Annotated in this window: 87 protein-coding genes and 3 pseudogenes; 51 read left to right on the forward strand and 39 right to left on the reverse strand. The window is 48.6% G+C overall.

Going from position 1 to position 111,465, the window contains the following annotated elements:
* Positions 1-122: 122 nt before the first annotated feature.
* The 3 genes from ACYVBJ_RS15380 (at position 123) to ACYVBJ_RS15390 (ending at position 1,924) form a co-directional block, all read left to right on the forward strand.
* Positions 123-1,178 (forward strand): DinB/UmuC family translesion DNA polymerase, encoded by a 1,056-nt coding sequence (locus ACYVBJ_RS15380; RefSeq protein WP_460983281.1) that lies wholly within the window; start codon positions 123-125, stop codon positions 1,176-1,178.
* Positions 1,179-1,289: 111 nt separating this feature from the next.
* Positions 1,290-1,661, forward strand: a complete 372-nt coding sequence (locus tag ACYVBJ_RS15385; RefSeq protein ID WP_460983197.1) for a hypothetical protein — start codon at positions 1,290-1,292, stop codon at positions 1,659-1,661.
* Between the two features lie 5 nt (positions 1,662-1,666).
* Complete coding sequence (locus ACYVBJ_RS15390; protein WP_460983198.1) at positions 1,667-1,924, forward strand: hypothetical protein; 258 nt, start codon at positions 1,667-1,669, stop codon at positions 1,922-1,924.
* A gap of 19 nt (positions 1,925-1,943) precedes the next feature.
* On the opposite strand, the gene ACYVBJ_RS15395 is transcribed toward ACYVBJ_RS15390, so the two are convergent.
* The gene (locus ACYVBJ_RS15395; protein ID WP_460983199.1) at positions 1,944-2,078 is read right to left on the reverse strand and encodes a hypothetical protein; all 135 of its coding nucleotides are present in this window, start codon (positions 2,076-2,078) and stop codon (positions 1,944-1,946) included.
* Between the two features lie 70 nt (positions 2,079-2,148).
* Between ACYVBJ_RS15395 and ACYVBJ_RS15400 the strand changes: the two genes are divergently transcribed.
* Complete coding sequence (locus ACYVBJ_RS15400; protein ID WP_460983200.1) at positions 2,149-2,397, forward strand: hypothetical protein; 249 nt, start codon at positions 2,149-2,151, stop codon at positions 2,395-2,397.
* Positions 2,398-2,440: 43 nt separating this feature from the next.
* On the opposite strand, the gene ACYVBJ_RS15405 is transcribed toward ACYVBJ_RS15400, so the two are convergent.
* The 3 genes from ACYVBJ_RS15405 to ACYVBJ_RS15415 all read right to left on the reverse strand — a co-directional run bounded on the left by ACYVBJ_RS15405 (position 2,441) and on the right by ACYVBJ_RS15415 (position 5,682).
* Positions 2,441-3,166 (reverse strand): LytR/AlgR family response regulator transcription factor, encoded by a 726-nt coding sequence (locus tag ACYVBJ_RS15405; RefSeq protein ID WP_460983201.1) that lies wholly within the window; start codon positions 3,164-3,166, stop codon positions 2,441-2,443.
* Positions 3,163-4,545 carry a sensor histidine kinase gene (locus tag ACYVBJ_RS15410; protein WP_460983202.1) on the reverse strand — a complete coding sequence of 461 codons (1,383 nt, stop codon included), beginning with the start codon at positions 4,543-4,545 and terminating at the stop codon, positions 3,163-3,165. Before ACYVBJ_RS15410 ends, ACYVBJ_RS15405 begins: the two co-directional genes overlap by 4 nt.
* A gap of 63 nt (positions 4,546-4,608) precedes the next feature.
* A complete protein-coding gene (locus ACYVBJ_RS15415; RefSeq protein WP_460983203.1) occupies positions 4,609-5,682 on the reverse strand; it encodes a GNAT family N-acetyltransferase in 1,074 nt (357 codons plus the stop codon).
* Between the two features lie 194 nt (positions 5,683-5,876).
* Here ACYVBJ_RS15415 and ACYVBJ_RS15420 point away from each other — a divergent pair, with 194 nt between their 5' ends.
* From ACYVBJ_RS15420 to ACYVBJ_RS15475, 12 genes and pseudogenes are all read left to right on the forward strand, one after another.
* Complete coding sequence (locus ACYVBJ_RS15420) at positions 5,877-6,125, forward strand: hypothetical protein (RefSeq protein WP_460979638.1); 249 nt, start codon at positions 5,877-5,879, stop codon at positions 6,123-6,125.
* 192 nt (positions 6,126-6,317) lie between these two features.
* Positions 6,318-6,790, forward strand: a pseudogene (locus tag ACYVBJ_RS15425) (SDR family NAD(P)-dependent oxidoreductase).
* Between the two features lie 472 nt (positions 6,791-7,262).
* Positions 7,263-7,952: a GntR family transcriptional regulator gene (locus ACYVBJ_RS15430; RefSeq protein ID WP_460983282.1), complete on the forward strand. Its 690-nt coding sequence runs from the start codon at positions 7,263-7,265 to the stop codon at positions 7,950-7,952.
* A gap of 185 nt (positions 7,953-8,137) precedes the next feature.
* Positions 8,138-9,562 carry a sugar porter family MFS transporter gene (locus tag ACYVBJ_RS15435; RefSeq protein ID WP_460983204.1) on the forward strand — a complete coding sequence of 475 codons (1,425 nt, stop codon included), beginning with the start codon at positions 8,138-8,140 and terminating at the stop codon, positions 9,560-9,562.
* 72 nt (positions 9,563-9,634) lie between these two features.
* Positions 9,635-12,769: a SusC/RagA family TonB-linked outer membrane protein gene (locus ACYVBJ_RS15440; RefSeq protein ID WP_460983205.1), complete on the forward strand. Its 3,135-nt coding sequence runs from the start codon at positions 9,635-9,637 to the stop codon at positions 12,767-12,769.
* Positions 12,770-12,781: 12 nt separating this feature from the next.
* On the forward strand, positions 12,782-14,413 hold the full coding sequence (locus tag ACYVBJ_RS15445) for a RagB/SusD family nutrient uptake outer membrane protein (protein WP_460983206.1): 1,632 nt from the start codon (positions 12,782-12,784) through the stop codon (positions 14,411-14,413).
* Between the two features lie 21 nt (positions 14,414-14,434).
* On the forward strand, positions 14,435-15,553 hold the full coding sequence (locus ACYVBJ_RS15450) for a SusE domain-containing protein (RefSeq protein ID WP_460983207.1): 1,119 nt from the start codon (positions 14,435-14,437) through the stop codon (positions 15,551-15,553).
* A gap of 95 nt (positions 15,554-15,648) precedes the next feature.
* Positions 15,649-16,863, forward strand: coding sequence for a glycoside hydrolase family 76 protein (locus tag ACYVBJ_RS15455; protein WP_460983208.1), 1,215 nt, complete (start codon positions 15,649-15,651; stop codon positions 16,861-16,863).
* 34 nt (positions 16,864-16,897) lie between these two features.
* Positions 16,898-19,258, forward strand: coding sequence for a GH92 family glycosyl hydrolase (locus tag ACYVBJ_RS15460; protein WP_460983209.1), 2,361 nt, complete (start codon positions 16,898-16,900; stop codon positions 19,256-19,258).
* Positions 19,259-19,309: 51 nt separating this feature from the next.
* On the forward strand, positions 19,310-20,524 hold the full coding sequence (locus ACYVBJ_RS15465) for a glycoside hydrolase family 76 protein (protein WP_460983210.1): 1,215 nt from the start codon (positions 19,310-19,312) through the stop codon (positions 20,522-20,524).
* 6 nt (positions 20,525-20,530) lie between these two features.
* On the forward strand, positions 20,531-21,481 hold the full coding sequence (locus ACYVBJ_RS15470; RefSeq protein WP_460983211.1) for an ROK family protein: 951 nt from the start codon (positions 20,531-20,533) through the stop codon (positions 21,479-21,481).
* The gene (locus ACYVBJ_RS15475) at positions 21,478-23,265 is read left to right on the forward strand and encodes a class I mannose-6-phosphate isomerase (protein ID WP_460983212.1); all 1,788 of its coding nucleotides are present in this window, start codon (positions 21,478-21,480) and stop codon (positions 23,263-23,265) included. Before ACYVBJ_RS15470 ends, ACYVBJ_RS15475 begins: the two co-directional genes overlap by 4 nt.
* 488 nt (positions 23,266-23,753) lie before the next feature.
* On the opposite strand, the gene ACYVBJ_RS15480 is transcribed toward ACYVBJ_RS15475, so the two are convergent.
* The gene (locus tag ACYVBJ_RS15480; RefSeq protein ID WP_460983213.1) at positions 23,754-24,473 is read right to left on the reverse strand and encodes an IS630 family transposase; all 720 of its coding nucleotides are present in this window, start codon (positions 24,471-24,473) and stop codon (positions 23,754-23,756) included.
* The gene (locus ACYVBJ_RS15485) at positions 24,428-24,892 is read right to left on the reverse strand and encodes a helix-turn-helix domain-containing protein (RefSeq protein WP_460983214.1); all 465 of its coding nucleotides are present in this window, start codon (positions 24,890-24,892) and stop codon (positions 24,428-24,430) included. The genes ACYVBJ_RS15480 and ACYVBJ_RS15485 overlap by 46 nt, the downstream gene beginning before the upstream one ends.
* A gap of 247 nt (positions 24,893-25,139) precedes the next feature.
* On the opposite strand from ACYVBJ_RS15485, the gene ACYVBJ_RS15490 reads away from it, so the two are divergent.
* Complete coding sequence (locus ACYVBJ_RS15490; protein WP_460983215.1) at positions 25,140-25,391, forward strand: hypothetical protein; 252 nt, start codon at positions 25,140-25,142, stop codon at positions 25,389-25,391.
* Here ACYVBJ_RS15490 and ACYVBJ_RS15495 read toward each other — a convergent pair.
* The 5 genes from ACYVBJ_RS15495 to ACYVBJ_RS15515 all read right to left on the reverse strand — a co-directional run bounded on the left by ACYVBJ_RS15495 (position 25,369) and on the right by ACYVBJ_RS15515 (position 35,070).
* Positions 25,369-28,824, reverse strand: a complete 3,456-nt coding sequence (locus ACYVBJ_RS15495) for a VCBS repeat-containing protein (protein WP_460983216.1) — start codon at positions 28,822-28,824, stop codon at positions 25,369-25,371. The two genes, ACYVBJ_RS15490 and ACYVBJ_RS15495, sit on opposite strands and share 23 nt — an antisense overlap.
* Positions 28,825-28,844: 20 nt before the next feature.
* Positions 28,845-29,873, reverse strand: a complete 1,029-nt coding sequence (locus ACYVBJ_RS15500) for a GntR family transcriptional regulator (protein WP_460983217.1) — start codon at positions 29,871-29,873, stop codon at positions 28,845-28,847.
* Between the two features lie 22 nt (positions 29,874-29,895).
* Complete coding sequence (locus ACYVBJ_RS15505; RefSeq protein WP_460983218.1) at positions 29,896-30,042, reverse strand: hypothetical protein; 147 nt, start codon at positions 30,040-30,042, stop codon at positions 29,896-29,898.
* 225 nt (positions 30,043-30,267) lie between these two features.
* Positions 30,268-31,770, reverse strand: a complete 1,503-nt coding sequence (locus ACYVBJ_RS15510) for a RagB/SusD family nutrient uptake outer membrane protein (protein ID WP_460983219.1) — start codon at positions 31,768-31,770, stop codon at positions 30,268-30,270.
* A gap of 9 nt (positions 31,771-31,779) precedes the next feature.
* Positions 31,780-35,070, reverse strand: coding sequence for a SusC/RagA family TonB-linked outer membrane protein (locus tag ACYVBJ_RS15515; protein WP_460983220.1), 3,291 nt, complete (start codon positions 35,068-35,070; stop codon positions 31,780-31,782).
* Positions 35,071-35,132: 62 nt separating this feature from the next.
* Between ACYVBJ_RS15515 and ACYVBJ_RS15520 the strand changes: the two genes are divergently transcribed.
* Complete coding sequence (locus tag ACYVBJ_RS15520; RefSeq protein WP_460983221.1) at positions 35,133-39,203, forward strand: two-component regulator propeller domain-containing protein; 4,071 nt, start codon at positions 35,133-35,135, stop codon at positions 39,201-39,203.
* A gap of 17 nt (positions 39,204-39,220) precedes the next feature.
* Here ACYVBJ_RS15520 and ACYVBJ_RS15525 read toward each other — a convergent pair whose 3' ends face one another.
* From ACYVBJ_RS15525 to ACYVBJ_RS15545, 5 genes are all read right to left on the reverse strand, one after another.
* The gene (locus ACYVBJ_RS15525; protein WP_460983222.1) at positions 39,221-39,628 is read right to left on the reverse strand and encodes a putative toxin-antitoxin system toxin component, PIN family; all 408 of its coding nucleotides are present in this window, start codon (positions 39,626-39,628) and stop codon (positions 39,221-39,223) included.
* Complete coding sequence (locus ACYVBJ_RS15530; RefSeq protein ID WP_460983223.1) at positions 39,618-39,842, reverse strand: hypothetical protein; 225 nt, start codon at positions 39,840-39,842, stop codon at positions 39,618-39,620. Before ACYVBJ_RS15530 ends, ACYVBJ_RS15525 begins: the two co-directional genes overlap by 11 nt.
* Before the next feature lie 72 nt (positions 39,843-39,914).
* Entirely contained in the window at positions 39,915-42,878 is a 2,964-nt protein-coding gene (locus ACYVBJ_RS15535) for a PVC-type heme-binding CxxCH protein (protein WP_460983224.1), read from the reverse strand.
* A gap of 62 nt (positions 42,879-42,940) precedes the next feature.
* The gene (locus ACYVBJ_RS15540; protein WP_460983225.1) at positions 42,941-45,118 is read right to left on the reverse strand and encodes a hypothetical protein; all 2,178 of its coding nucleotides are present in this window, start codon (positions 45,116-45,118) and stop codon (positions 42,941-42,943) included.
* A 150-nt stretch (positions 45,119-45,268) separates the two neighbouring features.
* The gene (locus tag ACYVBJ_RS15545; RefSeq protein WP_460983226.1) at positions 45,269-46,291 is read right to left on the reverse strand and encodes a hypothetical protein; all 1,023 of its coding nucleotides are present in this window, start codon (positions 46,289-46,291) and stop codon (positions 45,269-45,271) included.
* Between the two features lie 126 nt (positions 46,292-46,417).
* Between ACYVBJ_RS15545 and ACYVBJ_RS15550 the strand changes: the two genes are divergently transcribed.
* On the forward strand, positions 46,418-48,103 hold the full coding sequence (locus ACYVBJ_RS15550; protein WP_460983227.1) for a glucosidase family protein: 1,686 nt from the start codon (positions 46,418-46,420) through the stop codon (positions 48,101-48,103).
* A 257-nt stretch (positions 48,104-48,360) separates the two neighbouring features.
* On the opposite strand, the gene ACYVBJ_RS15555 is transcribed toward ACYVBJ_RS15550, so the two are convergent.
* The 12 genes from ACYVBJ_RS15555 to ACYVBJ_RS15610 all read right to left on the reverse strand — a co-directional run bounded on the left by ACYVBJ_RS15555 (position 48,361) and on the right by ACYVBJ_RS15610 (position 60,369).
* Positions 48,361-48,993, reverse strand: a complete 633-nt coding sequence (locus tag ACYVBJ_RS15555) for an RloB family protein (protein WP_460983228.1) — start codon at positions 48,991-48,993, stop codon at positions 48,361-48,363.
* Positions 48,986-50,350, reverse strand: coding sequence for an AAA family ATPase (locus ACYVBJ_RS15560; protein WP_460983229.1), 1,365 nt, complete (start codon positions 50,348-50,350; stop codon positions 48,986-48,988). The genes ACYVBJ_RS15555 and ACYVBJ_RS15560 overlap by 8 nt, the downstream gene beginning before the upstream one ends.
* A gap of 85 nt (positions 50,351-50,435) precedes the next feature.
* A complete protein-coding gene (locus tag ACYVBJ_RS15565; protein ID WP_460983230.1) occupies positions 50,436-52,238 on the reverse strand; it encodes an SAVED domain-containing protein in 1,803 nt (600 codons plus the stop codon).
* Positions 52,239-52,249: 11 nt separating this feature from the next.
* The gene (locus ACYVBJ_RS15570; RefSeq protein ID WP_460983231.1) at positions 52,250-52,741 is read right to left on the reverse strand and encodes a Mov34/MPN/PAD-1 family protein; all 492 of its coding nucleotides are present in this window, start codon (positions 52,739-52,741) and stop codon (positions 52,250-52,252) included.
* A complete protein-coding gene (locus ACYVBJ_RS15575) occupies positions 52,742-54,484 on the reverse strand; it encodes a ThiF family adenylyltransferase (RefSeq protein WP_460983232.1) in 1,743 nt (580 codons plus the stop codon).
* Between the two features lie 3 nt (positions 54,485-54,487).
* Positions 54,488-55,534: a nucleotidyltransferase domain-containing protein gene (locus ACYVBJ_RS15580; RefSeq protein ID WP_460983233.1), complete on the reverse strand. Its 1,047-nt coding sequence runs from the start codon at positions 55,532-55,534 to the stop codon at positions 54,488-54,490.
* 74 nt (positions 55,535-55,608) lie between these two features.
* Positions 55,609-56,010 (reverse strand): hypothetical protein, encoded by a 402-nt coding sequence (locus tag ACYVBJ_RS15585; RefSeq protein WP_460983234.1) that lies wholly within the window; start codon positions 56,008-56,010, stop codon positions 55,609-55,611.
* Positions 55,997-57,181, reverse strand: a complete 1,185-nt coding sequence (locus tag ACYVBJ_RS15590; RefSeq protein ID WP_460983235.1) for a cyclic GMP-AMP synthase DncV-like nucleotidyltransferase — start codon at positions 57,179-57,181, stop codon at positions 55,997-55,999. The genes ACYVBJ_RS15585 and ACYVBJ_RS15590 overlap by 14 nt, the downstream gene beginning before the upstream one ends.
* A gap of 13 nt (positions 57,182-57,194) precedes the next feature.
* Positions 57,195-58,334 carry an SAVED domain-containing protein gene (locus ACYVBJ_RS15595; protein ID WP_460983236.1) on the reverse strand — a complete coding sequence of 380 codons (1,140 nt, stop codon included), beginning with the start codon at positions 58,332-58,334 and terminating at the stop codon, positions 57,195-57,197.
* A 410-nt stretch (positions 58,335-58,744) separates the two neighbouring features.
* Entirely contained in the window at positions 58,745-59,284 is a 540-nt protein-coding gene (locus ACYVBJ_RS15600; protein WP_460983237.1) for a hypothetical protein, read from the reverse strand.
* Positions 59,259-60,014: an ImmA/IrrE family metallo-endopeptidase gene (locus ACYVBJ_RS15605; RefSeq protein ID WP_460983238.1), complete on the reverse strand. Its 756-nt coding sequence runs from the start codon at positions 60,012-60,014 to the stop codon at positions 59,259-59,261. Before ACYVBJ_RS15605 ends, ACYVBJ_RS15600 begins: the two co-directional genes overlap by 26 nt.
* Before the next feature lie 4 nt (positions 60,015-60,018).
* The gene (locus ACYVBJ_RS15610) at positions 60,019-60,369 is read right to left on the reverse strand and encodes a helix-turn-helix domain-containing protein (RefSeq protein WP_460983239.1); all 351 of its coding nucleotides are present in this window, start codon (positions 60,367-60,369) and stop codon (positions 60,019-60,021) included.
* A 417-nt stretch (positions 60,370-60,786) separates the two neighbouring features.
* On the opposite strand from ACYVBJ_RS15610, the gene ACYVBJ_RS15615 reads away from it, so the two are divergent.
* The 9 genes from ACYVBJ_RS15615 (at position 60,787) to ACYVBJ_RS15655 (ending at position 72,345) form a co-directional block, all read left to right on the forward strand.
* Positions 60,787-61,008: a hypothetical protein gene (locus ACYVBJ_RS15615; RefSeq protein WP_460983240.1), complete on the forward strand. Its 222-nt coding sequence runs from the start codon at positions 60,787-60,789 to the stop codon at positions 61,006-61,008.
* A gap of 49 nt (positions 61,009-61,057) precedes the next feature.
* Positions 61,058-61,252 carry a hypothetical protein gene (locus ACYVBJ_RS15620; protein WP_460983241.1) on the forward strand — a complete coding sequence of 65 codons (195 nt, stop codon included), beginning with the start codon at positions 61,058-61,060 and terminating at the stop codon, positions 61,250-61,252.
* Between the two features lie 149 nt (positions 61,253-61,401).
* Positions 61,402-61,626 carry a hypothetical protein gene (locus ACYVBJ_RS15625; RefSeq protein WP_460983242.1) on the forward strand — a complete coding sequence of 75 codons (225 nt, stop codon included), beginning with the start codon at positions 61,402-61,404 and terminating at the stop codon, positions 61,624-61,626.
* The gene (locus ACYVBJ_RS15630; RefSeq protein WP_460983243.1) at positions 61,626-62,051 is read left to right on the forward strand and encodes a very short patch repair endonuclease; all 426 of its coding nucleotides are present in this window, start codon (positions 61,626-61,628) and stop codon (positions 62,049-62,051) included. The genes ACYVBJ_RS15625 and ACYVBJ_RS15630 overlap by 1 nt, the downstream gene beginning before the upstream one ends.
* A gap of 252 nt (positions 62,052-62,303) precedes the next feature.
* The gene (locus tag ACYVBJ_RS15635) at positions 62,304-64,001 is read left to right on the forward strand and encodes a DNA cytosine methyltransferase (protein WP_460983244.1); all 1,698 of its coding nucleotides are present in this window, start codon (positions 62,304-62,306) and stop codon (positions 63,999-64,001) included.
* A gap of 426 nt (positions 64,002-64,427) precedes the next feature.
* Positions 64,428-65,954, forward strand: a complete 1,527-nt coding sequence (locus ACYVBJ_RS15640; RefSeq protein WP_460983245.1) for an ATP-binding protein — start codon at positions 64,428-64,430, stop codon at positions 65,952-65,954.
* A 4-nt stretch (positions 65,955-65,958) separates the two neighbouring features.
* The gene (locus tag ACYVBJ_RS15645; RefSeq protein WP_460983246.1) at positions 65,959-68,964 is read left to right on the forward strand and encodes a Z1 domain-containing protein; all 3,006 of its coding nucleotides are present in this window, start codon (positions 65,959-65,961) and stop codon (positions 68,962-68,964) included.
* Positions 68,965-68,970: 6 nt separating this feature from the next.
* On the forward strand, positions 68,971-69,936 hold the full coding sequence (locus ACYVBJ_RS15650; RefSeq protein WP_460983247.1) for a PD-(D/E)XK motif protein: 966 nt from the start codon (positions 68,971-68,973) through the stop codon (positions 69,934-69,936).
* The gene (locus tag ACYVBJ_RS15655; protein WP_460983248.1) at positions 69,937-72,345 is read left to right on the forward strand and encodes an AIPR family protein; all 2,409 of its coding nucleotides are present in this window, start codon (positions 69,937-69,939) and stop codon (positions 72,343-72,345) included.
* Positions 72,346-72,366: 21 nt separating this feature from the next.
* On the opposite strand, the gene ACYVBJ_RS15660 is transcribed toward ACYVBJ_RS15655, so the two are convergent.
* Complete coding sequence (locus ACYVBJ_RS15660) at positions 72,367-73,389, reverse strand: RloB family protein (RefSeq protein WP_460983249.1); 1,023 nt, start codon at positions 73,387-73,389, stop codon at positions 72,367-72,369.
* On the reverse strand, positions 73,382-74,719 hold the full coding sequence (locus tag ACYVBJ_RS15665; RefSeq protein ID WP_460983250.1) for an AAA family ATPase: 1,338 nt from the start codon (positions 74,717-74,719) through the stop codon (positions 73,382-73,384). The genes ACYVBJ_RS15660 and ACYVBJ_RS15665 overlap by 8 nt, the downstream gene beginning before the upstream one ends.
* A gap of 741 nt (positions 74,720-75,460) precedes the next feature.
* Here ACYVBJ_RS15665 and ACYVBJ_RS15670 point away from each other — a divergent pair.
* Positions 75,461-76,147, forward strand: coding sequence for a DUF4386 domain-containing protein (locus tag ACYVBJ_RS15670; RefSeq protein WP_460983251.1), 687 nt, complete (start codon positions 75,461-75,463; stop codon positions 76,145-76,147).
* A gap of 546 nt (positions 76,148-76,693) precedes the next feature.
* Here the strand turns inward: ACYVBJ_RS15670 and ACYVBJ_RS15675 are convergent.
* Positions 76,694-77,605, reverse strand: coding sequence for an alpha/beta fold hydrolase (locus ACYVBJ_RS15675; RefSeq protein ID WP_460983252.1), 912 nt, complete (start codon positions 77,603-77,605; stop codon positions 76,694-76,696).
* 117 nt (positions 77,606-77,722) lie between these two features.
* Between ACYVBJ_RS15675 and ACYVBJ_RS15680 the strand changes: the two genes are divergently transcribed.
* The 4 genes from ACYVBJ_RS15680 (at position 77,723) to ACYVBJ_RS15695 (ending at position 79,999) form a co-directional block, all read left to right on the forward strand.
* On the forward strand, positions 77,723-78,019 hold the full coding sequence (locus tag ACYVBJ_RS15680) for a hypothetical protein (RefSeq protein WP_460983253.1): 297 nt from the start codon (positions 77,723-77,725) through the stop codon (positions 78,017-78,019).
* A 399-nt stretch (positions 78,020-78,418) separates the two neighbouring features.
* Entirely contained in the window at positions 78,419-78,763 is a 345-nt protein-coding gene (locus ACYVBJ_RS15685) for a cupin domain-containing protein (protein WP_460983254.1), read from the forward strand.
* A gap of 224 nt (positions 78,764-78,987) precedes the next feature.
* Entirely contained in the window at positions 78,988-79,452 is a 465-nt protein-coding gene (locus tag ACYVBJ_RS15690) for a YybH family protein (RefSeq protein WP_460983255.1), read from the forward strand.
* Between the two features lie 37 nt (positions 79,453-79,489).
* Positions 79,490-79,999, forward strand: a complete 510-nt coding sequence (locus tag ACYVBJ_RS15695) for a VOC family protein (RefSeq protein ID WP_460983256.1) — start codon at positions 79,490-79,492, stop codon at positions 79,997-79,999.
* 131 nt (positions 80,000-80,130) lie between these two features.
* On the opposite strand, the gene ACYVBJ_RS15700 is transcribed toward ACYVBJ_RS15695, so the two are convergent.
* Complete coding sequence (locus ACYVBJ_RS15700) at positions 80,131-80,760, reverse strand: recombinase family protein (RefSeq protein ID WP_460983257.1); 630 nt, start codon at positions 80,758-80,760, stop codon at positions 80,131-80,133.
* A gap of 115 nt (positions 80,761-80,875) precedes the next feature.
* Here ACYVBJ_RS15700 and ACYVBJ_RS15705 point away from each other — a divergent pair.
* The 5 genes and pseudogenes from ACYVBJ_RS15705 to ACYVBJ_RS15725 all read left to right on the forward strand — a co-directional run.
* Positions 80,876-81,325: pseudogene (locus tag ACYVBJ_RS15705) on the forward strand (DUF4158 domain-containing protein); the annotation flags it as partial.
* Positions 81,326-81,608: 283 nt separating this feature from the next.
* On the forward strand, positions 81,609-83,849 hold the full coding sequence (locus tag ACYVBJ_RS15710) for a Tn3 family transposase (RefSeq protein ID WP_460983258.1): 2,241 nt from the start codon (positions 81,609-81,611) through the stop codon (positions 83,847-83,849).
* Positions 83,850-83,914: 65 nt separating this feature from the next.
* A complete protein-coding gene (locus tag ACYVBJ_RS15715; RefSeq protein WP_460983259.1) occupies positions 83,915-84,154 on the forward strand; it encodes a hypothetical protein in 240 nt (79 codons plus the stop codon).
* A gap of 287 nt (positions 84,155-84,441) precedes the next feature.
* On the forward strand, positions 84,442-85,005 hold the full coding sequence (locus ACYVBJ_RS15720; RefSeq protein ID WP_460983260.1) for a Crp/Fnr family transcriptional regulator: 564 nt from the start codon (positions 84,442-84,444) through the stop codon (positions 85,003-85,005).
* Positions 85,006-85,087: 82 nt separating this feature from the next.
* Positions 85,088-86,578: a serine hydrolase domain-containing protein gene (locus tag ACYVBJ_RS15725; RefSeq protein ID WP_460983261.1), complete on the forward strand. Its 1,491-nt coding sequence runs from the start codon at positions 85,088-85,090 to the stop codon at positions 86,576-86,578.
* A 95-nt stretch (positions 86,579-86,673) separates the two neighbouring features.
* On the opposite strand, the gene ACYVBJ_RS15730 is transcribed toward ACYVBJ_RS15725, so the two are convergent.
* From ACYVBJ_RS15730 to ACYVBJ_RS15760, 7 genes and pseudogenes are all read right to left on the reverse strand, one after another.
* Positions 86,674-87,204: an RNA polymerase sigma factor gene (locus tag ACYVBJ_RS15730; protein ID WP_460983262.1), complete on the reverse strand. Its 531-nt coding sequence runs from the start codon at positions 87,202-87,204 to the stop codon at positions 86,674-86,676.
* A 103-nt stretch (positions 87,205-87,307) separates the two neighbouring features.
* Positions 87,308-87,889 carry a hypothetical protein gene (locus tag ACYVBJ_RS15735; RefSeq protein ID WP_460983263.1) on the reverse strand — a complete coding sequence of 194 codons (582 nt, stop codon included), beginning with the start codon at positions 87,887-87,889 and terminating at the stop codon, positions 87,308-87,310.
* Positions 87,890-88,180: 291 nt separating this feature from the next.
* Positions 88,181-90,571: an ABC transporter permease gene (locus tag ACYVBJ_RS15740; RefSeq protein WP_460983264.1), complete on the reverse strand. Its 2,391-nt coding sequence runs from the start codon at positions 90,569-90,571 to the stop codon at positions 88,181-88,183.
* Between the two features lie 493 nt (positions 90,572-91,064).
* A complete protein-coding gene (locus tag ACYVBJ_RS15745; protein ID WP_460983265.1) occupies positions 91,065-96,053 on the reverse strand; it encodes an immunoglobulin domain-containing protein in 4,989 nt (1,662 codons plus the stop codon).
* Positions 96,054-96,259: 206 nt separating this feature from the next.
* Positions 96,260-97,138 carry a helix-turn-helix domain-containing protein gene (locus ACYVBJ_RS15750; RefSeq protein ID WP_460983266.1) on the reverse strand — a complete coding sequence of 293 codons (879 nt, stop codon included), beginning with the start codon at positions 97,136-97,138 and terminating at the stop codon, positions 96,260-96,262.
* Between the two features lie 1,077 nt (positions 97,139-98,215).
* A pseudogene (locus ACYVBJ_RS15755) lies at positions 98,216-98,602 on the reverse strand (DUF2255 family protein).
* Between the two features lie 92 nt (positions 98,603-98,694).
* Positions 98,695-99,627: an MBL fold metallo-hydrolase gene (locus ACYVBJ_RS15760; RefSeq protein ID WP_460983267.1), complete on the reverse strand. Its 933-nt coding sequence runs from the start codon at positions 99,625-99,627 to the stop codon at positions 98,695-98,697.
* 214 nt (positions 99,628-99,841) lie between these two features.
* Here ACYVBJ_RS15760 and ACYVBJ_RS15765 point away from each other — a divergent pair, with 214 nt between their 5' ends.
* The 13 genes from ACYVBJ_RS15765 (at position 99,842) to ACYVBJ_RS15825 (ending at position 111,270) form a co-directional block, all read left to right on the forward strand.
* Positions 99,842-100,738: a helix-turn-helix domain-containing protein gene (locus ACYVBJ_RS15765; protein WP_460983268.1), complete on the forward strand. Its 897-nt coding sequence runs from the start codon at positions 99,842-99,844 to the stop codon at positions 100,736-100,738.
* A gap of 35 nt (positions 100,739-100,773) precedes the next feature.
* Positions 100,774-101,601, forward strand: coding sequence for a carboxymuconolactone decarboxylase family protein (locus ACYVBJ_RS15770; RefSeq protein WP_460983269.1), 828 nt, complete (start codon positions 100,774-100,776; stop codon positions 101,599-101,601).
* A gap of 11 nt (positions 101,602-101,612) precedes the next feature.
* Complete coding sequence (locus tag ACYVBJ_RS15775) at positions 101,613-102,644, forward strand: aldo/keto reductase (protein ID WP_460983270.1); 1,032 nt, start codon at positions 101,613-101,615, stop codon at positions 102,642-102,644.
* A 28-nt stretch (positions 102,645-102,672) separates the two neighbouring features.
* Complete coding sequence (locus tag ACYVBJ_RS15780; protein WP_460983271.1) at positions 102,673-103,119, forward strand: nuclear transport factor 2 family protein; 447 nt, start codon at positions 102,673-102,675, stop codon at positions 103,117-103,119.
* 91 nt (positions 103,120-103,210) lie between these two features.
* A complete protein-coding gene (paoA, locus tag ACYVBJ_RS15785) occupies positions 103,211-103,852 on the forward strand; it encodes an aldehyde dehydrogenase iron-sulfur subunit PaoA (RefSeq protein WP_460983272.1) in 642 nt (213 codons plus the stop codon).
* Between the two features lie 14 nt (positions 103,853-103,866).
* Positions 103,867-104,817, forward strand: a complete 951-nt coding sequence (locus tag ACYVBJ_RS15790; protein ID WP_460983273.1) for an FAD binding domain-containing protein — start codon at positions 103,867-103,869, stop codon at positions 104,815-104,817.
* A 1-nt stretch (position 104,818) separates the two neighbouring features.
* Entirely contained in the window at positions 104,819-107,026 is a 2,208-nt protein-coding gene (gene paoC, locus ACYVBJ_RS15795) for an aldehyde oxidoreductase molybdenum-binding subunit PaoC (protein WP_460983274.1), read from the forward strand.
* Positions 107,027-107,100: 74 nt separating this feature from the next.
* Positions 107,101-107,589, forward strand: a complete 489-nt coding sequence (locus tag ACYVBJ_RS15800) for a (R)-mandelonitrile lyase (protein WP_460983275.1) — start codon at positions 107,101-107,103, stop codon at positions 107,587-107,589.
* Between the two features lie 65 nt (positions 107,590-107,654).
* On the forward strand, positions 107,655-107,972 hold the full coding sequence (locus ACYVBJ_RS15805) for a cupin domain-containing protein (RefSeq protein WP_460983276.1): 318 nt from the start codon (positions 107,655-107,657) through the stop codon (positions 107,970-107,972).
* 101 nt (positions 107,973-108,073) lie between these two features.
* Entirely contained in the window at positions 108,074-108,664 is a 591-nt protein-coding gene (locus tag ACYVBJ_RS15810; protein WP_460983277.1) for a DapH/DapD/GlmU-related protein, read from the forward strand.
* 75 nt (positions 108,665-108,739) lie between these two features.
* On the forward strand, positions 108,740-109,414 hold the full coding sequence (locus ACYVBJ_RS15815; RefSeq protein ID WP_460983278.1) for a carboxymuconolactone decarboxylase family protein: 675 nt from the start codon (positions 108,740-108,742) through the stop codon (positions 109,412-109,414).
* Between the two features lie 104 nt (positions 109,415-109,518).
* A complete protein-coding gene (locus tag ACYVBJ_RS15820) occupies positions 109,519-109,905 on the forward strand; it encodes a DUF983 domain-containing protein (protein ID WP_460983279.1) in 387 nt (128 codons plus the stop codon).
* 393 nt (positions 109,906-110,298) lie between these two features.
* A complete protein-coding gene (locus ACYVBJ_RS15825) occupies positions 110,299-111,270 on the forward strand; it encodes an alpha/beta hydrolase-fold protein (protein ID WP_460983280.1) in 972 nt (323 codons plus the stop codon).
* The last annotated feature ends 195 nt before the right edge of the window (positions 111,271-111,465 follow it).

A 111,465-nucleotide genomic window follows, 5' to 3' on the forward strand; every position in this document is an offset into this window, starting at 1 on the left:
ACGGCTGGCTCACGTTCCCACCCCTAGCGATCAGGCTCCTACTTTATTGACAGACTTGATTCCCTTTCCCGCTATTCAAACCGCTACCTAAACGACTATTATTTTGCTCTTTTATATTCCACATAAACGGCGATATGTCGGCCCGGATTATGGCGACCATTGGCCGCTACGTGGAGGAGGTTGAAGTGTACTCAATCGATGAAGCGTTCCTGAATCTATACGGCTACGAAAGTATCTATCCTGATCTGGAACAATTCGCCCGGCAGCTCCGGCAAACGATTGCGCAGTGGCAGCGCATACCAGTCAGTATCGGGCTAGCACCCACTAAAACGCTGTGTAAGGTCGCCAACTTCTTCGCCAAGCGAGTGGCAGCGCACGATGGCGTTTTGTCATTAAGTACATACGATCAGATCGATGAGGTTTTGCATGAGTTTGCGGTTGCGGACCTGTGGGGAATCGGATCGCGGTACGCCACTCTACTCCGGCGCAACGATATCCGTACGGCCGCTCAGTTTCGGGACGCACCAGACGACTGGATCAGTCAGCATTTCACGGTGAATGGATTGCGGTTGGCCTACGAACTACGGGGTATTCCCTGCAAATTGCTCGAAGTCAACGCACCGGCCAAAAAAGCGATCTGTTCAGCACCCAGTTTCGGTCGACTGATACCCGATTATGACACCCTCGTTCAGGGATTGACAACTCATGTTGCCCGAGCTGCTCAGAAACTCCGCAGACAGCAGTCGGCTGCTGGTACCCTGACGGTGTTCCTGCACACAAACCGATTTCGGCGATCACCAAATGGCGAGCTGGCCAAGCAGTATTATGGAAGTCGAACGGTACAACTGCCGCACCCTGTCAGTAATAACGCAGACCTGACGATGTATGCCGTTGCCGCTCTGAAATCGATTTATAAGTTTGGCTATGCTTACCAGAAAGTTGGCATTATCCTGTCCGATCTGGTGCCCGATACGTACCGACAAACATCACTGATGAACAACGAACCCGATGAGCGGCTGGTCAACCTCTATCGGGTTGTTGACCGCTTGAACCATCGACACGGGCGAGACAGGGTCCGGTTGGCCGCGCAGGGTAACGATCCCACGTGGCAAACGAAACGACAGTGGGTATCGCCCTGCTACACAACGCGCTGGAATGATATTCTGACCGTTCATTGAGCGATTTGTTTAATTGACCGTATACAAATTATCAGGATTAGGGATTTAAAATAATTAGTTACTTTGAAGCCAATAATTCAAATCGCTTTGAATTCGTATTACTGATATACCATGGTGGAAACGGAGAGCAGTTTATCTGATCTGCTTCAGAAAATGATGGACGAAATCGCCGATCCGGAGTGCTACTACTGGGTATATACGAATTATTTCGATGTACAGCTACCCACTGACCGGGCTGTTACGCGCTGGTATCAGGCTCCGCTTTTCCTCAACCACGATGCTATATGGAATGCCCAGTTCACAGAAGATGGTATGTTGTGCGACGTGATCTTAAAAAATCAGCTTCCAGCCCAACGAGAGCGGATTAAGATTGAGTACGAGCAGATATACCGAATTACCCGTTTTATAGAAGGTAAGCCTATGACGGAAAAAGAAAGTACGGTCTATACTGATTCATCAAAATTGACAATGCCACCTCTGTAGTATCCATGCGCCACCCCATTGAAAAATACAATCAACAGCAGGCGGCTATGCTGGCTGAATTGCCCGAAAGTCAACGCGATTACATGGCCCGGATGTTTCGGATCGGTAACGCAAGCTATCAATACTATCAGCGGGCGAATGAACTGGCGGTCTTCAATAAACAGGCGGATTCTACTCATGAAGAATCGATCGATTCAATAGATGATCTGGTTGCTTGGCTGAAACAGCAGATCGACCCAGCAACGGAAAGTCGATCTGCTTGAAATCTATTTTGAGGAATATCTAGCGGGGATACCGCATGAGGGCCTGCGCCGGACTATGCAACTGGAAGAAATTGATAAAGCCAAACGTAGCATCCCCTTTTTGCGCTACCTCCTCGAGCGACACGATATGGGTATGGATGAGTTCATGCGGCAAAACTTAAGTGCCGAGGATTATGCCTTTCACCGGTCCGCCGGCGCGGGTGAATGTAGTAAGCCTCTCAAAGATGAATAGTAAGTTGAAGTCTCTAAAAACTGTTTTTGTCATCGGCGCGGAAGTGCCCGGTACGCAGGCCGTCGAACCAATGGCGATATACTATCGGGGCATTGTTCAGCCCTACGAGATGACATTTAATCCTAATGGGGCCAGACGATTCACCACCAAGATCGAAGCAGAAGCTTTCCGGAAAAGCTTGCAAGGTGCCCATCGGCTCAGCGTGGTTGAGCATGTCATATACAGACAGGTAGTAAAATGAGCTCATATAAGTGTCAGAGACCATGACTGACTGCGAGTTTGCTTTATCCTTTCTTTTTAATCTTACGTTCCAGCAACGAAATAAACTCTTTCCGGTAGGTATCCCCGATAGGAATCTCATGCAGTGTTCCCTGCCGTTGAACATATGCATAATCTTTGTTGATCATGTCCGCCTTGTTTAGGGAAATGATGTAGGATTTGTGAATACGTACGAACTGCTGTTCGGGCAAACGAGTCTCCATATCGCTGATCTGTAAGGGGGTGTTGAACTGTCCGGTCTCCGTGAAGAGCCAGATACCATTCCGCTCACTTGAGATCCAGCACAACTCCGCAAAGTCAATTCGTTGCAACTTGCCGTCAACCCGAATATAGGTAAACGTGTCTGTTTCCGGGGAATCAGTTCTGTTAGCGGCCAATACCTGTTTTGCTTTCTGTATCGATTTGGCAAACCGCTCGAAGGTGTATGGCTTGTGTAAGAAGTCGACCGTATTGTAGTCGTAGCTTGACAGCGCGTATTGCGGGTAGCCGGTCGTGAATACGTAGTGCTGGTTATCCCCCACGATCCGAATAAAATCAAGACCATCGACGGCAAAGTTGGGCATTTCAATATCCAGGAAAATCAGATCGACGGAGTGCTTTTCCAAGTAAAGTAATGCTTCGGTTGGATCGGTGAAGGAGGCTTTCAGATCGAGCTGAGGAATTTTGGCAATGTACTGGCGAAGAAGACCAACAGATAGTTCTTCATCGTCGAGGATCAGACAAGTAATCACGACTGGGTATAAATAATTAGGTGGCAGGAAAACACATCGTCCGACTGGTCAATCCTGAATTGCTGATGCTGATAGGCTCGTTCAAGTCGTTGCTGCATATTGGTCAGTCCAATCTGGTTTGAATTGACTCGCTGCTTTTTATTTTTCAGGTTCGAGCTGAAAAATTCGATTCGATCATCGTGAATATGCAGGCGAATGATGAGTGGATGGTTTGGATCGCTCATCGTACCATGTTTAAACGCGTTTTCTACCAAACCTATTAACAGTAGGGGTAGAATGCGCTGCTGATCTGGATCACCTGTAACCTGAAAATCAACGTGGAGAGGATACCGCAGTTGATGCAGACTAATATACTGCTCCATATAGTTGATCTCGTCTGTCAGCGCTGCCGACTGAAAGTCATCACGCATGCTGTAGCGCATAATATCCGAGAGTTTAACAATCGAGTCGGCCAGTTCAGGGTCGACCTCTAACGAACGGATATAGAAGTGATTCAGGGTATTGTACAGGAAATGCGGATTGACCTGGGCCCGTAATACCCTTAGTTCAGTACTCAGAATTTCCTGCTCCTGAATCAGGCGCTGCTTTTCGACTTCTTTCGTTGCTTCGATGGCCTGATTCATGTCATCGGCCACCTGCGGAATAACCGTCGACAAGTCACGGGCAACACCAGCAAAGAAATACGCCGTACCGGCCGCTACCAATATGAAAATGAGCCATGTATTGAAGTAGCGCGACGCTGCCGGCGGGTTGAGACCAGTACGTTTCAGTTCGGCCTGCCGGCGGAGCGCCCAGGGCTGCTGCCGATCGAGTGACTGCTCATACTGCCGAACCTCACCAGGGGTCAGATAGTGAAACTGATAGTGGTAGCCCAGCTGGACGAACGTCGTATAGACCAGCACACCCAGTACGACGGCCGTCCAGATGCCCATGGCGAGTCGTCCCAGTACCATACCCGCCAGCAGGACCAGCGAGTGAGCCAGCGCAAAATCGGTCAGCAAGGAGTCCATCGACGGATTACCTATGCCGATCAGATTAACAAAACTCATCAGCATCACCGACAGCACACTGGCCCACCGTAGCGTGATCTCCAGCCGCGAATGCTGATCGAACGAGTTGGCGCTGGTCCGGCGACTAAACAGGTAGAGAGCCGATGCCAGATTGGTAAACCATACAAAACCGTACACCAGCCAGAGCCGGTTATCCGGTACGTAAACACCCGTAGCCATCTTCTCACTAATCAGAAAAATAGGCATCAGGGCCAGATAAGCCAGGTTGATCAACTGTAGCAGTCGACGCTGCACCTGTGAGAAGGGACGGGTGAGTTGCTGGCGGGACCGGGCCAGCAACTCACCCAATGGGGTACTACCTTGATTCATGAACAATACATACAGCCGGTAGGCTGGTACTAAATGAGTGGATAACAGTACGACACCGTCGGGTTAAGAGTAGTCGAAGCTGGAGACGTAGACCGGGTCACGGTCCAGGGTGATCGACGCGGGCAAATCGATTGCTTTGGCCATTACGTGCGTGGTTACCCCGGCTTGAAAACCGCTCAGGGGATCCATCCCGGACGTAGCCAGCAGCGATCGTAGCGGATCACGTTCATCAATCTGCCACATGGCCGTATGCATCTTGTAGTGAGCCATTACACTTTCCAGCAATGAAGTCAGCAGGTCAGCCCGGCCGGGAGCTACGCAAACCCCTTCCAGCGTTAGAAACAACTGACTGGCGGGATTGAAAAACCGACGCAGGCCTGGCACATGCGGTGCTACGTATCGCAACAGCGAACCCAGCCGCCCGGGCAGGTGCACCAGCTCCCACTGAATTGGACTGGCCTGCACCCCCGCTACCACCCGCCCCTGTTCTTCCAGCACGAAGAACGGACGCTGCGCATTGATGCGCGCAAAATGCTGAAAGCCATACTGTGCGTATTGATCGGCTACCAACTGATGAGCCAGTGCCGACTCCGCGGGTAGTAGTGGCCGAACACGTCGGTCGGGGCTGGGGGTAAACCGCCGGAATAGATACGTACTCAACTGAGCGACCGAGGTAAAACCAGCCCGATAAGATGCAGCCATTGATCGCGTATTTTTGGCTTCTATGTACGAGTAGAACAGGTACGGATCCGACTGGCGAGCCTGCACGTATTCAACAGCCGTAGCTTTAAGCAACTGACCAAACCCTTTGCCTTGTTGATCAGCGCGTACGGCGAGGTAACGCCCATAATAAGCCGGCACTAGTTCGCCCCGAAAGCCAACCGGTCGCTTATCCAGACAATACAGTCCAATTAGCGTCTGATGATTGTCGTAGAGTTGAAAGAAGAGCGGATCTGATAACTGCTTAATCCGATTAGCCTGTCCCGTCTGGCGATACCGAATGCCATCCGTACCATAAAGCGTCTGGGTCAGTAAGGAAACGCTTTGCGGATCAGCCTGACTAGTCACCGATAAAGCCAGGCCGTTTTGTTCATGCAGTACGATCGGCTTGGAGATTGGAGTACTGAAAAATTGCATAACTACTCAACGAAAATGGTATTGAATATACTTCATTCGTAGGGCGGATTTAAGGACTATTTTCGATCGCGACTTGTTGAGTAAACGGTGCAAAACTGGTTCGTCCCGCCAGTAAAGGCGTTTGTCCTTCCATACGAATGGTTTGGCATGGGCTCCGTTTAGTAAATTTAGTTGTGCTTAACTTTGACTATTTCTTGAAGACCGATAGACAAGGAATGGTGAGGAGTATGAATGGTGCGGAGTTGAGTTATCTGTTTTCGTTACCGGCTTTGGCGACTCTGTCGCAGCAACTGACTACCCCGGATTTTAAACCCAGTCTAGTTCAGCAACTAGTGCTGCAGCGGGCCGTTCAATTACTGGATATGGAACTGGCATACCAGACGGCCGAGCAGCCGGAACTGCTCGACACGATCAACCAGCTGGTGTCTGATACGGCCGCTTGAAGTATCTACCGGGCGTTGGTATCGGGCTCGGGTTGGAATCAAAAAAATATACTTATGGCAAGAGTTGTGCTAATCACCGGTGCCTCCACCGGTTTAGGTGAGTCAATAGCTACTTACCTGAGTGGCCGGGGCTAAACCGTCTATGGAACTTTCCGTTCATCACTGACTGGAAAATCGTTCCGGATGCTAGAAATGGATGCAATAAGTACGTCGAGCGTTCAGCAGGCAGTTACGCAAATTCTGGCCGAGTCGGGTCGGATTGACGTGTTAATTAACCATGCCGGGCTGGGTATTGCTCTGGGCCAATAGAGAGAGGAGTTGAATCTGGCCGATGTAGAGCGGGTGTTTGATACGAACGTGCTAGGTGTATTACGGGTAATACAGGCAGTGTTGCCGTCGATGCGTCAGCAGCAATCAGGGATACTGATTAATACTAGCTCCATTGCGGCCGAAGCCGGCCTTCCCTATCGGGTGCCTACAGTGCTACTAAAGCCGCAGTTGATCGGCTAACCGAAACGCTGCGGCTGGAGTTAGCCTCGTTTGGTATTCGGGTCTGCTCTATCCAACCCGGCGGGGTCCGCACCGACATTAACAAAACCGGCTGCGCACTGTCTTGTCGCCTGACAGCGTATATAAGGCCACATTCGAACGAACGTACGAGCTAATTGATCAAAGCGTTGATGAGAGAATAAAGGCCAGCGTATTTGGCCCACTCATTAACCAGATCATTCAGTCCCCCACAGTAGCGCGCATGTATCGAGCAGGCAAACCAATCGAAAAGGTATCTGTTTTGCTCAAGCAGTTACTGCCCACTGCACTCTACAGAACGAATGATTCGCAACCATCACAAAATGTAGCGACGTTTAATTGAACATGTGTAACCTTTTATGCTTTTTAGGAGACAACAGTTCAGGTAGTATCCAACGAATCCTGTTCCAGATTAGCCGTCTTTAAGTTTAGCATAACCCGGGAACATAATCTCCACAAGCTATACTTATAATTTTTTCATAAAATATTATAAGTATAGCTTGTGGATTTATAAGAATCTACCAATCTTTGTGCATAAATATGTATAGACATTTAGACAAGGAGATGCAGTTGTTCACAATCGATCACAGTAGCCCCATACCTCTCCACATGCAAGTGGAAACCATTATGAGGGAGTTGATTGACAGTGAGGAGTATCAGCAAGGTAAGCTTTTCCCCAACGAAATAGATCTCGCTAAGCGATTAGGTATTGCCCGGAATACGGTCAGACAAGCTATCAATAAGCTTGTTCATGAGCAACTCCTGATTCGCAAGAAGGGCGTAGGGACTAAAGTTGCCAAAAATCGTATTACGACCAAACTTAACAACTGGTCGAGCTTCACGCTCGAAATGCACGATAAGGGCGTTGATTTTCAGAACTACAAAATTAGAGCGAGCTGGACGCTGGCTGATCAGGATACCGCGGAGGTGTTTGGGATCAGCACTGACTCTAAAGTGTTGAAGCTGGAGCGCCTGAGAGGGCTGGAAGCAGGACCCATTGTCTACTTTATCTCGTATTTCCACCCCCGCGTTGGCCTTACGGGCGATGAGGATTTTACCAAGCCTCTTTACGAAATGCTGGAAAAGGATCATCATACTGTGGTTGTTCTTTCCAAAGAAGAGATTAGCGCTACGTTGGCCGACGAATACCTCGCGACCATTTTACACACAGAGCCCGGTGACCCGATTTTGTTGCGCAAACGGATTGTGTGTGACCCAGGTGACCGGCCAGTTGAATACAATATGGGCTATTATCGAGCGGATCGTTTCACCTATGCCATTGATATAGCTCGTAAGTAATTTTCTACTTATTAGTAATCTATTACCCAAGTCTAGCTAGGTAGTCACTTGATTACCAACCTGATTCTTTGTATTTACAAATATGTCTATACATATAGACAAACCAAAGATATGTTCTGTACATGACTCTTCAAACGCTTCTGAAAATGAGTGGACATCACAAACCCTTTTCGAACTAGATAAGTATGGTTACCCTGACAAATCAACCTGTAAACAAGGTCAACAACACCTACCTGTACTTAGTCTGCCTGGTAGCAGCGTTTGGCGGTTTTCTGTTCGGTTTTGATACCGCCGTTATCTCAGGTACGGTAGGCCTGGTCAAAGGGGACTTTGATCTGAACGCGGTGCAGGAAGGCTGGTTTGTGAGCTGTGCCTTACTGGGGTGTATCATTGGCGTCAGCGTCTCGGGTAAATTGAGCGATACGTACGGCCGCAAATTAGTCCAGATCATCTCGGCGGTGTTGTTTCTGGCTTCAGCCATTGGGTGTATGTTCTCCGTCACGTTCACTACGCTGATCGCCTTCCGGTTGGTGGGTGGCCTAGGAATTGGCGTGGCCTCGATGGTTTCTCCGCTTTACATCTCTGAGTTTGCCCCTTCCCGCTTTCGGGGTACCATGGTGTCACTGTATCAATTAGCCCTGACCATTGGCATTGTACTAGCTTACTTCTCCAATGCCTACTTAGCAAACCACGCGGGCGATTCTTTCGAAAGCGAAAGCGTCAGATCCATATTTTCGGACCATGTGTGGCGGGGCATGCTGGGGTTAGGCGCCGTACCAGCCGGTATATTCCTACTCGCCCTGTTGGTTGTACCCGAATCGCCCAGATGGTTGTTGCTGCGCGGTCAAGAGCAGAAAGCACGGGCCATACTCACCCGAATAGATGGACCTGCCTCTGCTCAAAAAGAGATTGAGGCCTTCAAAGCTCCGGGCGAAGATGGAGAAGGCAATCTGAGCGAACTGTTTACGCCCCTGTACCGGCGACCTTTGTGGATTGGTTTACTCCTGCCGTTTCTGTCGCAGGTGTGCGGCATCAACGCCGTGATCTACTACGGTCCCAGAATTCTGGAGCAGGCTGGGTTTACGCTTAATAGTGCCTTGGGGGGACAGGTTACCATTGGGCTGGTCAATGTCGCCTTTACGTTCGTCGCCATCTTTACCGTTGACAAATGGGGCCGCAAACCACTGTTGTTCGTAGGCGTTGGTGGGGCGGTACTTTCGCTGCTGATCATCGGGGCGCTCTTTCAGTTAGGAGTTACGTCCGGCCCCTGGATACTACTCTTTATTCTGGTCTTTATCGCCTGCTTCGCGTTTTCGTTCGGTCCTGTGTGCTGGGTCGTCGTTGGCGAAATATTCCCCAACGCTATTCGGGGAAAAGCGATGGCGTTGGCTACGCTGTCGCTCTGGATTGGCAACTTCCTGGTCGGGCAGTTGACGCCAGCCTTGCTCGAAGGAGTAGGCTCTGCCTGGACATTCTGGCTGTTTGCGTTATGCTGCTCCCCGGCGCTGTGGCTAACCTGGAAACTGATTCCCGAAACAAAAGGACGCTCCCTGGAAGCTATTGAAGCCTATTGGAAAGACACCTACTCAGGAAAAAAAGCTCATTCGTAATGAAAAATCACATCCTTTTTACATGAATACTCTCCAACAATTTACTGAATTCTCTAAACCAACATAACTTCTATGAACATTCCAATACGTCATCGAGTAGGCCAATCGATTGGGTCGGTCGGACCACGATTGCTTCTCGTGTTGCTTCTCGTGCTGAATTACAGCTACGGTTCAGCGGCTCCGTTAGCGGTCCGCGCATTGATTAACCCGCTCAACATAGAGCTTACCGGTCAGGTGCTCGATGAGCAGCAGAAGCCCCTGCCGGGTACAACCGTAAGCGTGGTGGGTACAACGGTTGGCACGACAACCGATGAAAACGGTCGATATAGATTGTCCGTACCTGATAATTACGTAGGGCGTAGCCTCGCCTTCTCGTTCATTGGCTTTACGAAGCAAACCGTCGTCATTGGGCAGGAGCGAACAATCAACGTTACGCTAAAGGTAGACGCCGGTCAGTCGCTCGACGAGGTTGTGGTCGTTGGCTATGGTCAGCAGAGCAAACTGTCGGTTACCGGCGCGGTCGATCAGATCAAATCCCAGAGTATTGAAAGCAAACCCGTAACGAACGTATTACAGGCGTTGCAGGGTGAGTCGCCGAACCTGATTATTCAGCAGACGAACTTCAGTCCGGGCAGCGGGGTAAATATTAACATTCGTGGTCTGGGCACGTTGGGTGACAATACTCCGCTCATTGTTATCGATGGCATCATCGGCGGGGATATCAACTTGCTCAACCCCAATGACATTGCCAGTGTATCTGTGCTGAAAGACGCCGGTTCGGCTGCAATTTATGGCTCTCGCTCCGCCAATGGCGTGCTTTTGGTCACGACGAAAAGCGGCAAGTTGAATCAGAAAGCCTCCATTACGTATAACGGCAGCTACGGTATGCAAGTGCCTTACGTTGGGTTACGCAAGGTCAACGCCTGGGACAATGCATATTACAAAAACCTGTCGCTGATCAACTCGGGATTGCCACCAATCTACACACCGGACGACATTCAGGCGCTGAGAGCACAGGGGAATGGCGATTGGGAGCGTCAATCTATTTTGCAGAATGCGCCCCAGCAACTGCACAATGTTTCGATCACGGGCGGGGGCGCCAACAGCAGCTATCTGATTTCGGCCGGGCTCCAGGATCAGCGCAGCAATTTTGTTGGACCGTCGTACGGCTACAAGAAATACAACATCCGCCTGAATCAGCTCTCCGTTATTGGCAAGCTGAGGGTCAACACGATTCTGAACTACGTTAAATCGAGTAACAAGTCGCACAGTAACACCGACTGGGTCATTTTTGCCGATGCCGATCGGGTACCCCTGAACTACAGCTTTCAGGATGCAGACGGTAACTACCTGACCAATCCGGTGGCTTCCCAGTACAACGTAAAAAGCGTACTGGAACAAGGCGGCTCGTATAAGTCCGACAACGACCAGTTTTTTGGCAACCTGAACGCGGAACTCAGCATCACGAAAGACCTTAAACTGACGGGCATATTCGGAGGGACGCTGAACGCCAACAATGCCTTCTTCCGTCGGTTACAGGTCAACAACTATCCAGCCGGGGTGTACGGAAACGACCGTACGGTTTACGACAACAGCTTCAAGAATTCATTGCTTAATACGCAGTTGTTCGCGGACTACACCAAGCGTCTGGGCGACCACAGCATCAAGGTGTTGCTGGGGGCTTCCGACGAATACTACCGTTCCAATGAGTTTCAGCTGCAGAAAACCCTGACTGATCCAGCGCTGGGTACACCCACTACCGGAACGATTCTTGACCCGGTTGCCTCCTACAACAGCAACGCCAGAACCAACGAGACGCGCATCAGCTCCGTCTTTGGCCGGGTAAACTATTCGTTCAAAGACCGTTATTACCTGGAAGGGAACTTCCGGCAGGATGGCTCGTCCAAGTTTGCTTCGGGCAGGCGGTGGGGCTTTTTTCCGTCGCTGGCGGGCTCCTGGCTGCTTAGCGAAGAATCGTTCCTGGAATCGGCAAAGAACGTCGTGAACAATCTGAAGGTGCGGGCCTCGTACGGTCTGGTGGGTAACCAAAACGTAAACGCCTACCAATACCAGACGAACTTTTTCAACTACGCTAACGCCTACGGTTTTAATAATACCGTTGTGGGTGGGGCCGGTTTCAACCTGGGTAATCCCGATCTGACCTGGGAGAAATCGGCAATTCTGAACGTAGGGGCAGATGCCAGTTTCCTTCAAAATAAGCTGTCTCTTTCAGTCGATTACTTTAACAAGGTAACCAGCGACATCTTATACAGTCGGCAGGACATTCCACTGCTGTTCGGCGCGGGATTTCCAGATTACAACGTAGCGAAGGTTCGCAACAAAGGCTGGGAAGTTAGTGCGACCTACAACCTGAACACGAAAGCCGTTAAGCAGAGCTTCAGCGTCAATCTGGCCGACAACAAAAATACCCTGCTGGCCCTGACATATGGCGCGGACCAGCAGATCGCTAACGTGGATGCGTTTGGTTTTATCCGGAAAGTAGGCCAGCCCATTACGCAGTACTGGGGGTACAAAACAAATGGTTACTTCCAGAATCAGGTTGACGTTGATAACTCACCCAAACCAGATGGCGTTGACGTGGGCCCCGGTGACCTGAAGTTTACGGACTTCAACGGGGACGGTAAAATCGACGACAGTGATAAGATCGTCCTGGGTAATCCGTTTCCCCGCTACACGTTTGGCTTCAACTACCGATTAGCGGTAAAAGGGTTCGATCTGAGCCTGTTCATACAGGGCGTGGGCAAGCGCGATGTGATGCTTCGGGGTGAGGAAGTTGAACCTTTCCACTACAACTACGGGGCAACCATGTATGAGCACCAGACGGATTTCTGGACGCCCACGAACCCCGATGCTCGCTATCCCCGACTAGCGGCTATTGGCTCACCGTCAAACACGAACAACTGGCGCTACGGCTCGGACGTGTACCGATACAACGGTGCCTACGCCCGGCTGAGAAACGTGCAGATTGGCTACACGATCCCGGCTGAAGTAACCAAGAAACTCGGTGTGCAACGCTTGCGGGTGTCGTTGATTGGTCAGAATCTGCTAACGCTCTCCCAGCTCAAATTCATTGATCCGGAAACGTCTGAGTTCAATAACAATCTGAACTTGAATGCAGCGTCAAACAGCGCCCGCAGCTACCCTTTACCTGTTTTTTACGGGTTTGGTCTTGACCTAACCCTCTAACAATCGATACTCATGAATTTCATCAAGAAGATAAGTAGCCTATGCGTGGTGTTTCTCGCCGTCGCCGGGTGCGGACCTTTGGATATAGCCCCGGTCGATCGCTTTACGGAACTCAACTTCTGGACGGCGGGCGAGAACGTAAACAATGCCCTGAACAACATCTACAGCGGCATGTATACCAGCACGTTATACTTTTACAACGAAGCGCTTTCGGACAATGCCTACACCGCCCAGGGATCGGCCGCGGGCAATCCGGAAGCCATCGCGAGCGGTAGCTTCACCTCGACGCTGCCCAAATTCCAGAACGACTGGTCGTTTTATTACCAGGGCATCAAGTCCTGCAACATCTTCCTGACGAATGTCGATCAGAACACGACGCTTCCGGCAGATGTCTTGGCCAGAATGAAAGGCGAGGTACGTTTCGTGCGGGCCTGGCACCATTTCAACCTCATGAAATGGTACGGTGATGTGCCTATTCTCGATCGCGACATATCGCCGGATGAAGCCAAGACTATTGCCCGCTCACCGCGTGCTACGGTCCTGAAATTTGTTACGGACGAACTGACGGCGGCTACGGCCGTGCTGCCTTCCAGAGACGCGTATGCCCCCGCCGACAATGGTCGGATCACGAAAGGCGCGGCCATTGCTTTGCAGGCCAGAGTTTTACTCTACGAAGGCAATCGCATGGCGGACGTGGTGGCGCTCTGCGAAAAGTTGATCAACGATCAGACTACCAACGGACAGTACGGATTAGCGGCCAGCTACAGCGATTTGTTCAGCAGTCCTACGGTCAACAAAAACAGTAACGAATCCATTTTGGCGCTGCAATACGTCCCCAGCTTACGCACCTGGTCGGAGTATTTCGATTTTGCACCCCGGTCGGTTGGGGCCAGAACGAACAGCCTGGCTCCAACCCAGGAGCTGGTCAATGCCTACGTGATGCTCAACGGCAAAGCGATTACCGAGGCTGGTTCAGGCTATACGGAAGCTAACCCGTACGCCAATCGTGATCCCAGGCTGACCGCTACTGTTGTCTACGATCAGTACGTTTGGCGGAACGCGGATGGCACGACCCAGACCATCTACATCAAACCGGGTTCGGACCCTATCCGGCCCGCCCTGAACGAGTACGCTCTCAACGGGCAGGGATCACCCACGGGCTACTACTGGCGTAAATATTACGATCCCAACGGCCTGGCCAATTTTGCGTCGGGGTTGAACCTGCACCTGATTCGGTACGCCGATGTCCTGCTGATGTATGCCGAAGCGAAGCAGAGTTTAGGGCAGATGAATGCGGACGTGTGGGACAAAACCATCCGGCCCCTTCGGCAACGGGCGGGCTTCACGGACGTAGCCGCGTTAAGCTTTCCGACTAGTGGCGATCTGACGCAGATTATCCGTCGGGAGCGCCGGGCGGAGTTCGCTATGGAGGGACTGCGTATTGACGACATCCGGCGGTGGAAGATCGCTGAGGTTGTTCTCAATGGCTACGCGCACGGTGCCCGATTCGGCGATCCAACGGTTGACAACGGCTACATCCGGGCGCAACGACGGCAGTTCGATCCGGCCAAAAACTACCTGTGGCCGATACCCGCTTCCGAGTTGAATCTAAACAAGGCATTGACCCAAAACCCGGGTTACTAACCGTTCTAATCAGCACGCCCGATGAAAAATCTATTGACTTATGGTGGTGTGGCTTTAGTAGCCATGCTGTCAATTACCTCCTGTACCCAGACGGTTCGGGAACTGAACCCTGCGGTAACGCCGGTCAGTACGCTGACGGCGCCCGAAAACAACACGAGTGTCAGGCTGGAGCCGAGTACACCAGCCAGTGTGCAGTTCAAGTGGGAGCCGACGCAAGCCGCGGAAGGGGTGTTGTACGAAGTGGCCTTCGACAAGCCCGATGGCGATTTCAGTAAACCGTTTTACAAGACGGTCTCTGACGGACTGGGCGTACAGCCGCAGCTAACGCTGAGCCATAACGACCTGAAGAAAATCGCGGCCCTGGGTGGGATAGCGGCTTCTTCCACGGGGAGCGTCAAATGGACCGTACTGGCTTCGATTGCCTTTAATCGTCAGGTGAGCACGGTCAACCGCGTCCTGACCATGACCCGGCCCGCTGGGTTTGCCGAACTACCCGACAGTTTGTACCTGACGGGTACCGCAACCGAAGGCGGTGACGATCTAGTCAAAGGCATCCGGCTCAGAAAAACAGAGGACGGCGTCTTTGAAGGATACACGTCCTTAAAGGAAGGTACCTACTATCTGACGGATAAGCTGACCGGTAACGGAAAGCGATTCTACGTTGCTAGCGACACCATCCGGGAAGGCAATACGCCCACAACCCTGACCGGTCCGGCTAAAACGTATCGCCTACGGTACGATTTCAACATTGCCACGGCGCAGGCTACGGAAATACAGTCGGTGGGTTTGTTTATGTCGGCTTACAACAAAGAGATCGGTACCTTGACCTACGCGGGCAATGGCGCTTGGACGGCCGCCAGTATCCCCGTTGAGTTTTACCCGTTCTCCTGGGGCCGGGATGAGCGGTACAAATTCGTAATCCGAACGGCCAGTGGCCTCGAATACATGGGCAGTTCGAACGTCAATAACAATAGCCCCGCCGGAGCACCGGCCTCGTATTACTACGTTCAACCAGTTTCTAATTCACAGTGGGATAACACCTACAAGTTCGACCCGGCCGCCGATGGGAAGAAGGTTAAAGTCGACCTGTTGCTTCGGGCGAATGCACCGTATACGCACCAGGTGACGGTGCTGCGATAGGCTTAACCAGGCTTCATGGGCCTGCCGATGATCTATTTGAACATAACCTATGCTATAGGTACCGTCACTTGTAGCATAGGGTTACTCTTCCAGTTATGAAGCGCTTTCTTTTCAGTGTACTTTTAGCCGTTGTGGCCCTCACGCTCATTACAGCTTGTGAGGATAAGCAGCAACCGTCGCCGGTTGTCAGACCCGACACGACGAAGCCGACTACGCCCGTCCCGACCGTGTCGCGTTACCTGACGGCGGCCAAGAAAACGCATGAATATGTGCTGGCCAATTTACTGACGCCTTACAAGAGCTACCGGGTTAACGCGACCACCGACCCAACGTCGGCGTTTGAATGGTATAATGTCAGCCAGATTTACGCGGATGCCGCCATGGTCAAATTGGGTGAAACGAGTCACACAACATACATGAACGACAGCTTCAACTGGATGAGTCACTTCTGGGATGACGCCAAACCCAACGGTGGTTACTTTGGCTTCGTGCGTATTGACGGCAGCGAAAAAGGGGCCGACACGCTGAAATACATCGATGATAACGCCTTGTCAGGAGTTGTTTATCTGGAGGCTTACGAAGTCAGTACCGGAGCCCAGAAAGCGGCTTATCTCGACAAAGCCAAAGCCTGCGCCAATTGGCTTATCAAGAGCGGAACCTGGGACAACACCTTTGACGGCGGCTTTTGGTGGAATACCGCCAAAACGGTGAAACCGACCCAGTCGAACGGCTTAGCCATGCAGCTGTTCACGCGCTTGTACGCCATTACGGGGGAGTCGGTTTTTCGGGAGTGGGCATCCGCCGTTGACAAGTGGTTATCAACCAAGTTGTACGAAAGCAGCACCGGTCTCTTCGTCTGGCAGATTGACCGGGCGGGCAAACGATTTACCGAAAAATTTACCTACGACAACGCCATTATGGTTGAAGCGTTTCTGCTGTACGGAGAAGTTATGAAAGACGCGTCTTACCTGGTTAAAGCGCAGTCCTTGGGCAACGCCATGAACCGGACACTCTGGGACAAGACCCACAACGTCTATATCTTCAATACCAGCGATCTCCGGATAAACCCAGCCTGGTGCGGCTGGGGCTCACAGGCGATGATTAAGCTGTATGAATCAGACGAAAATACGTCGTGGCTGGGGTACGCGCAGGGAAACATTGACGCGATCAACACGGTCTTGAAAGATCCCGGCACGCATGGGTACTATCAATTTGCTACTCTGAATGGGGCCGGTCGATACGCTAACATCGAAGGGGTCGATGTGGCCTGGATGCAGCGTATTCAGGCGCTATTATCCCAATATCGGTAACCCCTAAACCTGCCCCCATTCAACCCAATCCTGTATGAAACAACTGACTTACGTTACCCTTTTAAGTGGCTTTATTTTCGCGTCGCTGCTGACCTCCTGCGCCGTAAAGCGGCCAAGTGTCCTCCGCTACGTCTATCCCAATATTGGAACGGCCCACAGCCGGTGGTTTTTTTATACGCCAGCGGCCGTACCCCACGGCATGGCCAAGCTGGCTCCGTCTACGAACGGCCACTACGGCAATAACCAAGGTTGGGAAGCGGTTGGGTACGACACCCGGCATAACTCCATCGAAGGCTTCGTCCATTTCCACGAGTGGCAGGTAGGCGGGGTGAACTTCATGCCAGCTACCGGCGAGCTGAAGGTAAAACCCGGCGAGCTGGACAAACCCGGCAGCGGTTACCGGTCCAGATTTGATCGCAAGAACCAGGTGGCCGAACCCGGTTATTACAAAGTGTTGCTGGATGATTACGGGATTACCGCCGAACTGACTGCAACCAAGCACGTCGGCTTTCACCGGTACACCTTTCCTGAAAACGATCAATCGCGGGTCATTTTAGATGTTGGCAGTGTGCAGGGCGAAAGTGGGGAGGTGCGAAAAGCGGAGGTGCGCATGACCGACGATACCCACTTTGAGGGGTTTGTCACGACCTATCCGAAATACGTAAAAACCTACGATCCGAACGGGCAGGTTTCCATGTACATCTGGGGTGAGGTAAGCAAAAAACCCCGTTCGGTTGGGTCTTTTACCGATGCGGGCGTGCAAGCGAAAAGCAATGCGGCCACCGGAAAAGGAGCCGGGTTATTTCTGGAATACGCCACCGGCAACAACGAAGCCATTGAGCTGAAGGTAGGCTTATCGTATACATCCATTGCCAACGCCAAGGCGAATCTGGAAGCCGAAGCAGCGGGGCTATCTTTCGAAAAAGCCAGACAACAGGCGCAGAATACCTGGCAGACCGAACTGGGTAAGATTGCCGTAGAGGGCAATGAAACCAACAAGGTCAAATTTTACACCGGCTTGTTTCATGCCTTACTGGGGCGTGGGGTAGCTAACGACGTAAACGGTTTCTTTCCCCGGCACGACGGCTCGATTGGTCAGTTACCCCGCGACAAAAACGGGAAATTCAGCTATAACTTTTACAACACCGACGCCATATGGGGTGCATACTGGAATCTGACCCAATTGTGGGCGCTTTCCTATCCGGAGCGGTACAATGACTTCGTGCAAACCCAGCTGGCGATCTACAAGGAACGGGGCTGGTTTGGCGACGGTATCGCCAACAGCAACTTCGTATCGGGCGTGGGAACAAACTTTGTTGGGCTGGCCATTGCCGGGGCCTATCAGGCAGGTATTCGGGACTACGATACGAATCTGGCGTACGAAGCCATCAAAGCGAATGAACTAAGTGGACACAATCGGCCCGTTGGCTCCGGAAAACTGGACGTAGAAGCCTTCGTCAAGCGGGGATACGTGCCTTACCTCGACGAAGACAAGACCGATTCGACCGGATCTCATTTTGCCGCTTCCCACGCGCTGGAATACAGTTTCAGTACGTTTGCTGCCGCCCAACTGGCGAAAGCCCTGAACAAGCCGACCGATTATCAGCAATTGCTAAAACTCTCTAATGGCTGGAAGCTCCTCTTCGAACCGAAGGAAAAACTGGTCCGTCCTAAGAAAGCGGATGGTTCGTTCATCGACAAGTTTGACCCCTACGAACCCTGGCGCGGTTTTCAGGAGGGCAATGCGGTGCAGTACACCTTTTTTGTCCCGCAGAATCCGCAGGCCCTGATCGATACCATTGGCAAAGAAGAGTTCAACAACCGGCTCGACGGTATCTTCACGGCCGCGCAGAAAAACGGTTTTGGGGGCGGCAAAGAGATCGATGCGTTCGCCGGTATCAAGTCGATTTACAACCATGGTAACCAGCCTAACCTGCACATCAGCTGGCTATTCAACTTCTCCGGAAAGCCGTGGCTCACCCAGAAATGGACCCGCGCCATCTGCGATGAGTTCTACGGTACCGAGCCCATCCACGGCTACGGCTACGGGCAGGACGAGGATCAGGGCCAATTAGGCTCGTGGTACGTCATGGCCGCATTGGGCCTGTTCGACGTCAAAGGCTTTACCGATCTGAGGCCCATTGTCGAGCTAGGCAGTCCAGCCTTTGATCAGGCCACCGTTCGGCTGGGGGACGGGAAGCAGCTACGGATCGAAGCCAAGAATAATTCCGCCCAAAACGTATACGTGCAGTCGGCCACCTTCAACGGAAAAGCCTTGTCGAATTGCTGGTTGTACCGGGATGAGCTGATGAAGGGCGGGAAGCTGACCTTCGTGATGGGCAGCCAACCCAACACAAACTGGGGCAGTCAAACGCCCCCGCCTTCGGCTCAGTAGCTGGACAGTGTGGGTTACTATGACCATACAAAACCTAAACAGAAACAGGTAATGACGTTGATTTCTTCAATCATAAAGCAGCTGGTCTGGGTGGCTCTGGTCAGCTGGGTGTTCGCCTTGCAGACGACGGTAGGGCAGTCGCCCAAAGCGTCGGCTGTCTACCTGAATAGGGCCAGAGAAACCTACAACAATGTCTGGCAGCGGTACCGCGTTCCGGCCTACAAGCTGTTCTCGGAAAATTACCCATCCGGTCGCAATGACACGCTGACGTACATGCAGGGAGGTGGTGTGAAGGAAAAAGCGGTAAGCTTTCTCTGGCCGTTTTCCGGCCTGTTCTCAGCAACCAACGTATTGCTGAAAGTACCCTCCGAACAGAGGGTACAACGGCTGTACCTGGACAGCTTGGTAGCCGGTATCGAAACCTACCGCGATTCGAGCCGCTCGCCCGTTGGATATCAAGCTTTCCCGGTTCAATTTGAGAAATCGGACCGCTATTACGACGACAACGGGCTGGTGGGCATCGATTACATGGAAGCGTACCTAAACACCAAAAATCCGCTTTATCTGAAACGGGCGAAGGAAGTGTTTACCTTTATTTTGAGTGGATGGGGCGACGAACTGGGCGGTGGCGTAACGTGGCTGGAAGGGCATCGCGATCAGAAACCGGCCTGCTCCAACGGGATGGCTACGCTCACGGCGCTCAAGATTTACCAGGGCACCAAGGACCCGTATTACCTGCAGTGGGGCAAAAAGTTTTACGGCTGGATGCACACAAACCTGCTCGACTCGACCGGTGTGTATGCCAACGATCGCAAAACAACGGGGGCGCTAAACCGGGTCTTTTACACGTACAATTCCGGCTCTATGCTCGAAGCGGCCGTATTGCTTTACGAGTTTACCGGCGATAAGCAGTATTTGACCCAGGCCGAAGAACTGGCGAAGCGTGCATTCGTGCATTTCAACAAGCAGCCCCACCCGGCCTCCATGGCTATCCAGATTGACTTGCCGTGGTTTGTTACGGTACTTTTCAGAGGCTACGATGCTCTTTATCGCGTCAATGGCGACTACCAATACGTAGCTAAAATCAAAGAAAGCCTCGACTACGCATGGCAACACTCCCAGGATCAATACGGCCTGGTTACCCACAGCTGGACGCCCAAACCAACTGAACTGGCAAAGCCGAAATGGTTACTGGACGAAGCCTGTATCGCTGAGTTGTACGCGCGACTGAGCCTGTTGGAACGCGAACGAGAAACGAGAAAATAAGCCCATATGGAAAATAAAGCGGTCATCGCCATCGACCTGGGAGGTACCCGTATCAAGCTGGGACTGGTCAGAGCGGGCAGCGTTCTGCTGACGGACCGGATGGACTCGCAATCGGGGCAGGGGCTGCAAACCCGGCTGCCGCAGATCAAGGCAACACTAGATAAAATGCTGGAAACCGCCGGTTTATCAGTGTCCGATCTGGTCGGCATGGGCGTAGCGGTACCGGGCATTGTTGATCCGATTCAAAAACGCGTCTTATCCATCAACGACAAATACAGCGATGCCCCCCAACTCGATCTATCGGGCTGGGCCAGGGAGACCTGGGGCATACCTCTTTATCTGGAAAACGATACCCGGGCAGCCCTGCTGGGCGAATGGCAGTACGGCAGCGGACAGGGCTACGATAACGTAGTACTGATGACACTCGGTACTGGGGTTGGCACATCGGCGGTAATTGAAGGCCGCCTGTTACGGGGTAAACACTTTCAGGCGGGCATTTTGGGTGGGCACTTCGTTCAGAACACCCAGGGGAACCGCTGCAACTGCGGTGCGATTGGCTGCGCGGAGGCTGAAGCGTCAACCTGGAGTTTGGGCCAGCGGGCAACTACGCACAAAACCTACGCACAAAGTCTGCTTTGCCAGTATGACACCGTCGATTTCGAGGCCATTTTCCGCTGTGCCGCCCAAGGCGATGCGCTGGCAACTACCTTGCGGAACGAAAGTATTGATGTATGGGCGACCTGCGCCTACAATCTGGTGCAGGCTTACGACCCGGAAGTACTCATTCTGGGCGGAGGGGTGATGGCCAGCCGCGATGCCATTATTCCTCCAATTCAACACCGCCTGAACCAAAATTCTTGGGCTACGTGGGGCAACGTGGCCGTTGTACCTGGCTTATTAACTGATTCGGCAGCTTTGTTAGGAGCCGCTCATTTAGCATACAACCGTGAATTATGAACGTTTTAACACCATCGACTTTTGACAAACTCCCGGCTATACGTATAGCCGGGGAAACGTGTACTACGGGTTGGGAAGCCATTGTCGCTACCCTACAGGACAGAGTTAAGTCTCTAGGTCAGGCCAAAACTATTGTGGCAGTAGACACCTATCTGGGTGTCTACACTGATGAAGTTATCGCTGGCCTAGGGTCATTATCGGATCGGTTAACAGTCGTTGAAACCGGGCAGGCCCTGCGCAGTCAAGGCGAGATTAACACGCTAGTCAACGACTTTGTAACGGACGATCCGGTATTCGGCTACGTATGCCCTTTTGAACTGACCAGCTTTTACGACGAAGACAAATTGGCGATCTGCCAGCAAACCATTCAGGCCGTTACAGACGGCGTGGTGCTGGTTATTGGCATCGGGGCTGCGCTGTTCGTTGATCAGCCCGACCTACTGCTATATGCCGATATGCCCCGGTGGGAAATTCAACTTCGGTTCCGCAAAAACCGGGTGAGTAATCTGGGGGCTCAAAACCAGGACGCGGGGTTTGCTTACCAGTATAAGCGAGCATTCTACGTGGACTGGAAGGTGCTGGATCGACACAAAAAGCAATACATGGAGCGCTGGGATTACGTAGTGGACACGACGCAGGAAGAAACGCCCAAGCTCATCAGCGGAACGGCTCTGCGCAACGCCATGGCGCTCACCGTTCAGCGGCCCTTCCGGGTTGTCCCGTTCTTCGATCCCGGTCCGTGGGGTGGACAATGGTTAAAGGAAGTATGCGACTTAGACCGTTCGGCCGTTAACTACGCCTGGGGGTTTGATTGCGTACCCGAAGAAAACAGTTTGCTGTACAACTTCGATGGCGAAACGTTTGAGATTCCTTCCATCGATGTGGTTTTCTCGCATCCGCTGGAGCTGCTGGGTGAGCAAGTCTTTGCCGCATTTGGCGCTGAGTTTCCCATCCGGTTTGATTTTCTGGATACCATCGAGGGCGGCAACTTGAGTTTGCAGGTCCATCCCTTACACGAGTACATGCGGGAGAAGTTTGGCATGCCCTACACCCAGAATGAAAGCTACTATTTTCTGGAAGCGAAAGGGGATGCCTGCGTATATCTGGGTTTGAAAGAAAACATCAACCCCGCCGAGATGATCAGTGATCTGGAGAAAGCGCAGGAAAGTGAGGTTGATTTCGACGCCGAACGATACGTTGAAAAATGGCCGATCAAAAAGCACGACCACGCGTTGATTCCCGCCGGAACGGTTCACTGCTCGGGGGCCAACAGCGTTGTGCTTGAGATCAGCGCGACGCCCTTCAACTTCACCTTCAAGCTGTGGGACTGGGGCCGAACGGGATTAGACGGCAAGCCCCGGCCCATCTCTCTCGAACATGGAAAGAATAACATCCAATGGGACCGGACGACGCAGTGGACGAAGGATAACCTGCTCAATCAAATCCAGGAGATTGGCCGCGGGGACGGCTGGCGGGAAGAGCGTACGGGCCTCGACGAAGATTCGTTCATAGAAACCCGTCGTCACTGGTTTTCAACGGAGGTTTCCCATCATACAAACGGCGTTGTCAACGTGATCAACCTGATTGAAGGTGATGAGGCTACGATCGAAAGCCCGTCAGGTGCGTTCGAGCCCTTCGTCGTTCATTACGCTGAGACGTTCATCGTACCGGCCGCAGTAGGGGCCTACACGATAAAACCGTCCGGACCAAGCGAGGGGCAGGAAATAGGCACCTTAAAAGCCTCTATCCGAACCGATAAACTGAACGACTATCTATTTAAATAATTGAGTCAAACAGCAGCTAAAGGAAAATGGGGTTCAAGTAAGAACCTCATTTCTTTATTATACTATACCGAATTAGGCATGGCCCCCTGATACCAAGGGATTAGATGCAGATAACTCTTATATTAGTAGACAGACCTTTATGTATTGTTCCTTTCCAGCTTTTATGTGGATATTAACGCGGGGAGTCAGTCTGCGGGTTCTTGTCCAAAGTTTGCTGGCGGGTTAGGCTGAGCAGGCAATAGATTAGCTGTTGCTTAAAAAGCGTTGCATATGGAGTGGTTGAGCCAATCATAAATGGACGTTTTTATAAACTGTGATAGGGTGTAGAGATGAATGACACCGCCTAATAATTGTCAACTTCATTACCTAACATACGCCCTGACCCGTCCTGTATCCACTTGCTTTGTAAGGCAACTGCGGGCGGCTTCTTTTACGTTCGATTTGTCATCAAATTTGCCGACAACTTCAATACCTAGTGCTCTTCCAATTTAATCCTTACAGTAATCCAGTCTGTTAGCCGGGTTCACCTGCTCATACCATCGGTTGAGTTTATCCTCGGCATTGGCTATCGTGAAACTCCAATGCACCTTGACGACCCGTTGGTTGCGTTCGGTGGCCCATAGGTCTACCTGACGACCCAACTCCTCCAGACTACCGATGCGTCGGTTAAGGCATTGGCGGGCCAGCGCGGAGAACTCAATCTCGGCAGCGTTCAGCCAAGAGCCATGCTTAGGTGTATAATGAAAGACCAGTTTACGGCTTAAAACACGGGCCTGAGCCAGGGGCAGATACTCGTAGAAAGAGCCATACTTGTGCGTGTTCAGATTGTCCTGAACCAGATCAATAATCTCAATATCAGCATAGTATGTAGTTATGATGTGGTGCATAAACTCAGCATAGTCCGCTTTTGTCCGTTGCTTTCGGGTCTGGGTGTAGCGGATACCTTTGTCCAGATCGTAAGCCAGCAGTACCACCCCCGTCCCTTGCCGGACGTACTCATTGTCTTCTTTGGCCACTTTACCAGGCCTGACCAAAAGCGGAGCTACAACATCGTCCAGCAATTGACAGGGACGTTCATCAAAGCAGATTCGCGCCCGGGTCGGCAAGGCTTCACGGCTATAAAGGGCCAAAACGTTCTCCATTTTGGCCAGATATTCTCCGTCTACCTGTCCAATACACCATTGCTTTTTGAGCCACGGTTTAAGCATGCTTTTTTTAGGGCCAACCGTACCGATTCGTCATCAAGGTGAATGTCAAGTTTGACTAACCGCTCATTAATCAGGGCCACGGTCCAGCAAGTACGGCCATCGGGGGCTTGGCTACAGGCGATTTGGGTAATCTGAGCTTCCACTTGTGGCGTTACTTTGCGGGGTTGACCAGGGCGGACCTTTTCAGCAATGGCTCGTTGAAGCCCTTCTTGTCGGTAACGTTTCTTCAGCTTAAAGATAGTCGCTACACTGATGTCGAGCGATTCGCTGATTTGATCAGGATGTTTGCCCTGATGCAGAAACTGCAAAGCTCGGGCTCGGGTTAGTTTGCGGGCGGAGTCTTTTCCAGTCCGGACTAACTGCTTCAAAATGGTTAAATCCCCGTCTGTTAAGACGAATGGTGTTGCGATACGGCTCATACCGCAAACTAACCATTTAGCTAAGTACTAAGTTGGAAGAGTACTAGGTACTCTTTCACTACATCTAGAAGCCCCTGAAAATTAACATCCATGTTTATACATCCCCGAATTCCCATGTAAGCAATTTTACGTTTGCCGCCTAGCAAACGTACCATTTCCTTGCCCTGCATGTGACCAATCTCGTACCAGTCAGTGCCAAGAAACGCGCGCTAAATCGAATTCGAAATACCGGGGTCGTAGACAACTGTTGGGACACCCTGATGTAGTACTGGTCGATGAGCCGACTCACGGTATGGACGTGGGGGCTAAGGCTGAAGTGTATGCAATGTTGCGTCAGTTGGCCCCCGAAGGGAAAGCTATCTTATCAATTTCGAGTGAGCTTCTCGAACTCATGGCCTTGTCGGACCGCATTCTGGTGATGTGCGAAGGGCAGTTGACTGGCGAGATAAGCGGAGACAAAGCCACCGAAGAACAACTCATGGAGTTAGCGACTGCCTGAATGTCGTCAACCAATATAGCTGTAATCGATCATTAACGTTACCTATACTGATTAGGGCATCACCGTCTTTCCCATGCAGCGAGACAATTGTTTTTGCTTCTTGATCAGCCTGTAAGCCCGATTCTTTACGTACCTTGAAATTCCCATTCCCATCGCCCATTAAAAGAGTTCCTGTTGATGCATCATACCAGCCACTAATGGTTTCCGATGCATAGGAATTGCCAATGAGTAAGGCATCTTTATACCCATCCCCATTAAAATCATTGACCAGAATCCCACTGACCGGAGCAAATTGAGTTTCCTGCGGTAATGGATGCGGCTTGAAGTCATTACCAACATTTTCAAAGTACATCGTTCGCAACTGAGTCGCTTTGAGATGGTATGCCATTTTAAGCTCCTCCTCGGTAAAGGACTCTTCGAACGTAGCATTCGCATACGTTTTGAAGTTTGGGAAACGACGTTTCATTGAAGGAATTTGAGTCGTCAGTAAATCGCGGGTTTGACGTATCCATTTCTGCCCATCATTGAAATACGTTATAATGGGGTGGATACGACCATTTTTATCAAAATCAGCCGCAAATAGTTCTACCGGCTGGTTAGGCGACGCTTTATATTTGGTATTAAGACCGAGATTTCCAGCCATCAAATCCATATCACCATCGTTATCGAAATCGGCCGCCACCAGCGTATTCCACCAGCCTTCCGAATGAGCGAACGAATGAATGGTTGAACGACTGAATCGTTTACCCGTATTTTTTAGAATGGAAATAGGCATCCATTCGCCACACAGGATTAAGTCCTGTAAATCATCGTTATCGAAATCGGCCCAGACAGCAGACGTAACTAAGCCAATAGTCTGAAGTTCTGGGGCTAGCTGCGCTGTTACGTCGAGAAATTTTCCGTGGTCATTTTGTAGCAAAAAGCTTTTAGTAGGCATCGGGTATTGCCCCACAGTTAGCCGACTTCCTCGAAATAAGTCGAGGTCACCATCGTGGTCAAAGTCACAGGCGGTTACGCATGAACCACTTATGTTCATGGGTGGCAATTCTTGATGGGATAGACTTAAATTTCCTTTCCCGTCATTGATGTAAAGGCGATCCTGATAAGCATTCGACGGGCCGTTTGCGTGACTGCCACCACTGACCACGTACAAATCCTGATCACCGTCCTGGTCGGCGTCGAAAAACAAAGCGCCAGTATCTTCCTGATTCGCATTTTTCGAAATCTCGCTTTTCTTGAACCGACCGTTCGACTGCTGGAAATAAAGGTAACTTTTCTGACCAAAATCCGATCCCACGTATAGGTCCTCCAGGCCATTACCATCCACATCAGCTACCGCCATCGGTGGGCCATTCTGCGAATGTTTATGCGGCAACAAAGGCGTCTGCGCAAAGTCGTTGAATTCGCTTTCAATATGAACATAATCTAAGCCCAACTCATCGGCTGACACTTCCTGAAAATAAGGGGGCGTCGTAGCACTACGTTGTTTGTACGTTCCTATCGGCTCGTAGGCAATACGCAACAACTGATTAGGTTTCACATTACGTAGCATCTGATACGTACCATCATTCCAGATAACTTCCACCGAATCAATAACAGATGTAGCGCCCAGCCCAAAATGAAGATAGGGCTCTACCGACGATACATACCCCCGCGTCGGATTGAACTCGGCTGTCTGCGTGTGATTCCTGTGGAAAACAGTTACACGGGTGCCCTGTGCTGGATTTCGTTCAAAGCTGAAACGAACCCAGCAATTACTTTGCTCCCTGCTATTCACCTCATCCCTGGCCCGCGCTCCCTGCTCGGTGCCGTTTTCATACACAAACGCTTCATCATCAATAGCGTTAAGGACTAAATCAAGATCACCATCGTTATCTAAATCAGCGTAAGCGGCCCCGTTTGAGTAATTTGGCGCGTCAAACCCCCATTTCTCCGATACATCTTCAAAGGTTAAACTCCCCTCTGCACCGCGGTTCCGGTAGCAGAAATCGGCCAGTTTTACCTCTGGAAGTTCCAGCAGCTTTTTATAGGCTTTTTTATTTTTCTCCTGTTCATCGCCAAAGCCACCGGCATGCAAGTCCGCCAGATAAGCCGTAAAATCCAGATTTGTTACGTCGCGACGGTACCCATTAGTTATCAGCAAATCGCGGTATCCATCATTATCAAAATCCGCAAACAGCGGAGCCCAACTCCAATCCGTTTTATCAACCCCCGCCAGTTGGGAAATTTCGGAAAATGCGCTCCTGACTCCCTGCCCAACGCCCAACTGCAACGTATTGCGCATGTACTGCGGCTGGTAGCCCATTTGCAAGTCCATGCGGAAGCGGTCGTAATTATAGCCGGGCAGCATCATTTTCTGCCGCTGATTGGTGTTAGGCAACATATCAACGACCATAATTTCGGGCAGCAGGTCGTTGTTGATATCAGCAATATCAACCCCCATCGCATTGTGCGTCTGGTGCTTAAGATACTCAGCCGCCCGGTTTGTGAACGTACCATCTTGGTTATTCACCCACACCATATCGTTCGACAGAAAATCATTGGCGCAATACACATCTTCCCAGCCATCGCCATTCAGATCCGCAATGGCAATGCCTAGTCCGTATCCTTCCGTCAGAATACCAGCCTCGCGGGTAACGTTGGTGAAATGTGGAGTTGGGCATGGGGCAGAGGGCATAGGGTTATCAGCTCCATATTTTATACCCTTTGCCCCTTGCCCCCCGCTCCCTGCCCCCCGCGCATTATTCCGATACAGCCGATCATTGCTGGCCGCTTCGCCGTTTACCATTTTCGGACGTAGCGCGTTGCGGTTGTAGCGATCGAGGGCGTTGGTCAGCACGTAAGCATCCAGGTCTCCGTCGTGATCGTAATCGAAAAACGCAGTTTGGGTGCTGTAGCCCATGTCGTTCAGACCATACTCGCGGGCTAGCTCCTGAAATCGAACCGGATCGCCCTTTTTCTTTGTCTGGTTGATAAACAGCAGATTGGCACGCTTGGTCGTATCTTTATCGTAACCGGCTACGCTCACGTAAATGTCCTGCCACCCATCCTGATTCAAGTCCGCAACCGTAACGCCTGTGCACCAGGCATGCGTGGTTATCCCCGCCGATTCTGTTACGTCCTCGAAGTGAAGTGGTGACTCGGCGGTCTTGCCTTTGCTCAGATACAGACGGGAAGACACCTGATTTCCCGTAAAAAAAATATCCTGCCACCCATCGTTGTTGAAGTCGCCGATGCCAACTCCCCCGCCGTTATAGAGGTATTCAAATCGTAGAATATTGACCGAATCCGATTCCCGAATACGGTTATTGAACGTAATACCGGTCTGCGACGAGGGTAGCCGCCGGAACAGTTTTGGAGTCGATGGTTTATGCCAAACGGCCCAGGCCAGCGAAGCCGCTACTGGAATCAGAAGCAAAAAAAGTCGTTGCATGATAAGTCAGACGAAGGGGTTTACAACGAACCACGGTCGATAAACTGCATCGGAATTCGGACGGTCTGTTTCTGGTTGTGCGAAATGATATTCGCCAGATTTCGCCCAATCGTCTCTACGTCGGTTTTGATGACCGAGATCCCTCCGCCCAGCACTGCTTTATAACTGGCGTCGTTGAACGATGCGATCCCCACGTCTTGCCCCAGTTTTAATCCCTTCCTACTGGCGTCCTGAATGGTCGTTATTAAATCGTCATTATCCACGAGCAGGTAAGCCGAATCCCGTTGCAAAGGAGCCTCCCGAACATCATCCAGCACCTGACCATCTATCTTATGGGTTTCCGTAAATTCAAGAAATGCACTGTACCAATCAGCGGGAACGTACTCGTTGTTGGTCGTGACGAAATTCAGCGTGTGGTATTTCCGGAACGCAGCGGCATTCGCTTCCAGAATGGTCCGAAAATGCTCGCCACAACCGAAACGTACTGACGCACAATTTCGCGGAGCCGTTGCACCATCCAGAAAAATGAGTCGGTCTGATGGAATTTTCTTCAGCAGGTCAGTCAGATCGCAGAGTTCGCCCAAATGGTGCGGCATCAGTACAAAATAATGATAGTTACCCGCCTGTTTTTCCAGTCCATCCAGCAAGTAATCGCGCTGGTATTCATAGGCATAAATATCGACTTTATATGATTTGCCTAGTTGTTCGCTTACGGCCTTAAAAATAGCCCGGTTGGTTTCGCTGATAGCCCCTGTCAGGAACAGTACTCGTTTGACAATCTTGCCATGTGAGATGAAAAATCCCTTACGATATAAGGACGTAATGTGGCCGCTTTTGAGCAGGTTGCAATACGCTTTTTCGACCGTAGCGCGCGCTAAATAATATTCGGCACTGGTTTCATTTATGGAAGGTAATCGGTCGCCGGGTTTGAAAATTCCCGCTTCAATCTGGGCAATAACGCCGTTGACAATTTGCTGAAATTTGGGCGTTTTTCCGTTTTCGTCAATCCGCAAAAAGGACTCGTGTCGAATAGCAGTTCCCCCAATCATACTCGTTTCGGTTAGTGATTCATTACATCCAGCCGATACCCAAGACCAGCAGTAACATGATCAGTACGATAATCAGCGCTTCGAACAGGTAGCTTTGTTTGTCCTGCACAGTTTCGATAGCTTGCTTAAGCTTACTGCCATAATGCTGAATCAGTCGGGTAAAAAACATAGGCTGATGCCGAAACGAAAGTAGGTCGATGAGCAAATATGGACTTGGATAATTTGCGCAAAAACTTGGACGTTGTTTGCAAAACTGGGCTTAAAATGATCAGTTTATGAAAACAGCCCAGATACAACGTGTCTGAGCTGTCGATTGTTAACCTGGCCTATGCCAATTTATCCTCTCTTGTTATGGTAGTAAATAGAAGGGGGTACCTTATCAATCAGTGCCACCTTAGTATCCCGGATTCTGCTTGACATTCGGGTTCAGATTTGTCTCAATGTCAGGAATCGGGTAATACAGATTCTTTTGCACGTTGAACGATACATCGTTACGGACCGAACTCCAGTTCCAGGAGGCTAAATCTATTTTACCAGCCAAGTGCCAACGGCGCAAATCGAGCCAACGCCAGCCTTCTTCACCGGCCAACTCACGGAAACGTTCGCTCATAATCCAGTCGAAAATTTTGGCTTTGTCGGTTTCAGTAGCCGCAAAATTAGCGGGCGACGTACCCCCTTTCACCATCTCCCGAGCGCGGGTACGTACCTGGTTGATCAGGCCAATCGCTTCAGCTGGCGAACCGCCTGATTCCAGGATGGCTTCAGCTTTTAGTAACAATACGTCGGCGTAACGGAGGATGCGCGCGTTATTGACCGATGCAACACCCGATTGGGATTTCTGGTCGCCGGTATGCCAGTACTTGTAAAAACTTAGTGTTTTGGGGTCTACCGTCGACACGATACGGGGGTCACCCGCGTCAAAAGCCTGCACTAACTTCTGGGTGGCAATATATGGTGCCTGGCCGCCTAATTGAGAGATATTTTCGTACCAACCCCAGAATGCCGATGTAGAACCAACGCCGTTCCGCTGAAAATCATTGGCCAGCCAGACGTTGTCAAAATCGGGTTGGGAAGCCTGAAACTCAAACAGCGATTCGACATTATTCTCTGTTTTGACGTCGAAGTTATCGTTAAAATTCGGCACCAGACTGACGCCCGACAGTTTGTTAAACGCTGCAATGGCGGCCGTAAAATCAGCCGCTGCTTTCTTGGCTGACCCTCTAAAAACAAGTGCTTTACCTAATAGCCCGTTAGCCGAATTGCTGGTCACCCGCCCTCGATTGGCCGCATCCCAGGTGGTAGGTAGTAGCGTAGCCGCTTCGGTCAGATCTTTAATGGCCTGATCGAGCAGTTCGGTATCTTTCGAGCTGGGTGGGGTGATTTTATCGGGTGTTTGAATCCGTTCAGTAATCAATGGTGACGTACCGTAGTAATTCCAAAGCAGAAAATTGGCGTAGCCACGCAGGAAGAGCGATTCGCCCCGGAGCCCGTTTTTCAGATTGGCCGTTTTGATAATCTCTTTTTCGGCATCTAGTTTTTGCAAGGCTGTATTCGCTCGGCTAATTAGCTGGTAAGTAATGCGATAGAATGCCTGATTCTGTCCCGTTGATGGCTGCAACGTACCGAATATTTCAAACGCATACGTACCCGTCGACGTAATGTCATCGCCCGGCAACTGCCAGAAGCCATGAATCGGGCTGTTGGCATTAAACCAGTAGTAATCAGTTAGTTTCGCATAAATACCCAGCACCGACTTGTTGAAGTCAGCCTCTTCGGTGAAATACGATGCTTCGGTCGGCGAGAGCGGTTGCAGGTCCAGATTTTTCTCGCTGCAACTCGCGTAAAATAGCGTCGTAAACACGACGGTCAGGACAACGATTATCGAATATTTTTTCATGTTCAGATATTAGAAAGTAGCCGTAATGCCCAGGGTGATCGAACGTACCGGCGGAATCAGATCGCCCCCACCCCGGTCAACATCCTCAGGATCAAGACCCGTCCACGGCGTGATGACAAACAGGTTTGTGGCCCCTACGTAAGCCCGTAGTCCATTCACGAAGCCAAGTGAGCGGGTCAGCGAAGCGGGTAGCGAGTAGCCTAGCTGTACATTTTTCAGGCGCAAAAAAGCCGCGCTTTCGACAAAACGGTCGGAGAATCGGTTGTTCCCGGCTGGGTCGGAACGAACGGCGCGGGGAATCGTCGTCGATGGATTTTGTGGCGTCCAGCGGTTCAGGGTGGTGGTCCATTGGTTGGTACCTGCCCCGCTCATGTTTTCACCCGCAGCCCGCCAGCTATTATATCGATACATGTCGCCGACGCCCTGAAAGAAAATGGACAGGTCAAATCCTTTGAAACTGCCACCTAGGCTAAATCCGTAATAGTAACCCGGAATGCTGCTACCCAGGAAGGTCCGGTCGTTGGTGTTTATTTTGCCGTCGGGTGATTCCGAGCGAATCTGTCCGGCATCTTTCGGATCGCCGTATACGTCCTGAAAATACATATCGCCCGGTGCAAAATTGTTGTTGTTAACGGCGTCCGAATACTTCGCTTTCCAGGCATCGATTTCGGCCTGATTCTGAAAAATTCCGCCTTTCTTATAGCCCCACAGGTAATTTATCGGCTGGCCCACTTCGATACGTCCGTATTCGTTGCCAAAAGGCAGGTTCTGGAACGTCGATTCAACCCGATTTTTCACCGTCGTCAGGTTTCCAGAAAGGTTATACCGGAAATCGTTGCCAACCGAGCCATTGTAGCCAATCTGGAACTCCATCCCGCTGTTACGTACTGATGCAATGTTCAGAATTGGCTGGTTCTGGTTACCTACGCTAGCGGCCAGGTTCGCAGCCTGCAAGATGCCGGAAGTCAGGCGGTTATAGTATTCAACCGTAGCCGTTAGTTTCCCTTTCAGGAACGATCCGTCAAAACCCAGACTCGTCGTTTTACCGATCTCCCAGGTCAAATCCTGCACCGGAAAATCAGGCAGTGACGTACCATTTAGCAACGTACCAATCCCGTTTCCGGCACCTGAACCCAGGGCATAATCAGGCGCGTCGGAGATGAGCGAGAGGTAGGCAAAGGACCGGGTTTCCTGGTTCCCCAGCTTACCCCAGCCCCCGCGAATTTTCAGGTCGTCGATGAACGTAGCGCTTTTCATAAACGGCTCCGCGCTGATCCGCCAGGCCAGCGAGATCGCCGGGAACGTCCCCCATTTATAACCCGGCGCAAACCGCGACGCTCCATCCCGACGTACCGTTGCATCGACGTAGTACCGACTGGCGTAGTTATAACTCACCCTGCCCAGATACCCCTGCAACGCGTTGACATCGCGAAACGAGCTGACATTAGTGTAAGGCTGCACGTTGGTCAGGCTACGGAACTCCGGCTGCGCATACTGAATCTGCGACGCGCCACCCTGCAAAAATTCGTAGGTGTATTTCTGGTCCATCGCGTTGAGCAACACGTCGACATTATGATCACCAAACGCTTTCGTGTAATTTATAGTGAACTCTTTAACAATGTTTGCGTTGCGCGAATGCCGCTCACCATAGGTTCCTTTCGACGTACCATCGCCCACTGTATAGGGATTTCCTGGGTTTTGCAGAAACAGGTAATTGTTAACGGAGGTCCATTCGTTACGTCGGTTATAATACCAGTCGACGCTCAATGTCCCTTTGAGTTTTAACCCCAATACCGGCTCAACCTGCATAAAGGCGGTTCCGATATTTCGCAGCAGCGTATAGGTTCTGTCGGACGTAGCGACCATGCCATAGAGGTTGTTGTTCGTTTCTGGTCCCCACAGCAACGTAGTCGCATCGACAACGTAAGGTGGAATCGAAGGCAGATACTGCGGACGCGACGTAACGGGTGTTCCTAGTTCGGGGTTCGGCTTAAAGGTCAGCTCTACTGACGGCGCGTAACCCAGCGGCCCATTGGGATCGTAAATCGGCTGCCAGGGCGACGTATCTGCCGCGTACTGCAACGCACTTGGCGTATTGTCGACCGCTTCCGAATAAGCCAGCCGATATGTTAACCCAGCCGACAGGTATTTCGATACTTTCGTATCAACGTTTGTCGCCAGCGAATACCGCTTTAAACTGTTCTGAATCAGCGGCCCTTCGGTATTTGTGTAACCCGCCGACACGTAGTACCGCGTCGCATCGTTCCCGCCCGAAATACGAAGGCTATAATCTGTATTCGGTGCGTTTCGATTCAATAACGGCGTTTGCCAGTCGGTGGTGGGTTTGTTGCCTAGGTAAGCCGCGTTGGCAGGATCGAATTGAACAGGTAAGTTCTTGGCTTCGTTGGGGTTATTGGCGTAGGCTTCGCGGTAAAGTGCCACAAATTGCGCCACATCGAGCATGCTCAGTTTCTTTGTGACGTTTTGAATGCTGTGTGAAACCGATACGTCGACTTTGGGGGTACCACGAACGCCTTTCTTGGTGGTAATCAGCACCACACCATTCGCAGCCCGTACCCCATAGATAGCCGCTGCCGACGCATCTTTCAGCACGGACATGGACTCAATATCGTTCGGGTTAATCATCGACAATACGTTCACATTCCCCCGGATGTCGCGCGTAACCGAGCCACTGGCATTGTCGGTTCCAGAACCATATTCCGTCAGCGGAATTCCATCCACTACATAAAGTGGCTCAGCATTTCCGAACGTACTAACGCCCCGGATACGTACCTGCGGGCGCGCCAATGGGCTTCCCCCCGGCGTCGATACAAACACGCCCGCCATCCGCCCCTGCATAGCCAGTTCGGGTGCCTGTGCCACGCTCTTGCTGATTTCTTTGGAGGATACTGTTGAAATGGCTCCCGTCAAATCTTTCTTCTCCCGCGAACCGTACCCAATGACTACAACTTCGCTCAGCGACCCTTCTTCCGCATTTAACGAAACGGTATAATCATTGGCAGTCGTAATCGGAACTTCTTTCTTGATGTATCCGACAAAGGAGATCACAAATTGTTGCGCCGAGTTAGGTACCGACAGGCTGAAATTACCATTCGCATCGCTGGTGGTGCCCTGTATCGAACCGGCGATCACAATGTTGGCACCCGGCAATGGCGTGTTGTTGCCCGCGTCGAGTACCTTCCCTTTTATGGTCCGGGTTTGTGCGTAGGTGCTACTGAATAAGAGCAGCAAGATCACTACCATTACCAGATTTCTGGAAACAGAGTAAGGTTGATTCATACGTATCGTTAGAATAAAATGTGGCTTTCTGTTGCGAAAATTGGTATCATTAAAAGATACCTTTGTCCTATTCTGTCATAGGTATGGCCATGCTGAGGTTGCATTACATTGTTCTGCTTTTAAGCTTTCAAGCCTATAGCCAGGTCTCATTTGAACATCTGACTACGGCTGATGGACTGTCGCAGAGTACGGTTTGGGCTATTGTGCAGGATAAGAAGGGGTTTATCTGGATGGCTACGTCCGATGGACTCAACCGGTACGACGGGTATAGTTTCAAGATTTTTCGTCGGCAGCCGGGACTAAAAAATAGCTTACCCATCAGCAACATCGCAGCGATTTACGCCGATCAGCAAAACACGATTTGGGTAGGTCCACGTAACAACGGCCTGTGTCGGCTACGTTCTGACGGCGAAACCTTTGACCATTTTTCACTGCTGGTATCTGGGGAAAATGAAAGCCAGGTGAGTATTTCCTGTTTTGCTGAAGCCAATAATCGACTCTGGATTGGTACGGCAGAAAAGGGATTGTTCTATTACGATTATACTACACAAAAAGTTAACCGCTATGCTGATAGCCGAATCGGTACGTCGGTGACGGCTTTGTATCGAGATGAAGCCGGACAATTGTGGATTGGTACAAGTCAGGGAACGTTGCTTGCAGTTACACCTGAAACGGGGGGAGTGCATTCGTATTCGCTACCAATTGCAGCCGACATAGCAGCTCATCACCGCTCCATTAGTGTTATCAAACAAGACCATCTGGGGCGATATTGGGTGGGTACACTCGGGCGTGGATTATTTCAGTTTGAACCTGAATCAAAGCAATTTCGACAGGAATTTATCAAGCCCGGCGTGTATGAAACGGTCAATTTGATTACGGACATTATCGACGATAAAGCGGGCAATCTGTGGGTGCTGACTGACTACGGCGCCTGGTTCTATCCGCAAGGCAGCTCCGACAAGAAAATGTATCTGCTACCAAACAGCGAGGATAGCCATAGCCTGAGTACCCACGCTTTAAAACGCGGTCTCTGCGATGCTGACGGCAATCTCTGGATTGGCTCGTGGCAGGGGGGTATCAACATTCGCTACGCCCAGCCCGAACGGTTCAGTTCGTTTCGGCATGAGCCTCACAATCCACAGAGTTTACTGGCCGACCGGGTCACGGCTGTTACGTATGACGGGCTAGGTAATCTGTGGGCAAGTTCCATCAAAGGTCTGACGGCTATTTCTCTTGACCGACAGCAATTCCGTCGATTTACGTCGGCCAACTCGCCGTTGATGGCGAACGACATAAACGTATTGTTTCGCAGCCAAACGGGCAACGTCTTGATTAGTACCTGGACGGCCGGATTCTCGCTTTATAATCCTCACCAGAACCGGTTTACGCCGTTTCTGTTACCGGGAAAAAGTAAGTCGGTGAAGGCGTTTGCACCTTCTCAATCAGGACGTATCTGGGTTGGAAGTCATGAACGGGAACTGTTTCTATTCGATGAAAAAACCAGTCAGTTAAAGCCCGTTATGACTGGCGCATTAACGCGAATGTTTCAAAAATTCGACCTCAACGTACTGCTCGAAGATGCGTCAGGAAATCTGTGGATCGGTACATATAATTCAGGACTGCTACGTTGGAATCGGAAAACGGGGCAGATTCGCCATTTTTCCAGCAATGATAACCCAGGCGGTCTAGGCAGCAACAGCATTACAGTTCTTTATGAAGACAAACAAAAACGGCTCTGGATTGGCACCAACGGCAATGGCCTTCAGTTGTTCGATGCTCGCACTGAAACATTTCAATCGTGGACAACTAAAGACGGATTAGCGAATAATTTCATCGCTAGTATTATTGAAGATGAACAGCGTAACCTCTGGCTATCGACTAACGGGGGGATTTCATGTTTTAACCCGACGACGCATTCCATCGAAAATTATGACCAGAGTGACGGACTTATCGGTAAAGAGTTTCTGCCCGATGCCTGCACTCGGCTCCCGTCTGGCGAGTTGGCGTTTGGAAATATGCAGGGGTTAGTTGTTTTTGACCCAAAGCGTGTGCGGTCGAAAACAACACCACCAGACGTGTATCTGTCGGATTTAAAGCTTTTTAATCGGCATACCGACCCAGCCGATAGCGATGCGCCGACGCATCTGGATATGACCGACGTAACGAGAATGGTTTTTCAACCGTTTCAGTCGGTTTTTACTATTGATTTTACGGCCTTGTCGTTTCTGCCGCACCGCAACATCCGGTACGCGTATAAACTGCTAGGTTTCGACAATGACTGGAACTACGTTGGTTCACAACGGTCGGCTACGTATACCAACCTGCGCGAAGGAGATTATCAGTTTCTAATTAAAGCGGCTATTGGAAACAGTGCATGGAGTCAGCCGAAAGCGGTCCCAATAACTGTTTTACCACATTGGTACCGGACGTGGTGGGCGTATCTGCTGTATGGATTACTGTTTGTGAGCGCCTTGCTGACATTCCGCCGAATTGTAAAAATTCGGGAGCAGTTGAAAGCGGATATACGTATCAAGCAACTCGAAGCCGAATCCATCAAGGCGCTCGACGACGCAAAAACCAGTTTCTTTACCAACATTTCGCATGAATTTCGAACGCCTCTAACACTGATTCTGACGCCTTTAGATAAACTCGTTTCAGAACCAAGCTTCAGCGACCGGCTTCAGCACCAGTTCCAAACCATTCAACGTAACGCTCAGCGATTACTACGTCTGATTAACCAATTGCTGGATTTATCGAAGTTAGAAAGCCAGAGTCTGGTACCCGACATTAGCCGTAACGACATTGTTTCGTTTGTCGAACATATCGTTCATTATTTTGATGAATTGGCTGAAAGTAAGCGCATTACGCTATTATTTCGAAGTAATTTCGATGCATTTGATGGCTTTTTCGACGCTGATATTGTCGAGAAAGTTATTTACAATCTGCTATCGAACGCATTCAAGTTTACCCCACAAGGTGGAGAAATACGGGTTAATCTGACGCTAATTCCGGTCGAGAAAAGCTTACGTATTACGGCAACGGATACCGGAATTGGTATCTCGCCGGAAGCGCTGGCGCATATTTTTGAGCGGTTTTATCAGGTGGCCGAACAGCATATGCAAAAGAAATCGGGTAGTGGTATTGGGCTGGCCCTCACCCGTGAACTGGTTGAATTACACAGGGGAAGTATAACCGTCGAAAGCACTGAAAACGTGGGCACAACATTCACCGTTACGTTACCGCTCGATGCACAGGCATTTCCACCGGAATGGCTATCGCAACCATCTGATTTGCCCCCGGAATCGGTTCTGCCATTGCTCCCCATTACGTTGCCCGAGCAGGTTACTACATTACCTTCCAAAACGTTACCGATTCTGCTGGTGGTTGAAGACAATGAAGAACTTCGGCAATACCTGAAGGAAAGCTTTTTAGGAACGTATCATGTACTGACCGCATCCAGCGGCCAGCAGGCGATTTCGCTGGCGCAGAAGCACATTCCCGATCTGATTCTATCGGACTGGCTCATGCCCGTCCAGACTGGGCCCGAAATGGATGGAACGGAACTTTGTCAGGCCATCCGTTCCAACGAAAAAACGAGTCATATACCGTTTCTATTACTGACATCGCGGGCGGCTAATCAGAGTCAGATTATGGCTTTCGGAACTGGTATCGACGATTACATGACCAAGCCCTTCAACCTGTCGATTCTGGAAACAAAAATCAAAAGCCTGATTCAGAATCGTCAGTTACTCCGTTCGATCTGGCAGAAAAAAATCTTAGCATCGCCTTCCGATGTTCAGCTGCCACCGATGGAAGAACTGTTCGTCCAAAAAGCCATTTTCATCATCGAAGCCCACATCGACGACGCCCATTTCGACGTTGAGCAACTGGAAGTAGCGATGAACATGAGCCGAATGCAGCTTTATCGGAAACTAAAAAGTATCCTCAACCTGTCGGGCGCGGAGTTCATCCGGCAAGTGCGCCTGAAACGGGCGGTTCAGTTGCTGGAAAGCGGTCACTACAACGTATCGGAAGTAGCCTGGCAAGTCGGTTTCAACGACCCGGCTTATTTCAGTCGCTGCTTCAAAAAAGAATTTGGTAAAGCCCCGCAAGAGTTTCTGGCAAAGGCATGAGAAGACCTCTTAAAGGGCTAAAATTGCTGCAAAAAGTCAGTGGCTTTTAGTACAGGAATCGTTTCAAAGGGATGCAAAACCAATAAATCTTCATCACCACTGATAATGCAGGAAGCTTGAGCGGCTAAGGCAAGAGCCAGATATTTGTCGTCTTTGGGGTCGCGACAAGCTATCACAGTTTCAGTTACCTGAATTTCATGAAATCGGCCTAAAAATCGGTCTGCAATTTCTTCCCGTACTGCCAGACTGAAATACTTATCAAATTTACTCCTGAACAAGACATCGAGAAACTCGAGCCACGTTTCATTTGAATAGACAATTACTCCTATTATATCAGCTTTTTTCAACGCCTGAGCATTGGTTGATAATGGGGATAAAGCCGCGCTAATCAGGGCATTGGCGTCAAAAACAAACTTACTTTTCATCTAGAATTTCCGCCAGTATCTCGTCAGAAAATCCTTTTCCTTCCGCTTCGGTGCGTATCTTTTCCAGAAATGGCCAGAGATCGTCTTCCTGCTTGTCTAATAAATCGCTTAGAAGCTGGTTAAATTTTTCAGAGATACATTGTCGAACTTGCGGATTGCTATAACGCCATTTGCGGGCCGTATCGTTGGCCACCTCAAGAATTATCCGGTCCATAGTCGTATTTTTGATCTAGATCAAAAATACGACTAAATGTAGAGAATACGTACTGAACGTCTACGATTCGAATCACTTCAGCATTGACAAATACGCCACCAAATCAACCAGTTCCTGTTTTGATAATACTTCTCCAAAAGACGGCATCATCGATTGAGGTGCTTTGACTTTCGATTGGATATCCGCTTTACGTAGCGTCTGTTTAACGCCACTCGGCAATTTCAGAACTACCTCATCATTCGACTCACTGCCCAACAATCCCATTAACTGACCACCGTCACGCGTGTGAATCTGATACGTTTCGTAGCCGTAATTAATGCCTTCGTCGGGATAAAGAATGGCGCGAAATAAGCCTTCTTTAGAGAGTTTCGCGCCAATTTTCGACAGTTCAGGGCCGAACAATGCGCCTGTTTGCTGCACCCGATGGCAGGGCTGGCAGTTTTGCGCAAAAATTATTTTCCCCTTACTGGCAACGCCGTTTTCGTGAACAAGCAAATAGACAGGTGGCAGTGGCTCGCCGTTTTTACCGGCAGGTTTGGGCAGATAGTCAGCTGCTTCGCGTTTAATTTCGTTTCGAAAAGCGCCGAATAATACGCTGCTGGCGGTCGGTTTCAGCATGTCGGGAAACGATTTTTTCTTCACTTCATCCAGCAAAGCGCGTTCACCAACCCAACTGCTACCCAGCAAGCGGGTCGCGGTTTTGCGCAATTCAACTGGTCGTGATTCATCCAGCATAACACCACTCAGTAACGTCAAGGCGTCTGGGCTTCCGCTGCCTTTAAGCGCCGTCATAATAGCTTCAGCCGTTGCCTCGTCGCGCAGATTTTGTCGAATAAAATCTTTCTCACCGAATTTCCACAGCAACTGCATGGCTTCGACACCAACTTGCTGAGTAGCACAGCAACGTACCAGATTGAGCAGTTGATCGCGCTTATCGGTCAGGTGAAATTTCTCGACCAGACGAACGTAGCTTTCAGTTTGGCCAGCCGTAGCCAGCGCCGTTTCGAGTGCCCGATTCAGCGTTTCGTTACGTGTTACGTTGCTTCCGTCCATGTGTTCCAGCGCCAGTCGCTGAATGTCAGGGCGCGAATCATTTAGCAACGATAATAATACGTCGTTTTTACCCGCCGATGGGTGAAAATCGAAAGCACGGAAATAACGTAGCGTTTCGGATACATTGGGCGTTTGCCGGATAAGCTGCTCCAACAACGGCAAGGCTTTCGCCGAACGAATCCGCCAGGCAATATCGCGGCCAGCCGGTGTGTTCCAGTTTGCACCAACTTTCCGTTTCCAGGTGTCAAAACAGGCATCGGCGTTTAAATCGGAGCCGATGCCGAGGGCTTCCAGGTACCAGCGATCTTTGCCCGTGTGCTGCATGGCCAGCGTTACCCACGATTCAGCCGCTCCGGGTGTTTTGAGAAAACGTAGTGCAATCGCCCACTCTCGACGAACTTCGGGAGCCGGGTCATTCGCTAACGTAGCACATAAAGCAAATGGAAAAGTTTCCTGCTGACGGGCCGTTCGCAAAGCCGTAATACGTATGTCAGGATTGGGATCTTGAATTGCTTGTTTTAGATAAGAATCGCCTGTTGATGGTAATTGTGTCAGTAACCACAATGCCCGCGCTCGCCAGCCTAGATTTGCGGATTGATACAGTCTTTGCAAACTGCTTTCAGCCTTGCTACCCATTTTTTGCAGACTTGCCCAGGCTTTCCGACGGGCAGCCCAGTTCGGGCTTTTCAGTGCTTCGGTAGCAGCTTCGGGCGTATCGAAGCGAAGTTTTGGAGCGTGATACGTGGCTTTACCCCCGTAACTTACCCGGTAGATTCGGCCTTTATTCGCATCGGCGGCAGTTCCTCCACCGATGCCGGGGTCGTACCAGTCGGCCACCATAATCGAACCATCGGGAGCCACACTCACATCGACCGGTCGGAACCACTGCTGGCTGCTTTTTAATACGTTTCGAGTGTTTGCTTTGTAGCCAGCGCCAAGTTTCTGCGTTGTGTATGAGCGTACTACGTTGAACAGCGCTTCGGCATGGAGCAGTTGATTTTGATAGAGAGCCGGAAATTGATTACCCTCGTACACACACAAACCCGCTGGCGAACCGGCTCCGGTAATCAGCATGGTTGGTATGACGCCGGGGTCGTTCTGATGCCAGTGCCGTTCGGGGATGGTTTTCTCCAAGTTAGTACGCGACGTGGTCCAGGCAGCTCCAGTCATTTCGTCGGCAAAACCATAGTTGCCGTATTCCATGACGTAGTCAATCCGAACGGATTGGTTGCCGTCGTCGTCATTATCCGACACCCAAAGATTGCCGAACGAATCCAGCGTCGGTTCGTAATGGTTTCGGAAATTGTGGGCAATGGTTTCTAGACGGCTACCATCGGGGTTACAGCGCAGAATCAGACCGTTACGATACGGATTTCCTTTGCCATGCACGGAATTGCCGGCTACATCTAGCACAGATTTGCCATGCTTGTCGCGCACTTCGCCCCCATTATTTCCCATCGAAAAATAGAGTTTGCCGTCGGGTCCCCAGAAAGGTGCGTGGATGCCATGATCGCGGGCTCCGAATCCCGAAAACAACGTATCGACGCGGTCGGCATGGTCGTCGTGATTAGTGTCGAACAACATCAATAGATACGGAGCCTGCGCCAGAAACACGCGATCTTCGGCCAGCAGTAAGCCCATCGGCGCTTTCATGCCGGGATGTTCGAAGAAAACGGTACGTTTATCGGCCCGACCGTCGCCGTTTACATCTTCTAGAATAACGACCTTGTCTCCTTTCTGGTCGAATTCAGCGGGGGCTACGTCGTAGTTATGTGATTCCGTCACCCAAACGCGCCCGCGCTCATCCACGTCCATATTGGTTGGATTCGTCACCAGCGGTTCGGCCGCAAATTGCTGAACCATAAACCCGTTAGGCACTTGCATCGTTGCCAGAGCCGCCCGCGGATTGTGTGGATCAGGCAATACACCAATGAATCCCAACGTAACGGCTACGATAACACCCAGTACTATTTTTCTCTTCATACGCCCTCTTTCGCCAGCCTATCGGTGGATGCTTCATTCTTTAACATGACAAACTAGTTTCTTCACTTCAATATTACTTCGCCCGTTTGTGCATCTAAAAGTAAAGTTGAGCCGCGCTCCAGGGGAATCATTACCGACTTTCCACTTTTCAGACGTAGCGTTCGCATGCCGCCATCTTTGGTATGCAGTAATAGCAAGCCAGAATTTGCGTATGTAAAATCGTTACGTTCGTTGTAAATATGGCAACCCGCCTGCCGGAAGATCTCCCGAAAACCTTCCGTTCCGTTAAGGGGTAGTCCACAGAAAATCGACGTAAAATCCTTTGATTTTTTGCGAGCTACTATAACCTGTTTGCTTGTCTGCAACTCGGCCAGCGGCTCAGCACCTTTATCGTTCACAGCTACGAGCGGCTCCACCGGACCGCTGAATTTATAGTCGTAGGCCGGTTTTAGAAACGCTACGTTCGGCGTTTGTTTGCCGTCGATACGTTCCAGGTTCATGCCCGTCAGCGATTTTACGAAAGTTAAATCGAGTCGTTCACCGTTGGTGTAGCCCGTCAGGTAATTCCAGACGATGGTACGCCCGTTCTTCGCTACGTTGTTCTGAATGAATGTTCGCTGCGCATCCGTCAGCTTATAGACGTTCATGAAAACCACGGCTTTGTACTGGGCCAGCTTGACCCGTTTCAGATCGAAATCGTAAATATGGTCGCCAACCGCGCCGGAACGCATGGCCTGCTCAATGGAGTGATCCAGTACGTTGACCGTGATGGGCAACGGCGCCGATTTCAGGTAATAAAATACATCCTGACTCCAGACGTACAGCACATCAGCTTCAGAATGATAGGGAACAGCAAGTCGCTTTTCGAACAGTTCTTTTTCGGACTTCATCGCAGCCAGATACTTCGGATCATCCCACCAGCCAAAGCCTTTCTGCGGACCAAAATCATAGAACCAGAAGCCAATGCCGCGCATGAGGGGCAGCAAGGCACAACGCTTCATGATGCTAGCATACGTCGTGTCGTAGCGTGAAGTATAGCGGATGTTCTCATAATCACTCTTGTACAAGTAGCCGTTGTCGATTTCGTCGAACCAGAGTTTACTGTGCAGCAAAGTCGATTCGATAATGCCGCGCGAATTGCCGGAACCACCCGCTTTTCGGCTGTCGGGCCAATATGTTTGCGGGGCGGATAAATAGTCGATATAGGGGCTATCCAGAATTTGCTGGATAAACAGGTGGCCGCCAACGGTTTGGCGATTGAACGTCATGTGCAGGTAACCATAGAAAATGCCTGTAACTAACGGTCGGGGCCAGTTTTCTTTCGCTAATCGGCAAAAATAGATGGCATCGTCGGCGACGACCTGCTGCTGGGCGGTGAAGTAATCGATGGTACGTTGTTCCTGAGCGGGGTCTTTGAAAAAGCCGTCCTGTGTTTTGAGCCGTTCTGTTACGTTGGGTACCGTCGCATTCTCGAACGTAACGCTTGGTAATTGCCAGGCTTTCCGTAGCGTCGATTCCGTTTTGTACTTGGATTTAAGCCAGTTGCGTAAGTAGTTCGTCATGGCGGTACCTGCATCGGGATCATGTTCGATGAAGCCCCAATAATGCCATTCGCCGTAAATGCCCCCTGCTACGTGCATGCCAATCAGCGAATTGCCTTCTGGCGTTTTTGACAGTTTCTGACACAGTTCAACCAGTTTCTGACCGGATTCCTGCCGCCAGCGCGTTGATGCCAGACTGGCTCGTAAAGCCGCATGAATGTCGTGTTCCTCGTTATGATGCGGGGGGCCTGCCAGGAGGGTTGTATCAACAGGCGTGTCGGCGTATTGCGTGCATTCTTCCGGGTGCGCCTTATTCCACCAGAAGGGCGCGTTTATGTGGATACGTAGTACAACACTAGCCTCGGGGCATTGGTCGAGTACACCCCGAATTTGTCGCTGCGCCTTTCCAATATCGAGCGTATCAGCGTTTTTATACCAGATGTCCTCAAACCACAAATCGACCTGAAATAGCCGGAAGCCAATCTGACAGAAGTTGTTCAGGTTTCGGGCAGGCACTTCCTCCCACGACCAACGCCCGCCGTATGCATGGGTGAGTGCGTAAAACGTAGGCGTTTGTGCTTTCCCGTTTACAAACAGCGTCGGCCGACCGTTAAATGGCTTTACCTCAGCTGATTTAATCGACTGGGCGTTTAGGCTTAAACTGAGTAAGCAGAGTAAAACTGACAAATAAATTTTCATTCCTGATAAAGCATGATGAGGGCGCTAAACATCTATTCATTTAATTGACGGAAACGAGCTTCTAAATTTGCTAGTAGTTCTTTTGTCATGCTCCCTTCCTCAGCATGACAAAAGTCAGTGCATAAAGTATTACAGCTGATCAATTGGTTGTCATTTAGTTTTGGTTTTGAACCAATCCATCGACTGCTCCTGATACTCGCCGAGGTAACTGTGTTCAACGCCTTCGATTTCTTTCCACCACAGTTTTACCCCTGCCTTCAGAAAATCATCTTTGAGTTTCCGATTCTCTACATTCAGCCATTCCTTTTCGCCCCAGACCATCCAGACTGGTATATCTTTAAATTTTGCAGCGTCATCATAGGTAACGTTTTTGCCGAGTGCGGCTGAATATAGCCCGACGGCAGCCCAGCGTTTCATCGTTTTCTGAGCGATGCGGAACGTACCACCGCCCCCCATCGAGAAACCATAGAGATACTGTCGTTTGGGATCGGTCTTAAACTGGTTATCAAAGTCCTGTAAACATTCAAAAATGTCGGTTTCGGCGATGTCGCGATAGCCTTTGTCGCCCCGGCCCCAGGGCAAAATCATGAACCCTTCCCGGCGACTCATCTGGGCGGTAGCGCCCGCAGGTTTTGGCTGTAGATAGTCGTAAAGCATGTGCCAGGGCGGGTTGTTCGTGCCGCTACCACTGCCATGCAGTTCTACATAAAACGGAAAATCGGTTTTTGTAGAGGTAAAGCCTTTCGGCAGAAACAACCAGTAATAGCTGTTTTTGCCGTCAGCCTTTGATTTGAAAGCCACAATGAGAGGCCGAGTTCCCTGAAGATACGTTTCCCATTCGGCGCCTTCGCCCTGAAAAAAGGCCAGTGTTCCCGTGGCTGCCTTAACGTGCTTATCGTCAGGACGCAGCCCATGCGTCGAATCCAGGCTCATTAGTATAACCGTTTCGAAGTGGCGTTTCAGGAGTGGATTTTTCTCGTTGGCGGCCAACGTGTGTAGATGAGCAACCAGTTGCTGAATCTCTTCTCGCTTACTGGCTAAAGGGAGTTTTGGTGGTTCGCTCGAAGTAGCCGATTGCGCGTAGTTTGTGAGGCACGTAACAATGAGAGCTACTAGCAGTGCGTAATTTCTATAGGTAAAAGCGATCGTATCCATCCGATTTAGGTGATTCATGTTGCAAACAACGCGTCCTGTAGGGCATACTTATCCTGCTTTATCCTGACTGTCGACAAAGCAGGACAATGACCTGATGGTAATCGTCTTTCTTGCAGCCAATTCATTTATAGTCCATAAACAACTATGAAATTGGTTTATAAAGCCCTTCTACTTTCTGCATTCATTAGTAGTAGTTTATCCGTCAGTTTTGGTCAGCAAGCAACCCAATTTGGCAAAGGAACAGATGAATACGGTACGTTTTTTAATAGCTTAAAAGATCAACTTATTCATACCCAATACCGGAAAACGGTTCATTTCGGCGGAAAGGAACGAAAACAGTTTGTGCAATGGATTCGGGATCATGTGCACGTTATGAAAGCCATGAAATACCTGGAGCCGGATATCAGTACGTTCTGGCAGTTTTTCATGGAGCAGCAAACGTCCGAAGGGCTTTATTTCGATTACTACTACCCGATGGTGGCGCGGGAAAATCACCGGTTGAATCTGTTCGAGAAGCGGTACTGGAAAGTGTTTGCCAGAGATACGATTCAAATGCATCGTCTGCCGGTTGAGGCCGATTTAGAATACCTGATGGTTGAAGGTGGGCACTACATCTGGCAGGCGACTGGCGACACGTCTTACCTCAAAACCTGGATTCCTCGAATGGAAAAGGGGATTCGCTATTCGATGACGGATCCGCTACGTTGGTCGAAAAAATACCAGTTGGTGAAGCGCGGCTATACTCTTGATACGTGGGATTTTATGCAGTTGCCCACCACACGGGCAGAGTATGTAAAACAGGGTAAAGACGTACAAACCGGCATTTTCAACATTGACGAAAATACGCCGATGGGAATTATGCACGGCGATAACAGTGGTACCTATGCGGCCTGTCGGCAATTGGCGCAACTTTATAATGCTCTGGGCAATGGCGCAAAAGCAACGTACTGGTCTGAGCAGGCCGACGGTGTTCGCAAACGGACCAATGACCTTTGCTGGAACGGAAAATACTACGCGCACTTTGTCCCCGACGATCCCGTCCCCTCTTACCTGAACATGGATCAGAAAAACACGCTGAGTTTGTCAAATCCGTATGATATCAATCGGGGGTTACCGACAAACGATATGGCAGAGTCGATCATTCAGACGTATCAGGGACTTAAAGGGAAAAACGTAGAAAATTCATTTGCGGAATGGTTTGGCGTTTACCCGCCCGTGGAGCCCAGTTATGCGGATTATTTGCCGGGATCCTACATGAACGGGGGCGTCAATACCATCGTTGGCGGGGAGTTGGCGAAAGCTGCTTTTCAACATGGTTTTGAAGAATACGGCGTAGATATTCTAAAACGCATGATCCAACTCAATGAAAAACACGGCGGCAAACTTCCCGTTTCCTACAAACCCGATGGCACGGTTGACGAAGGCATTCCTGACAACTGGGGACAGGCGGCTATTATGAGTGCGATGATCGAAGGATTGGCCGGTGTGGTCGATCTGGGCCATTCGTTTGAGCAGGTTGAATTGGCTCCCCGGTGGTTGGCTGCGGGTAAAAATGAAGCTGTTATAACCATTTCCTACAGTCCATCAGGGAAATTTGTACGCTATGCGTATCAGCACAATCCTCAGCGAAAAACCATTATGCTGACTATTCAAGGGGCTTCAAAACAATATAACTTAAGCCAGCTTTTACCGGTAGGGAAACGTCTAGCACGCTTGACGATTGATGGAAAAGCGTGCGCTTCGACATTAGAAAAAGTTAGGGATAGCTACTACGTACAGGTGCGAAATCTATCCGGTGGGGAGCACCGCGTTGAAATGCATTACAAATAACAGAATGCTCGAGAGTCCCCTCATTTTCAAATGTGATCGATCAAACTAGTAAAGCAACATGGCATTAATCTAAAGAAGATTAATAGACGTGTGTCTTGTCCTATAGGTATCGGACGTTTTCCTGGACGGTGGTCGGGTAGGAGGGAAGTGATTGGAAACAGGCTTTTTTTCGTTCAATAAACCCGTTCACTTTAATAGTTCAGCGTTATTAGCTGAGTTGAGGTTTAACTGAACGATCCCAGTCATCTAAAGAAAGGTTACATGAATGATCTTAGTTTTTCTACCAATTGATAAACGGTCGTACTTGACTCCTCTTCAGCCGGGTTTCGATAACCGGACCCATTGTCATACTGGGCATATAGCCTCCGGGCATTCTCAATAGCTAGTTGTTGTCGCTCCAGCAGTACTCGAAACATTATGCGTGCAGTATCTCTATGTTTGCTATAGGGAAAGCCAACTAAATCGCCTAATCGATTTGCATATTGGTTTCGATGCAGTGGACCAGATACATAGTCATAGTGTAGTAAAAACCATAATTCAAATGCCTGGTTGCTGTAAGCTACCTGAAAATTATTTGATTGTGCTATCTTGATGGCGTTGTTAAAAGTATCTGAATGTGTTTCATCCCGATCAAAAACCACCCAATAATGGTCATATTCTTTACCATTATCATTCTCGGTCTTACGACGTTTAATAGCAGCCTCCACTACTGCCATGGCATCACCAGTTGTAACGGGTAATGCTCGAACGGTTGCCGTTGTCAGTCGAAAAGCATTGAAGTATAGCGGCTCTGTATTTTCACCTTCACACAAAATAAGAAAGGACTCTCGTACAGGACGAAATGCAGATCTACGACGGATTGAGTATTCCCTATGTGATGGTCTACTCATGCGTCAGAGTTACTCCTGCTATAGGATTTTGTTCAAAAATTGCATCAAAATTGCCTAGATAGGGAATGCCTCCATACTTTCCGGCAATGTAATTTTTTTCCAATTGTTCATCGTTACGAACAGTTTTACCACCAGGCTTATAGTCAGTAAGTGCATAAATTTGAGTGGCCCCAGGAGTATCCTTTTCAGTAAACCAGATTTGGTCCCGCCTAAAAAGGCCAGCACTTAATAAATTGGTGTCATGCGTGGCAAATACGAACTGAGCATTTCGGGGATTGGTCAAAGGACTATTAAACAACTGCACGATTCGTTGCGTCAATAGTGGATGCAGTTTCGTATCTAATTCATCCGCAATCAAAATGCCGCCATTGTCTAAATGCCAGAGAATAAGTCCAATAAGGTTAAAAAACTTCTGTGTTCCTTGTGATTCAAATGTATTGAAGGGCATTGATACAGACTTAAACTGACTCGTATCAGCGTCCCAAAATACACGAGTTGTTTTTATGCCAACATTGGCCGATGGTCTGACCCTCGTCTTTAATCTGAATGAGCCTTGGTCATAAACGGTTTTAGGAAGTGGCTCAATTGGGAACCCTTCTCCCCCTCCATAAAATACATGTGACTTTATGGCTGCCCCAATGGATGCTGTTGGCATACTTTCAGGTCGTATTAATTCAATATCCTCAATCCCCAAGTCCGCATCCCGTAACAGGTTTAATATACGTTGTTTATTATCCGGCTTTTCTAAATACTGAATAGTGTAGTCTCGGAATTGATAGTCTTCCGTTCCTTGTATGTAGCGTACATCGGATGCCCAGCTCTGAACAGCCTGACAGGTTTCGTCATTAAATAGAGCCCCTAAATTTAGCAGCAGTGCTGTCTGAGCTACCATTTCGTTATTCTGAAGTTCAAGCAGCTTTTTGTAGGGCCTGTTTATACGTAGCTCATGGTTAGATCTGTCGAACACATATGTCTCCTGTTTGCGACGGATATAAAGCCACTCTGAAACAACTGCCTGCTTCAGCACTTCAAAACCATATCTATAAATTACATTATTAATGACAAAAATGGCCTCCAACAATGTTGGCTCACCATGCGATTTCTGATCAAGTACGAAAGGACTGTATGCACTAACTGCTGAGCCGGTTGGAGGTGAAAGGGTGATGCTGTCAATAAAAAATTCTATTGCTCGCAACAGATTACTTTTACCACTTGCATTGGCTCCATATACGACTGCTGACCGAAGTACGTCAAGCTCTTCAGTGGCCGCTATCAAATTGTCTGATAACTGCTCTTGTTGTTCTTTTAGACCGGAAACGCCAACGAGGCTAAAGACCTGTTCGTCTCGGATTGACATGAAGTTCCTAATTCGAAATTGAACTAACATAGTGATTTCATTGTGATAATTACACAAAATAGTCACTATTTTAGTTCAACTTCAACTAGTCTATGACAGGAAGTGCTCCAGCCTTCTCTTTCGCTTCCTCAAAAATGCCTAGAAAGAACTTCTTAATAGAATTATGATCACGGGTTCGAAAGGCATCCAGCAACTTCTTTAAACTAAAATTAACTGCATCTTCACGCCGGAGAAATTTCTCGTTTTCCAGGACAATACCCAATGACAATTCCACTGTTTTGTCAAGGTCTACCATGGACATATAGACCCGACTACTCCCAACAGATAGCATTGGGCCTATTAATTCGATTGTCGGGGCTTTCGATAGAACAGACAGTGTAACGACGAGTCTATCGGCCCGCTGAACCTGAACATGGCGCCAATACCAGTTCAGCAAACGCCTGACTGCCCTTACCTGCGGTCTGTTAACCGTTGTCCCCTGAACGAATGCCCAGGTAGATCGAAGAATCAGATCTAATTGTTCTTCCAGAAATTCCTTTTCCCGTTTATTCGCTTTTGCCGGTTCATAGAATAATGTATAGTCAAGCTGATGAAGCAAGGCGTACAAATCTGCCTCATAATCAAGCTTTTCCAAACAGTTGGCAAACCTACCGATTAGTTCTACATTGTATTTATTAAGCGAATGGTGGATATGCAGATATTCGTGAAATAAAAATAGTCGGATGAGCTGTTTCAATTCATCATCGTCGCGGCAGGCCTTCGATAAATCAATAAGCAGTGAATCGCTTAACTCCCATTCATTTGAATCAGTAGGATGCCCGTACTCAGTAGGCCTGGGATGAGTACTCACGGTGTCTTTAAGACCAACAACCTCCCATATGGGTGGAAGTCGGGGAAATGGATTGGCAACGGTAAGATCTTCATGATTAGTTAGATACTCGAACCAAATACGTTTTTGGTCGCGAGCTTCCCGTCTCCTGGTTTCGGCGTAATGCTGAACCTGTTTCAGAACTTCAGGCCAGATAGTTGTACGAATTTTGCGTGCTCTTGCTTTCTGCTTCGGCGTTAGTGTTCGGGTGGCGGATTCTGCCTCTTCGCCAGTGAGATAGACTGCTTTTTTTTGTGATGGCTGATCTGGAACGACACGGAATCGATACGTTTGAATGGGAATATTGTTCCGTAGTTGTAGTTCCTGTCCAATTACAAAACAAATTGGCGCCGGAGCAGAAACAAACAAATGAATTAAATTTACATTCGGACGATACTGCTTGAGTTCCGCCAGTGCTTGCCGGAAAGTTTCCCGTACATGTTGTACATCAGCGGGTGACTGAACGATACCAGCTCCAATCATTGGTGTACGTCCATCACCGAGTTGAATCCGAATATCAGCTAAATGATCTTTGCCAACAGCTTCCTCTACATCTGCATCAGCAACAAAAGCAGATAGTTCTACGCGAATAATTGCAGAACCCGTCAGTGGAAGTACAATTTTAGGCCAATCATTCGTAACCACCTTAAGCGTGGGCTTAGCTGCCCGCCATTCCCAGGAGTTTTCATCGCGATCCCAGCCAAAAACATCCACGTGGTACTGATCACTCAAAAATGCACCCAGTGCAATGATGTGCGGTACTTCAGCTATACCAAAATAGGCAATCTTAACATTTTTTTTCTGATCTGCATACTCCCGGATTTTACGCGCTTCATTAAGTATATAGCCTTCTGATTCAGTCCAATCCCCCCCTTCAATTGGATATTCCTGCATATCTACCAGGACATGATGCTGCGCTAAACGTGTTTCATCTTTGCTAAAAACTTCCAGTACTTCGTTCTCGCTTATTGCCCGCAAACCGGGCTGGCGTATAATCATTAGGTTTGTGGCAGTTGTCATATATGTATTTGTTAGGGTAGCTGAATAAGTTGATGGTAGGAAAAAGGCTGACGAAGAGCTTTCCAAACAGCAATGGAACTTGTGCCGATTATGGCAAAAAATAATTCATCCTGGTCATCAGGTAAGCGATCTAGTTGCATCTGCCAACTCGCAATGTCACGCGTCGACTGTACGGGATTAGGTTCAGGATGTGTATGCCATTCGCCCAGATAGTTACAAGTCCCATCGCTTTGAAACCAACGGTCATTTATTACTTGCTGGTGGCCATAAGATCCACGCCGGAAACGAAACCGGCTACGTCGATCGGTAGGTAATGGCGTCGTAATCTCATCAACCACAACATCTGGACTATTTAGGATAAAACGACCTAGTAATAAACCACCGGATTCGGGCGTATTAGATTTTACCTGCCTGTATTGATGCATTTGATTGACTACAAGCCCGGGTAATTTGAACTTCCCTTTATTGTCAGTAAATAGTAGATCAGAGCACTTCGTTTCCATTTAGCTAAGATGACAAATGGGACAATCAGTGCGATGAAAAGACGTCCGCTGATTGATTAACTCCTGTTCCGTAAATTCATATCGGGACGTGAGTTGATAACCCAGTTCTCGGAAAATGGTGCTATCCCCTTTCCAGGAACAAATTTGGTTAGATCCTTTGCCGGCTAAAGAATTTAAGGCCATGCGCACTGTCTGTTCGGCTGTACGCAGCACATCTAATGAGCCAAAAGGGGTAAACAAGCTGCCACAACCAGATAAATCTTTCAGAAATGATTGGCCTGGTAAAGCAAAAGAAGCCCGATTGGCTAAATACCCATCTTCCGTAAACTCATAAAGACATTGTAAGCAGCCGGGCTGGTCATGATATTGCTCAAGTAATGTATGTCCACCGATACCGTAAGGGTCTATCCACGTATAAAGCGCTGGTGGGCTGGATTTTCTTCTCCGGAGAGACTCGTTTAGATATTGATTTATTGTTGGTTCGCCGGTTGCAATAACAATTAAATTATAGTCTGACCAAGAAAATTTCTTTGTACGGATCAACGTTTCGATTCGCTCAGCAAGAGCAGTTACCTGAATGTATGGTATACGAAGTTCCAAATCGCTCTTAACTGCGTCTACTTTAGACATCCCAACTGCATATTGACCAACAGGGTGGCGAAAGACATTTTCTGCACTCAACACGTCATTATCAACTAACGTCAGACGACCTACTCCCGATCGTGCTAATTCTACTGCCACAGATGCGCCAACTGATCCACAACCAATTATGGCGACATGTCTGGTATGTAAGCTCGATGAACTACCACCGCGCGTCATTAAATAGTCCCGATCCAGACGGTCCAGAATAATAGGCTGTAATTTATTTACCAATGAACCTTCACAAAGTGGATAACCATATTGCACCCCAGAAAACGTAATGCCGAATAAGGCCCAGCCTCCGCCTGGCCGGGGCAATCCAAGAATAACCGTCTCAACTGATTTCCATTTGCGGGCCGCCCGTTGGAGATTGTGTTTTGTTTTTTCGGAGGTATATAATTTGATAATCTGATGAATATCCTGAAGAGACCACATGGCTCCCAAAGAGGGCGGAATTAAAGGTGTTCCCTTTTCCAACGGTACATAGAATGCTTTTTTTACATTAAATACCTCATCCCGTAATTGGACGGAAAACGAGCGAATCGTTTGCTCGTCGTCGGCTAAGTAACTAGTTTGTTTTTTCTTGTTAAGCGAACCAGTAGCCAGGATAATTTTCTTAAACGATTCTGACGGTTTTACCAGAGATTGTGTCCGACCTGTGTTAGGTAAACGGCTCCAGTATTCTGCAAACCCGTCTGTGAAATCGACTGTGTTTTCTCCCCGGTACCCGCGCGATAAGGTTTCACGGGTTCTTTGTAGAGCATCCCGAACCACAGCTGCTGGCTGATGATAATTTACGAACTGACCATCCCCTCTAACATAACAGGCATAACCATCTGCTTCAAGATGGGGAATAAAGCCCAGCGCATTGGCAGGTTGGATATAAACAAGTGGTACACTGAGTGGGAAAGACGACTTGAACCCAACAACTACCATAATAGGTTGTCCATCAATATCTATCTCACCCCGAATAGCTGCTTCAGCTCCCCGCTCTTTGTACAACCGAGGCAAGGGTATAAGACGCTCCCATGTTCCTGATAAACTTCCTGCCTCAAGTAATTTATGTACTATTGTTTCTAACTCCGGGTTGGGGCTGCTAGTCATTTTTTATGCTGATTCGTGTACCCCAACTATACCTGTGGTCGCAGAGCGTTGAGCCGTCTGAGTTTTCGCAGGTACTGGGAAATCAGCACCAAATGCTTTGTTTTGCAGCGATTGGCTGCCAGTCACTGGGTCCGCATCCTGCTCAGCCTTAACCAATAGATCATAAAGATCTGTTAAATTCTGTTCAAACGTTTTCATCTGGACATCGGTCATCTTGGCGAACAGATCGTTGTTTGGTTCGACAGGTAAATTAACCGTCAGACGTCGAATAGAATCAACCCAGGAAATTGTCTGGAAATTATCAATCATAGCCTTGACCAGGGATTTTAGAGCACCTAAGTCATTCATTTTACCACTGAACCGGTCTGTATAAACTGGAGAGAACCAGTAGTAGGCAGCCACGGAAAGAGCAATACCACGTGGAGCAGCAAAACCAGCCTTACTAAAATTAAAATCTTTCCAACGTTTTAGATAGCGTAGAATACGTCGAAATTGCTTTCGGTCATTTCCACTAAAACGTTCGCTAAGTAATTTAGCCAATGTGGCTGGGTCATCCGCAAGCCACTCCCGATTAATAGGTAATGAATTCAGTCGACCTGTAGCCAGATAAGTCTTTCCATTTGCATTCCCAGCTGAGTAAATGGCGATATCAACGTGATAGACATATTCACCATTTTTCTGATAAAATACCGTCACGCATGGACGACGAATCCGAACATCTTTCGTGTGACCGTCTAAGGCTTCATGGACTCGTTTCTTTAACGTAACCGGATCCGGATAATCCTCTTTGCTGCATATAAAATAAAGCCCCTGGTCAATGTCGTAATCACCGTTCAAAGGCTTTATCCCCGTTCCAAGCTCATACGAACCTTGGTTACGGAAGTAAAACTCCGGACATGTTTCTCCGTATTTTTCAAATACGGCTGGAAGATAATCCTCGATTTTTTTACGTACAATGTCACGTTTGTCCCGTAGAGTCTGCTCTTCCTCAAAACGGCCCAAACAAATTGTCTTATTAAACTGCTCGAACTGGGTTTGTAAGTCTGCCATTGAATTAGTTAGTAAATGCTATTGCTTTTAACACTAGCCTTTCGGCTAAATCATACATTTTTCAGCGTCGGAAGTCAATGAATTCCTCCGCCGTTCCACTGTTTGGTAACCAGCCATATTTCATAGTGGTATAACCATTCTGAAATCCAAGGAAGAACACGGTGAGCAAGAAGCATCCCGTCATGCCATTCCTTTCCATCAGGAAAATAAAGGCATAGTTCATCCCCATCATATGTATGTGGAAGGGTAACATCTGGTAAAGTGGTCAGAGAAGGATCCATGACTTGTGCAGCAGGCCGACGGCCAACGCGGTAAGTCAACCTGATTTTATAAGTCAAGCTGATAAGACTCGGGGTAACCCAACCCCACCAGCGTAATTCATCTCTCTGCAGGGTGAATTTACTGCCGGGCATAACACGGCATAGCAATTCACCCTGAGTAGGTAAAGGCACCCGTTGCCATTTATCGTGAGCCATAAAAATGGTGATTAGAAACCTTAATGCCACCTGCAGCACTTGACAACAAACCTGTACCCCGTTCCATTGATAAGTTTCCTGATTCCCTCACCTGGCGTGTCTCATCACCTAAGGAATTTAGGGCCCGGGTCACAATGTCTTCACCAAACTGCGCTTTCAGATTTACGGCTACATTAGGTAAGCCGCGTAACTGCTCCAACTTGTTAAAATCTAGCTGAGCCTGATTAACCCAGGTGAAGAATTTCTCAGCTTTCTTGGGATTATCTTTCCATTTATCAGCAAAGTTCTCTAATGGATTAACTGGGTTTTCTACAATAAACTCACCTCGCTCAAAGCGGATTAAGCCAGGAATAACTGCCAAAACGTTCTTCATGGCAGACAGCAGATCCGTTTCATTTTGATAAGCCCAGGCAGCCAGTGTCGTGATAATTATCGATATTGGTTTATCTTCATCATCGCCGAGCATGATATCCCGGTGACGTTTCAGTAGCTGAACGACCTGCTGTAGGACTGTTTTCACCCGGTGAGCTGGCACGTCTTCTACCTTCATTCGCATCTCATTGGCGAGTGTTTGCTGTGCAAGCGCAAATGCAACGTGCATTCGTGAATAAAACCAGCGGGCGTATCCTTCCGGGTTCGCCCTGGGCCAATCAATGTCTGTTCCCCATGTTTCGCGATCGGTAATGCAAAGTGCATGTTGAGCCAACTCGATGGGCACTCCTGCCAGTAACAACCAGTCATATGCATCTGGAATAGCGGGTAAAATATCCAGATGGAATCGCTCGGCTTCGTTATAATCCAGTCGCCAGCATCTGCGTCCTTCTTTATCCAGCATCCGGAGATAATCCTTATTGGCTTTCAGTCGATCTCCCACCATTTTTTTTAAAGTCTGCTGGGATACAAGTAGTTTGTTTATCTGAAGCTTACAAACAAGATCAATATCATATTCATCCTGATTGGAAAGGGGTTTAATTACAGTTCCGTACCTAAGTGATCCTTGTGGATGTATCACAGGTTTGTATATGGCTAGCGGCGAGTCGGCTGCGTCGAGCCATTTTCCAACTGCCTGATAGTGCGCAACAGCTTTATCATACTGACTGGGTGTGATATCCAGTGTCTGAGCTATTTTGAGTAATAAGCTACTGTAATTGGTTGGTGGTGTAACGACCATGTTCGGTAGGTATTTAGTTGATGATAAATGCTTGAGAAAACCCCTTGGTAAGATAATTCTGATCGTAGAGGACAAAGGGCACATCGGCCTTCGGCATTCGAACACGACCGAGCTCAATTGCAGTTGCTACAGGCATGGTGGGAAAAATATGCAGTGAAGCCCCCTGGCCATGTTTACATTTTATTCGATTTAGCAGAGTGCGCATAGTCGATCGAAAGTCGGCCAGTTGTTCTTCGGTGCGCAGATAATCATTGTCGGGTTGGTCGATCGTAAGCGTCCAGATTGCACAATCTGGACCTAGAACAGCATAAATTCGTTCTGGCGCGATGGTGGCGCTGAGGGATATGTTCAGCACGGCTAAACCATTCGATTGAGTTGGTTCAATCACATGGTAGTTTATTGGCGACATAGGCGCGCGCCATTGCCAGGTAGTAGGTTCCCGGTGACGCTGGTAAACCAAGGCGGGATGAATATCTCCCAGTAGCGCCCCAAGTTGAATTAATAAAGGTTGTGGCGCTAACCCAAAAACGGACAAATGCCTGATTTCCCCAGCTTGACGGCGGGCTTGCACCTTATGGGCAAACTGATTTTCCAGGTTAGTTCGCTCAAATTGCCAGTAGAGAGCTTCATTATCTCGTATGCTGCTGTTTGACAGACTGAGAACAATTGGGGAGGCACTAGCAGGATAATACGCAGGGGTTATTGTCCGGCTACATTCACTAAAATTCAATGGCGAGTTATGCTGACCAATATTGGCTCCGAATAATAAAACATCACTGGCTTTGTCTTCCTGTATAGAAGTTAGTCGCTCGATTCGATCCTCATGCCGTTGTTTCATCTGCCGTAATCGATCGACAGAATAATCATCCCGGGTGAGCAGATTATCCACGCGGGCATGACAATCGCCACATAGCAACATAAGATTGTCATAATCCTGACAAAGTCGTTCAGAAAGAATGCTATCCCCCCTGGCTCCTCCTACCTCGGCAGCAATAATGTGAGCAATAAAAGCATGGTTAAATGACCGCTGGGTATGTATATCTCGCCATAGAGGCTTATTACAGCCTTCAAATTCGCACCGTCCTGCTGAACAGGTCCACAGCTCGCGGATAATGCGGTCGGGAATGGGTTTTCGGTTTTTAGCTTTTGCCATTACTAATTGGATAAAATTGAACAAGCCGGACTGCTTTAGCAGCCTAAGGCTTATAGAAAAATATGGCGAGAAACTAAACGAGAATTACTGGGGAGCAGATAAAAGGGTGCTGGGAAGGCCCATTGCATCGAAAGTCCTCGTTTGGAGGATCGGAGCGCAACAACTATGTTTGCAGCTCGTTAACAACAAAAACAGGACACCCACCCACTGTTTTTTCAGTGCGCGTTTCTCTAAGGAGGCACTTTATCGGGTAGTCCAAAGGGTAAAGGGTTAGAGAGACTTGGCGGTTGACCTAACCCTTTTTTTATTTGCCTATCCTGACAGAATTGCCTTATTGTTTGTTATTTCAATTCATCGGCCAAATTTTATATGTCATACTCAATTTTGACAATCGTGACAAATCGTCATATTTAAACAACAATTGGTAACTGTTGAACGGCTAATTCAGAAAGCCGACCACCGTTTCTTCTTACGCTGCGAATTAGTTCAGCAAGATCTTTATCAGCTAATATGCTCTCGTTATAAGCAATCCATAAAAGTCCGACAGTATCGATGTAAGCCAAACCATGCTGTTTACAATAGTCTGCCAAGCAAGGAAGATTTGTTACAACAATAGTATCCCTGACAAACCGGGCAACAGCTAAACATGCGGCTTCGCCTGCGGAGCGTATTTTACAGAGTGAATTATATTCATTTATCACATTTACTTCGTTCGGCATTTCCAAACGGATGAATACGCCACCCTGTATCGCCTGTATCACCTCTTTTCGATGGGGTGAATTTGGCCGGCTACAAAGTTCATCTTCCACATCCTCCAGAATATACATTTGCCCACTAAAGAGGTATTTTGAGTACCCTAGAAATCTCCCTTTACAAAAATGACCGATAGTGTCGGCGTCCATTAACAGTCGCTTGCCTGCTACGTCAATTTTCCTCATCCAATCGATCATTTTGTTGCTCTTCGCTTACGCCGGAATCGTACAGCGCATTTCGGTAATCCGTTTCACTGATTAATTGCTTATCGTAAAGCTGCTTTGCCAGCTTTCCATAATCGCTGATTATGTAAGACGTTTCCGAGCTATTACTATCCTGACGTTTATTCAGAAAGTTTGAGTACCCATAACGCCATTGCTCACTTCTGGCTTCCTCCAACAGACGATCATAGCCAGCCGACGAGATTAGATTTTCTTCTTTGAGGCTACGTAACAATACGATGCGCGAACATTTATACAGGTGTTGGAGGTCTAAAAAAGTGCCTATTGTCAATTTATCCTTTGCACACTCAACAGCTGGGATATTATCCCAGAGGCCCGTAGAAGGAACCAATAAATAAGCAGCAAACCAGTCGGCCTGCAGCTCATCAATATCTTTCTCAGGAAACCGGCCTGCGTAACTGATTTGGGCAATTGTACGTTTCTGAATAAATAAATGGTATAACTCGTGGCATATCGAAAAATTTTGTCGGCCAATCGATTGTAGACTGTTTATAAGCATAAACCGACTATCGTCGCGGAACATAGCCATACCAGAAAAGTTACCGCTCAAAGGTCTGAACAATGCTGTTACTTTCAACTTGGCTAACAGGCCACGAACCGCCACTGGCTCAGAATCACTGAGACCTTGTTCCTGACGGAACCGGCGAGCTTCCCGTTTCATGTTTAGTTCAAGTTCAGATTTCATGCTACTATACTTCTTTTTGTCCGCTCAAGAGTTTGAATCGAAGGTAGGTTCGCGCTATCCGTTGAAACTCCGCAATCGTTTGTAGATCACTCGGTTCAAATCCATCCGAACGAAAGGCAAATTTAACTTTCAGTGTCTGTTGGTTAAATCTTGTATCAAGTAAATCCTCAGCATTTATTCCGGCTAAATCAGCTAATTTTATTAATTTAGAGTTCGGAACAGGCCGTTGACCATTCTCAAAATAACTTATCTCAACTCGGTTTACTCCCAAATACTCAGCCAGTTGCTGCTGAGAAAGCCCCAGGGCGTCACGCAAATAAGCGATGTTAGTCCCGACGACTTTAAGTTTGTCCATACATTGTCTGTCTCGCGCTTTGTTACATATGGAACGGATTTTTCGTTTTAAAGTTCATATCGTGTAACAGATTTTTTGAATGCTCAGTCCGATAGCCGAATTAATGGGCTAGGGAAACGCCAAAACTACTCCATTTGTGTGTTTAATAGTCTCTGTACCCTGTTACAGATTATAAGTACTCTGCTTAAAGTGTGTTTATAATTTGTAACGAAGTACAAGTAATCTCTATGTCTTAGATATATGATAAGCGATCGAGTTTTTTCTATGTAATTTAACTACGATCGTATAGAATTCATGTTGATTGTATATGAACTCCAAATACTAAAGTTGCAAAATAATACATTTTAATTTTATCTATCGTCAAGACGATAGATAAAATCCTTATCTTTATATGTAGTTTATAATTACAGATAAGATATGGCAAAGGGACGTTATATTCCAGATTACAGGTTTGTTCTTGCCGACAAGGTAACAGGACGATTTCCAAAAATAGATTCTACTTTAGTCAGCCAAAGGCTTTTAACAGACTCACTTGGTGAAACCTACGTTTTTGATGACCGGGACAACCAGGTAGCCAAGGTTGGTTATTACAATGCTCTTTATAAGGGAGTGGCTGAATTTGAGGCTTTTGTTTTCTAATGATGGGAAGACCTATTGCTGCAATCAGTAATTTATTCTAAAAATCGGTATGGAGAGAAAGCCTAAACGACAGAAGGTTGCTGGTTCAGGACGCGTGAAAAAAGCAGGTAAAAAAGTGGGATTGCGGCTGGCAATTGACGTAATCGACATATTAAAGCAACAGAAAAACCAAACTGATTATTTGGAAGACGCTGTTCGTGAAAAACATAGTCGTGAACTGAAAGCAGGCAATGACATCAATTAATTTATCAACAAAAACTGGATAGAAAGAGACAATCCAAAGCTAACCTTTTAGAAAGTGATAAATAGCGAGAGATGCATTGTTGAACGCAATAAAAATTTACAATTTTCTAACAGACTTGGTTATTAAAGCACTTCGAAAATTTCATCAAAATGGAGCCGATTGTTAAAACCTACACAATAAAGGTGATACGTGTAGCTGGGCATGAACCCAATACCGGTAAATATTTTGAGTATGCAGAACAGGAGTTCGCTGTCGATGCTGCCAGCCAGCGAAGCGCATACGAACTCAGCCATTTAGTTTGCGAAATACCATTTCGCGGTCAAATAAGACGTACTTTTATTAATGGAGAGGAATACTTTGATGAAAAATATTGATGGCTGACGTACATACCCCTGAACAGCGCAGCTATAATATGAGCCGTGTAAAGAGTAAAAATACCAAGCCTGAACTAATAGTAAGGAAATTTTTACACGCTCACGGTTTCCGCTACAAGTTGCATGATAAGCTCTTACCCGGCAAACCAGATATAGTTCTGCCAAAATACAAAACAGTAATTTTTGTGCATGGCTGTTTTTATCATGGACATGAAGGATGTCGTTACTTTGTTGTGCCCAAAACCCGCACAGACTGGTGGTTAAACAAGATTAATGGTAATCGTCGTCGTGATGAGGGAAATAACGCCAAACTAGTATCCGACAATTGGCGAATTATGACCGTTTTTGAATGTGAACTAAAACCGGCAATCAGAGAGCAAACACTTCAAAGCTTAGTCAGTCAGCTGAAACAGATTCCAAAATAATCATCTCACTTGTAACAGATGCTGAAGTTATTTCAAATGCTTCTAAAAGTTGACCAGCCAATCAGTAATTGAAGCTTCACTCTGGAAGCTAAGGCAATGTATCTATTATAACTGTACTGATTGCGTCAATTCGTCAATATTTGGACAGTTCTTGGGTATTAAAAAATCAACCGTTAATCAGCCAATGATTTTAGCTTTATCTATTTATTGAAATAATATTTTTTGTTACAACAGGATTTATAAGTGTTCACAATGCCAATAAAACCTTTTGCTTCCAATTCAACCGAAGCTAATCTTATCCCGGTGGTGGATGTATTTGCTGGCCCAGGTGGGTTAGGAGAAGGATTCTCTTCAGTAGTCAATGGCCTTAACTCTAATTCCAGGCGCTTCAAAATTGCGTTATCAATCGAGAAAGATCCATTTGCCTATCAGACATTGTTGCTTCGTACATTTCTGCGCCAATTTCCATCTGACCAGCTTCCTGACGAATACTATTCTTTTCTTGAAGGTCAAATTGAGTCAACTGAAGCACTCTATAGTTTATACACTGATCAATTTAAGATTGCACAAGAGCAGGCCTGGAAAGCAATCCTTGTTAAAGATAAGGATGGCACGATAGGCGTGTCTGATCAACTGGTTGACAACCGTATCCGGGAAGCAATCAATGGTGCCAGAGACTGGGTTCTGATTGGCGGGCCACCCTGCCAGGCGTATTCAATAGTTGGCCGGGCAAGGACAAAAGGTATAAATCCAGATGATCCCCGTGTATATCTCTATCGGGAATATTATCGGATACTGGCCGTACACCGCCCTTCTGTCTTTGTAATGGAAAATGTAAAAGGTTTGCTTTCCTCTAAAATCAAAGACGACCATATTATTACTCAGATTATTGATGATCTACAGGACCCTTTAAAGGCATATAGAGATTTGCACGGAACATCAGTTGATGAAGTGGAACACCCTGGTTACATACTGTATTCCATTATTAAGCCCCCGATTGAAAAAGATATCTTTGGTGATTCAAGGCATCACCCAAAAGACTTTTTGATTGAATCAGAAAAATACGGGATTCCGCAAAAAAGGCACCGCTTGATACTACTTGGAGTTCGACGTGATCTTGCTCCAAACGTACAAATACAGTTTTTGAAAGCGTATAGTGAAGGAGTTGTTCCTTTAAGTCAGGTTATTCGTGATTTGCCGCCATTGCGGAGCCAGCTGTCTGGCAAAAACGGTGAAACATTGGACACCAATCTTAATTGGATAAATACGATACGAGAAGGGATTGCAGATGAGTATCTATGGCAGGATGTTGATAAAGGAACACTTAAACTTTTAACGGAAACCGGTCGTCATCTAAAAGTGCCGGCAAATAGAGCAGGCGGGCAATTTCTCCCCAACCAGACCGTACCTGAATACAATCCTGGTTTTTGGTACACTGATTCAAAGCTAACTGGAATCTGTAATCATGAAACCCGGGCTCATATCAGACTGGACATTTTAAGATATATGTTTGCGTCCTGTTATACCCAAGTACATGGTCGTTTTCCACATTTGGCTGATTATCCGGATGGGCTATTGCCTGCCCATAAAAACGTCCGGGAAGGTGTTTTTAATGGTAAGTTCAGTGACCGGTTCTGTGTGCAGGGCTGGAACGAACCATCCAGGACGGTTACCTCACATATTTCAAAGGATGGCCATTATTATATTCATCCTGATCCTAGCCAAAGCCGTAGCCTGACAGTAAGAGAAGCAGCCCGAATTCAGACTTTTCCTGATAATTATTTTTTCTGCGGTCCCCGAACCGCACAATTTCATCAGGTAGGCAATGCAGTCCCTCCTTATTTGGCAAAACAGATTGCAGATATAGTAAGTGACTTGTTAAATCAGATCAATTTAATCAGAGAGCCTACCTCTTCTCTGGAGGCTTTACAACCAGTGGAGGTTTTGTAAGGGTAGAAATGTCAGTTTTAGGGGGTAAATTTGCATTTATCATTGCATCGAAAAGGTTGTCTACAAAACAAACCAACTTCTGTTCGAAAACAGTAGGATTGATCAACCCTCAAGTCGTACTGCCGACAGGGCAAAAATCAGCGCATCACCTGGGGTACTTATTCAATTTTGTTCAACATACAGGAATTAGATTATACTAAGAGAGTAAACTTTCATCAGTATGATTCTGTACAGCAACCCTTATGCTTTAGGTTCGAGGTTACGGTAGGTAATCCTTTTAGTTTGTCATTGAAAAATTGACCAGCGAATATATCTCTTGTAAGGTGTTTAAATCAGACACATATGACAGTGCGCATAACCATTATAAGGGAGCCGATGGAAAGGGGAAAAACGTAGAATTTAAAATTAATCGACCACACCAACCACATGTTACCAAGTTTTGAAGATTCAACTATTTATGAAGACGGTACTCCTTTCCCTGAATATTTGATTAAATCAATATCTGAACAGGGTTATTCTCTGGAAACTTCGCTGGCAGACTTAATTGATAATTCAATTTCTGCAGGCGCGGATAAAATTGAAATTCTGGTCGACACAGAAAATCTTCCTTTCACACTTTTCCTGGCTGATAATGGTAACGGTATGGATGAGGAGTGTCTACGGAAGAGCATGCGCTTTCCCAGTTCCTCTTTAGAACTACAGCGGGATACAGTTGATTTGGGCAGATTCGGGCTTGGAATGAAAACGGCTTCCTTTGCTCAGACACGGAAGTTTACGGTTATTTCCAGACCTAAAAGTGAAGAGGGATATACTGCCAGAACATGGGATGTGGAGCATTTGAAAATAATAAAAGAATGGCAGATTCTTATAAACCAAGAGGAAGATATACAACAATTAATGGAGCGTTATCAGTCCTTAAGTACAGGATTTTTTAATGGTTTTGACGACTTTAGAGCCGGCACTGTTATCATATGGCAGGGACTATATAAATTTGAAAATTTTCTAGAAGGGCGGAGTAGAAGTGATGCCCTTAGTCATCAGCTAACAGAAGTTACCCATGATTACCTGTCTCTTGTTTTCCATCGCTTCATGGAACGGGCAGAATACCCTCTACAAATACGTATTAACAATGTAAGACTAAAACCATTTAGTCCTTTTCCTGAGAAGGAGACAGGTTTTCGTCCGGTTGAACCCAAATATAAGGCGTTCAAAACAGACGTAATCAGGCTGGATGGTTTTATTCTACCAGTCAGGAGTATAGAGGAAAGTAAAGAACGGGTAAATGTTTGGACACCACCAAGCCGAGGGCTTATGGATATGGAAGGCCTGTATATTTACCGATCGGGCAGAATTATACTTTTTGGAGGCTGGAACGGTATAATCCGAAAATCTCCAAAACTTCAACTGGCTCGTCTTCGGGTCGAGGTAGGCAACAGAGTTGATAATCTGTTACAACTCAACGTAGCTAAATCACAAATTGCTATCCCTTTCGATTTAAAAACCGGTTTTCTAAAATATATTATTGAGCTGAAGACTGAAGCTGAAAAAGAATACTTTAACAGGGACATACGCAAAATTTCCTCAAGGAGATCAGAAAAAGATCAGCAGCTTTTTGAAAGGAGTATTACAAATAAAGGATCTTTATTGGAAATCAATTCAGAATTTCCACTGATAAGTATAATAAAAGAAAAAATGGACTCTGATTCTGTCAAAGCTTTTAATCTACTGATTAGAATGATAAATACAGGTATCAATAAGCTGAGACATACCCATGAGGATAAATCATTCCAAGTTACTAAGGAAAATGATTCAATTGAAGATGATCTGGAAAGCACTATTGTCAATTTAATCCAAAAGGGAATCCAGAAGCAAACAATAAAAAATACTATCCTACCAGCTCTAGGCTATCGAGTAGACACTATTCCACATAAGATTACGCAACTTCTAAACTAAACCTATGGTTAATTCAGACTACATTGAAATAATAAAGGTTACTATTAAAGATATTCTTTCTGAATATGATTCTATTACCCATTCATTATTTGACACAATCAAACCTGAAGTACTCAGGCAAATGAATTTTTTGCCTGGTGTAAAAAGATTAACTGAAAAAGATAAAGAGCATTTTTATAATATTGCCATTAAAGAATACCAGTCAGTTCACCCAATTGAAATAAATCCATCTATTTCATTAACGGCAAAAGGGTTTAAAACATGGTTGACTGATGAACGAAAACAGATATTACCCACAAATTATATAGACCGTTACTTAAACTACCTTTCAAAAAAGGGTAGATCTGAAAAAGTTGTGGCTGAAATTAGCCACTCCAGCGAAAAAATTCTCGGAAAGCTTGGAGACCCACGTTCTGATAAGTCATTTTATGTTAAAGGATTAGTTGTTGGAAGCGTACAGTCTGGAAAAACAGGAAATTTTAATGCTGTTATCAATAGATCAATCGATGCTGGATACAGTTTGATAATTGTGCTTTCAGGTACAATGGAAGATCTCAGAAGCCAAACTCAGCTTCGAATTGAAGAAGATGTAATAGGAGAGGGTACAATTGATATTGTCAAAGATTTAAAAGGAGATAAAGGGGTTGGTAAAGTCAGAAAATTTGGTGAACAGGGCGATCAGTCAGTAAGACAGGTAACCTCAATAACCTCCTATAAATCAGACTTTAAGAAGTCAGTTAAAGAGATAGACTTTTCTCTCAATAATAAAAATATTCTTGTTTGTAAAAAAAATACTGGCGTTTTAAAAAATTTGCTGATCTGGTTAAGCGATTATTTGAATGAGAACAAGGAAAAGCATGATATACCTTTTCTTATTGTCGACGATGAGGCAGATAACGCATCACTAAATAACCTTGGAAAAAAAGGAGTTGACTATGCCAGTATAATCAATGGACACATAAGAGCGTTACTAAATCTATTTACCAAAAAAACATATTTAGGTTATACTGCTACTCCGTTCGCTAATGTGCTTCAGGATCGCAATGGACCAAGCGAAACAAAATGGAAAGTAAGCTATCGTACTAATGGGCAGGTAATAGAAAAGAATTTTGACCAGGTAAATAATATTTTTCCGGATGATTTTATAGAATTACTCAGCACACCCAGTAATTACATTGGGGCCAAACAAATTTTTGAAACTATTTTATACGATGCCCATAAGTTACCACTTGTAGAAGTCGTAAGCGATACCGATACTGCATTTCCGGCACGAGTGTCTACACCTGATGGAAGAGGCAGGGCTGCTACAAGGGGTGACAAATTCCCTGTGTCGCTTCCTGTTTCTCTAAAGGAAGCAACACAATGTTTTATTCTCAGTATTGCACTGCGGTTAAGCAGGGTATCGGAAATGACGGATTCTGGCTTCCTAAATCCGCATCATACGATGCTGATACATATATCCAGATTTATTCCATGGCAGAATGAAACAAAAAGATTACTTGAAATTTACCTAATAGATTTAAAAAAGAGTATTGATAATGATCTACCCAATAATAAAAGTCTAATCTACGGAACACTGGAAAAGATATGGAATAAATATTACGCGAACGTTGTACAGAATATACGTAGTTACCTACCGGATGGCTATCAGGATGAATTTTTAATTCCTAAGACTTTTGAGGAAATAAAGAAGTTCATTATTGAAGCAATCAAAGATATTGAAGTCAAAGCTATAAATAGTGAAACTGGAGATAAGCTTGAATATGTAAAAGATAATTTTGGAAATGGCAAAAAAATAATTGCCGTTGGTGGTAACCGGCTATCCAGAGGATTTACGCTTGAAGGACTTACAATTAACTATTTCATACGAAATACTAATTATTCAGATACTTTATTACAGATGGGTCGCTGGTTTGGTTACCGGCCTGGTTATGTAGATTGTTGTAAGATATTTACTACAACTGATGCTATAAGTAAATTTGACTCAACTACACGTGCTATTGAAGAACTTGAAGCGGAGTTCATTAAAATGAACAGGCTTCATAAAACACCTAATGATTTTGTGCTGAGAGTGAGAAAACATCCTGGTACTTTAAAAATCACTAGGCCATCTATTTTAAAAAATGTAGCAACGGTAAAATGGTCATACCAAGATCAACTTGTTCAGTCAACCCGATTTAAAATAAATGATGCTAATCTGATTGAAAAATCGTGGTCAGATTTCAAGTCATTTATAGAAAAATATAAGGCAAACATTTACTACGATAATAATAAAGAATTTTTTACCCTTAAAGTAGGCACCAGCCAGCTTTTAGAATTTCTAACATTACAAAATACGTTTGTTGACTTCGAAGTAGCTGCAATAAGTAAATTTATTGAACTCTGTAAATCGAAAAATAAACTTGAAGAATGGACAATTGCGATAAAAGCAAGCGGTAAAGGAGCGGTACTTAAATCTGATTTTACTGGTCTACCTAATGATCTAAGAACTTCAGTGAGATCCGGCCCTGCTGAAGATGGTTATTTCCGATCTACCTTTATAAGGGATGGCATATTTTCTGCTTCAGGTAGATCAGCGAATATCGTTGCTGCAGGCAGTGATTTTGGATTATTACTTTCAGAAAAAACAAAAATTGATGCAGTAAGAAAATTTCGGGAAGAACGAACCGAATATTATAGGAAAAAGGGCGATGAGAACTACGAAACTAAAGCCCAGCATACAACAATTCCTGAAAGAGTTTATCGGGAAGAAATGACTGATAACCAAGGATTGTTGGTAGTTTATCTGTTGGATATGAAACAGATATTTCTACAAAATGATGATGAAATGAATTCCCTCGTCGTAGCCAACGGTATAAATATCAACATTCCGCTGATTGGATATGCTATTGGCTTTCCACCAATAGAGCCAGATCCAGGAGGAGAGTATGTTCACGGTGACTACGATCTTAATGAGCAGGATGAGGAAGCTGATGAATGGGATGAATCACTTGAAACCATTGAAGAGTAATAGTTTATGGATTTAGCAATACTTGCTTCTAAATGGATTTTACTGGTTAAGGCGGAATCTGGCTCGGTGAATACTGTTCGGATTGATTCATCTACACTTCCCGATTTATTTCTAGGTGTAAGGAAAGACGGGATGCGTTGTCTAATCCTAAAATTACCTGTTAATTACGATGCCGATTTTAAGTCATCTGTAAAGCAAAACCTGTCCCTTGAACTTTACCGGGAAGATGGCTGGGTACTTTTAACATTACTTGATGACCAGTATACAGATTTGTTCGATGATCTGATATTCTCGATTTACAATAAAATAAATACAATACAGGAAGCCCCTGTATATGTTTCCGAATTTCTAAAGACATATTATAAATGGAGTGAATTCTTTCAAGAGAATAAGGGTGATGATTTGTCGGAAGATGCAGTAAGAGGACTTTTAGGTGAATTTCTGATTCTAAGAGACATGCTTATATCAGCCGGGTCGTCACAGATAAATGAAGTTTTATCTTCGTGGAATGGGCCTTATGATACTGGGCATGATTTTATTGGGGAATTCTGTAATGTAGAAGTGAAGACCAAGCTTAACACCTCGGCAACGATAAAAATTTCCAGCGAATATCAATTACAGGCTGAACAGGGAAAGCAACTGGAATTGATGATTGTTACCATCGAGCCAGATCCCCTCAGTGGAGTAACACTTGAAGAAACAGGGATTGAGATTAAAGAACAGGTTATTTTAAAAATGGGAGATTATTCAATATTCCTAAAAGCTATTGCCCAGAAAGGCTTAACCCTAAATACTCTGAAAAAATATAACTTCCTCCGTTTTGCTCCTGTAAGTATTAATTCGTATTCCTGTAATACTGAAGGTTTTCCCCGCTTGGTAAGGGAAAAATTGCCGGATTCTATCAGCACTGTAACTTACAGACTGAATGTACAGTCGTTGAAGCCTTTTTTATCATCAGAGAAATTTTTTTAAATGGAAATTCAGGAATACATTAAGTATCGTACCGATCTACTTGAAGAAAGTAAGGATGAAGATGGATTTATAACTGAATCAGCTTTTATTGAAACTATTCTTCCATCTCTAAGTGATGCTAAACTTATAGATTCTGACGGATATAACGACTGTTATTTTAGCCTTAGGACAGATAATATTAAAATTAACGGCTACAAAATAAATGAATCTGAGGAGCGTCTTCAACTCTTTATTGTTAATGAAGAATCCCTTGTACCCGGTAGGGCAGAAGAAGACCTGTTGATTTCTTTAAAAGGATATTATGACAGTATTTTTTCTAAAGCCTCAAAATTTATTATAAAATCAATTAAGAAACATTTGAATAATGAAGTTCAGGAGACAAGTTCTGTTAAAAGCCTGATTAACTTTATTTCTTCCTCTACTGACGGATTGGAGCAAATTGATGTGATTGAAATATTTCTGATTTCAGCTACAGCAACTATAGAAAGGAGAGGAGCCGAGCCACAGCCAAAAAATATAGATTTTGAGGATGAGACAATAACTGTTAATATGATCGGCAGTAACAAAGTCACTGTTAAAAAAGATATCATTATTTACAAAAGACTTATTGACCTTAATTATCTGTATAATGTACTTATATCTCAGGGCAATAGGGAATTATTAGAAGTAAATTTCGAGAAGCTATTCGGCCAAGGCATTCAATCAATACGTGCAGCTGATGAGATGAACTTTGAATCTTATCTCTGTGTGCTACCTGCAAACATTCTGGCAGAATTGTATAAGCGTTATAGTACGCGTATGCTTGAAAAAAATGTTCGGTCTTTTTTGCAATTTAAAGGAGTAAATCAGGGTATTCGAGATACAATCAGAAAAACTCCGGAATACTTTATCGCTTATAACAATGGGCTCACCATAACTGCAGTCGGGGCTGAATTTGTGAATCAGGGTGAGCTCACTCTAATTACTTCCTTAAAAGATTTTCAGATAGTAAATGGAGGTCAAACGACAGCAACCATTTACTTTTCCAGGAAAGAAGGTCTTGATATCAGTAAAATCAAGGTAATGGCTAAAGTCAATGTTGCCAAAAATGTGGGGGAGAAAGAATTAAATGAATTAATAAGTAATATCAGCAAATTTTCTAATGCCCAGTCTAAAGTTAGTAATGCAGATTTACGATCTCGTAGTGAAGAGTTAATTAAATTAAAATCAATATCTGAAAGTACTTTAACACCCTCTGGCAAAAAGTGGTATTTTGAAAGGTTTAAGGGGGAGTTTAATACTCTGTTACGGAAAAACCCTAATGCAAAAACTAAAATAAATAATGAATTCCCAAAAGAACGTCGATTTACCAAGGAAGAGCTAGCTAAATATTATATGTCTTGGGATGCTCATCCTTATCTTGTAAAAAAAGGCGGTGACAAAATCTTCCGTACATTTATTGAACAAATATCCGGATCTGAAAAGGGCGGAAAAGCTCCTTTGATTGACCGCGATTTTTTCGAAGAATTGATTGCAAAGATTATCTTGTTCCAAGAACTTGTTACTATTTATGGATCTGGCAAGAATGCAATGGGGCAACTTCGCTCTGCTGTTGTCCCTTACACAATATCAATTCTCTACGTTAATACTAGTGGTTCCAAGAACGGAATCACATTTGATCTCCTTAAGATTTGGCAACAGGAAGGGTTAGACCAAGAGCTCAAAAATTTGCTAACCCATCTTATGGAATTAGTTAATGAATTAATCAAGAAGTACTCTCCCAGTGAGGATTACGGAGAATATTCCAAACGAAAAGACTTATGGGACCTCATTTACCAATCAAAAGAGATAAAAAACTTTATTACCAGTACAATATTTATTAATTCAATTAAAAAGTATTCAGTCTCAAAAGATGAACTTCAGAGACGATTGATAAAAAAAAATAAATTAAAGGCTGTTGACTTTAGTAACCTTTCGAACAATACAAGAATTTTTGCCAGGACTGCTGGCTATTATAAACAACTAATTGCTTTATTTGGCGACAAATTATCCAAGAGTCAAGTTAATAAATTGGATTACATGGTTCAGTGTATAAATAATAAGATTGATATTCCGGTTGCCTTTTGTGAGTTTGAGGAGGAAATCACACAAAAAATTAGAATAGAAAGCCCTGAAATTTTCGACCAGATCCAAGTGGTTGAAAATGGTGAATGGCATAAGTCATTTGAAATAATATTTAGAATTTACAATAATTGCCTAGAAAATGGAGGTGATATAATTTCTGAATTTCAACGACAACGCGAAATTGCCAAGTTAAAGGGAGCAAAATTTTATTCGGTATATGATGAAATTGGAAAGGCACTTAAAGAAGGAAAATCTCCAACAATTAAACAAATTCAAAGTGTTGGCAATATCCAGTGGAATAAATAGAAGAATGACTACAATGATTTTTTATAATTCTACATAAATTCGAGTAAAACTATTTTTTTCATAAAAAACAAAATAAGGATCATCATTACATAGCAGTGTGTATTCAATTATATCACCACTATACAGCAAATTGTCATTGCTACCATTATTATTTTCTATATAGATTTTAGTAGTATTATTACATATTCTATCATTTAATTGATCATTTGTAGTATAAAATATAGGAAAATCAGCATTTAGTACTTTTGCTTGATATGCAACGTGCGATAATTGAACTTTTATATTTTCATTATCCCCATTTACACATATAGTCCAATCATTGAGAGTTGCAGGATTTCCTAAATTTGTCCATTCTATTTTGTCCTCTCTCCCAGTTAAGATAAATATAAGTTGATCAACATCTGAATAAGGGTTTTGATTTGTTAAACTTAATTGAGTTTTATTCAGTGATAAATTTTTTTTAAAACGTAACCAAGCTGCATTTACTATAGCGATTTCGGACTTTTTGTAAATATGCGTATGTAGATCAAAGGATTTTTTCTTTGAGTAATCTGGAATGAAATTTTGACGTCTAATATGGCCTGTTAAACAATCTATGGGACTACAATCCGGCACCGACACCGTACCACAATTTAGTGGTTTTTGAAGAACTGTTTTACATTCAGTTGCTTGAAAAGGCATTTGATTTTTTTCAAAATGCAACAATACCCATTCCTCGAAGGATCGAGATGAAAAAGCAATTCCAACTCCTTCTGCTTCTGCAAACGTTTCCTTTAGCTTTGGATGCATATCTTTGTCAAATACAACCCATGCCAAGTCAGCTGATCCCTCTTGGAGCTTTTCCTTAGCTATTGCCAATAATTCATAAGGTGTTGTTTTGGGCCTATTCTCTTTCTCATCAGGATAAACGACTACACGACTAAAATTTTCAAGTACTTCTTCAGCTTGAGCCCAACTTTCAAAATATTGAAATTCTGATGATGTTCCCTCACAAGCTATAAATAAAACAGGCTTTAGCTGTATATTATTCTTTTTTCTAGCCATCTGATTTACTTTCGTTTCTGCTGAAAATGTAATCCATCTCCTTTATATTAGGAAGGCCCCCAAACTTTCCGCTCAAATACCATTTATCAAATGGTATATCATCCCTCAATCCATCAACATTTAAATCGTATACACTATACAGTTTTGTACACCCATATTTATCTTTTGATGTTATCCAAATTTGATCTTTACGGAAATTATTTCTATCTAATAATGTAGTTTCATGAGTCGCAAAAATTAGTTGTGAATTATGGGGGTTACTTAAAGGATGATGGAATAGACTTATCATGAATCTACATAAGTATGGATGCATACTATTGTCAATCTCATCTATCCATATGGGTCTGCCTAGAGGAGCACTCAGAGCGGATATAATTTCTGTGCTTAATCCAACTAAAGCAATAGTGCCCGTTGAACCTTGTTTAAATAAGTCAAATTCTTTACTTTCAACTACTTTATTATTTTTATAAACATCATGATATGTTTTAAAGCGTTTTTGCTTCTTTTGATCAATATATGTTTCTTCTAGTTCATCTTGAAGGCTAGAATTACGTTTAAAATCATCCTCTTCTACCAAAGATAATCCCTTAATACCTAAGTCCGATATTTGAATAAGTTTAATTACTCTTTCTCTAATTTTAATTATTTCTTCGTCATTATTTTCAAATAGTCGTTTTGCATTTTCAGTCATTCTTGGCATAAAAGCTCCAGATGCTGAATTATTTATAACAGAGTTACCAAGGACAAAATAATTTCTAATAGCTTCCCAATATTCATCTCCTGTATTTCCTAACTCTGACAAAAAAAGTCGTTTAGGATTAATGACTTCCTTATCATCTAAATTTTTGAAAAATTCCGCATTTTTAGATATTATTTTTCTGCCGCTTCTTCGGTAAATTACTTTTGGGGTTTTTTCGGGATAGTATTTAAGGGTCTCTTGCAATACCCCTTCTTTTGTTGAAAATGAGATGAAGTAAATATATTGTATTCTGTCCCAACCAATAAAGTTTAATGTGAATTCGGTAGGTTGTTTTTGAGCTTCACTTTCTAACTCGAATGGTTCTGCTAATTTTAAATCATCGTTTACATCGTATCTGAAAGAGTTAGCTATTAATTGTCTGAAAGCCCAAAAAGCTCTGATTATATTGCTTTTACCACTTGCATTCGCTCCATAAATAACTGCAGTTTTAAGTAGTCTGAATTTTTTGCCATTTTTTAAAATGATCTCAGCCACATTATCCGATTTACCTTTAGCTCCCGATGCTTCAAGGCTGAAAGTAACTTCATCTTTAAACGAGCGGTAGTTCTTTATTTTGAAATCAACTATCATTTTTGCTACTTTTTTGCAAAATTTCAATCATTTTTCTGACATTTCCTACAAAAGGCCATATTTCTGTAAATTATATGCAAAATTTTCTCCTTGAGTATTTTTATTTGATATGAAGATTAAAATTATAAACTCCTTATGTTAGACGTTATGAGGACATTTTATTGAGACTAAGATTATAATGCCTAATCCCTTAATCAAATCGTTCAATAAAAGGCTTAATAATTCTTTTATTGAACGATATAACTAACTGTAAATGAAAGTCTTATCTAACAATTATTTGTAATTTAAAATCGTTCACGAAAACCCTTGGCCAAATGAACGCTTATCTTGGCTTACGGGGAAAGTCTAACCCTTTTCCTGAAAGCCTGAAAACGTCCACGAAAAGGTCGCCTTTCCTGAACGCCTACTAGGAAAAATACAAAGCATTGGAAAGGGGAGGGCAAAGATACGCTTACGTCAATTTTATTGGTAAAGTACCATTTTCATGTGAGATTTAGATTGACTATCTGCTCCTAGTTAGCAATTCTGTTCACCAGTTGACGAACGTTTGTATAAGGGCTAATACACCGTTTCGCGTTTAGAGCCTTTTTGCGAAACACTAACTTTGTGCGATCTGTCCAGCGGATCCGCACCGCTAAGCTGGCCGAGGCCCATGGCTACATTGACTCGGGTCATAAGGTAGGTAATATAGTAATCGTGAACGCCTGAGGCTTCCGCAATCAGAACTTAAACACAATTAAAATGGCCCTTTCAACTAGAAAATACGCACTAATAGCCGGTCTGTCGCTTATCGCCATGGCCCTGGCGGCCGGGTATGCCTATGGGTATGTGTACAGTTCCATGGTTGTTCATGACAGTTCGGAAGTCACCATTGAAAATATCAGGTCGTCATTGGATGTCTTTATCGGCGGCATTATCGGTTGGATCGTCATTTTCTTGCTCGATATTCTTGTCGCCTGGGGGTTATACCAGTTTCTCAAAGAAGTCCATCCGGGCATTTCGCTCGCCACCGCCGCGATCCGGATTATTTACAGCTTGGTTTTGGGAGCAGCCATCTTACACCTCTTTACGGTGGCAGACATGGCGGAAAGCACCCCGCGGGCGACTCAGGTGACCGATGAATTGAAGGCGTTTGAGTCCCTGTGGTCGAGGGGGTTGATTCTCTTCGGAATCCATTTGTTCGGTTTGGGAGTCCTGACCTTACAGGCTAAGCACATTCCCAACCTTATTGGAGTTTTGCTGGTCTTTGCCGGCCTGTGCTATTCCGGAATTCATTTGGCCAAAGAGGTGGCGCCGATGCACCTGGATCCTATCGTGCAGATCGAAATGGTACTCAGCCTGCCCATGGCCCTTGCGGAAATTGGGTTTGCTCTGTGGCTGATCCTGAAAGGTGGAAAAACTAGTTTAGTAACCTCTAAACATAGCTAGTACTCTTCCAAAATAGAGGTTAGAGTAATATAGTTAACTTTGTGGCATGGGACAAACCACTACCCCGTTCGTCCTGTCGGAAGCCGACCAGACAACACTAAACAATCTTGTCAGTAAAGGGCGGCCCCGTTCTCGTACCAAGCCTGACGGCTCACTCCACAGCGGTCGTCCCTGGAAAAGATGCTGACCGCCTTTTCTGTATATCGCGCTCTAATTGAGCCTCTTTAAGTTGTTACTGAAGCTGCCGGATTTGCCGTATGCTACAGATAGCGTTTGACAGATATTAAAGAAAAAGCGTCTACTAAAAGGCCCGTTTCTCGAAGCATACACATGAAACTCTCTCCGTCTCTTGAATGAGCCTTTTCGTGGACGAGATCGCCTAAACTATAAATTGTAATTATTAGAGAAGTAACTAATAATTTGTACTTCAGAATTGAATACTCAAAACTTAGACTATGACTTTAGCTAGTTTATCACCACTAACCTAGAGAAACAGCCCCTAAATCGTAGTAGACATCGTAGATGCCTTCCGGATCAAATGTGACCTTATCGTTTCAAGCCAAACGTGAGAAGTAGTCCTACCAACAGCACCCCAACACCTACACCAATAAAGACGTTTTCGATAACTTCAGACTCCTTTGTTCCCGTAGAAACTGGGGTTTGAGGCTCGTAACGACCCTCCGTAACGGCCAGAATCAGCGCCACGGTTTCAGCCGGCACATCTAGTTGCGGAACATGTCCACAATTCGAAAACCAATGAAGCTGCGCGTCAGGAAACAACGCCAGGGCCCGTTTCGCCTGACTGGGCGGACAAATCCGGTCCTGGCGACCCCAGCCAATGACCAAGTTAGGGATAGAGCCAAGGGGCGCTCCCTGCTGCGGGGGGCCATGGGCCAGACTATCCAGAAGTTTAGTAAAGCTGGGGGTGGGCAAAAACTCCCGAAATTCATTTAGGGCCACTGGAGCCGGGATCGTCCAGGGATGAGCCGAAAATTGCGCGAACAACAGTGTTCGGCTCACCGGATTGCTTACTAGGGGTGGTAAAATCGGTTGAATGAGGCTGGATAATTGAGCTGATAGCCGAACCGAATGATAGAAATAGGCCACCTGCCAGCCTTGCCAGAAACCACCCGGATCCAAAGATACGACCGAACCGACAACCTGGCCCCGCCGGGCTAATTCGAGCACCAATCGGCCCCCCATAGAGTTGCCGACAGCATCAATGCCCAGGAGCTGATGCTGGCTTAAAAAATCGGTCACCACATCAGCCAGCGTAGAAATAGATACTTCGCCTAGTAGGGCCGGTGATTGACCGAAACCGGGTAAGTCCACGGCAATCACATCCCGCTGAGTAGCCAACTCATCGATAACCAGATCCCAGGCCTTTAGAGAGCTACCTAGGCCATGGAGTAATAACAGTGGTTTACCGGCACCCCGCCGGATATAGTTCAGGGACATACGTAATGGTCAGTCAATCTTAAGTTTGCGCCAATCAACGTACTATGAACCGCAACCGGTGTATATAGTTTAAAGCTGACGGACGGGTTACTACAAACTTAAAGGGCGGTACATGTATTGGTCGACAACGGTCAATTGACGGAAGCCGTGCGGTCTATTTATCCGGAAGGCGTCGATAAAGTGGTGGAATTGGTTGGCAGCTCTACCTTACAGGCCTCGCTACGTTGTCTCAAACTCGGCAGTACCGGGTCTATGAGTGGGATGCTGGCCGAAAGCTGGTCGAGTCCTCAGTCTGTACCAATGGACTTTATTCCGGCTATGGGGCGGCTGACCACTTACAATAGCGGTCAGGTTACGAATCCGGCGATGGCGTTTCAACACTACATCCGGCAAGTTGAAGCGGGTCAAATCTGATTAGGGGCAGCAAAACATTTACCTTAGAGCAGATCGTGGTAGCGCATCACTTTATGGGAAGTGACCAGGGCGCGGGTAAACTGGTTGTACCGTCCTAACCCGGTTTATCACCCTAGTCACTAGATCGGTAGTCTAATCTCACATAAACGCTCCCACTTGAGACGATAGTGTTTAAAGAGGTTGACTAAAAAAACAGGCTTGTTTGTAAGTGCTTATTGATAAATTATAGTAGCTAAAATGGTATATAAAAGCGTGTTTATCGTTGTTGGAAAAGCCAAGTCTTACCAATAAAGTCACGCTTCTGTTGAGAAGCGTGAGCCTACTTTTTAAGGCTATGAAAGCAAAACGAGCCCTGTAGACGTTTTGAGTTAGCCTTAGTCAATCTTAATCTCTACCCCTATGCAGCCTGCCCCCCTTACCCAACTTGATCTTGGTAAATTAAGCCGAGCCGTGACGACTAGTTATGCGAATTTCTCAATAGCCAATGTCAATGACCATGTCGACAAACTGAGTGTAATGACCCAGAGCTACTCATGGCATTATCATCCAAACTCGGATGAGACGTTTATGACCCTTGAAGGTACATTAGTTATTGATCTGGAAACCGACACGATCGAGTTGTTACCTGGCCAGCTCTTTACTATCCCTAAAAACATCGTTCATCGAACCCGGCCAAAAGGTGAGCGTTCGGTTAATATAACGGTGGAACATAGCCAACTTGAAACGATTCAGATTGACCCCTGAGGGTTAAGCCTATGCTGTTCGCCTTCAAAGGGATCAGAAAGTTTGTAAACTATAACTTCGCCTGACACTCGATGATTTAAAAACAGCTTGCGACCACCTGATTTGATAATCTCAAAATACCCTCATATCAGAGACCATAAGACCTCTACGAACTAGCTACGGCATAGATCTCTTGAGCAAATCAAATTCGACTATCAACCGCAGAAACCCTAAACCATTGAGACATGGCCAAGTTATTAACAGGTAACTTAACGTCTTTATCAATGGGAAACCAAGAACAAATTAAACAACTTATCCGCCAACAGGAGCAGGCCGTTCAACAGAAGAATATTGGGGGAGCAATGGCCGCCTATTCGCCGGATGTCGTCTCCTTCGATGTGGTCAATACCTTAGAAAAAGTAGGCATACAGGCTTGCCGAGAACGGCTGGAAAGCTGGCTGGCTCAGTTCCCCGCGATGTTTACCTACGCCATTGAAACGCTTTCGGTTGTGGCTAGCGACGAACTAGGCGTTGGCTATTCCTTTAATCATGTAAAAGGGACATTAGCCAATGGGGATCAAATCGATATGCGTTGGCGGGCAACGGTTTGTTTACGTAAACAGGATGAACAGTGGCTGATTATCCACGAGCACAGTTCGGTTCCGTTTGACGCCCAGAGCGGTCAAGCGTTAATCAAGCTAGACGCCTAAACGCTTTGGGTTAATAGTGAACAAAAGGTAATCCATCATGAATAACATCCCTTCCCCCATTGCCTCCCTGGAACTGGCCCAAATTGGGTGGGTGGTTCCCAATATTGAGGCCGCCGTCAACTTTCTGACCAACGCCTTAGGTATCGAGAGCTTTCCCAAGCCCGAGCATATCCGCGCCCAGGATCTGAGCATGACCTACTATGGCCAAGTGGTAGCCGGCGAGTGGCTAACGACCCAGACCTATAATGGAGGGAGCTTCATTGAACTCATCCAGCCGCTGTCAGGTCAAAGTATGTTCCATGATTACCTTGCCCAGCATCCAGCGGGGGGCACGCAGCATCTAGCCTTCCGGTTGCCCATTGAGGACTATGAGCAGGTGATCGGCGACTTGGTCCAACAGGGGTATGCTGTGATTAGTGAGGTTGACCATGCCATTGCCCGGATGGGCTTCGTTAACACCTATCAAACGTTGGGCGTTGCCACCGAGATCATGGGCATTAAGCCGGAGGGCTGGGCGGCCATCGACCAAATGCGCAGGGCTAAGTGAGGGATCACTAGCTCAAAAATGGTTTCCAAATGAGACGAAAGCGACTTCATTCGGCATTTTAGTCCACAAACAAACGTCCATTTGCTTGTGGGGGTTCTTCTTCCAAACGTGCGGATTTACACGCTACCAAACTAAAGGCTTAGTTTATCGGCGGCTTTGCTCTTTTGTACATAATTGTACACCGTACCGTAAGCTACGCCGATGCGCTTGCTGATCTGATTCATCGACACCCCCTCGGCAAACAGCTTGTGAATCTCAGCCTGCTTCGACTCGGCTAACGCCGGACGGGCCACGTGTTTGCCCTGCGCTTTAGCCCGCGCCATGCCCGCCCGCACCCGCTCGCTGATCAACGAACTTTCGAACTGAGCCAGCGAAGCCATCACGTGAAAGATCAGCTCGCCCGTTGGCGTAGTCGTATCGATGTTCTCCTGGTAGGAGATGAAGTCAACCCCCAGGCTCTGGAACTCCTTGAGCGCATTGACTAACGCCTGCGTTGAGCGGGCAAAACGGTCATACCGCCACACCAGCACCACATCTATTCGGCGCTTACGGGCGGCGGCCAGCATCAGCTTGTACTGAGTCCGGTCTTCGGTCGTTCCCGATGCCGTGTCGATAAATTCGCCCGTTGTCTCAAACCCGCGCCGGTCCGCATACTCCCGTAGCGGGCGCAACTGGGTTTCGGGATCCTGCCCTTTATCCAGCGTCGAAACCCGGGCGTATAGGGCCACCCGTTGGGGCCGATCCGGTAATTTTCTGGTCATCTTGACTTATCATAAAGGAACTCCTTTACAAAGCTATAATTTTCGGATCAAAACCGGCCTTGTCGTCCCCTGAAGCGCGGTTGTTTTTGACACCCTTTTTGATAACCTAAGCCAGATGCCCGGCGACTTTCTCTCCAACCCTGAACGAAGCCGATACGAGTCCGTACCGACGACCATTCTCGATGTCGATTTACGGCAGCACTTTTACCTGACCCCGGCGGATATTCAGTTTCTGATGCCCCTACGCGGGGCGGTTAACCAAATTGGCGCAGCCCTGCAACTGGGCCTGCTTCGGCTCATGGGGTACCTGCCCGATACCTGGTGGCAACAGCTGTCACCCGAAACGGTGCAGTTCGTCGCCGGTCAGCTCCGGATCGATCCCATCCGGTTTGGCCAATACGGGCACCGACAGCAGACGCGCAGCGATCACTTCACGGCTGTCCTCAAACAACTCGGCTTTCGCAAGTGGGAGCCCCTGGACGTGACCTGGCTCGAACCCTGGCTCCTCGAACGCGCCCTGGAACACGATGAAGACCGGTTACTGCTGGCCATGACGTGTCTCAAGCTGAGGCAACAGCAGATCGTCCGACCGGCCATCAGCACCCTCGAACGGCTGGTGGGCAGCATGAGCGAAGCCGCCCATCAGGAGACCTATCGGCGCCTGACGGGTTTATTGACGGAGAATGTTCGGAGCCAGCTCGACGGTCTCTTGCTGGCGGATACCACCCTGAAAATTACTCCGCACCGCTGGCTGGTTCAACAGCCCGTCAATAACAACCCGGCCGCCATCAACCAGACGCTCGATAAACTAACATATCTGCGGGCGATGGGCTTCTGCCGGTTGGGATGTGAGCAGCCTGCATCCCAACCGGCAGAAGCGCCTGTCGTTGCTGGCCCGCAGCCGATCCAACCGGCATCTGGAGCGATTACCGGCTTACAAACGCTACCCGGTGCTGGTGGCTTTTGTGGCCGAAAGCCTGCTGACGCTGACCGACGATGCCCTGGCCCTGTTCGATGCTTATTGGGAGCAGAGCCTGGCTAAAGCCCGGCGTGATTATGAACACTATCAACAGCAGGTCGCTTCGGCAAAAGATACCGCCCTGTTCACCCTGGCCCGCGCCGTCGGCGTGGTACTCGACGAAGAACAGACCCCCGCTGACCAGGTGCGTCAGTCGGTCTATGCCCGCATACCCCGTCAGGAACTGGTGCTGGCCTGGGAAGCGGTGCAGGTCTTGCTGTACCCGACCCGGCATTCGCAGTTGAGTTTTCTGACCAAGCGGTATAGTCTCTTCAAGCAGTTTACACCCCGGCTGCTGAGTCAAATCGCTTTCCAGCATGGCTTTACCGGTGACGATTTTAACCTGGCCTTGCAGACCGTCAGCGACCTGCAACAGGGCCACCGCCGGAAGCTGCCGACCGACACAGCCACGACGTTTATCAAGCCGGTCTGGCGCAAATTCGTCCTTGATGAAGCGGGCCAGTGTGATCGGCAGGCTTATGAGCTTTGTGTGCTCTCGACGCTGCGCGACCGGCTGCGGTCAGGGGATGTGTTTGTTAGCCCTTCGCGCCACTACGCCGATTTGAAGAGTTATCTGATCTCACCAGCGGAGTGGATACTACGCCGGGCCGAGTTGTGCCAACAACTTAACCTGCCTCCAGTGACGACCGACCGGCTGAGCCAGCGGCTGACCGAACTACAGGATTTGCTGGCACCGATGCAGGCCCTCTTGCAGGCCGGGGGTGATGTACGGCTCGAAGACGGCGAACTGGTTGTCACCCGCCTGACTGCTGAAGACGTACCGGCAGCGGCCAAAGCCCTCCAGGAAGAGATTAGTCGCCGACTGCCAGTTGTCGATTTGACGGATATTCTCATGGAAGTCAATGCCTGGACCGGCTTCACGAGCCGCCTGCCCGGGCTGGAACACGCCCACCGGGGCCAGGAACACGACACCCGACTACTGGCCGCCATCCTGGCCATGGGTTGTAACATCCCCCTCTCCGACATGGCCCGAAGCACGGGCCTGGCGTATCAATCGCTGTGGTGGACGGCCTCAAATTACCTGCGGGACGATACGCTCAAAGCCGCTAACAATTTGTTAGTCAATGAACACCACCGCCAGTGGCTGACCGCTTACTGGGGCGATGGTACATTCTCCTCCTCGGACGGGCAGCGGTTTGCTGTCAGCGGCAAAGTCCGCAATGCCCGTGCGTTGCCTACCTACTTCGGCCCGGGGCGGGGGGTGACCATGCAGACGCACTCCTCGGATCAGTACGCTCAATACGGCAGCAAGGTTGTTCCGGCTACCCTGCGGGATGCGACGGTAGTGCTGGACGAGATTGTTGGCAATGAAACCGACTTGCGGATTGCGGCCCATACGACTGATACGGCGGGCTACAGTGACATTATTTTTGCTCTCTTCGATCTGCTGGGGCTGTTTTTCTGTCCCCGCATCCGGGATATCGCCGATCAGCGGCTATGCAAGATTAAAGGCAGGGACTGGACCTATCCTGACCTGAGATTCACCGGCAGCATCAGCCCGGACTACCTGCTGCGGCACTGGGATGAGCTGTTGCGGCTGGCGGGGTCGATTGTGTCCGGCCGGGTAACGGCCTCGTTGTTTATCAGCAAACTACAGGCTTATCCCCGCCAAAACAATCTGACGTATGTGTTGCAGGCTTACGGCCAGTTAATCAAAACGAGTTTCATCCTGCGCTATCTGCAAAGCCAGCCATTACGCCGACGCATCAATGCCCAACTCAACAAGGGGGAGGAACTGCACGCGCTGCGGGCCTGGCTTTGGTTCGGCAGTGACGGGCTGATCCGGCGTAAACAGGAAGAAGACCAAAGTGAGTCAGCGCGTTGTCTGACGCTGTTGACCAACGCGGTACTACTCTGGAACACAGTATATATGCAAGAGGTGCTGCGCCAGCTACAGGCGGAAGGCTATGCAGTCGATGAAGCTCACTTCGACTCCCTGTCCCCCTGTCGGTATGAGCATATCAATCGGCTGGGTAAATACTCGTTTACCAACTCAGGCGACCTTGACTCCACCCACCGTCGGCCGCTTCGAGATCCGAGCAATAACTAAGCCTTTAGTTTGGTAGCGTGTAAATTCGCGCGTTTGGAAGAAGAACCCCGATACGCAATCGACTGTTGATCAGTACCGGATTCTTTTTGCTGGTGATCATCCTGACTGCCAGTTATTATGTGCGCGAGATCATGGCTTTTCAGCGGATACCAGCGACGGCACCGGCCACGCCTGAGCTCCTGAAGCGGGCCAATCGATGGTATCAGACGACCATCATCCGGAATATTTTGCAGGGTGTAGCGCTGGGATTCATGGTATGGGCGTTGATTGAGCAACTTAATGAGGGAGCAGGCCAGGGGCACTAAATAGGCAAGCAACTCCGTCGTAGCTGCCTATTTAGTGCCCCTGGCCTGCTCCCCGTGAGAATCTCTCACGAAAACGCTCCTAACTGAGACGAGAGCGTGTCAATAATTCGGGCGTTTGTAGAGACGGTGAATTATCATGCTTTTAGAGGGTAAAGCGTTAGGTGATGCCAGCTCTATCCCAGTCATCGAGGCAAATAATAGCCGCAATCAAACTGCATTTGTTTCTCAGCCCACTCTTGGGTAGGTTCGTTTCCGTAAATGCACTCCAATTCTTCTATTTTACGGCCTTGGTCACCCTAAAGCAATTTCTCTACCTCCTTTCTCCCATCAGCGAGTTGACCTGGCAGCGAGTTGAGCCTCTTTTTAGGGAAACTACGTTGAAAAAAGGGGATTATTTTATTGAAGAAGGGCTACTGGCTACTCAGTTCGCCTTTGTCCAATCGGGAGTGATTCGCGGGTTTTATCGGGATAAACAGGGGACCGAATACAACAAGCATTTCTTTCTCGCCCCCGCCATTGCGGGCGGTTATACATCCTTACTTACCGGCAAACCCAATCAGATTAATCAACAGGCACTAACCGATTGCCAACTGCTTGAAGCGAACTATCAAAGCTTTACGGCTCTTTATGAAACGTGTCCTGATTTAGAACGAGTGGGGCGACGGTTTGCCGAACGGTATTTCGTCGAGAAAGAACGGAAAGAAATCGAAATTGTACTTCTGGATGCGGAAAGTCGGTATCGGCTTTTTCAGCAATTCTACCCTGGCTTGGAACAGCAGATTGCCCAGTATCACATTGCCTCCTATTTGGGTATCACCCCTACCCAGCTAAGCCGTATTCGAAAAAAATAGCCACCATCCTGATTTCTTTACCTATGTAAATGGATGCTAGCCCCTTGCTGGACAACTTTGCGGAGTTGACTTTCTAAACGCTATGCTGCCCCGTGTCACGCTTAAGTTCCTCTCTATACATCCGGCCTTGGTGCTGCTGATCTTTTGGCTTTCCAATCCTACGATCCACGCCCAATCGGTGGTCGACAAAATAGATCAGTACATTCAGGCTCGGCTGGCTAAAAGTAGCGTTCCAGGCTTGGCCATTGCTCTTGTTCATAACGATACTTTACTGCTGTCGAAAGGCTATGGCATTACCAGTGCGAACACACTCGTTACGGCAAACACGCCATTTGCCATTGCTTCCCTGAGCAAAGCCTTTACCGCCATGGCCATCATGCAGTTGGTCGATGCGGGCCGCATTTCGCTTGATGCGCCCATCGTTCAATACGTTCCTTCCTTTTCCCTGGAAGACAAGAGAGGCCAGTCAATCACCATCCGGCAGGTATTGCATCAAACCAGTGGGCTAGCCGATACCGGTTTCCCCGAATTAGCGGTTCATCAGCAACCGGCTACATTGGAGGAAGCGACGGCTCAGCTCAACCGTGCCCGACTCGTCAGTGAGCCAGGCAAGCAGTTTCATTACCATAACCCCAATTACCGACTGCTGGCCAAGATTGTGGAATCGGTCAGCCATGAGTCCTTCCCTGATTATTTACAGCGACACATATTCAAGCCATTGCGAATGGCTCATACCCGTGACGTGTCAGCCACGACGTCTTTTTATACGGATTCCGATCGGATCGAGAAGGGGCATATTTTCGTGCTGGGAAAACCTCTGGCCATGGGCGAGCCAGATTGGTTTGTGGAGGGAGCCGCCGGGATGCGTTCTACGGTCAACGATATGGCGCACTGGCTAAGTCTGCAACTGGCGCATGGACGGGTTGGTAGTACCCAATTACTGAGTCAACAATCCATGACCCTGATGCATACTCCTCCTCTCAACACATCGATGCATTATGGCATGGGCTGGATTGTGGGGCCTGATTCAAGTCTGTATCATAGCGGTATTCTGTGGACCTACAGTGCTGAACAGCTTCTACTCACTAAAGACGGTTACGGGGTGGTCATGCTCTTTAACAGTGGGCTTAATCCCTATATTAATTACCATTCATTTCTGCAGGGTGTAGCCGATATTCTGGCTGGCCAGGAGCTGGAGGTGCCCACGTTCCCCGATTGGGTTTTACCCCTTTGCGTAGGACTTATATTGATCTTATTCATTGGTCTAGCCATCCGGCGGCTTTTGCGGATTGGCTGCTGGCGTCATCGGTATCAGCAGCGTGCTGTGTGGCGGTCCTGGCTGTTTCTACTGGTTCGTTTGCTTCCCTTGATTACGTTGTTGCTTCTTCCGTCGCTGCTTACTGCGATTAGTGGCCGTGTATTAAACTGGGAACGTATTTGTCTGCTAATGCCCGATGTTATAGTGGGATTGAGTCTAATAGCCCTCTTAAATCTGGCCATCGTCATTACCCATGTAGTCAGCCTTTATGGCGGCAATGGCTTTTATTCAATAGAAGAAAGGGATAAGATCTGAGCCGTTTAAATTTAAGGGTGTTTTCGCACAAAACGCTAGTATCTTTAATCGAGGGGAATTTCCAGCTTTGGAGTATCGCTCACCAAGTAGCGTCATTATCTGACTAGCTGGTACTGATGGATGTCCTGACTGAAAACCGCCTGCAGCTTTTGCAGACCGACCCGGCAGCGGGTTTTTACTGTACCCAGGGGTAAATCCAGCGCCTGAGCAATTTCCGGCTGAGTCAGGCCCTGCGTATAAGCCAGTTCCAGTACCTGGCCGTATTTAACCGGCAGCAAAGAATACAGATGCTCACCGGATAGCTGCTCGCCGAAGCCAGGATACTCTTCCTCCCCATCTCGATCATTGATATACGTCGAAGCCTCCCATTGAACTTTACGGTGCCTCAGTTCATCCATGGCCACATTGCGGGCAATCGTGATGACCCAATTATAAAGTCCCCCCTGCTGGGGATCGAAGCGGTGAATCCGAGTCCAGATTTTGATAAATGCATCGTGTAGCAGATCCTCCGCCCGTTCCGGATGGCCCACTAATTTCAATAACAGCGCAAACAGGGCCGGAGAATAGGCATGGTATAAGGCCTCAAAGGAGATGGTTGGGGGTTGACAACGGGGAGTGGTCTTCACGAGGGTGAGTTGACTGAGAAACAACAAACTTGATACTGAACCGAGTGTATCTTGTAAGGTTTTCGATCGGCCGGGCTATGTTTACTTTTTCGCTGTAAAGTTACTAAGCGGTAGTGTTTTGGATGGCGACACCCGTGGGATGGACCGAAATGCTGCGCTCCACTTTACGTACCCGGCGGGGAAGGGTGCTGCGTAGGCTCTGGGGTTGAGCCACGATCCGGGCACCCGTCCAGGTCGAGGCAATCACCATGCCCGCAGCCACCAGAATAATGTCTTTGATGATGTACTGAGCCGCCAGGGTGGGCGCATGGAAGGGTCCCACAAATAGCTCGCCCGGCACCAAAAACAGCGGAGACATGGCCCCCATCATTTGAAGAGCCATCAGCCAGACGCCCACCCGCAAAAACCGACCCGTCAGAAAGCACAGGCCAATGATGCATTCCAGGGCTGCTACGAAATCCATAGCCCCGTGTCCTGCCAGCATCCCAAACGTAAGCGTGTTGGTGGTGCGAGTGGCCAAATCCTCAATAGGGCTGATACCGGGAAAGAACTTCAAGAGGCCAAAGCCGAAAAACACCAGGCCCATGCCGGTGCGAAGCAGGGCAATGCTATGGGCGACCAACCAGCGGTTGATGGCTGTATCAAGTTGGTCAAATCGGTTAAACAGACTGGTGATGGTTTTCATAGCGTTGAGTTTTGCGTCTTCATACATACGCAAACCGGGCGCTAATCAGATTTAGCCTCAGGGATTAGGTATTTAAGCCTACTGATAATCACCAAATCTTGGCATGCCTAGTCAGGTTGTGGAAAGAATGGGTCTTTGATGCACGATGGGCTTTACTAATTGGACGTAAACCTAATCTCACAAAAGGCTCCTAACTGAGACGAGAGCGTGTCAATAATTCGGGCGTTTCTCGAAACAAAAAAAAGCATCGAGTCTAAGTCGATGCCTTCGCTTTTTACCTAGAATATGGGGTTAGTCACTCCTCAAACTCTTCACCGGATCCATCAAAGCAGCCTTGATGGCTTGATAGCTTATCGTCAACAAGGCGATGACAACCGCCAACACACCCGCCAGCCCGAAGACCCACCACGCCAGATCGATCTTGTAGGCAAAGTGCGCTAACCAGCCACTCATGCCGTACCAGGCAATCGGCCAACCAATCACAATAGCCACTACGACCAATTTCAGAAAATCTTTGGTCAACAGACCTGCCAGACTACTCACGGAGGCTCCCAGCACCTTGCGGATGCCGATTTCTTTCCGGCGACGTGCTGCCGAGAAGGTGGACAAACCCAACAAACCTAAGCAGGAGATCAAGATGGCAATGCTCACAAAGTAGCCCGACAGGGTAGCAACCCGCTTCTCGGAGGCATACAAGACATCATACTCTTCGTCGAGGAATTTGTAGTCAAGGGGCAAACCCGGATTATACTGCTTGTAGAGTTGCTCAACTCCGGATAAGGCCTGGCTTTCCTTCCCAGCCGCAATTCGGATAATCAACTCATTGGCCCAGTCTGGTTTATATAGAAAACAAACCGGTTTGACCGCTTCGTAAAGCGATTCAAAGTGAAAGTTTTTAGTCACGCCCACGATGCGTCGGGCCTGGCCTTTCACCTTGACCACCTGGCCTAAGGGGTTTTTTAAGCCCATCGCATCAATAGCGGCCTGATTAAAGACGATGCTGCTGGTGCTATCCATACCGAATTGAGGGGAAAGCGAACGCCCTTGCTGCATGGCGATACCCATCGTTTCGATTAAGTCGTAGTTGACGTAAAAGATACCGAAGTTGATTTTTTGATCGGCCTGCTTGCCCGGCCACTCGAAGGCCACCGCACTGGAATGGCCACCCACCAGATTACCGCCCATGCTGGAAGCGCTGACAATACCCGGCAGATTGCCCACTTGGGCAAGGAACGACGCCGACTGTTCTTGTAGCCGACCTTCCCGGTTGAAGGAAATGACGTTCTCTTTAGTATAGCCTAGGTCTTTATGTTGAATGTAATCAAGCTGCTGGCGGACGACTAGGACTGCCACGATAAGTATAATGGAAATGGTGAACTGAAAGACCACCAGACCTTGCCGCGCCCAAGCTTCACCCGTAGAAGGCGTGATGGTGCCTTTCAGGACCTGAACGGGCTTGAAACCCGATAAATACAGGGCCGGGTAACTGCCAGCCAGTAACCCGGTTAGCAAGGTAATGCCCACGATGGAGGCCACTGCCGTGGGCTCCAGGCTAAGACCAAGTTGCTTGCCGGTCACCTGATTGAACGTCGGCAGCAACAGCGCCACCAGCCCTAGCGCTACCAAGAGAGCGACGAAGGCCAGCAGGATCGATTCCCTCAGAAACTGAATCAGCAGGGTGGTCCGATCAGCACCTACCGCCTTCTTGACGCCGATTTCCTTTAAGCGGGTGGAGGCTTGGGCCGTGGAGAGGTTCATAAAATTAATGGCCGCAATCAGCAGGATGAACAGGGCGATGAGGGAAAACAAGGTTACGTAGACGATGCGTCCACCAGTCTGCACGCCTTGTTCGTACTGGTTGTAGAGGTAGTGATCGGAGTACCGTTTGAGGAATAAATAGCCGACCGAGGCCAAGGATTCTTTGCCCTTAGCCGCTTCGTATTTTGTCCGCAGGAAGTTCGTGACCTGGCTATTGAGTACGTCGGCATCCGCCTGCTGGTTGAGCAGCAGGTATAGTTTGGGATTACTACTACCCCAGTCCTGTACATCCTCGGCATGTTGGTCGGCATAGAGTTGGAAGGGGAGCAGCAGATCGAAGTCGGCCGAGGAATGGCGGGTGGGTTTCTGGAAAACTCCGGCGATGGTATAAGGCCCGCTATAGTCACCCTGGTCCCATTCCACCGTTTTGCCTAGGATGTTCTGGGTCGAATGAAATAGTTTCAGGGCCAGTTCAGCCGATACGACGACCGAACGCTTATGGCGTAGAACCTGTTGTTTCTGCCCTTGCAGAAGTGGATAGGAGAAAAAAGCCAGAAAGTTTGGCGTCACAAACATGCCTTTAGCCTTCAGGCGGCTGTTTCCTCTAGAAAGTATTCCTTTGTTTCCGCCCGTTGTCAGGGCGACATCTTGGATTTGGGGGAATGTCGCTCGTAAGGCAGCAGCCAGCGGAGTGGGTGTTGACTGCCCGGTTAGAATCGTTCCGTCACCCAGGTGAATATGTTGGAACACCTGGAAGAGTCGGTTGTCATTCTCATGGAACTTATCGGTGCTCCACTCATCGTGGACCCACAAATAAATCATCAGGGCGCTGGCCAGGCCGGTTGAGAGACCAACCAGGTTGATTAAGAATGTAGTTTTGAACCGCTTCATAGCGCGGAAGGTCATTCGTAGTGGGTGAGGCATCGTTTCACGGGTTAAAGCTGACAATTAAGTCAATGAGTCGTCATCCCGGTTGATGTTGCATCCTGGTAGCCCCTGAAAGAAAAAATTTGACAATAAACAGACTTGTCAATCTAATTGGGTAACGGAGAAGTGATTGAAAAAGTGAAGCGTCAAACACAGGTAGGATAGTTTTGCCGTTTAGGACGAGCGAGTCGCACCTAAATGGTCTCTGCTGAATGATCATTCTCAAATAAGGCTACTTTTTTGGAATTAGGGTTTTGCTCAAATGGTAACTACTACTCCTCTGAATTTTGACCGCGTATGTCTTAGCTGGGCTATCGCTCGTAGTTGAGACAAGTCGTTGACGTTTGCCCATCCCAGCCTAGTATCTCTAGATGAAAATTAACCAAACAAATAGATTGGTCAACCTTGTCAATAAGAGCGGTAGCAGTGAAAATGCAAGAAGCCCGACTGGTCTGGCTAGTCGGGCTTCTGCAAAAATAAATTAAGTACGTTAGGGTTTGATTACCTTCACGCTCTGCCGTTGAACAGGGATAGCCGCGTCTGCTCCGCTAATCACCTGCAAGAGATAGACTCCCGAACTTTGGGGTTGCATATCCCACTCAATTACCTGCTGAGTGTCTGCCTGTGGCCAATGCTGTTGCCGTACTGAATGACCTAGTAGGTCTACCAGCTCAACTTGTAACGAACGGCCCTGAACACCGCGCACTACTGCCCGAAGTCGATCCTGTTGAATCGGGTTCGGGGCTAGCTCTACTTGCAAAGGCGTTTCTAGCTGGGCTACTTCTCTGGCCCGACAACTCGCATCTACCGTCAAGCGATAGGGGCCGTAAATGGTCACTGTACCCGCCTGATCGGTCGTTTTTAGATAGAAGTTGCCTTGCGTATTGGTTTGAGCATTGATTAGGGTCAGGCTACTCGTCGCTGTTCCTCTGAACAGTTGGGGCGTCTCCATGAGCTTGGGTGTGGTCAGGCTATTCTTGAACCACTCGTACTTGACCGGAGCGCCACTCACGGCAACGCTAATCACCGCTGTACCTCCTCTGCATACAGTGGGGTTACTGCCGCCTGTTACCGTTGTTGACGCAATTGATGAACAGCCGTTGCTACCGATTACCGTTACCGAGTAGACCCCCGCCGTAGTTACCCTAGCCGTGTTAGAGGTACCCTGCTGAGCGGCCCCATTGCTAAAGCTATAGCTATAGGTATCGCTGGGGGTAGTGGTAGCTGTAAGAGTTACGCTGGCGTTGGTAAAGGATAAGGGACCTGAATTGGTCAAGGTGATACTAGATACGCTGGTGTTGCCTGCTACGGTGGTAGTTTGCACGGCCGCACACCCATTGGTGCCTGTTGCAGTCACCGAGTAGGTACCCGGTCGGCTGACGCTCACCGTTGACCCATTAGCGCTAAAGCCTTCCGGTCCGGCAACGCTATAGGTGACCCCTTCAGTTGTACTGCCTGCAAGTAGATTGACACTGGTTTGGGAGCAGGTCAGCGTGCCGCTACTGCTCAACGTGACGTTCTGGGGAGCTACCGTGTTGCTAAATACCTCCGTTATGGCCGTAGCGGTACACCCATTAACGCCCGTTACAGTTACCGAATACGTACCGCTGGCGGTCACCGAAGCGGTAGGAGTGGTACCGCTCTGCGCGAAAGAAGAGGGACCCGCGAAGGTGTAGCGGCTCTGCTGGGCGGGCTTGGCCGTCAAGGTCACGCTGGGATTGGCACAGGTGATGGTGGCCGAACTGGTCAGGTTGGCCTCAGGAGCTACCGTGTTACTGGCGACTTCTGTAGTAGCCGTAGCCGTGCAACCATTCGCGCCAGTCACAGTGAGGGAATAAAGACCCTCTACCGTGGCCATCGCCATGGAGCCTCCATTCTGGCCCGTAACGCCTGGTCCGGCATAGCTGTAGCTTAGCGGACCCGTGGTGCTACTGGTAACACTGAGGGTGACACTAGTTTGCGCGCAGCTCAGCGGCCCGTTGTTGGTCAAGCTCACGTTCTGGGGAGCGGTGGTGTTACTTTCTACCGTGGTGGTGGCTACCGTTGAACAGCCGTTGGCCGATGTAACGGTGAGGGAGTAGAGACCACCTGCCGTTATAAGAGCTGTTGCAGAAGCACCACTCTGATTGAGTCCGGGGCCGGAAAAGACGTAACTGCTCTGGTCGGCGGGCGTAGCCGTTAGCGTCACGGTGGGGTTAGCACAGGTGACCGTACCCGAGCTGGCTAGGTTAGCCTCAGGAGCCGTGGTGTTACTTTCCACCGTAGTGGTAGCCGTAGCCGTACAACCATTAGGTCCAGTTACCGTCACCGTGTAGGTACCGGGTCCGTTAGCTGTGGCGCTAGCGGTTCCGTCTTGGGTGAGGGCAAAGGGACCAGCGAAGCTAAAGCTTAATGAGCCGGTGGTGCTGCTGGCTGCGGTAAGTAACACGGTTGGCTTAGCGCAGGTGATTGCTCCGTCATTCACTAACGTTACGTTCTGGGGTGCCGAGGTGTTGCCCTCTACCACCACTGACACCGAAGCCGTGCAGCCATTTGGAGCCATCACGGTCACTAAGTAAGTGCCTGATTCATTGGCCGAAGCAACGGAGCTTCCAGTCTGGCTCGTAACACCAGGCCCGCTAAAGGTGTAGCCCAGTGTGCCGGTGGTGCTGCTCGAAGCAGTCAGACTGACCGAGGTCTTGGCGCAGGTTAGGGGACCATCGTTGGTTAAGCTAAGGTTCTGGGGAGCCGTCGTGTTACTCAAGACCTGAATCGTGGCGGCAGCGGTACAGCCATTTGGATTCGTCACCGTCACCGAGTAAGGGCCTTCCACATTTGCTAGCGCTATCGAGGAGGAAGCTGTCTGGCTGGTTACGCCTGGGCCATTAAACAGGTAACTGCTCCCCTCTATTCCACCATTCGCGGCGAGCTGAACGCTGGTTTTGATACAAGTAAGCGGCCCATCGTTTAGTAAGGTTACGTTTTCGGGAGCAGCCGTGTTACGGGTGACCTGGGTGACTAGGCTGGCCGAACAGCCGTTGACTCCGGTGACTACCAGGGTATACGCACCCGACTGGCTGATGGTGGTGCTGCTAGCATTGACGAGTTGATTGGTTGGACCACTAATGACAAAGCTGACGTTACCGGTGCTGCTACTGGCGCTGAGCACCGCCGTTGGCTGGGCGCAGGTCAGTACGTTGCTTACGCTTAAATCAATACCCTGGGGTGAGACGGTGTTGCTGACCACTTCGGTGGTGGTGCTGGTCACGCAACCGTTGCTCCCCGTCACGGTAAGACTATAGATGCCGGGTAGAGTTACCGTGGCGGTAGCTCCATTGGCCTGAGTGAAGCCATCGGGTCCCGAAAAGGCAAACGTTACGCCGGGAGTCGTGCTGGCTGCCTGTAACTGGACGCTCGCTTGCGCGCAGGTGAGCATACTACTGGCATTTAAGGTAACATCTCCAGGCAGAGCCGTGTTACTGGCCACCGTTGTTGTCTGAACCGCTGAACAGCCGTTGGCACCCGTAGCGGTGACGGAGTAAAGGCCTGATGCGTTAACGATCGCCGTGCCTGATTGAGGGTCCGAACTCACCAGACCCGGCCCCGAGAAGCGGTAGTTATTGCCTCCCTCCGCCGTCAGGGTCAGGCTGGTCTGCGTGCAGGTGAGCGTTCCCGAGCTTACTAAGTTAATGGTCGGGGATGCGACGGTCAAGACGAAATTTCGGGACTGAGCAGAGCCGCCAGACCCGGTAGCGATGACAAAGTAACAACCCGCATCCTCGACGGTTACACTGCTCAGCGATAAGGTGGATGTCGTTTGACCGGCTACCGGGGACGACGAATTGGTTTTGTACCATTGATAGGTCAGGGTACCAGGCCCTTCAGCGGTTACCGAAACGCTGACCGCACCCCCCGGACAAATCGTACTACTTGAAGCGGGTTCGCCGGTAATAACGGTGGGTGGTAACGGATTCGGAAACGCAGTATAACTGGCGATGAACGCGTCCCGGTCCCCTTTGGTTTGTAGTGAATTGGTAGCGGGGGAAGGATCAAAATCGATGGTCAATTGACCTGAATCCGTAGAAAGTCGCTGAAAAGCACCGACTACGGTGGCTTCCGAAGAGCTTCCTGGGGCGATACCACTCCCATAATCAAAATTCTTGGCCCCAAAATTTAGGGCGGCTAAATAACTCCCCGTAGAGCTAAGCTTAAGGGCAAACACATCGGCACTGCCGGACATAGACGTAAAATTAGTTTGCGCTGCCGGATCGGGGTTCAAATCGGCGGTCCCGCTAAAACTGCCCGTTAGATAAACCCCTTCATTTGCGTCAAGGGCAATGCTCCCTGAGGCGTCATCGGTGGTCCCACCAATCTGTTTGGCCCAGCGGAAGTTGCCCGAAGCATCCAGCTTCCAGACATAGATATCGGACAGACCCGCACTTGTTAAGTTGGTTGCAGAACAGGGATTGGGATCAAAGTCTAAAGTGCCTCTGAAGTGCCCCGTAGCATACACGCCAGTATTAGTAGCCGCAATCCCGTTTCCCGTCGTAAGTAAGACAAAGGCCGTAGACGCGCCGCTTGTTGCCTTTGCCCATTGGTAAACGCCAGCTGCGCTTAATTTCAGGATGAACGCGTCCTGCAGCGAAGTGGAGGTGACATTGGCGGTGCTAGTGGGCGATAGATCAAAATCGAGTGTACCCTGAAAAAAGCCCGTCAAATACACCGAAGAGGCATCGGGTGATAAGGCAATGCCCGACGACGCCTCGCCACTTCCCACGACACTATTGCCGAACGTCCCCGCCCAGTTTGTGCTCCCATCCGCGTTCAGCTTAAGCACGAAAACGTCGTTTGTAGGTGCCGCATTCCTGAATTCACCGGTACCGAAATTGATAACTCCTGTCCCCGTAGAAGGCCCCGTAAAGCTCCCGGTAACATAGATACCCATTCCGGCTCCATCGACAGCAATGGCTTTTCCTTCTTCTTGGGTCGTACCTCCGCCCCCTTGTCTGACCCCTCCATAGCTTTTGACCCACACATAATTACCATCCGTGTTGAGCTTAAGTACAAAGATGTCATTGCCACCCGTGGTCGGCAAACTATTTATTACGTTCTGATCAGGATTAAAGTCGGTTGTGCCACTGTAAGACCCCGTTGTGTAGACGTTACCGGCATTATCGACGGCGATAGCCGTAGTCTGGTTCGAGCCTGAATTGGTGGTAATTCGTTTGGCCCAGAGCGTTGTGCCCGATGGGCTTATTTTGCAGATGAACGCGTTTGAGCTTGACGTACCCGGTAATATAAACCCGTCGCCAAAGTCAATTGAGGTTCGATAGTAACCCGTTACGTAGCTATTACCCGCCTGATCTTTTGCTATGGCTACAGCCCGATCGTCTAAGGAGCTTCCGGCAAGTTTGGCATAGTTAAAGGTCTGGGCAGTTGCCGTTGACAGAGCTAGTATACAAAGAACAAGCAGTCCTAAAAAGGTAAAAATTTTATTCATACGCCAGAGCTGTTTAAAGCAGGTGAAACAGAAAAAGAAGGACAAGAAATAATTAATCTGCCGCGTTCGAAATTTGGTGGCCACTGTGCGGTTCCTCGCGCGGCGAGCGGCCGAGGCACAGTCAATAGTATCCCAATCTACAGCCTACGAGCTGGTCGTAAACCTAAAGCGATTAGCGCAGCGGCAGTGGTATAAAATTGCTATAATTACAGTAACTGTCGAAAACGCATGGGGCCTAGCCCATGCTGCTTGCGAAAAAGTTTGGTGAAGGCCTGTACTTCGTCGAATCCGCAGGCTGCAGCGACTTCGCTTATCGACAAAGAGCTGGACTGAAGCAGGTTGACCGCTTTTTGCAGTCTATGACGAAGCACATACTGGTAGGGGGATTCGCCGAATACCGCTTTGAAGGAACGTAGAAAATGATAGTCTGACAGACAGGCCACGGCTGCCATATCGCTCAACCGAGTCGGTTCGGTCAGGGTATCATGCACATACTCTCTGGCCAGCAGAAGCCGTCGGTATACCTCTTCGCGGGTTGTTCGCTTCTGGGCAGTTAAACGGGCCAGGTGCCGACAGTGAATCAGCTGCTGCTGACAGAGGTGGAGGGCAAATTCGTAAAACAAATCATCCGTCAGCCCATCGATCGCCAGCGACTGGGTCGAAATTTGGCGGGCTAGCGTAGCCAGACGCTGGCCCAACAGGTCGCGCCCGGCCGTAAATACCTGCTCATAGAAAACGGGCAAGACATCGGTACTTGTGGGCCTATCCAACAGGAGGGCAGTATCCGTTTGCAGCGTATGCCAGACATCCTTTATCTGGTGAGTCGACAGAAACACACAGACGCCATGCACCGGTGTCCGGCTGTCGATTTCAACTTCTACCTCACTACCGTGACTAACGACTACGAATTGGTTAGGCTGTACGATTCGCGGCTGTCCATTGATTCGGTATGGCTCCACACCCGAAAGCACAAATTTCAACGAGTAGCCCTGCAAGGAGCTTCGGCGGTAAAATGCCGAATTCGTCGAGTAGTTGATATGCGCTTGGTTGGGAGGGCATGGGCTTGATACCTGCCCTTCAATCATGCGCGAAAAAAAGGTACTCGGTGAAACCGTCATCGTATTTAGCAAAAAAATGACACTGGTTCGCTGGCAGCAGGCCTAGCTAGCTTCTGCCTTTATATAATATTGACACCACCAGAGGGCGGAGCTCGCAACAAAACCCTGGACAAGCTCCTGAGCTACATCTTGCGCCTGACGACGACTTGTTTATTAAAATAAAGAAAGAGCTACGAACGCACTTAGTGGCTGTTACAGAATTAGCCCACCTGGCTAGTGGCAGCTGTTCCCGGGGTAGTGGTGCCGATGTATTACATCTATCTACTTTATCCTGCTCTTTTACCTTTTGTCTAAATACGGATTCTCCATAGGGAGCCCTTTCCAGTAACCACCCAGAAAAGAGAAGGGGTTGGGCAGTGGAGTCAGGAACCAAGTAGACAATTCCGTCGACCAATTCATCGCGGTAACTGGATTGCCTATCTGGGCTGTCGTCTTACCGTAACTAGTATGCCATTAGTTAACCAAAGGATGCTATTTTCTCATACATAGTTTTCGCTAAGTTGGTTTTATTAGAAAGTGAATTGTATAAGTTATCTATTAGAAGGTAGTGAAAACATAAGCGCTTTAACCGGCCAAAAGTCACATTCTTTCCCTAAGATGACTGTCAATTCCGTCTCAAATCCTGTTAATTCCGTCTCAACTTCTAGCTTGAGGACCCAAACCGACTGTTTTTCAGCACAGCCTTCACCGAGTAGCTGCTAGCATACAAACGGCTTAGGCACCATTCGTGCTCAAGCAAGATTGCCCGCAATGCAGGTGACGCTTTCTTCTGCTGTTCTGGGTTAACCCGGTGAGTACCTGGTCCCATGAAAACAACCAGCCCATAGGGCCTCTTGGCTTTTGAGGGGGAATGGTTTGGAGGAGCTATTGATTGTGGGTTGAAGCAGACACAGACTTTTGAGCCATCCCGGCTGATGCCCTTTAGTGAAAGCTGGAGACAGGATCAACGAGCAAAGCCGGAGGTATTGCTGCAAGTGTATCGCCTTCTTTATTCTCAAAAAACGCTGCTTTTCTAATTACTCTTAAAGACTTGTTACCTGCCTTTTATTGAGGTACAATTTTGATGGTTGCTGACTTGGCTCGCTCGCTGATCATGGCGCCCAGATAAGGGCTACCTTGGTATTTTGTCCGGTACGCATCGTCAATCCGGTCATTGACGGGGCCATCGACTGATTCGAACGACACATGTTTGACTGTACCTGCCGCCTGGATGCGCCCCGCTTTCTGCTGAACAGCCGCCTGATGCCAGCGGGAGGCTAAACCGTTTTAGGCCCGCACGTATAGTTCTCCGTCTACGGCAACTTTCCAAATCCAGGTAGGCGTGCCGTAGGTGACGCCATCCCGGCGAAATGGCGAAATTTTCAGGTCATCAGAACCCGCGATTTTCTCTACTTCACCCAAAGGCCATTGGTTGGCTGGCGTTGTATTCATGCTCGTATACGCTTAAAACCCAAGCCTTAAAAAACACCTTCTATTTTGAAAATAGGGGGGAGACTTTTAATGGCTTGGAAGACTACTGTTGATTATTTCTTATCCGCTTTTTTCAACTTGCTGAGCGTAAAGGGCTCTCCTGGTGCCAATACCTTGATGCGGCCTGGATTGACAATCGCTTTTGCCAGCCGGGCCGGGTCACCGTTAAAGGGGGCGAAGTCGGGAGAATCGACCGATCCCCAGTGACAGAGTAGCAGCGGAGTGTTCGGGTAGGCATTCGCAATTTTTACGGCCCCCTCAAACGTAAAGTGCCATTCACTATCGGAAAAGTCGAAGAAAATGGCATCGGGTGTCGGCATAGTCAAATGACTCGGCAACAGGCGGGAATCCCCTGTAGCCCAAATATTCCCGTCCGGCGTTTCGATCCAGAAGCCGCAGGCGTCCTCGTTCTTAAACCGACGTTTGCTCATGCCTGGATAAGCATTCTGATAGGCGTGATCGGCCGGAGTAAGCTTTACCTGCACCGGACCAAACTTGAACGTATCGCCAATGTTGTGACCGTGGGCGGGCAAGCTCATAGTCTGCATCAGCGAATCGACGTAGATGGTGGAATGGTAGGCTTTGGTCACCCCTTTTAGATCCTGATTGGTTGGCACGCTGAAGTGGTCATTATCCGCATGGCTGACTAGCACGGCATCCAGTCTGGGCACCGCTTTAGGGGCAATAGGAAAGTCGATCAGCACCGGCATATCGAAGCCTTCCAGTACCGGGTCGACCATAAACGTAGTGCCCCGGCTATTGACAAAAAAGCCGGCAAAGCCCAGCCAACGGATCGTGGTTTGCTTGGACACGTCAAACGCGCTGGCCCCGAAGGGCTGTGTTTTCGGCGCGCGAGCCTGTCGTGGCCCGGCCTGGTATTTTTTGGCTGCTTTTTTAGTGGTGTCAGCCGCCGTTTGTGCCTGCGCGTTGATCGTTAGAAGAATACCGGCCACTAGGACTGATACCCACTTTTGTGCATCCTTCATCGGTTATACGTATTGGTTTTAATTCTTGCTCTTCACCTATAACCCCCTTGTAGGCAAAGTGGTACGGGAAATCGAGAAGACAAAAGTCCTCTTATTTTTCACACAGGCACTTATACAGATTCCGGTTTTACTTACCATAATTACCGATTCCGGTCGCCGGGCGAACACTCCCGTCGGCCTGCTGTTACTTTTGAGTCAATGGACTCGAAAGTCAATGGATAAGATCAAAAAAATGGAAAGCGTTGCTCAGTTCAACGCCCAGCGTGGCCAGCAAACCCAACACCCGCTGGTTAGCGTGCTGGATCAGGCCAAATCCACCCCCATTCAGCCCTTTCGCCACCTGTCGGAGCTGTACATTATTTTTCTGAAAGATGCGCACTGTTCACCGCTGTATTACGGGCGTAACCGATACGACTATCAGGATGAAACGATGCTGTTCATTGCGCCGGGGCAGGTGTTTGGCTTTGATGAGAACGAAGAAACCCTGCAACCCAATGGATGGGCGTTGGCCTTTCACCCCGATCTGATCCGTGGGCTGCCGCTGGGTCAGCATATCAAAGACTATCCATTTTTCGGCTACGACACCAACGAAGCCCTGCACCTTTCGAACCGGGAACGGCAGATCATTTTGGATTGCCTAGCCAAAATTCAGTACGAGTTGTCGCTGCCTATTGACAAGCACAGCCGTACATTGATTGCCAGTACGATTGAATTGCTACTGAACTACTGCGTCCGCTTCTACGACCGGCAGTTCATTACGCGCGAACACTTGAATAAAGACCTGCTGGTCCGCTTCGAGTCCTTGCTGGATACCTATTTCGAGGCTGATAAGCCCCAGACGCTAGGCTTGCCGACGGTCGGTTACTGCGCGGATGCGTTGCACTTATCCGCCAATTATTTTGGCGAGCTCGTCAAGAAAGAAACCGGTCAGTCGGCCCAGGAATATATTCAGGCGAAAGTGATCGAAGTAGCAAAAAACAAGGTGATTGACCGTAGTAAGTCGATCAGCGAGGTGGCCTATGACTTGGGGTTTAAGTATCCACCGCATTTTACCCGGCTCTTTAAGCAGCATGTGGGACAATCCCCCAACGACTATCGGCTATTGAATTAACCAGTGGTCATCAATTCTGTAAACCAAGCCAACCTATGAGACACTTGCTGTTGCCATTGGGCCTACTCCTATCACTGCCCCTGTTGGGGCAGACACCCAGTAAGCCATCCCAGGATCGAATTGAGCGGGCCAAGATTAAGTATGAAAAACTCTTCGGTCAGCCCATCACGCCCAGCAAAACCGATCCCGAGCTGATGACCATTCTGCAACGGTTCATCTTCGGCGAAGTCTTTTACATTGGCAGCCTGGATGATAAAACGCGGGAGCTTATCACCATCACGGCCTTAACCACCAACCAGACCCTGCCGCAACTAACTCCGCACACCAATGCCGCCCTCAATGTTGGGGTTACGCCTATTGAGATTCGGGAAGTGGTCTACCAGTGCGCTCCGTTCATTGGCTTTCCTAAAGTGCTCAATGCCCTAGAGGTTATTAACAACGTGTTTGACAGTCGGGGCATCAAGTTACCCCTGGAGAATAAAGCCACGGTTAAGGAAAGCGAGCGCTTCGAGCGGGGACGCCAGAAGCAGGCCCCCCTCTACGGGGAAGCCATGAAACAGGCTATGAGCGTGCTGCCGGGTGAATTTGCCGAGGCCATTCCCCGGATGCTGACCGAGTCAGGCTTTGGTGATTTTTATACCCGCGAGGGGCTAGACCTAAAAACCCGCGAACTGATGATTTTCTGCGGACTGGCCTCCTTAGGTGGCACCGAGCGGCAACTGACTTCCCATGCGGTCGGCAATCTGAAAGCGGGCAACAGCAAAGAAACGCTGCTGGCCGCCTTGGTACAGCTCTACCCCTACATTGGCTTCCCCCGGATTTCTAATGCCATCAGCGTACTCAAAGACGCCAAAATTGATTAAGTAGCTACGGTATGCAAACAAGAACACTTGGACAAAATGGCCTGAGCGTGTCCGCGCTGGGGCTGGGCTGTATGGGCATGAGCTGGTCCTATGGCCCGCCTAAAGACAAAGCTCAGATGATTGCCCTGCTGCGGGCGGCTGTTGAGCGGGGTGTCACGTTCTTCGACACCGCCGAGGTCTACGGCCCTTACCAGAATGAAGAACTGCTGGGCGAGGCCCTGGCCCCGTTCCGCGGCCAGGTCGCGATTGCCACCAAGTTCGGCTGGGCACCGGCTAGTGAAGCTGAGGCCAACGCGCGATGGAACGCCCTGAACAGTCGACCGGAACACATTAAGCACGTGGTAGAAGGATCACTGAAGCGCCTGCGCGTTGATGCCATCGACCTGTATTATCAGCACCGGGTCGATCCAGCGGTACCCATCGAAGAGGTGGCTGGTGCCGTGAAGGAGTTGATGAAAGCCGGGAAAGTGAAGCATTGGGGACTCTCCGAAGCGGGAGTCGGGACCATTCGGCGAGCCCATGCGGTTCAGCCCCTAACGGCCCTGCAAAATGAGTATTCGCTGTGGTACCGGGAACCGGAAAAAGAGCTCATCCCTACACTGGAAGAATTGGGCATTGGCTTTGTGCCCTTCAGTCCATTGGGCAAGGGGTTTCTAACGGGTAAAATTGACGAAAACACGCAGTTTGACAAAACGGATTTTCGCAACACCGTCCCCCGGTTTTCAGTCGAAAACCGCCAGGCTAACGGGCGGCTGGTTGATCGGCTGGGCGAGATTGCCGGGCAGAAGGTGGCCACCGGAATGTCCCGGCGGGGAACCGCGGCCACCCCCGGTCAGATTGCGCTGGCGTGGTTACTGGCTCAAAAGCCGTGGATCGTTCCGATTCCAGGTACGACCAAACTAAACCGGCTGGAAGAGAACCTGGGTGCCGTTGAGCTAACGCTGACGGCCGATGATCTCGCTACCATCCACGAAGCGGCTTCGGCCATCCCGATTCAAGGGGCTCGTTATCCCGCCGAGATGGAAAAGAAAAGCGGTCTATAAGTAGTATCGAACCTGGTCAACTGTCAAGATGCGATTAACCCATCAGCTAGTAATAGCGGGCTTAGCCCTCGCCCTTATGGGGTGCCATACGAGCAAACCTATCGATGGACCGGCCAGCAGCCAGCGGAAGCGCAACTTGGCATCCGATAAGGTGCTGATCGGTGTCTTTGAATCAGGCGACGTCGATAAATTGGATGCAATCATTGACCCCGCGTTTGTCAATCACGCGGCCACGGGCGACCGCACCGGGCTGGACAGTCTTAAAACCGGTGTGAGAAGATTCCACGCGCGAATGAAGACCGTCAAGGTCGAGCTGAAACGGCAACTGTCCGACGACGAATACGTATCGGACTGGGTGCGGTTTCTCGGAGCCAACCCGGCTATGGTTATCGAGGGTATGGAAGTAACTCGGTACGTCAACGGTAAGGCGGTTGAGCACTGGTTTTTTCCCAATAGCCAACCTCGTCGAAACTGATAAATCCACAAAAAAGTTGATCGGGCCCGTGGGGAGCTTGCTGCTCAACCCCGAAAATGAGTGTTTGCCTACTGCATAATCTGCTAAAACGATGGAAGAATCGAACGAGTCGACAATTACCCGGCGGGAAATGATTAAGGCAACAACGGCCGCGGTTACGGCCCTGGCCCTGTCAAGCGTAACCAGCGTACAGGCGGCTACTCCGCACACCGTTCCGCTGTCACTGGCCAACGTATCGTTTACCGTAAATGGGAAGTCCCAAACACTGGAAATGGACACACGGACCACGCTGCTCGACGCCCTGCGGGAACATCTCCAGTTCACCGGCACCAAAAAAGGCTGCGACCACGGCCAATGCGGGGCCTGTACGGTACTGGTCAACGGTCGGCGCATCAATTCGTGTTTGTCGCTGGCCCTTCAGCACCAGGGGGATACTATTACTACCATCGAGGGCTTGGGAACGCCGGACAAGCTACACCCCATGCAGGCCGCTTTCATCAAGCATGATGGCTATCAGTGCGGCTACTGTACACCGGGGCAAATCTGCTCGGCGGTAGCGGTGCTGGAGGAAATCAAGTCGGGAATTCCTAGCCACGTGAGCGTTAGCCTGACCGATAAGCCACAGGCAACCAATGCGGAACTGTGCGAACGGATGAGCGGCAATATTTGCCGGTGTGGGGCCTACTCGAATATCGCCGAGGCCATGCGCGAAGTAGCCGAGAAAACAGCCTAACACAACATGGTCTTATGAAAACATTCACCTACGAACGCACTAATACGCCCGCCCAGGCAGCCGCTGCTGCGGCCCGCACACCGGGAGCCAAGTTTCTGGCCGGGGGTACCAACCTGCTGGATTTGATGAAGCTAGAAATCGAAGCGCCCATGCATCTGATCGACATCAGTAAGGTGGGCCTTGATAAAATCGAACCAACACCCGCCGGTGGGCTACGGATCGGGGCGCTAGTGACCAACACCGATCTGGCGGATCACCCAACCGTTCGCCGGGATTACGGACTACTGGCCCGGGCTATCCTGGCGGGGGCTTCGGGGCAACTGCGCAACAAAGCCACCACCGCCGGTAATCTGTTGCAGCGTACCCGTTGTCCATATTTTTACGACACCAACCAGGCCTGTAACAAGCGCGTACCTGGTAGTGGCTGTGCGGCAATTGCCGGGTTCAGTCGACAACTGGGCATCATCGGCACCAGTACGGCCTGCATCGCGACCTACCCCGGTGACATGGCCGTGGCTATGCAGGCCCTCGATGCCACGGTGGAAACCATACAGACAACCGGTAGAACTCGTACCATTCCCCTGGCCCAGTTCTACCGCCTGCCGGGACAGACCCCGCATATTGAAACGAACCTGGAGAAGAGCGAGCTAATTACGGCGGTCATTTTGCCCCCACCCGTGGGCGGGATACATATCTATCACAAAGTACGCGACCGGGCTTCCTACGCCTTTGCGCTGGTATCGGTCGGGGCAATTATTCAAAAAGACGGCACGGGTCAGGTGGCCGTGGGGGGCATTGCCCCCCGCCCCTGGCGCGTGGAAGCCGCCGAAAAACTACTGCCCTCGGGGGCGAAGGCGTTTACCACGCAATTGCTGAAAGGAGCCCGGCCTACCAGCGAAAACGAGTTCAAGCTGGCCCTGGTGGAAGCTACCCTGGAATCTATTTTACACCAAGCCCGCCACTGATATGAAATTCGACACCCCAGCCGGAGCCAATCCAACCGATAAACTCCGCGTAATCGGTCAGCCGACCGACCGTATTGAAGGGCCGCTCAAAACAACAGGAACGGCCAAATATGCCTACGAGAATAATGACGCGGTAACCAACCACGCATACGGGTACATCGTAGGAGCCGCCATTGCTAAAGGGCGCATCAAAGCTATCGACCAGACGAAGGCCAAAGCCGCGCCCGGTGTACTGGCCATCGTGACGGCGGCCACGGTGGGTTCGCTGCCCCCCGGTAAGTTCTACGTCGATCGGCTACTGGCGGGTCCTGACGTCGACCATTACCACCAGGCCGTGGCGGTGGTGGTGGCTGAAACCTTCGAGCAGGCCCGCGCTGCGGCTGGTCTGCTGAAAGTGAGCTACACTAAAACCAAAGGGTCTTTTGATCTGAAAGCGCAAAAAGCGTCCGCCCCCGTTCCTAAAAAGGGCGAGTTCGGTCCACCGCCCCAGACGAACGTAGGCGATTTTGAAGGCGCGTTTGCTGCGGCTCCCATCAAACTGGACGAGACCTATTCGACTCCCGACCAGTCGCACGCCATGATGGAGCCTCACGCTACCATCGCTCACTGGGAAGGAGACAAACTAACCTGCTGGTGTTCCATCCAGCAAATGAACTGGGGGGTGCGCGATGTGGCGGTGATCCTGGGGATTCCCAAAGAAAACATCCGGCTCATAACCCCCTACATCGGTGGCGGGTTCGGGGGGAAAGGTACGGTGCTCTCCGACATCATTGCTGCTTCGCTGGCCGCTAAGGCCGCTGGCCGACCGGTGAAGGTGACCCTGCCCCGCCCCCTGATGTTCAACAACACGACGCACCGCCCGGCCACTATCCAGCGCATCCGCATCGGCGCTACGCCGGACGGGACGATTACGGCCATCGGGCACGAAAACTGGTCGGGCAATCTGCCCGGGGGGCGACCCGAATCGGCCACGGCCTCAACCCGGCTGCTGTACGCAGGCCCCAACCGGTTCACGCAGCTGCGGCTGGCCGTGCTGGACCTGGCCGAGGGAAACGCCATGCGCGCGCCAGGCGAAGCCACCGGCATGATGGCCCTGGAAATCGCGATGGATGAACTAGCCGAGAAACTAAACATGGACCCGGTGGCCCTGCGCATCAAAAACGATATCCAGGTCGATCCCGAGAAGCCGGAACGTCCCTTTTCGACCCGCAAACTGGTCGAGTGTCTGCAAACGGGAGCCGAACGCTTTGGCTGGAACAAGCGGCAGGCCAAACCCGGCATCATTCGGGACGGCCAGTGGCTGATCGGCTTGGGCGTGGCCTCGGCCATCCGGGGCGCTCCCGTCATGAAGTCGGCCGCCCGCGTCCGGCTGAACCGGCAGGGTATCGTGACGGTCGAAACCGACATGACTGATATTGGCACGGGTAGCTACACCATCATTGCCCAAACGGCGGCCGAGATGATGGGCGTCGGCCTGGACAAGGTGGTCGTCAAGCTGGGTGATTCGACCTTCCCCGAATCGCCGGGTTCGGGTGGACAGTGGGGGGCGGCCTCCGCCACGTCGGGCGTGTATGCCGCCTGCGTCAAATTGCGCGAAGCCGTCGCCACCGCGCTGGGCGTGAAGGCCGACGAAGCGGAATTTGCCAACGGGCAGGTCCGGGCCGGTAACCGGACTTTCCCGCTGACCGATGCCGCTAAATCCGCCGACCTGGTGGTGCAGGACGAGATGAGCTATGGTGAGCTGTCCAAACAATACGCGCAGGACACCTTCGGGGCACATTTTGTGGAAGTGGGCGTGAATGCGTACACCGGCGAGATCCGGGTTCGGCGGATGCTGGCCGTTTGTCAGGCGGGCCGGATACTGAATCCTAAAACGGCCCGTAGTCAGGTGATCGGGGCTATGACAATGGGCGTAGGCGCAGCCCTGATGGAAGAATTAGTGGTGGATAAGCAGGTCGGTTTTTTTGTCAACCACGACCTGGCGGGTTACGAAGTGCCGGTTCACGCCGACATCCCTCACCAGGACGTCATCTTGCTCGAAGACAGCGACCCCACTATGTCGCCCATGAAAGCCAAAGGCATCGGCGAGTTGGGGCTGGTGGGTGTCGCGGCCGCCGTGGCTAACGCGGTCTACAATGCAACCGGTGTCCGGGTTCGCGATTATCCCGTCACCCTAGACAAGCTGATTGGTAAACTCCGAATTAACTGAGATGAAACCAGGTAGTCTTCTACTCGTCGCACGGCCATCAACGCGCAACGCGCCAAGCCATTTTATTCCTAACTATGTTGATAAGAAATCATTTGCAGGTTCTATTTCCTGTTCTCCTGCTGGTTGTCCTGGCGATACCTAGTTATGGCCAGCAAGCCGTCACCGAGTCTGGCCCTATTTTCCCGAAAGGTAACCGGGGACCGGCCAATAATTTTACCGGCACTGTATGGGTGCACCTATTGGTTGCCCCCGATTCGACTTACACCACCTCCGTGGGTAGTGTTTTGTTTGAACCCGGTGCCCGCACCAACTGGCATTCGCACCAGGCGGGTCAGCTTCTGCTGGTAACCGATGGCGAAGGGTTGTATCAGGAACAGGGGAAACCCATTCAACGGCTGCACAAAGGCGACGTCATCAAATGCCAACCCGACATTACGCACTGGCACGGCGCATCGCCCGGCACCATTATGACCCACATTGCCATTAACCCAAACACGGAGAAAGGCGTCGTGATCTGGAAACAACCCGTTACAGACCAGGAATACAATAACCACAAAAACTAAGGGATTGGCCTCAAAAAAATCAGGTTGTGCGTCAACAGAACGATCACATCTACTAAACAAACGGTATGAACACCACCGACAATCAGTCCATCTTCCCACGGGGCGACAAAGCACCCGCCGAGTATTTCGTCGGCATGGCTTACGTGAAAATGCTGGTTCCCCAGCATTCAGCCTTTAACTCGACACTCGCCAACGTCGTTTTTGAGCCGGGTTGCCGCAATAACGGCTCGGCGGTCCGATGGCACAGCCACAAAGGGGGACAACTCCTGCTTTGCACCGACGGCGAAGGCTATTACCAGGAGCGGGGCCAACCCATCCAGTTACTCTGTAAAGGTGATGTTGTGCAAGTCCGGTGTTATCCATTGGCACGGCGCAACGCCTGACAGCTCTTTTACGCATATTGCCATCGGCCCAAATGCACAACTGGGCGCGGGTGATTGGCTGGAGCCGGTAACGGATGAGGACTATAACAGCTACAAAAGAGATGAATAAAGCAACAACTGAATTACCAGCTAATGAAAACGACATCTTCGCCCGCATGCAGGCCGGAGGCATCATTCGGCTGGATGATCCTGAGTTCGTAAAGGTCGGGGAGATCGTTGAGCGTACGCTCCGATTAGCTACCGAACTAAACGCGTCCACCACTGGTGTCGAGCAGACGCGGGAACGCCTGGGTGAGTTGATTGGTCAGCCGATTGATCCTGCCACGCGCATCTTTGCGCCGTTTTACACCAATTTCGGCCGCTTTATCCGGCTGGGCAAAAATGTGTTTATCAACCACGCCTGTTCCTTTCTGGATATGGGGGGAATCACCCTGGAAGATAATGTACAGATCGGCCCAAAAGTCAATTTGATTACGGAGAATCATCCACTAGACCCCACTGAACGACAATCCCTCTTACTCGGCTCGATCGTCATCAAGCGCAATGCTTGGATCGGAGCCGCAGCGACCATCCTGCCCGGCGTAACGGTTGGGGAAAACGCCGTGGTGGCAGCCGGTGCGGTGGTCACGAAAGATGTACCCGACAATACGGTGGTGGCCGGGGTGCCAGCCACCGTTGTCAAAACTTTGTAATCCAGTACACCTACCTACCAAGGCATTGCTTTCGCTCCATCCATTAACAATCAAATTTCCAATAAACGCTACCCTATGAATACCCCACATAATCCATCTGCCCAGCCGTTGCTGGACGATCAACAACAATGTATTGTAACCATCTCGGCCCTGACGGCGATCGGTGATATAGCCGGGCTTAAGCAAGCACTGAACGCTGGACTCGACGCGGGTCTTACAATTAATGAAATCAAGGAAGTACTCGTACACCTGTATGCATACTGTGGCTTTCCCCGAAGCCTGAACGGCATAACTGCCTTTATGGCCGTCGTCGACGAACGGACTGCGGCCGGGAAAAACGACCCGGTCGGCAACGAAGCTTCGCCCATCGATAACACGGCTGACAAATATGAAGTTGGCCAAAAAACTTTGAAAACACTGACGGGCAAGCCGGCCAACGGCCCCAGAAGCGGTCCAAATGCCTTCGCGCCCGCCATTGACACGTTTCTGAAAGAGCACCTGTTTGCCGACATTTTCAGCCGGGACGTGCTGACCTACACGCAGCGCGAACTGGCTACTATTTCGACGCTCGCCAGCCTGAGTGGCGTGGAATCGCAATTGCAGGCTCATATGGGCATGGGAATGAACGTGGGGATTACCGAAGAGCAGCTTCATCAGCTCATTACACTCGTTGAATCAGCCGTCGGCAAGCAACAGGCTGACACTGACCGGGCTATACTGTCCAAACTAATGGAGGTTCGGCAAAAGTGAGATCAAAAACTTGAGGACTCCTCTTGTAGTATACGGAACTAGCTTAACGCATCCGTGGAGGGCTATAGCTGTATCGTACAGGAGTAGCGGTGCTCGTCAAGCCAATGTTTAAAGGAACAAAATTGTATAGCATCCTATTCAATAAATGCCCGCGTTGCCAGAAAGGGCGGTTTTTCGAGATTGATAATCCTTACAAGCTCAAGCGGTTCGATGCGATGAACGCTCAATGCCCTTGTTGCGGAGAGCGTTTCGAGAAAGAACCGGGTTATTACACGGGGGCAATGTACGTCAGCTACGCGTATTACACAGCCCTTATCGTCAGTAGTTTTTTGTTTTCAGAGGGATTGCTGTCTCTGGCAATGTCTTACACACTTGGGGGGTTAATCAGCTTGATCATTCTGCTTACTCCTGTTGTGTACCGTCTGGCTCGACTGACCTGGATTAATTTCTTTATATCGTTTGACCCACAAAAGGAAACTCATTATCCGTAAAAGTTTACGGATAATGAGTTGTAAGCAGCGATCTTATTTACGCTCCGGTGTTCGGTCCGACCTGACGGTCTCTCAATGGCAAGCCGGGCTACTGGGGCAGTAGTCAACAACTGACTTAGGTGCATATTATACCCACACAAGTAACCTTTACGTTCCCCTTTCCGTTTAATCCGGTTCATCATGGAAAAATTGACGCCACTAATTGTATTGCTTTGTCTTACGGCCGGATCAATCCAGGCGCAACAGGCGCTTACTAAGGAACTACCGATCATTTCGCCAGACGTTCATCTAAATCATTCGGTTACGTTTAGAATTAGTGCACTGAATTCTGCTACCGTCACTCTTTCTGGTAGCTGGATGAGTAGCGAAGGAACTACTCGTCCTGCCGTAGCTATGACTAAAGGAAAAGATGGCATCTGGACTTATACCACGGACGTTTTGTCGCCTGATCTTTATACCTATTCCTACTCCGTTGATGGGGTGCGAACCATTGACCCCAACAATGCCCACGTCATCCGTGACGTTGCTAATGTATCGAATGCTTTCCTACTCGAAGGGAATCCGTACGCCGATCTTTACAAAGTGGCCCAAGTGCCTCATGGAACGGTTAGCCGTCGGTGGTATAACTCGTCGGGCAATAAGAAAGAACGACGACTGACCGTCTACACCCCTCCGGGTTATGAAACAAGCCAGGCCAGCTACCCAGTGTTGTACTTACTGCATGGCATTGGTGGTGATGAAGAAGCCTGGATGGGCCTGGGCAGGGCCTCCCAAATTTTAGATAACCTGATTGCTCAGGGGAAAGCCAAGCCCATGATTGTAGTCATGCCTAATGGCAACGTAGCCCAGCAAGCCGCTCCCGGTGAAGGCAATGAGGGTTTTGTCAAGCCAAGTTTCGCGCTTCCTCAAACGATGGATGGCAAATTTGAAGCGACCTTTGAGGACATTATAACATTCATAGAAAGTAATTACCGGATAAAAGCTACTAAAGCCAATCGTGCCATTGCCGGTCTATCGATGGGTGGTTATCATACGGCCTACATTTCCCAAAACTACCCCAACACCTTCGATTACATAGGTTTATTCTCCCCCGCATTTAATAACAAGCCTGAAGAGTATCCTGAGTCACCGACCTATCAGCATCTGGACGAGAAACTGCTGAAGCAAAAGATAAACGGTTACAAATTGTACTGGATGGTCGTGGGGAAAAGTGATTTTCCTGTTCTGTTAGCGGGAATTCAAGACTTTCGAAAGAGGCTGGACGCTATGGGCATGCGCTATAAATTTAACGAAACAGACGGTGGCCACACCTGGTCCAACTGGCGCAAATACCTGACGGAGTTTGTTCAACAAGCATTCAAGTGAACCGTGACCGATACTGGTGGGAATGTTACGGTATGAATGAAACCAACAGGTACAAATTCTCATAAAACCCTCCCGCGTGAGACGAACGAGTTTATCCATCTGCCTTTATGCTGCCGTTGGGTTGAGAAGAATCGAGAAAGAGGACACGCATGCCCGCAGCAGTCACTAATTTGTTAAAACTTCTTAACGGCTTAC

Source organism: Spirosoma fluminis (assembly GCF_054778895.1).

Bases quoted from the DNA above. Each gene is read 5' to 3' on its own strand.
- ACYVBJ_RS15605 (WP_460983238.1), bottom strand. From the start codon at position 60,014: ATGAAATCTGAACTTGAACTAAACATGAAACGGGAAGCTCGCCGGTTC.
- ACYVBJ_RS15670 (WP_460983251.1), top strand. From the start codon at position 75,461: ATGGCCCTTTCAACTAGAAAATACGCACTAATAGCCGGTCTGTCGCTT.
- ACYVBJ_RS15620 (WP_460983241.1), top strand. From the start codon at position 61,058: ATGGAGAGAAAGCCTAAACGACAGAAGGTTGCTGGTTCAGGACGCGTG.
- ACYVBJ_RS15790 (WP_460983273.1), top strand. From the start codon at position 103,867: ATGAAAACATTCACCTACGAACGCACTAATACGCCCGCCCAGGCAGCC.
- ACYVBJ_RS15570 (WP_460983231.1), bottom strand. From the start codon at position 52,741: ATGGAAACGAAGTGCTCTGATCTACTATTTACTGACAATAAAGGGAAG.
- ACYVBJ_RS15575 (WP_460983232.1), bottom strand. From the start codon at position 54,484: ATGACTAGCAGCCCCAACCCGGAGTTAGAAACAATAGTACATAAATTA.
- ACYVBJ_RS15750 (WP_460983266.1), bottom strand. From the start codon at position 97,138: ATGATTGAAGGGCAGGTATCAAGCCCATGCCCTCCCAACCAAGCGCAT.
- ACYVBJ_RS15740 (WP_460983264.1), bottom strand. From the start codon at position 90,571: ATGCCTCACCCACTACGAATGACCTTCCGCGCTATGAAGCGGTTCAAA.
- ACYVBJ_RS15480 (WP_460983213.1), bottom strand. From the start codon at position 24,473: ATGCTTAAACCGTGGCTCAAAAAGCAATGGTGTATTGGACAGGTAGAC.
- ACYVBJ_RS15385 (WP_460983197.1), top strand. From the start codon at position 1,290: ATGGTGGAAACGGAGAGCAGTTTATCTGATCTGCTTCAGAAAATGATG.
- ACYVBJ_RS15775 (WP_460983270.1), top strand. From the start codon at position 101,613: ATGCAAACAAGAACACTTGGACAAAATGGCCTGAGCGTGTCCGCGCTG.
- ACYVBJ_RS15530 (WP_460983223.1), bottom strand. From the start codon at position 39,842: ATGGACCGGATAATTCTTGAGGTGGCCAACGATACGGCCCGCAAATGG.
- ACYVBJ_RS15610 (WP_460983239.1), bottom strand. From the start codon at position 60,369: ATGGACAAACTTAAAGTCGTCGGGACTAACATCGCTTATTTGCGTGAC.
- paoA (WP_460983272.1), top strand. From the start codon at position 103,211: ATGGAAGAATCGAACGAGTCGACAATTACCCGGCGGGAAATGATTAAG.
- ACYVBJ_RS15695 (WP_460983256.1), top strand. From the start codon at position 79,490: ATGAATAACATCCCTTCCCCCATTGCCTCCCTGGAACTGGCCCAAATT.
- ACYVBJ_RS15415 (WP_460983203.1), bottom strand. From the start codon at position 5,682: ATGCAATTTTTCAGTACTCCAATCTCCAAGCCGATCGTACTGCATGAA.
- ACYVBJ_RS15410 (WP_460983202.1), bottom strand. From the start codon at position 4,545: ATGAATCAAGGTAGTACCCCATTGGGTGAGTTGCTGGCCCGGTCCCGC.
- ACYVBJ_RS15630 (WP_460983243.1), top strand. From the start codon at position 61,626: ATGGCTGACGTACATACCCCTGAACAGCGCAGCTATAATATGAGCCGT.
- ACYVBJ_RS15820 (WP_460983279.1), top strand. From the start codon at position 109,519: ATGTTTAAAGGAACAAAATTGTATAGCATCCTATTCAATAAATGCCCG.
- ACYVBJ_RS15625 (WP_460983242.1), top strand. From the start codon at position 61,402: ATGGAGCCGATTGTTAAAACCTACACAATAAAGGTGATACGTGTAGCT.
- ACYVBJ_RS15595 (WP_460983236.1), bottom strand. From the start codon at position 58,334: ATGGCAAAAGCTAAAAACCGAAAACCCATTCCCGACCGCATTATCCGC.
- paoC (WP_460983274.1), top strand. From the start codon at position 104,819: ATGAAATTCGACACCCCAGCCGGAGCCAATCCAACCGATAAACTCCGC.
- ACYVBJ_RS15675 (WP_460983252.1), bottom strand. From the start codon at position 77,605: ATGTCCCTGAACTATATCCGGCGGGGTGCCGGTAAACCACTGTTATTA.
- ACYVBJ_RS15590 (WP_460983235.1), bottom strand. From the start codon at position 57,181: ATGGTCGTTACACCACCAACCAATTACAGTAGCTTATTACTCAAAATA.
- ACYVBJ_RS15810 (WP_460983277.1), top strand. From the start codon at position 108,074: ATGAATAAAGCAACAACTGAATTACCAGCTAATGAAAACGACATCTTC.
- ACYVBJ_RS15435 (WP_460983204.1), top strand. From the start codon at position 8,138: ATGGTTACCCTGACAAATCAACCTGTAAACAAGGTCAACAACACCTAC.
- ACYVBJ_RS15660 (WP_460983249.1), bottom strand. From the start codon at position 73,389: ATGGCTAGAAAAAAGAATAATATACAGCTAAAGCCTGTTTTATTTATA.
- ACYVBJ_RS15500 (WP_460983217.1), bottom strand. From the start codon at position 29,873: ATGATTGGGGGAACTGCTATTCGACACGAGTCCTTTTTGCGGATTGAC.
- ACYVBJ_RS15645 (WP_460983246.1), top strand. From the start codon at position 65,959: ATGGTTAATTCAGACTACATTGAAATAATAAAGGTTACTATTAAAGAT.
- ACYVBJ_RS15825 (WP_460983280.1), top strand. From the start codon at position 110,299: ATGACTAAAGGAAAAGATGGCATCTGGACTTATACCACGGACGTTTTG.
- ACYVBJ_RS15800 (WP_460983275.1), top strand. From the start codon at position 107,101: ATGTTGATAAGAAATCATTTGCAGGTTCTATTTCCTGTTCTCCTGCTG.
- ACYVBJ_RS15450 (WP_460983207.1), top strand. From the start codon at position 14,435: ATGAAAAATCTATTGACTTATGGTGGTGTGGCTTTAGTAGCCATGCTG.
- ACYVBJ_RS15440 (WP_460983205.1), top strand. From the start codon at position 9,635: ATGAACATTCCAATACGTCATCGAGTAGGCCAATCGATTGGGTCGGTC.
- ACYVBJ_RS15545 (WP_460983226.1), bottom strand. From the start codon at position 46,291: ATGAATCACCTAAATCGGATGGATACGATCGCTTTTACCTATAGAAAT.
- ACYVBJ_RS15700 (WP_460983257.1), bottom strand. From the start codon at position 80,760: ATGACCAGAAAATTACCGGATCGGCCCCAACGGGTGGCCCTATACGCC.
- ACYVBJ_RS15725 (WP_460983261.1), top strand. From the start codon at position 85,088: ATGCTGCCCCGTGTCACGCTTAAGTTCCTCTCTATACATCCGGCCTTG.
- ACYVBJ_RS15815 (WP_460983278.1), top strand. From the start codon at position 108,740: ATGAATACCCCACATAATCCATCTGCCCAGCCGTTGCTGGACGATCAA.
- ACYVBJ_RS15485 (WP_460983214.1), bottom strand. From the start codon at position 24,892: ATGAGCCGTATCGCAACACCATTCGTCTTAACAGACGGGGATTTAACC.
- ACYVBJ_RS15525 (WP_460983222.1), bottom strand. From the start codon at position 39,628: ATGAAAAGTAAGTTTGTTTTTGACGCCAATGCCCTGATTAGCGCGGCT.
- ACYVBJ_RS15600 (WP_460983237.1), bottom strand. From the start codon at position 59,284: ATGATCGATTGGATGAGGAAAATTGACGTAGCAGGCAAGCGACTGTTA.
- ACYVBJ_RS15465 (WP_460983210.1), top strand. From the start codon at position 19,310: ATGACGTTGATTTCTTCAATCATAAAGCAGCTGGTCTGGGTGGCTCTG.
- ACYVBJ_RS15650 (WP_460983247.1), top strand. From the start codon at position 68,971: ATGGATTTAGCAATACTTGCTTCTAAATGGATTTTACTGGTTAAGGCG.
- ACYVBJ_RS15555 (WP_460983228.1), bottom strand. From the start codon at position 48,993: ATGAGTAGACCATCACATAGGGAATACTCAATCCGTCGTAGATCTGCA.
- ACYVBJ_RS15535 (WP_460983224.1), bottom strand. From the start codon at position 42,878: ATGAAGAGAAAAATAGTACTGGGTGTTATCGTAGCCGTTACGTTGGGA.
- ACYVBJ_RS15770 (WP_460983269.1), top strand. From the start codon at position 100,774: ATGAGACACTTGCTGTTGCCATTGGGCCTACTCCTATCACTGCCCCTG.
- ACYVBJ_RS15400 (WP_460983200.1), top strand. From the start codon at position 2,149: ATGAATAGTAAGTTGAAGTCTCTAAAAACTGTTTTTGTCATCGGCGCG.
- ACYVBJ_RS15665 (WP_460983250.1), bottom strand. From the start codon at position 74,719: ATGATAGTTGATTTCAAAATAAAGAACTACCGCTCGTTTAAAGATGAA.
- ACYVBJ_RS15445 (WP_460983206.1), top strand. From the start codon at position 12,782: ATGAATTTCATCAAGAAGATAAGTAGCCTATGCGTGGTGTTTCTCGCC.
- ACYVBJ_RS15635 (WP_460983244.1), top strand. From the start codon at position 62,304: ATGCCAATAAAACCTTTTGCTTCCAATTCAACCGAAGCTAATCTTATC.
- ACYVBJ_RS15515 (WP_460983220.1), bottom strand. From the start codon at position 35,070: ATGAATCAACCTTACTCTGTTTCCAGAAATCTGGTAATGGTAGTGATC.
- ACYVBJ_RS15460 (WP_460983209.1), top strand. From the start codon at position 16,898: ATGAAACAACTGACTTACGTTACCCTTTTAAGTGGCTTTATTTTCGCG.
- ACYVBJ_RS15735 (WP_460983263.1), bottom strand. From the start codon at position 87,889: ATGAAAACCATCACCAGTCTGTTTAACCGATTTGACCAACTTGATACA.
- ACYVBJ_RS15745 (WP_460983265.1), bottom strand. From the start codon at position 96,053: ATGAATAAAATTTTTACCTTTTTAGGACTGCTTGTTCTTTGTATACTA.
- ACYVBJ_RS15580 (WP_460983233.1), bottom strand. From the start codon at position 55,534: ATGGCAGACTTACAAACCCAGTTCGAGCAGTTTAATAAGACAATTTGT.
- ACYVBJ_RS15505 (WP_460983218.1), bottom strand. From the start codon at position 30,042: ATGTTTTTTACCCGACTGATTCAGCATTATGGCAGTAAGCTTAAGCAA.
- ACYVBJ_RS15565 (WP_460983230.1), bottom strand. From the start codon at position 52,238: ATGACAACTGCCACAAACCTAATGATTATACGCCAGCCCGGTTTGCGG.
- ACYVBJ_RS15640 (WP_460983245.1), top strand. From the start codon at position 64,428: ATGTTACCAAGTTTTGAAGATTCAACTATTTATGAAGACGGTACTCCT.
- ACYVBJ_RS15615 (WP_460983240.1), top strand. From the start codon at position 60,787: ATGGCAAAGGGACGTTATATTCCAGATTACAGGTTTGTTCTTGCCGAC.
- ACYVBJ_RS15510 (WP_460983219.1), bottom strand. From the start codon at position 31,770: ATGAAAAAATATTCGATAATCGTTGTCCTGACCGTCGTGTTTACGACG.
- ACYVBJ_RS15805 (WP_460983276.1), top strand. From the start codon at position 107,655: ATGAACACCACCGACAATCAGTCCATCTTCCCACGGGGCGACAAAGCA.
- ACYVBJ_RS15780 (WP_460983271.1), top strand. From the start codon at position 102,673: ATGCGATTAACCCATCAGCTAGTAATAGCGGGCTTAGCCCTCGCCCTT.
- ACYVBJ_RS15390 (WP_460983198.1), top strand. From the start codon at position 1,667: ATGCGCCACCCCATTGAAAAATACAATCAACAGCAGGCGGCTATGCTG.
- ACYVBJ_RS15760 (WP_460983267.1), bottom strand. From the start codon at position 99,627: ATGAAGGATGCACAAAAGTGGGTATCAGTCCTAGTGGCCGGTATTCTT.
- ACYVBJ_RS15470 (WP_460983211.1), top strand. From the start codon at position 20,531: ATGGAAAATAAAGCGGTCATCGCCATCGACCTGGGAGGTACCCGTATC.
- ACYVBJ_RS15540 (WP_460983225.1), bottom strand. From the start codon at position 45,118: ATGAAAATTTATTTGTCAGTTTTACTCTGCTTACTCAGTTTAAGCCTA.
- ACYVBJ_RS15685 (WP_460983254.1), top strand. From the start codon at position 78,419: ATGCAGCCTGCCCCCCTTACCCAACTTGATCTTGGTAAATTAAGCCGA.
- ACYVBJ_RS15550 (WP_460983227.1), top strand. From the start codon at position 46,418: ATGAAATTGGTTTATAAAGCCCTTCTACTTTCTGCATTCATTAGTAGT.
- ACYVBJ_RS15560 (WP_460983229.1), bottom strand. From the start codon at position 50,350: ATGTCAATCCGAGACGAACAGGTCTTTAGCCTCGTTGGCGTTTCCGGT.
- ACYVBJ_RS15585 (WP_460983234.1), bottom strand. From the start codon at position 56,010: ATGGCTCACGATAAATGGCAACGGGTGCCTTTACCTACTCAGGGTGAA.
- ACYVBJ_RS15475 (WP_460983212.1), top strand. From the start codon at position 21,478: ATGAACGTTTTAACACCATCGACTTTTGACAAACTCCCGGCTATACGT.
- ACYVBJ_RS15765 (WP_460983268.1), top strand. From the start codon at position 99,842: ATGGATAAGATCAAAAAAATGGAAAGCGTTGCTCAGTTCAACGCCCAG.
- ACYVBJ_RS15495 (WP_460983216.1), bottom strand. From the start codon at position 28,824: ATGCAACGACTTTTTTTGCTTCTGATTCCAGTAGCGGCTTCGCTGGCC.
- ACYVBJ_RS15655 (WP_460983248.1), top strand. From the start codon at position 69,937: ATGGAAATTCAGGAATACATTAAGTATCGTACCGATCTACTTGAAGAA.
- ACYVBJ_RS15455 (WP_460983208.1), top strand. From the start codon at position 15,649: ATGAAGCGCTTTCTTTTCAGTGTACTTTTAGCCGTTGTGGCCCTCACG.
- ACYVBJ_RS15690 (WP_460983255.1), top strand. From the start codon at position 78,988: ATGGCCAAGTTATTAACAGGTAACTTAACGTCTTTATCAATGGGAAAC.
- ACYVBJ_RS15430 (WP_460983282.1), top strand. From the start codon at position 7,263: ATGCAAGTGGAAACCATTATGAGGGAGTTGATTGACAGTGAGGAGTAT.